This window comes from Peptoniphilus grossensis ph5, from assembly GCF_000311825.1.
GTDB lineage: Bacteria > Bacillota > Clostridia > Tissierellales > Peptoniphilaceae > Peptoniphilus_A > Peptoniphilus_A hominis.
This window is the reverse complement of the sequence record NZ_HE978566.1, coordinates 590,344-705,686: the sequence shown is the minus strand read 5'-3', so window position 1 is coordinate 705,686 and position 115,343 is coordinate 590,344. Positions and strand designations below refer to the sequence as shown.

109 protein-coding genes, 3 tRNA genes, 1 pseudogene and 1 other annotated feature (1 of these 114 running past the window's edge) are annotated in these 115,343 nt (G+C 33.1%); of the genes and pseudogenes, 96 read left to right on the top strand and 17 right to left on the bottom strand.

Annotation, left to right across the window (positions count from 1 at the left end; all coding sequences use genetic code 11):
• The 12 genes from HGPG_RS03265 to HGPG_RS03210 all read left to right on the top strand — a co-directional run.
• Window positions 1-15: the end of a DUF2313 domain-containing protein gene (locus HGPG_RS03265; RefSeq protein WP_019124627.1), read on the top strand. Its footprint begins 759 nt before the window's first position; the window shows 15 of its 774 coding nt (coding positions 760-774); its start codon lies off the left edge, out of view; its stop codon occupies window positions 13-15.
• On the top strand, window positions 8-1,786 hold the full coding sequence (locus HGPG_RS03260) for a pyocin knob domain-containing protein (RefSeq protein ID WP_019124626.1): 1,779 nt from the start codon (window positions 8-10) through the stop codon (window positions 1,784-1,786). The genes HGPG_RS03265 and HGPG_RS03260 overlap by 8 nt, the downstream gene beginning before the upstream one ends.
• A gap of 9 nt (window positions 1,787-1,795) precedes the next feature.
• On the top strand, window positions 1,796-1,978 hold the full coding sequence (locus HGPG_RS03255) for a hypothetical protein (protein WP_019124625.1): 183 nt from the start codon (window positions 1,796-1,798) through the stop codon (window positions 1,976-1,978).
• Between the two features lie 12 nt (window positions 1,979-1,990).
• Window positions 1,991-2,665 (top strand): phage tail-collar fiber domain-containing protein, encoded by a 675-nt coding sequence (locus tag HGPG_RS03250; RefSeq protein WP_019124624.1) that lies wholly within the window; start codon window positions 1,991-1,993, stop codon window positions 2,663-2,665.
• 17 nt (window positions 2,666-2,682) lie between these two features.
• Entirely contained in the window at window positions 2,683-3,948 is a 1,266-nt protein-coding gene (locus HGPG_RS03245; protein WP_019124623.1) for a hypothetical protein, read from the top strand.
• Between the two features lie 10 nt (window positions 3,949-3,958).
• On the top strand, window positions 3,959-4,174 hold the full coding sequence (locus HGPG_RS03240; protein ID WP_019124622.1) for a hypothetical protein: 216 nt from the start codon (window positions 3,959-3,961) through the stop codon (window positions 4,172-4,174).
• Window positions 4,171-4,326, top strand: coding sequence for a CD1375 family protein (locus HGPG_RS10330; protein ID WP_019124621.1), 156 nt, complete (start codon window positions 4,171-4,173; stop codon window positions 4,324-4,326). The genes HGPG_RS03240 and HGPG_RS10330 overlap by 4 nt, the downstream gene beginning before the upstream one ends.
• A gap of 70 nt (window positions 4,327-4,396) precedes the next feature.
• On the top strand, window positions 4,397-4,561 hold the full coding sequence (locus HGPG_RS10460) for a CD1375 family protein (RefSeq protein ID WP_245543879.1): 165 nt from the start codon (window positions 4,397-4,399) through the stop codon (window positions 4,559-4,561).
• A 51-nt stretch (window positions 4,562-4,612) separates the two neighbouring features.
• The gene (locus HGPG_RS03230; protein ID WP_019124619.1) at window positions 4,613-4,963 is read left to right on the top strand and encodes a hypothetical protein; all 351 of its coding nucleotides are present in this window, start codon (window positions 4,613-4,615) and stop codon (window positions 4,961-4,963) included.
• A 9-nt stretch (window positions 4,964-4,972) separates the two neighbouring features.
• A complete protein-coding gene (locus tag HGPG_RS09935) occupies window positions 4,973-6,223 on the top strand; it encodes a glucosaminidase domain-containing protein (protein ID WP_019124618.1) in 1,251 nt (416 codons plus the stop codon).
• On the top strand, window positions 6,207-6,479 hold the full coding sequence (locus HGPG_RS03215; RefSeq protein ID WP_019124617.1) for a hypothetical protein: 273 nt from the start codon (window positions 6,207-6,209) through the stop codon (window positions 6,477-6,479). The genes HGPG_RS09935 and HGPG_RS03215 overlap by 17 nt, the downstream gene beginning before the upstream one ends.
• 93 nt (window positions 6,480-6,572) lie before the next feature.
• Window positions 6,573-6,821: a hypothetical protein gene (locus HGPG_RS03210; RefSeq protein ID WP_019124616.1), complete on the top strand. Its 249-nt coding sequence runs from the start codon at window positions 6,573-6,575 to the stop codon at window positions 6,819-6,821.
• Between the two features lie 35 nt (window positions 6,822-6,856).
• Here the strand turns inward: HGPG_RS03210 and HGPG_RS03205 are convergent, their stop codons facing one another.
• Window positions 6,857-7,201: a DUF7698 family protein gene (locus HGPG_RS03205; protein WP_019124615.1), complete on the bottom strand. Its 345-nt coding sequence runs from the start codon at window positions 7,199-7,201 to the stop codon at window positions 6,857-6,859.
• Window positions 7,202-7,410: 209 nt separating this feature from the next.
• Here HGPG_RS03205 and HGPG_RS03200 point away from each other — a divergent pair, with 209 nt between their 5' ends.
• On the top strand, window positions 7,411-7,626 hold the full coding sequence (locus HGPG_RS03200; RefSeq protein ID WP_019124614.1) for a defense against restriction DarA-related protein: 216 nt from the start codon (window positions 7,411-7,413) through the stop codon (window positions 7,624-7,626).
• Between the two features lie 11 nt (window positions 7,627-7,637).
• On the top strand, window positions 7,638-7,847 hold the full coding sequence (locus HGPG_RS03195) for a hypothetical protein (RefSeq protein ID WP_019124613.1): 210 nt from the start codon (window positions 7,638-7,640) through the stop codon (window positions 7,845-7,847).
• Window positions 7,848-8,087: 240 nt separating this feature from the next.
• Here HGPG_RS03195 and HGPG_RS03190 read toward each other — a convergent pair.
• The 3 genes from HGPG_RS03190 to HGPG_RS03180 form a co-directional block, all read right to left on the bottom strand.
• Window positions 8,088-8,163 (bottom strand) — tRNA-Phe (locus HGPG_RS03190).
• A 7-nt stretch (window positions 8,164-8,170) separates the two neighbouring features.
• Window positions 8,171-8,247: transfer RNA gene (locus HGPG_RS03185), tRNA-Ile, on the bottom strand.
• Between the two features lie 7 nt (window positions 8,248-8,254).
• Window positions 8,255-8,346 (bottom strand) — tRNA-Ser (locus HGPG_RS03180).
• Window positions 8,347-8,604: 258 nt separating this feature from the next.
• On the opposite strand from HGPG_RS03180, the gene HGPG_RS03170 reads away from it, so the two are divergent.
• From HGPG_RS03170 to HGPG_RS03160, 3 genes are all read left to right on the top strand, one after another.
• Window positions 8,605-10,665, top strand: coding sequence for a heavy metal translocating P-type ATPase (locus HGPG_RS03170; protein ID WP_019124612.1), 2,061 nt, complete (start codon window positions 8,605-8,607; stop codon window positions 10,663-10,665).
• Between the two features lie 267 nt (window positions 10,666-10,932).
• Window positions 10,933-11,103, top strand: a complete 171-nt coding sequence (locus HGPG_RS03165; protein WP_019124611.1) for a 4Fe-4S ferredoxin — start codon at window positions 10,933-10,935, stop codon at window positions 11,101-11,103.
• A gap of 367 nt (window positions 11,104-11,470) precedes the next feature.
• Window positions 11,471-15,748 carry a 2-hydroxyacyl-CoA dehydratase gene (locus HGPG_RS03160; protein WP_019124610.1) on the top strand — a complete coding sequence of 1,426 codons (4,278 nt, stop codon included), beginning with the start codon at window positions 11,471-11,473 and terminating at the stop codon, window positions 15,746-15,748.
• 121 nt (window positions 15,749-15,869) lie between these two features.
• Here the strand turns inward: HGPG_RS03160 and HGPG_RS03155 are convergent, their stop codons facing one another.
• Both HGPG_RS03155 and HGPG_RS03150 read right to left on the bottom strand, forming a co-directional pair.
• The gene (locus HGPG_RS03155; RefSeq protein ID WP_019124609.1) at window positions 15,870-16,814 is read right to left on the bottom strand and encodes a copper amine oxidase N-terminal domain-containing protein; all 945 of its coding nucleotides are present in this window, start codon (window positions 16,812-16,814) and stop codon (window positions 15,870-15,872) included.
• Between the two features lie 24 nt (window positions 16,815-16,838).
• Window positions 16,839-17,318, bottom strand: a complete 480-nt coding sequence (locus tag HGPG_RS03150; RefSeq protein ID WP_019124608.1) for a hypothetical protein — start codon at window positions 17,316-17,318, stop codon at window positions 16,839-16,841.
• A 99-nt stretch (window positions 17,319-17,417) separates the two neighbouring features.
• On the opposite strand from HGPG_RS03150, the gene HGPG_RS03145 reads away from it, so the two are divergent.
• The 5 genes from HGPG_RS03145 to HGPG_RS03125 are packed head-to-tail and all read left to right on the top strand — an operon-like array spanning window position 17,418 to window position 23,190.
• Window positions 17,418-18,740, top strand: a complete 1,323-nt coding sequence (locus HGPG_RS03145; protein WP_019124607.1) for a CCA tRNA nucleotidyltransferase — start codon at window positions 17,418-17,420, stop codon at window positions 18,738-18,740.
• Between the two features lie 4 nt (window positions 18,741-18,744).
• Window positions 18,745-20,088, top strand: a complete 1,344-nt coding sequence (glmM, locus tag HGPG_RS03140; protein ID WP_019124606.1) for a phosphoglucosamine mutase — start codon at window positions 18,745-18,747, stop codon at window positions 20,086-20,088.
• A 9-nt stretch (window positions 20,089-20,097) separates the two neighbouring features.
• Window positions 20,098-20,931, top strand: a complete 834-nt coding sequence (locus HGPG_RS03135; RefSeq protein WP_019124605.1) for a DegV family protein — start codon at window positions 20,098-20,100, stop codon at window positions 20,929-20,931.
• Between the two features lie 8 nt (window positions 20,932-20,939).
• Window positions 20,940-22,064 (top strand): 5-bromo-4-chloroindolyl phosphate hydrolysis family protein, encoded by a 1,125-nt coding sequence (locus tag HGPG_RS03130; protein ID WP_019124604.1) that lies wholly within the window; start codon window positions 20,940-20,942, stop codon window positions 22,062-22,064.
• 1 nt (window position 22,065) lies between these two features.
• Window positions 22,066-23,190, top strand: a complete 1,125-nt coding sequence (locus HGPG_RS03125; RefSeq protein WP_019124603.1) for a toxic anion resistance protein — start codon at window positions 22,066-22,068, stop codon at window positions 23,188-23,190.
• An 88-nt stretch (window positions 23,191-23,278) separates the two neighbouring features.
• On the opposite strand, the gene HGPG_RS03120 is transcribed toward HGPG_RS03125, so the two are convergent.
• A complete protein-coding gene (locus tag HGPG_RS03120) occupies window positions 23,279-23,851 on the bottom strand; it encodes a xanthine phosphoribosyltransferase (protein ID WP_019124602.1) in 573 nt (190 codons plus the stop codon).
• A 110-nt stretch (window positions 23,852-23,961) separates the two neighbouring features.
• Between HGPG_RS03120 and HGPG_RS03115 the strand changes: the two genes are divergently transcribed.
• The 7 genes from HGPG_RS03115 (at window position 23,962) to tsaD (ending at window position 29,903) form a co-directional block, all read left to right on the top strand.
• The gene (locus HGPG_RS03115) at window positions 23,962-24,546 is read left to right on the top strand and encodes a hypothetical protein (RefSeq protein ID WP_019124601.1); all 585 of its coding nucleotides are present in this window, start codon (window positions 23,962-23,964) and stop codon (window positions 24,544-24,546) included.
• The gene (locus HGPG_RS03110) at window positions 24,537-26,780 is read left to right on the top strand and encodes a DUF3160 domain-containing protein (protein WP_019124600.1); all 2,244 of its coding nucleotides are present in this window, start codon (window positions 24,537-24,539) and stop codon (window positions 26,778-26,780) included. The genes HGPG_RS03115 and HGPG_RS03110 overlap by 10 nt, the downstream gene beginning before the upstream one ends.
• 83 nt (window positions 26,781-26,863) lie before the next feature.
• Window positions 26,864-27,397 (top strand): nitroreductase family protein, encoded by a 534-nt coding sequence (locus HGPG_RS03105; RefSeq protein WP_019124599.1) that lies wholly within the window; start codon window positions 26,864-26,866, stop codon window positions 27,395-27,397.
• Window positions 27,381-27,839, top strand: a complete 459-nt coding sequence (gene tsaE / locus HGPG_RS03100; RefSeq protein WP_019124598.1) for a tRNA (adenosine(37)-N6)-threonylcarbamoyltransferase complex ATPase subunit type 1 TsaE — start codon at window positions 27,381-27,383, stop codon at window positions 27,837-27,839. The genes HGPG_RS03105 and tsaE overlap by 17 nt, the downstream gene beginning before the upstream one ends.
• Window positions 27,820-28,494 carry a tRNA (adenosine(37)-N6)-threonylcarbamoyltransferase complex dimerization subunit type 1 TsaB gene (gene tsaB, locus HGPG_RS03095; protein ID WP_019124597.1) on the top strand — a complete coding sequence of 225 codons (675 nt, stop codon included), beginning with the start codon at window positions 27,820-27,822 and terminating at the stop codon, window positions 28,492-28,494. The genes tsaE and tsaB overlap by 20 nt, the downstream gene beginning before the upstream one ends.
• Window positions 28,466-28,900, top strand: a complete 435-nt coding sequence (rimI, locus tag HGPG_RS03090; RefSeq protein WP_019124596.1) for a ribosomal protein S18-alanine N-acetyltransferase — start codon at window positions 28,466-28,468, stop codon at window positions 28,898-28,900. Before tsaB ends, rimI begins: the two co-directional genes overlap by 29 nt.
• A 4-nt stretch (window positions 28,901-28,904) precedes the next feature.
• A complete protein-coding gene (gene tsaD / locus HGPG_RS03085) occupies window positions 28,905-29,903 on the top strand; it encodes a tRNA (adenosine(37)-N6)-threonylcarbamoyltransferase complex transferase subunit TsaD (protein ID WP_019124595.1) in 999 nt (332 codons plus the stop codon).
• Between the two features lie 36 nt (window positions 29,904-29,939).
• Here the strand turns inward: tsaD and HGPG_RS03080 are convergent, their stop codons facing one another.
• Window positions 29,940-31,457 carry an oleate hydratase gene (locus HGPG_RS03080; protein ID WP_019124594.1) on the bottom strand — a complete coding sequence of 506 codons (1,518 nt, stop codon included), beginning with the start codon at window positions 31,455-31,457 and terminating at the stop codon, window positions 29,940-29,942.
• Between the two features lie 98 nt (window positions 31,458-31,555).
• On the opposite strand from HGPG_RS03080, the gene HGPG_RS03075 reads away from it, so the two are divergent.
• The 21 genes from HGPG_RS03075 to HGPG_RS02975 all read left to right on the top strand — a co-directional run bounded on the left by HGPG_RS03075 (window position 31,556) and on the right by HGPG_RS02975 (window position 56,506).
• Window positions 31,556-34,447 carry an insulinase family protein gene (locus tag HGPG_RS03075; protein ID WP_019124593.1) on the top strand — a complete coding sequence of 964 codons (2,892 nt, stop codon included), beginning with the start codon at window positions 31,556-31,558 and terminating at the stop codon, window positions 34,445-34,447.
• 11 nt (window positions 34,448-34,458) lie between these two features.
• Complete coding sequence (locus HGPG_RS03070; RefSeq protein ID WP_019124592.1) at window positions 34,459-35,238, top strand: inositol monophosphatase family protein; 780 nt, start codon at window positions 34,459-34,461, stop codon at window positions 35,236-35,238.
• A 139-nt stretch (window positions 35,239-35,377) separates the two neighbouring features.
• Window positions 35,378-36,295, top strand: coding sequence for a Ppx/GppA phosphatase family protein (locus tag HGPG_RS03065; protein ID WP_019124591.1), 918 nt, complete (start codon window positions 35,378-35,380; stop codon window positions 36,293-36,295).
• The gene (gene ppk1 / locus HGPG_RS03060; protein ID WP_019124590.1) at window positions 36,273-38,417 is read left to right on the top strand and encodes a polyphosphate kinase 1; all 2,145 of its coding nucleotides are present in this window, start codon (window positions 36,273-36,275) and stop codon (window positions 38,415-38,417) included. Before HGPG_RS03065 ends, ppk1 begins: the two co-directional genes overlap by 23 nt.
• 399 nt (window positions 38,418-38,816) lie before the next feature.
• Window positions 38,817-39,497 carry a phosphoribosylaminoimidazolesuccinocarboxamide synthase gene (locus tag HGPG_RS03055; protein ID WP_019124589.1) on the top strand — a complete coding sequence of 227 codons (681 nt, stop codon included), beginning with the start codon at window positions 38,817-38,819 and terminating at the stop codon, window positions 39,495-39,497.
• A 9-nt stretch (window positions 39,498-39,506) separates the two neighbouring features.
• Window positions 39,507-39,983 (top strand): 5-(carboxyamino)imidazole ribonucleotide mutase, encoded by a 477-nt coding sequence (purE, locus tag HGPG_RS03050; RefSeq protein ID WP_019124588.1) that lies wholly within the window; start codon window positions 39,507-39,509, stop codon window positions 39,981-39,983.
• Between the two features lie 11 nt (window positions 39,984-39,994).
• Entirely contained in the window at window positions 39,995-41,026 is a 1,032-nt protein-coding gene (gene purM / locus HGPG_RS03045) for a phosphoribosylformylglycinamidine cyclo-ligase (RefSeq protein ID WP_019124587.1), read from the top strand.
• Entirely contained in the window at window positions 41,010-41,612 is a 603-nt protein-coding gene (gene purN, locus HGPG_RS03040; RefSeq protein ID WP_019124586.1) for a phosphoribosylglycinamide formyltransferase, read from the top strand. Before purM ends, purN begins: the two co-directional genes overlap by 17 nt.
• A gap of 1 nt (window position 41,613) precedes the next feature.
• The gene (gene purH, locus HGPG_RS03035; protein WP_019124585.1) at window positions 41,614-43,125 is read left to right on the top strand and encodes a bifunctional phosphoribosylaminoimidazolecarboxamide formyltransferase/IMP cyclohydrolase; all 1,512 of its coding nucleotides are present in this window, start codon (window positions 41,614-41,616) and stop codon (window positions 43,123-43,125) included.
• Between the two features lie 8 nt (window positions 43,126-43,133).
• The gene (gene purD / locus HGPG_RS03030) at window positions 43,134-44,378 is read left to right on the top strand and encodes a phosphoribosylamine--glycine ligase (RefSeq protein WP_019124584.1); all 1,245 of its coding nucleotides are present in this window, start codon (window positions 43,134-43,136) and stop codon (window positions 44,376-44,378) included.
• Between the two features lie 84 nt (window positions 44,379-44,462).
• On the top strand, window positions 44,463-45,140 hold the full coding sequence (locus tag HGPG_RS03025; RefSeq protein ID WP_390621702.1) for a YoaK family protein: 678 nt from the start codon (window positions 44,463-44,465) through the stop codon (window positions 45,138-45,140).
• Between the two features lie 340 nt (window positions 45,141-45,480).
• Window positions 45,481-46,134 carry a GntR family transcriptional regulator gene (locus tag HGPG_RS03020; protein WP_019124582.1) on the top strand — a complete coding sequence of 218 codons (654 nt, stop codon included), beginning with the start codon at window positions 45,481-45,483 and terminating at the stop codon, window positions 46,132-46,134.
• Between the two features lie 152 nt (window positions 46,135-46,286).
• Window positions 46,287-47,048 carry a carbon-nitrogen family hydrolase gene (locus HGPG_RS03015; RefSeq protein ID WP_019124581.1) on the top strand — a complete coding sequence of 254 codons (762 nt, stop codon included), beginning with the start codon at window positions 46,287-46,289 and terminating at the stop codon, window positions 47,046-47,048.
• A 15-nt stretch (window positions 47,049-47,063) separates the two neighbouring features.
• Complete coding sequence (locus HGPG_RS03010; protein WP_019124580.1) at window positions 47,064-47,744, top strand: DUF2848 family protein; 681 nt, start codon at window positions 47,064-47,066, stop codon at window positions 47,742-47,744.
• A 31-nt stretch (window positions 47,745-47,775) separates the two neighbouring features.
• Window positions 47,776-48,804 carry a TRAP transporter substrate-binding protein gene (locus tag HGPG_RS03005; protein ID WP_019124579.1) on the top strand — a complete coding sequence of 343 codons (1,029 nt, stop codon included), beginning with the start codon at window positions 47,776-47,778 and terminating at the stop codon, window positions 48,802-48,804.
• Window positions 48,805-48,817: 13 nt separating this feature from the next.
• Window positions 48,818-49,288 carry a TRAP transporter small permease gene (locus HGPG_RS03000; RefSeq protein ID WP_019124578.1) on the top strand — a complete coding sequence of 157 codons (471 nt, stop codon included), beginning with the start codon at window positions 48,818-48,820 and terminating at the stop codon, window positions 49,286-49,288.
• Window positions 49,285-50,553, top strand: a complete 1,269-nt coding sequence (locus tag HGPG_RS02995) for a TRAP transporter large permease (RefSeq protein ID WP_019124577.1) — start codon at window positions 49,285-49,287, stop codon at window positions 50,551-50,553. The genes HGPG_RS03000 and HGPG_RS02995 overlap by 4 nt, the downstream gene beginning before the upstream one ends.
• Window positions 50,554-51,271: 718 nt before the next feature.
• The gene (locus HGPG_RS02990) at window positions 51,272-52,621 is read left to right on the top strand and encodes a DUF3798 domain-containing protein (protein ID WP_019124576.1); all 1,350 of its coding nucleotides are present in this window, start codon (window positions 51,272-51,274) and stop codon (window positions 52,619-52,621) included.
• Window positions 52,622-52,697: 76 nt separating this feature from the next.
• On the top strand, window positions 52,698-54,293 hold the full coding sequence (locus HGPG_RS02985; protein WP_019124575.1) for a sugar ABC transporter ATP-binding protein: 1,596 nt from the start codon (window positions 52,698-52,700) through the stop codon (window positions 54,291-54,293).
• A complete protein-coding gene (locus tag HGPG_RS02980) occupies window positions 54,286-55,362 on the top strand; it encodes an ABC transporter permease subunit (protein ID WP_019124574.1) in 1,077 nt (358 codons plus the stop codon). Before HGPG_RS02985 ends, HGPG_RS02980 begins: the two co-directional genes overlap by 8 nt.
• Complete coding sequence (locus tag HGPG_RS02975; protein WP_019124573.1) at window positions 55,355-56,506, top strand: ABC transporter permease subunit; 1,152 nt, start codon at window positions 55,355-55,357, stop codon at window positions 56,504-56,506. The genes HGPG_RS02980 and HGPG_RS02975 overlap by 8 nt, the downstream gene beginning before the upstream one ends.
• A gap of 140 nt (window positions 56,507-56,646) precedes the next feature.
• Here the strand turns inward: HGPG_RS02975 and HGPG_RS02970 are convergent, their stop codons facing one another.
• Window positions 56,647-57,510, bottom strand: a complete 864-nt coding sequence (locus HGPG_RS02970) for a DUF4300 family protein (protein ID WP_019124572.1) — start codon at window positions 57,508-57,510, stop codon at window positions 56,647-56,649.
• 162 nt (window positions 57,511-57,672) lie between these two features.
• Between HGPG_RS02970 and dpaL the strand changes: the two genes are divergently transcribed.
• The 6 genes from dpaL to trhA all read left to right on the top strand — a co-directional run bounded on the left by dpaL (window position 57,673) and on the right by trhA (window position 65,304).
• Complete coding sequence (gene dpaL, locus HGPG_RS02965; RefSeq protein ID WP_019124571.1) at window positions 57,673-58,872, top strand: diaminopropionate ammonia-lyase; 1,200 nt, start codon at window positions 57,673-57,675, stop codon at window positions 58,870-58,872.
• Window positions 58,873-59,096: 224 nt separating this feature from the next.
• A complete protein-coding gene (locus HGPG_RS02960; RefSeq protein ID WP_019124570.1) occupies window positions 59,097-59,684 on the top strand; it encodes a TetR/AcrR family transcriptional regulator in 588 nt (195 codons plus the stop codon).
• A 7-nt stretch (window positions 59,685-59,691) separates the two neighbouring features.
• On the top strand, window positions 59,692-61,746 hold the full coding sequence (locus HGPG_RS02955) for an efflux RND transporter permease subunit (RefSeq protein ID WP_019124569.1): 2,055 nt from the start codon (window positions 59,692-59,694) through the stop codon (window positions 61,744-61,746).
• A 23-nt stretch (window positions 61,747-61,769) separates the two neighbouring features.
• Window positions 61,770-64,229 (top strand): methyl-accepting chemotaxis protein, encoded by a 2,460-nt coding sequence (locus HGPG_RS02950; protein ID WP_019124568.1) that lies wholly within the window; start codon window positions 61,770-61,772, stop codon window positions 64,227-64,229.
• Window positions 64,230-64,288: 59 nt separating this feature from the next.
• Complete coding sequence (locus HGPG_RS02945; protein WP_019124567.1) at window positions 64,289-64,555, top strand: GNAT family N-acetyltransferase; 267 nt, start codon at window positions 64,289-64,291, stop codon at window positions 64,553-64,555.
• 92 nt (window positions 64,556-64,647) lie between these two features.
• Window positions 64,648-65,304 carry a PAQR family membrane homeostasis protein TrhA gene (trhA, locus tag HGPG_RS02940; RefSeq protein WP_019124566.1) on the top strand — a complete coding sequence of 219 codons (657 nt, stop codon included), beginning with the start codon at window positions 64,648-64,650 and terminating at the stop codon, window positions 65,302-65,304.
• A 71-nt stretch (window positions 65,305-65,375) separates the two neighbouring features.
• Here the strand turns inward: trhA and HGPG_RS02935 are convergent, their stop codons facing one another.
• Window positions 65,376-66,395 carry a PTS sugar transporter subunit IIC gene (locus tag HGPG_RS02935; protein WP_019124565.1) on the bottom strand — a complete coding sequence of 340 codons (1,020 nt, stop codon included), beginning with the start codon at window positions 66,393-66,395 and terminating at the stop codon, window positions 65,376-65,378.
• A complete protein-coding gene (locus HGPG_RS02930) occupies window positions 66,395-66,976 on the bottom strand; it encodes a nitroreductase family protein (protein ID WP_019124564.1) in 582 nt (193 codons plus the stop codon). The genes HGPG_RS02935 and HGPG_RS02930 overlap by 1 nt, the downstream gene beginning before the upstream one ends.
• A 319-nt stretch (window positions 66,977-67,295) precedes the next feature.
• On the opposite strand from HGPG_RS02930, the gene HGPG_RS10070 reads away from it, so the two are divergent.
• The gene (locus HGPG_RS10070; RefSeq protein ID WP_019124563.1) at window positions 67,296-69,233 is read left to right on the top strand and encodes an acyl-CoA dehydrogenase family protein; all 1,938 of its coding nucleotides are present in this window, start codon (window positions 67,296-67,298) and stop codon (window positions 69,231-69,233) included.
• Between the two features lie 11 nt (window positions 69,234-69,244).
• Window positions 69,245-70,486, top strand: a complete 1,242-nt coding sequence (locus HGPG_RS02920; RefSeq protein ID WP_019124562.1) for an FprA family A-type flavoprotein — start codon at window positions 69,245-69,247, stop codon at window positions 70,484-70,486.
• Between the two features lie 293 nt (window positions 70,487-70,779).
• Here the strand turns inward: HGPG_RS02920 and HGPG_RS02915 are convergent, their stop codons facing one another.
• Genes HGPG_RS02915 through HGPG_RS10675 form a run of 3 tightly spaced genes read right to left on the bottom strand, consistent with a single transcriptional unit; the run spans window position 70,780 to window position 72,861 of the window.
• Window positions 70,780-71,091, bottom strand: coding sequence for a DUF5960 family protein (locus HGPG_RS02915; RefSeq protein WP_019124561.1), 312 nt, complete (start codon window positions 71,089-71,091; stop codon window positions 70,780-70,782).
• Window positions 71,088-71,432 (bottom strand): hypothetical protein, encoded by a 345-nt coding sequence (locus HGPG_RS02910; protein ID WP_019124560.1) that lies wholly within the window; start codon window positions 71,430-71,432, stop codon window positions 71,088-71,090. Before HGPG_RS02910 ends, HGPG_RS02915 begins: the two co-directional genes overlap by 4 nt.
• 16 nt (window positions 71,433-71,448) lie before the next feature.
• Entirely contained in the window at window positions 71,449-72,861 is a 1,413-nt protein-coding gene (locus HGPG_RS10675; protein WP_019124559.1) for a Y-family DNA polymerase, read from the bottom strand.
• 186 nt (window positions 72,862-73,047) lie between these two features.
• On the opposite strand from HGPG_RS10675, the gene HGPG_RS02900 reads away from it, so the two are divergent.
• From HGPG_RS02900 to HGPG_RS02885, 5 genes and pseudogenes are all read left to right on the top strand, one after another.
• A complete protein-coding gene (locus HGPG_RS02900) occupies window positions 73,048-73,314 on the top strand; it encodes a phospholipase D-like domain-containing protein (RefSeq protein ID WP_019124558.1) in 267 nt (88 codons plus the stop codon).
• A gap of 179 nt (window positions 73,315-73,493) precedes the next feature.
• Window positions 73,494-74,408, top strand: coding sequence for a HEPN family nuclease (locus tag HGPG_RS02895; protein WP_019124557.1), 915 nt, complete (start codon window positions 73,494-73,496; stop codon window positions 74,406-74,408).
• A gap of 80 nt (window positions 74,409-74,488) precedes the next feature.
• Window positions 74,489-75,084 (top strand): annotated as a pseudogene (locus HGPG_RS10670) (DUF262 domain-containing protein); the annotation flags it as partial.
• A gap of 63 nt (window positions 75,085-75,147) precedes the next feature.
• A complete protein-coding gene (locus HGPG_RS10210) occupies window positions 75,148-77,031 on the top strand; it encodes a DUF4268 domain-containing protein (protein WP_390621704.1) in 1,884 nt (627 codons plus the stop codon).
• An 86-nt stretch (window positions 77,032-77,117) separates the two neighbouring features.
• The gene (locus HGPG_RS02885; protein ID WP_019124556.1) at window positions 77,118-77,867 is read left to right on the top strand and encodes a YfjL-like protein; all 750 of its coding nucleotides are present in this window, start codon (window positions 77,118-77,120) and stop codon (window positions 77,865-77,867) included.
• 229 nt (window positions 77,868-78,096) lie between these two features.
• Here HGPG_RS02885 and HGPG_RS02880 read toward each other — a convergent pair whose 3' ends face one another.
• Together HGPG_RS02880 and HGPG_RS02875 are read right to left on the bottom strand one after the other, a co-directional pair.
• Window positions 78,097-78,753 carry a hypothetical protein gene (locus HGPG_RS02880; RefSeq protein WP_019124554.1) on the bottom strand — a complete coding sequence of 219 codons (657 nt, stop codon included), beginning with the start codon at window positions 78,751-78,753 and terminating at the stop codon, window positions 78,097-78,099.
• A gap of 57 nt (window positions 78,754-78,810) precedes the next feature.
• Window positions 78,811-79,953, bottom strand: coding sequence for a tRNA(Met) cytidine acetate ligase (locus tag HGPG_RS02875; RefSeq protein ID WP_019124553.1), 1,143 nt, complete (start codon window positions 79,951-79,953; stop codon window positions 78,811-78,813).
• A 101-nt stretch (window positions 79,954-80,054) separates the two neighbouring features.
• Between HGPG_RS02875 and HGPG_RS02870 the strand changes: the two genes are divergently transcribed.
• From HGPG_RS02870 to HGPG_RS02785, 18 genes are all read left to right on the top strand, one after another.
• Complete coding sequence (locus tag HGPG_RS02870; protein ID WP_019124552.1) at window positions 80,055-81,251, top strand: acetate kinase; 1,197 nt, start codon at window positions 80,055-80,057, stop codon at window positions 81,249-81,251.
• Window positions 81,252-81,323: 72 nt separating this feature from the next.
• Window positions 81,324-81,857: a YceD family protein gene (locus HGPG_RS02865; protein WP_019124551.1), complete on the top strand. Its 534-nt coding sequence runs from the start codon at window positions 81,324-81,326 to the stop codon at window positions 81,855-81,857.
• Window positions 81,858-81,859: 2 nt separating this feature from the next.
• Window positions 81,860-82,042, top strand: coding sequence for a 50S ribosomal protein L32 (gene rpmF / locus HGPG_RS02860; RefSeq protein WP_019124550.1), 183 nt, complete (start codon window positions 81,860-81,862; stop codon window positions 82,040-82,042).
• Between the two features lie 166 nt (window positions 82,043-82,208).
• Window positions 82,209-82,604: a NusG domain II-containing protein gene (locus tag HGPG_RS02855; protein ID WP_019124549.1), complete on the top strand. Its 396-nt coding sequence runs from the start codon at window positions 82,209-82,211 to the stop codon at window positions 82,602-82,604.
• Window positions 82,601-83,110, top strand: coding sequence for a Gx transporter family protein (locus tag HGPG_RS02850; protein WP_019124548.1), 510 nt, complete (start codon window positions 82,601-82,603; stop codon window positions 83,108-83,110). The genes HGPG_RS02855 and HGPG_RS02850 overlap by 4 nt, the downstream gene beginning before the upstream one ends.
• 1 nt (window position 83,111) lies before the next feature.
• Window positions 83,112-83,687 carry a Maf family protein gene (locus HGPG_RS02845; protein WP_019124547.1) on the top strand — a complete coding sequence of 192 codons (576 nt, stop codon included), beginning with the start codon at window positions 83,112-83,114 and terminating at the stop codon, window positions 83,685-83,687.
• Window positions 83,688-83,691: 4 nt separating this feature from the next.
• Window positions 83,692-84,411: a RadC family protein gene (radC, locus tag HGPG_RS02840; RefSeq protein ID WP_019124546.1), complete on the top strand. Its 720-nt coding sequence runs from the start codon at window positions 83,692-83,694 to the stop codon at window positions 84,409-84,411.
• An 8-nt stretch (window positions 84,412-84,419) separates the two neighbouring features.
• On the top strand, window positions 84,420-84,968 hold the full coding sequence (locus HGPG_RS02835) for an SGNH/GDSL hydrolase family protein (protein WP_019124545.1): 549 nt from the start codon (window positions 84,420-84,422) through the stop codon (window positions 84,966-84,968).
• A complete protein-coding gene (locus HGPG_RS02830; protein WP_019124544.1) occupies window positions 84,955-86,136 on the top strand; it encodes a hypothetical protein in 1,182 nt (393 codons plus the stop codon). Before HGPG_RS02835 ends, HGPG_RS02830 begins: the two co-directional genes overlap by 14 nt.
• Window positions 86,123-86,566, top strand: a complete 444-nt coding sequence (locus HGPG_RS02825; protein WP_019124543.1) for a prepilin-type N-terminal cleavage/methylation domain-containing protein — start codon at window positions 86,123-86,125, stop codon at window positions 86,564-86,566. Before HGPG_RS02830 ends, HGPG_RS02825 begins: the two co-directional genes overlap by 14 nt.
• Window positions 86,550-86,930: a type II secretion system protein gene (locus HGPG_RS02820; protein WP_019124542.1), complete on the top strand. Its 381-nt coding sequence runs from the start codon at window positions 86,550-86,552 to the stop codon at window positions 86,928-86,930. Before HGPG_RS02825 ends, HGPG_RS02820 begins: the two co-directional genes overlap by 17 nt.
• Window positions 86,875-87,381: a PilW family protein gene (locus HGPG_RS02815; RefSeq protein ID WP_019124541.1), complete on the top strand. Its 507-nt coding sequence runs from the start codon at window positions 86,875-86,877 to the stop codon at window positions 87,379-87,381. Before HGPG_RS02820 ends, HGPG_RS02815 begins: the two co-directional genes overlap by 56 nt.
• The gene (locus HGPG_RS02810; RefSeq protein WP_019124540.1) at window positions 87,374-88,342 is read left to right on the top strand and encodes a hypothetical protein; all 969 of its coding nucleotides are present in this window, start codon (window positions 87,374-87,376) and stop codon (window positions 88,340-88,342) included. The genes HGPG_RS02815 and HGPG_RS02810 overlap by 8 nt, the downstream gene beginning before the upstream one ends.
• 13 nt (window positions 88,343-88,355) lie before the next feature.
• A complete protein-coding gene (gene efp / locus HGPG_RS02805; RefSeq protein WP_019124539.1) occupies window positions 88,356-88,913 on the top strand; it encodes an elongation factor P in 558 nt (185 codons plus the stop codon).
• Between the two features lie 12 nt (window positions 88,914-88,925).
• Window positions 88,926-89,234 (top strand): CD1247 N-terminal domain-containing protein, encoded by a 309-nt coding sequence (locus HGPG_RS02800; RefSeq protein ID WP_019124538.1) that lies wholly within the window; start codon window positions 88,926-88,928, stop codon window positions 89,232-89,234.
• A gap of 68 nt (window positions 89,235-89,302) precedes the next feature.
• Window positions 89,303-90,571 (top strand): dihydroorotase, encoded by a 1,269-nt coding sequence (locus HGPG_RS02795; protein ID WP_019124537.1) that lies wholly within the window; start codon window positions 89,303-89,305, stop codon window positions 90,569-90,571.
• A 90-nt stretch (window positions 90,572-90,661) separates the two neighbouring features.
• On the top strand, window positions 90,662-92,419 hold the full coding sequence (locus HGPG_RS02790) for a DUF4153 domain-containing protein (RefSeq protein WP_019124536.1): 1,758 nt from the start codon (window positions 90,662-90,664) through the stop codon (window positions 92,417-92,419).
• Window positions 92,420-92,429: 10 nt separating this feature from the next.
• On the top strand, window positions 92,430-92,987 hold the full coding sequence (locus HGPG_RS02785; protein ID WP_019124535.1) for a hypothetical protein: 558 nt from the start codon (window positions 92,430-92,432) through the stop codon (window positions 92,985-92,987).
• Between the two features lie 65 nt (window positions 92,988-93,052).
• Here HGPG_RS02785 and HGPG_RS02780 read toward each other — a convergent pair whose 3' ends face one another.
• Window positions 93,053-94,687, bottom strand: a complete 1,635-nt coding sequence (locus HGPG_RS02780; RefSeq protein ID WP_019124534.1) for a putative manganese-dependent inorganic diphosphatase — start codon at window positions 94,685-94,687, stop codon at window positions 93,053-93,055.
• 91 nt (window positions 94,688-94,778) lie between these two features.
• Here HGPG_RS02780 and HGPG_RS02775 point away from each other — a divergent pair, with 91 nt between their 5' ends.
• The 15 genes from HGPG_RS02775 to HGPG_RS02705 form a co-directional block, all read left to right on the top strand.
• Entirely contained in the window at window positions 94,779-95,972 is a 1,194-nt protein-coding gene (locus HGPG_RS02775) for a BaiN/RdsA family NAD(P)/FAD-dependent oxidoreductase (RefSeq protein ID WP_019124533.1), read from the top strand.
• An 86-nt stretch (window positions 95,973-96,058) separates the two neighbouring features.
• Window positions 96,059-97,336 carry an NAD(P)H-dependent oxidoreductase gene (locus tag HGPG_RS02770; RefSeq protein WP_019124532.1) on the top strand — a complete coding sequence of 426 codons (1,278 nt, stop codon included), beginning with the start codon at window positions 96,059-96,061 and terminating at the stop codon, window positions 97,334-97,336.
• 35 nt (window positions 97,337-97,371) lie between these two features.
• Entirely contained in the window at window positions 97,372-97,779 is a 408-nt protein-coding gene (locus HGPG_RS02765; RefSeq protein ID WP_019124531.1) for an RrF2 family transcriptional regulator, read from the top strand.
• Window positions 97,774-97,962: a binding site (T-box leader), on the top strand. It overlaps the preceding gene by 6 nt.
• Window positions 97,963-98,015: 53 nt before the next feature.
• Entirely contained in the window at window positions 98,016-101,117 is a 3,102-nt protein-coding gene (gene ileS, locus HGPG_RS02760; RefSeq protein ID WP_019124530.1) for an isoleucine--tRNA ligase, read from the top strand.
• 238 nt (window positions 101,118-101,355) lie between these two features.
• On the top strand, window positions 101,356-101,718 hold the full coding sequence (locus HGPG_RS02755; protein ID WP_019124529.1) for a YbaN family protein: 363 nt from the start codon (window positions 101,356-101,358) through the stop codon (window positions 101,716-101,718).
• A gap of 2 nt (window positions 101,719-101,720) precedes the next feature.
• The gene (locus HGPG_RS02750) at window positions 101,721-103,439 is read left to right on the top strand and encodes an ABC transporter ATP-binding protein/permease (RefSeq protein ID WP_019124528.1); all 1,719 of its coding nucleotides are present in this window, start codon (window positions 101,721-101,723) and stop codon (window positions 103,437-103,439) included.
• Window positions 103,423-105,081 (top strand): ABC transporter ATP-binding protein, encoded by a 1,659-nt coding sequence (locus tag HGPG_RS02745; protein ID WP_019124527.1) that lies wholly within the window; start codon window positions 103,423-103,425, stop codon window positions 105,079-105,081. The genes HGPG_RS02750 and HGPG_RS02745 overlap by 17 nt, the downstream gene beginning before the upstream one ends.
• 4 nt (window positions 105,082-105,085) lie before the next feature.
• Window positions 105,086-105,919: a hypothetical protein gene (locus HGPG_RS02740; protein WP_019124526.1), complete on the top strand. Its 834-nt coding sequence runs from the start codon at window positions 105,086-105,088 to the stop codon at window positions 105,917-105,919.
• 221 nt (window positions 105,920-106,140) lie between these two features.
• Complete coding sequence (locus HGPG_RS02735) at window positions 106,141-107,622, top strand: NEAT domain-containing protein (protein WP_019124525.1); 1,482 nt, start codon at window positions 106,141-106,143, stop codon at window positions 107,620-107,622.
• Window positions 107,603-108,565, top strand: coding sequence for a heme-binding Shp domain-containing protein (locus tag HGPG_RS02730; protein ID WP_019124524.1), 963 nt, complete (start codon window positions 107,603-107,605; stop codon window positions 108,563-108,565). The genes HGPG_RS02735 and HGPG_RS02730 overlap by 20 nt, the downstream gene beginning before the upstream one ends.
• The gene (isdE, locus tag HGPG_RS02725; protein WP_019124523.1) at window positions 108,558-109,478 is read left to right on the top strand and encodes a heme ABC transporter substrate-binding protein IsdE; all 921 of its coding nucleotides are present in this window, start codon (window positions 108,558-108,560) and stop codon (window positions 109,476-109,478) included. The genes HGPG_RS02730 and isdE overlap by 8 nt, the downstream gene beginning before the upstream one ends.
• The gene (locus HGPG_RS02720; protein ID WP_019124522.1) at window positions 109,465-110,454 is read left to right on the top strand and encodes a FecCD family ABC transporter permease; all 990 of its coding nucleotides are present in this window, start codon (window positions 109,465-109,467) and stop codon (window positions 110,452-110,454) included. Before isdE ends, HGPG_RS02720 begins: the two co-directional genes overlap by 14 nt.
• Complete coding sequence (locus tag HGPG_RS02715) at window positions 110,444-111,205, top strand: ABC transporter ATP-binding protein (protein ID WP_019124521.1); 762 nt, start codon at window positions 110,444-110,446, stop codon at window positions 111,203-111,205. The genes HGPG_RS02720 and HGPG_RS02715 overlap by 11 nt, the downstream gene beginning before the upstream one ends.
• A gap of 9 nt (window positions 111,206-111,214) precedes the next feature.
• Window positions 111,215-111,730 (top strand): flavodoxin family protein, encoded by a 516-nt coding sequence (locus HGPG_RS02710; RefSeq protein WP_019124520.1) that lies wholly within the window; start codon window positions 111,215-111,217, stop codon window positions 111,728-111,730.
• A gap of 39 nt (window positions 111,731-111,769) precedes the next feature.
• On the top strand, window positions 111,770-115,343 hold a 3,574-nt coding region (locus HGPG_RS02705), incomplete at its 3' end, for an NEAT domain-containing protein (protein WP_019124519.1).

Here is a 115,343-nt window from a genome sequence, read left to right as displayed (position 1 = left end):
ATGAAGTATGACTAATAAAATCAACGATATCAACAAAGTTTTTAAGGGAAAGAAACTCCTTGCTTATGATGAGACCACAGGGGAATTTGCAATAGTATCTCCACACATTTTTACAAGCACAGTTTACACCGAAGAGGGAGTACCACTTGATGAGTATTTAACTTTTAAGCCACAGGAACTTATAGACAAGTTAGACAATATCTTAAAAGACGCTCCAAAAGAGTATGACACTTTTAGGGAAATTGCTGCAGAACTTAATACCAATAAAGACTCAATAGTTGAGATTTTAAGGGCAATTTCACAAAGGGTTAAAATGCCTGAGGGTGGAAAAGCAGGGCAAGTTTTAAAACTCAATGCTGACGGACAAGTTGTTTTTGATGACGACAGGGACACAGTCTATACCCACCCAGAAACCCACAAGGCAGGGATAATTGTAACTGACCCAAGCCATAGGTTTGTAAGCGACAAAGAAAAAGAAACTTGGGATAAAAAACTTGATAAGGATAGCGACTTAAAGGCTAGCTCCATAACCCTTAATAATCAAAAGAAATTATTAAAGGATATCCTAAATCAGCTTATAAAAGATACTGATGACCTTGAAAGTCTTATAGGGGTTGCCAACGGACTTGCAAGTCTTGATGGCAACAAAAAAGTGCCAGTAAGTCAACTTCCAGATGAGGCTTTAAAGGACACCACTTATGACCTATCAAGTTTTTTAACTGCCAAAGATTTAGAAGGATATAAGAAAGCCGATGGGACAACAGTTGCTGTACTTAAAGCAAGGGGTACTGTAGATGCAAATGCCATAAAAGAAGAATGGGTTCATGTATATTGTGGTTCATCTAATACACCAGATAGGCAAAAAGGTTGGTATATCAACACAATGAACTTTGGAGGTCTTATTCTCCAAGTTGCTTATGACGGAAGAGATAAAAACTCATTCTACTTTAGGTCAGGCTTGGGTAGTAATTGGTCATCTTGGCAGCCTATCCTTACAGGGTTAGATTTAGCAATTTTAGCAAGTAAAAAAGACCTTGAAGCAAAAGAAAGCATTATCCACAAGGGCGAGGTCAATGGATACGCTGCACTTGATGATAAAGGCAAAGTACCAGAAGACCAACTCCCAGAAAAAGCTATAAGAGAATATGACCTTACACCTTATGCAAAGAGTGAGGACATCAAAAAGACCTATGCAACTAAGCAAGAAGTAAGTGCAGGTAAGCTTGACTACACACCAGAAAATATTGCAAACAAGGGCAAGGCTAATGGCTATGCCTCACTTGGTGGAGACGGAAAAGTACCTGCCGACCAATTGCCATCTTATGTAGATGATGTTTTAGAATTTGCAAGTAAATCTAATTTCCCAAGCACGGGAGAAAAGGGAAAAATCTATGTAGACCTATCATCAGAAAATATTTATAGATGGTCCGGAAGTGCTTATGTTGAAATATCTCCAAGTCTAATAACCCAAGCTGATATTAAAAAGTTACAAGGGATTGAGGACGGGGCACAGAAAAATAATGTAACCCAAACCATGATTAATGTTTGGAATAAGAAAATAAGTGAAAGCGATGTTGCGTATACAGAAATCACACCAGGAACAGGGGGAACAAAGTGGTCTACAAGCTCAACAAGAAAGCTAATATTCTGGATATCTGATTTAATCCAAAGGACGGAAGAACTCAAAGAAAAGCTTGATAAAAAGCCTGATGTAGTTGAGATGAGCCTTGCAGACTACAACAATTTGACGACCAAAAAACCCAATACGATTTATGCGACTTACTAGGTGGTGGGTATGGATTTTTCAAGAACTAAAAATATATTTTTTAATGGCAAGGAAATTCAAAAACTTTTTTATGGGGAAGATCTTATTTGGTCTAAGATGAGAACCGATTTTTCTAAGGATTTTAAAAATCTTAAAGAAGATGAAAATTTTGAGGGTTTGTACGAACAAAGCAAAAATGCTTTTAAGATTTAGAAAGGAGAAGAAATGCAAAGAGGAAGATTTTATCTAACCGAAAAAGGGCGAGACCTCTTGGCGTACTGCCAAACTGGAGAGCCTTTAAACTTTACAAGGGCAGCAATTGGTACTGGCAAAATAGAAAGTACTGCTGCTCTTTTTAAGATGGATAAGCTAGTGGAAGAAGTCCAAGAAGTTGACATTAGAGGGATAAAGGCTAATGGAGATGGCACAAGTACAATATCACTTGCAATAACTAATCACGATACAAAGACAGGATTTTTGATGTCTGAGGTTGGTCTTTTTGCCCAAGACCCAAGAAAGGGAGAAATCCTTTATGGGGTAGCATATTATGACGACCATGCTGACTATATACCAGTCCACGACCAAGAAATGGTAGAAATCTCTATGGATATAATCGTTGTAGTTGCCAACGTGGACACGATAAATATTAAGATTGATAGGTCAATGATTTGTGCAAGTCAACTTGACCTCATGGATTTAGCAGGCAAGGGCAGGACAAACCAAACCGTGAAAGGCAACTGGGATTTAATCCAAGACTTAGCTTTAAGAATTGCAGCAATGGGAACATCAATTCAAACAGATGCAAGATATAACAACTTTAAGGTCGACTTTAAACGCTTGGACGGGGCTGAACAGTTTGAAGGTATCTACGACCCTAAGATGGCAAGATTTGTGATTTAAGAAAGGAGTGATAGAAGATGACAACTTATAAGTGGGGGAAATTTGAGAGGAACACTAGAACATACACCACGCAGGAAAAAGAGAAAGTTTGGGTAAGAAATGAAATGCTATACTTTCCGCATGAAAGAGATGTTCAAAATTATTACGACGATTATGTAAGGTGGAACAATTATACTGACGGAGTAGATATAAAATTTGGTGGATCTTTTGAAACTGATTCCGGTCAATATAGCGGATACTTTTATGTACTAGAAACTAAGACAGTACCAAAAAGTCACACCTACTATGCTAAGGGTTCAAAACTTGGCGAAGTAACATCAGAAAATAGGAACGCTTATCCAGATAATAATTATTCTGGCTCATACTGGTATGTTTATGAGGGTATTTCAAACCAAACTCCAACAATATCTGGTAAAGATGAGGACTTAGGTGGATTTAAAGCACCTTTTAAAAAGGTCTTTAGCGTAGACGACCCAGACAATAACGAGACTTTAAATGTTACTGTAAAATTAAACTCAGCGACAATTAGGACAATAAACAATGCAACTAAGGGCGAGTCTTACGAGATTGATATCGACAAGACAAAATTTGATGAGTTAGAACTCAACAAAACCAATACAATCGAGATTACAGTTAGTGACTCCAACGGGGCAAGTGCAATAAGACGATATACCTTTAAAAAGGTCAACACCAATCCGATAGTCACAGTCACAAACTCCAACTTAGGGGAGCAAAATAAACCTTTTAATTTTAGCTTTAAGGCAGCAGACCCAGACGGAGACGACATCACAGTTAAGGTCTATGTGGATGATGTGCAGTTGCAAGACTTGGGAAAAGTTACGCCAAACCAATCCAAGACAGTAAGTATCGGAAAATTAGACTATGCAAAACTTTTAAATGGCGAACACAGAATAAAAATCGAAGCCACAGATAGCTTTGGAGCAAAGGGAACAGGCTATATAACTTTTTCTAAAAAAATAACTCACTGTTGGTACAATCTAAAAAAAGAAGTCGACGCTCAGCCATCTGCAATAGTGGTAAACCCTCTAACAGAGTTAGCAAAAGGGGCAAAAATGACTGTCAAGGTGTCACTCAATGCCAAGGACACAAACCCAACTTGGGAAGTAGTGCCAGAAGAATTGATAGGTCAAAAATACAATTTTAAGACCAAGACAAAAACTGCTGATAAGTGGTGCATAGGAGTAGACATAAGGATTGACAGAGCCGATACACCAGAGGGCATGGAATCTTACTTCTATGGCTTTGTTGGAGCGTACATGTAGGAGGTAAAAAATGGCAATAGAATTTATAAACGAAAGGTCTTTAAAAGAATTACAAGCAGGTGGAGACTCTGGGGCAATCTTGGAGGAACTTAAAAAGCTTAATGATGGAAATTTAGCACTTGCTGAGGCAGTTGCAACAAACTATGAAACAAATCTTGATAGGGCAGAAAAGACAGATGAAGTCTTAGCAACAATTTATGAAACTATTTTAGGAGGTCAAGCATGATTGATTTATACGTTGGATTAGTTAAAAATGGCAAAAGAACTTGTGATGTAAATAACAAAAAGGTTCGACAAGTACCAAAACATTTAAGGGAAGCAGTTATCGCAGAACTTAAAGCACAAGGATACGACGAAAATGGCAAGGAAATTAAATAAGGTATTGATTGGATTTGCTTTAGCAAGTCCTTTTTTATACAAAATTTTAAAAAGTAGAGGAGGTGTAAGTATGCTAGATTTATACGTTGGATTAGTATCAAGGCAAAGAAGAACTTGCAATCCAGAAAATAAAAAGGTTAGACAAGTGCCTGCAATCTGGAGGGAGGCAGTCCTTGAAGATTTAAAGGCTCTTGGTCTTGACGCTGATGGTATGCCAATTGACATCGAAGGTTAGAACATGGGGAGGCTTAGTCCTCCCTTAAATTTTTATAAAAGAGGGTGACATATGGAAGATGAAAAAATTCTAGACCACGAAATACGAATCTCGAAACTAGAAGAAAATGACAAGGCACAGGATAAAAGGATAGAGGTCCACGGGAAGCAAATAGACGAGCAAAAAGAGTTAAGTAGGGAACAAGGCTTTAACATCGAGATTATAAAAAAAGACGTGTCAAACATCGACAGGACAACTAAGAAAACTGACGACAAGATAGACAAGCTTTATAGCGATAGAATATCCGACCACTATATAAAACCAAACGAAAGGGTCAGAAAATATATAGATGCAGCATTAAAAATTGTTTTAGGAATTCTTATCGCAGCCTTTGTTTATTATTTATTCCCAGCACTAAGGTAGGAGGAAAACATGATAAAAATCATGCTTGACCCTGGACACGGAGCAGGCAAAGCACATAATCGAGGATTTAAACAAATAGACAATCTCCCTTACTGCAACGAGGGGGATTGTAATTTTTTATACGCAAAAAATTATTTGAAGCCGGAGCTAGAAAGATACGGATTTCAAGTAGGACTCACAAAAAATAGCATAGCAGAAAACCCAAGTTTAAAAGCAAGAGGAAATGCTGCTAGAGGATATGACTTATTTTTATCTTGTCACTCCAACGCAGCAGATGGAAGAGCTCGAGGGGTTGAGGTTTGGGATAGCACAAACCCGAGAGAGTCCTGCAAGCAACTAGGAGATTTAATCTGCAGAAAGGTATCTGAAGCACTTGGCATACCCAACAGGGGCACGAAATACAGAAGAGCTAATAGCGGAGCAAACTACTACGGAGTTTTAAGAAACGGTTTGGCAAAAAGAAATATGATTATTGAACATTGCTTTCACGACAATCTGGAAGATGCGAGAGCCTATAGGACCAACCTGGATAAGTGTGCAAAAGCAGTTGCAAAAGCCGTGGCTGAATTTTATGGTTTGGAAGTTAAAACTAAAGTGGAACCACCAGCAGCAGCTCCAGAAGATACCTTCATAAAAAATATTTTAAAAGCCATAGAAGGACAAAAGCTAAATATACTTCCAAGCGTAACCATCGCCCAGGCCATACTGGAATCGAACTGGGGCAGGTCTGAGCTTGCAAAAGGTGCTAATAATTTATTTGGCATAAAAGCTTCAAAAGAGTGGAAGGGAGAAATATACTCCAAGCTAACTAAGGAACAAAAACCAAGTGGAGAAGTATATTCTATAAAAGCAGATTTCAGAAAATACCCAAATTTTATAGAATCCATAAAGGACCACGACGTATTTTTTATAAGCACACCCTGGAGGGAAAAGAACTACGCAGCAGTTCTAGCAGCCAAAGAATATAAAACCCAGGCTCTAGCTTTACAAAAATGCGGGTACGCAACTGACCAAAGATACGGAACGAAACTAATCAGCCTAATAGAAAGATTAGGTTTGCAGCAATACGACAAAGGACAAGGTGAGTATGTAGTGAGAGATATAAACGAGCCTTCTGAATGGGCCAAAGAAGATTGGAAATGGGCAAAGGAAAATAAAATAACCGACGGAAATGACCCGAAGGGAAACTGCACTAGAGAACAAGTAGCAGCAATGATAAAAAGATACCACGACAGCCAATCCAATGAAGCTAGACATTAAGTACAAGCCAACATGCAAAGAAAGGCCTTGGCTAATCGTAAGAGTGGGCGGAGAATACGAGCAGCATGCCCACATGCACACCAGGAAGGAAGCAATGCTGGTAAGAAATATTATTGATAGGTGGGTGTACCCTTGCAATAAAAATTTAAAAATAGCAGTAAGAAGACTTCTAACGGAAGAGGAATTCAAATCACTAGATAAAAAACAAAGATATTTCAACTCAAACAAGGGATTTAGGGGAAAAACAGTAAGGTAAATGTACCTTATAATAATAAAAACGCAAATTTGGGGCATTGTCGCAAACAATCGCTCTAAACAAGTGATTTCAACAGATTGAGAGGTTCATAAAATGAAAAAAGAAGATTTAATGAGAAAACTTGGCAGTAGAAAATTTTGGGCCTGCGTTTCTTCAGTTTTGATAGCTTTGATAGCTTTTTTAAATGCAAGTCCGGAAACAACTGAAAGGATAGTCGCTCTGGTTTCAGCAATAGGTGGACTTTGCATCTACATGCTGGCAGAAGGAATAGCAGATAGCAAACCAACAGATATCACAAACATTATAGACACAAAAGAAATAACTGAAGAAGCCAATAAATAAAAAAGAGCCTGGGGAAGAACCCAGGCATTATTTTTTTATTTTTGAAGGATTAGGCCATTTTTATAAATTGCTTCCTTGGCCCATTTGTTATAGTCGACTTTTTGTTCTTTCATTCCAAGGATTTGGAAACCAGCATCTGTGAAAACTTTTAAAGCATTCATAAGACCAGTAGAGTTATCAGTAACAACAATTTTATTAATGTTAAATCTTTCAAGGTTTTCAACTATTTCTTTTACGTCGTAGTCAAAACCACAGTCATCAAAGACAAGGCATTCAAGGTCAAATCTTTTGGCAGTTAAATAGGATACTAAAAAATAGTGGTTTAAGTTTTCTTCTTTTTGTTCTTCTAAGATTTTTTCAAGTTCGATAAATTTTTTCATTTCTTTTGTTCCTTTCTTTTATACCCTATAAGGTATATTGTTTTAGATTCCTTTTTTCTTCCCTTTTGTTATGCTTATTATACCTTATAAGGTATAATAAAACAAGTCTTTTTTTAAAATAATTTAAAATATTTTTTAAATAAAAAGCTTGATAACACTAAACCTTATAAGGTATAATACAGGTAACAAAAGAAAAAGGAGTTGGAGCAATGAAACAATTTATATACGGTATGAGGCTTAGACCTTTCAGCGTTGGAACTTTTCCAAAGAAAGGGTTCATAGAGCTGGTAGAAAAGATTGAAGACTACATCGATAAGGACAAACTAGAAAGAGATTACTGGGATTTCCTAATTTATGGAGAAGAACTAACAGAAGAAGCGAAGAGCGACTACGACCTAGACCTGGTAGGAATCAAAGAAGGATAAGGGGCAGGAGAATGCAAAGAGATAATATAGAAAAGAAACAAAGCGATGCTCAAGCGAGAGCAAAGTATAACTGGAATAAAAAGAACCGAGAGAAGAATGTGATGTACTCAGCAAAAAGCATGTGCAAAAAATACATTAGAGACTACGCTGAGCACAGCGAGCTGCAGGAAGTCGAAGAATGGATAGCTAAGAAAAGGGAAGTTTTAAAAAAGGAAAAATAAAATGAAAGGAATTAAAGTAGCAGTAAAGATAGAAGAAAAGTAAATAATTTAGACAAAGGGAAGGATTGACATCCTTCCCTTTGTCTAAATTTAAAAGCTAATACAACTGAAACCAGGGGTTTTTGGCAGAAGAAATTGAATGTAAACAGTACTAGAAAAGCAATAGGGTAGCCAACAGGTAGCCAACTTTTAAAATAATAAACCGTTGAAACCTAGCGATTTCAACGGTTTAAATAATTATGGTGCCCAGAGCCGGAATCGAACCAGCGACACGAGGATTTTCAGTCCTCTGCTCTACCGACTGAGCTATCTGGGCAAGTTAATGGTGGGCCTTCAGGGACTTGAACCCGGGACCTACCGGTTATGAGCCGGGCGCTCTAACCAACTGAGCTAAAGGCCCTCACCATTGGCGGAGAAAGAGGGATTTGAACCCTCGCGACCCTAATCGGGACCTACTCCCTTAGCAGGGGAGCCTCTTCAGCCACTTGAGTATTTCTCCAAATCGAAGGTCACTCTTTAGCAACTTACTTTATCTATTCTAACGGACCAGAAGTTTTTTGTCAACTATTTTTTACAAAAAATTTAAAATCTTTTTATAGTTTCAACCTATTTAAGGGACCCTGCTCAAGCATTATCTCATACTTCTTAAAAAAAATAAAGTTAAAAAATGATATTGACATAAAATTAAATTAACCCTATAATGAACGTATGAACAAATATAGAATCTTAATTTGCGTTATTTTAGCGGGAGGTAATTATGAATAAATATATTTTTCACTTAAAGGGACTTACTTGTGCAAACTGCGCAGGAAAAATAGAAGAAAAACTTAAAGAGACGCCTGGCATGATAAATCTCAACTACGATTTTTTAAATGATGAGCTTACTTTTGAATCTGAAAAAGAATCTAAGGATTTAAAAAGTGAGATTCAAGAGATAGTTGACTCCATAGAAGATGGCGTAACAGTTACAGAAGATTTAAATGAAGAGATTGAGGAAGAAGAGGAGGAAGAAAACTTTTCTATTTACAAGTGTATCTTTGTCTTTCTTGGAATAATAATTCTACATTTTTTAAATCTTCCTGAAAAAATTAGATTTGTTTCTTACATAGTTTTATATGTAATTATTGGATACGATATAGTTAAAGCTTCCATTTCAAAAATTGCCACGGGAAATTTTATGGATGAAAAATTTCTAATGACAGTGGCATCTATTGCAGCTATTATTTCTGGAGAATACGCCGAAGCTGTTGCTGTAATGCTATTTTATACTGTTGGCGAAATAATTCAAGACAGGGCTGTAGATAGTTCAAAGAAATCAATTAGAGAAGCCTTAAAATTAAAACCTGAATTTGCAAATTTAAAGAAGGGTCAGGAGATAAGTAAAGTTGATCCAACGGAAGTTTCTGTTGGTGAAGTAATTGTAATTATGCCTGGAGAAAAAGTGCCTCTAGATGGAAAAATAATTAAGGGTGCATCAAACCTTGACACTTCAAATATTTCTGGCGAGTTTGCACCAATTTCTCTTGAAGTTGGGGACGAAATCACTTCAGGTTTTGTCAACTTAGATTCATCTCTTGAAGTTGAAGTTACAAAGGAATATAAAGAGGGGACAATTGCAAAAATTATTGACATGGTAAAAAATGCCAGTACAAACAAGGCAAAAGTTGAGAAATTCATCACAAGATTTGCAAAAATTTACACACCAATTGTCATAGGACTTGCAATCTTACTTTTCCTAGTTTTAAATTTTGCAAGTTCACTAACTTTTAAAGAATCAATTTATAGGGCTGCCATATTTTTGGTAATATCCTGTCCTTGTGCTTTAGCAATTTCTGTTCCTCTTACAATTTTTGCAGGAATTGGCTCTCTTTCAAGAAGATCAATTTTTGTCAAGGGAGGAAATTCTATTGAAGCTTTGACAGACATAGATGGAGTTGCCTTTGATAAGACAGGAACAGTTACTAAGGGCGAATTTACTCTTGCAGATGTTGAAGAAATAAAGGCTACAAGAGATGAAATTTTGGAAATTGCAGCAGTGGGAGAGATGTACTCAACTCATCCAATTGCAAAGGCAATTGTAAAAAGTTTTAAAACTGCAAAGATGCCTGAACACTTAAATAATATTGGTGGTAAGGGAATTGAATTTGAATTAGATGGCAAATCTTATCTAGTTGGCAATAAAAAATTAATGGACGACTTTTCTTTAAAACTTGAAAATGAATCAAGTTCAAATTATGTAGATGTCTTTGTTGCAGATAAAAATGAAATTTTGGGAATTATAAAACTAAAAGATGAGATAAAAGAAGGAGTAAAGGAAAGTGTTGATAATCTTCACAAGAGGGGCGTAAAAACTTATATGTTCTCTGGCGACAAGGAAAATGTAGTTAAGGAAATAGCCACTGAGGTTGGAATAGATTATTACAAGGGCTCACTTCTTCCTGATGACAAGGTTAGGGAAATAAGGGAAATCGAAAAAAATAAAAAGATTGCCTTTGTTGGAGACGGAACTAATGACGCGCCTTCACTAGCAAGCGCCTACCTAGGCATAAGTATGGGCAGCGGATCTGACATCGCCATTGAAACTTCAGATATAGTTTTATTAAAAAATGATATTTCTTCTGTAGTAAGAGCAATTGATATTGCAAAAAAAGTAAAAAAGATTGCCTATCAAAATATTTTTATAGCCCTAATTTTAAAGGTAGTAGTCCTAGTTCTTGGCGCAATAGGATATGTTTCCATGCCACTTGCTGTTTTTGCCGATGTGGGAGTTGCCCTTATTTGTATTTTAAATTCTCTTAGAGTTTTTAAGGAGAAATAAAACATAGTAAAATGCTATGAATTATTAGTGTTAATAAATAGTTGGATAATTTTAAAAATAAATTTTTAAGGTTTTGGAATTAAAAAAATGTCACAAAAGCTTATAAAATAGAGAAATTTTATTATTTTTAATAAAATTAATAAAATTTCATCATAAAAAAATAACAATAATTATTGAAAAATTAAAATTATTATGTTACTATTATGTCAGAACATTATGAATATAAAAATTCATAAATTTTGGTATAATTTTATGGAGGTAAATTAAATGGCATATGTAATTAACGATTCTTGCATCGCTTGTGGTGCATGTCAACCAGAATGTCCAGTAGGATGTATTTCTGAAGGAGATATCTATACAATTGACGAAGCTCAATGTATCGATTGCGGTAGCTGTGCAGCTGTTTGCCCAGTTGGCGCTCCAAATCCTGAAGACTAATTACTTAAAAGAAAGATAGGTTTCCTGCCTATCTTTTTTTATTTTTAAACTATATTTGTTTTTAAAGAGAGAACTGTGTTTTCTCTTTTTTTATTGTAAAATTTTTGAAATTAAGTAAATATTTCACTATAAGTTCACAATTTCGGTTATAATAGATATAAACGAAAAGTTAAGAAATGTTTAATATTTTTATAATAAATATCAAACTTTATTTAAAAAAATATTGAATTAAGGCACTGAAAGTGCAATAATTATTTTTCATTAAATTTTAGTTAATAAAAGATTAATAAAATTAAAATAAATTATTTTAAATGAAGTATTAGAAATTATACTCAATTTGCTTTTAATTTGAAAGGAGAAGTAGAGTATGCTAATTCATATGGGATTAGATGTTGGTTCCACTACTGTAAAACTTGTAATATTAGATGAAAAATTAAATATCTTGTATAAGACTTATAGAAGACATTATTCTGATGTTAGAAAAACTGTAAAGGATGTCATCAATGAAGTTTATAAGGACTTTAAATATGAGACAGTTACTGTAAATGTAACTGGAAGTGGTGGTCTTTCTGTCCACAAATTTTTAGATATAGACTTTATCCAAGAAGTTGTGGCAGGAAGGGAGGCAATATCTTGTTTCATTCCAAAAACTGATGTTGCCATTGAACTTGGTGGCGAAGACTCTAAAATTACTTACTTAAGAGGGTCTGTTGAACAGAGAATGAACAGTATTTGTGCTGGAGGTACTGGTGCCTTTATAGATCAAATGGCTTCTCTTCTTCAAACTGATGCTTCTGGCTTAAATGAAATGGCAAAGGATTATGAAAAAATATATCCTATAGCATCTCGCTGTGGTGTTTTTGCCAAGACTGATGTGCAAGCACTTATTAATCAAGGTGCCAGCAAGTCTGACATAGCAATTTCTGTCTTCCAATCAGTTGTCAACCAAACTATTTCAAACCTTGCTTGTGGCAGACCAATTAGGGGAAATGTAGCCTTTTTAGGTGGGCCCCTTCACTTTTTGCCAATGCTAAAAGAAAGATTTGTTGAAACTTTAAATTTAAGTGAAGACGAAATAATTTCACCAGAAAATTCACAAATATTTGTGGCTCTGGGAGCGGCTCTTTCTAGTTTTGATTCAAAGCCAATTTCCTTTGTGGAACTATTTAATCGCGTAAATAAAAGTGCCGACATAAACATCAAGGAAAGTGATGTAATGCCGCCACTTTTCACAAGTGATGAAGAAGTCATAGACTTTCGTGAAAGACATAAGACTAAGTCACTTAAAAAAGTGGATTTAAAAACTTATGAGGGACCAATTTATTTGGGCATAGACTCAGGCTCAACGACATCAAAACTTGTTGCAATCTCTGATAAAAATGAACTCCTTTACAGTTTTTATGGATCAAACAAGGGCAATCCCCTTGACATTGCCATTGAAAACTTAAAAGAAATTTATAAAGAAAAAAATGACAAGGCATATTTTGCTGGCTGTGGCACAACTGGTTATGGGGAAGAGTTTTTAAAGGCTGCACTTAACTTAGACTTTGGAGAAGTTGAAACCATAGCTCACTTTACTGCTGCCAAATATTTTGACCCAGAAGTTGACTTTATTTTAGACATTGGCGGACAAGACATGAAGTCCATGAAAATTAGAAATGGCGTAATAGAATCAATACTTCTAAATGAAGCTTGCTCTGCCGGCTGTGGATCCTTCCTTGAAACTTTTGCTCATTCAGTAAATATGACGGCAGAAGAATTTGCCAAAGAGGCAACACTATCAAGAGAACCAGTAGATTTAGGTTCACGCTGCACAGTCTTTATGAATTCCAATGTAAAGCAAGCCCAAAAGGAAGGGGCATCAGTGCCAGATATTTCTGCAGGACTTGCCTACTCTGTAATTAGAAATGCCATTCAAAAGGTAATAAAAATTAGAGATCCTAAGGACTTGGGCGAACACATAGTAGTTCAAGGCGGAACTTTTTTGTCTGATGCAGTTTTAAGAGCTTTTGAAAATTTAACTGGCGTCAATGTAACAAGACCTGACATTGCAGGGCTAATGGGTGCACTTGGAATGGCACTTATTTCTAAAGAAAAATCCACAGGTAAATCTAATTTAATATCTGAGGAAGAATTAGAAAAATTTGAATATAAATCTATTTCAACAAATTGTAGACAATGCACAAATAATTGTGCCCTTTCTGTAAATGTATTTCCCAATGGAAAGAGATACATTACAGGGAACAGGTGCGAAAAGGGAGCAGGTCGCTTAAGAAATAAAGAAGATGAGCTGCCAAATATGTTCCGCTACAAATATGAAAGAGTCTTTGACTATAAGTCACTCTCAGAAAGGGAAGCTAAGCGTGGTCTAGTGGGCATACCTAGAGTTCTAAATATTTATGAAAACTATCCCTTCTGGCATACATTTTTCACAGAGCTTGGATATTCAGTAGTCCTTTCAAGTAAATCATCGAGAGAAATTTACGAAAAGGGAATAGAGACAATTACCAGTGAAACTGCTTGCTATCCTGCAAAAATTTCTCACGGTCACATAGAAGACCTAATAGAAAAGGGAATTGACTTTATATTTTACCCAGCAGTATTTTATGAAGAAAAGCAATTTGAAAAGGCAGACAACACATTAAACTGTCCTGTAGTTGCAGGTTATTCTGAAGTTATAAAAAATAATGTGGATGCAATAATTGATGGAAAAGTAAAGTTTATGAATCCCTTTATTTCCTTTGACGACAGAAAAAAACTTGAGAAGAGACTTTCTGATGTCTTCGACTTCATCCCTAAGGACGAAGTGAAAAAAGCTGTCCGTGCAGCCTATGAAGAGCAAGATAGGTATAGACTTGATGTCTTAAATGAAGGCAACAGAATCTTAGAAGAAGTGACTAAAAAAAATCAAAGGGCAATAGTTTTATCAGGTAGGCCTTATCACATTGACCCCGAAATAAATCACGGCATACCAGAACTTATTACAAGCCTAGGTCTTGCTGTAATTTCTGAAGATGGAATTGCAAGAAATGTTGAAATCGACTCAAGACTTAGAGTCCTAGACCAATGGAATTATCACTCAAGACTTTACAGGGCGGCAAAATTTGTGGGAGAACATGAAAACTTAGAGCTTGTTCAACTTAACTCCTTTGGTTGCGGAATTGATGCAGTTACAACTGACCAAGTTCAACATATTTTAGAGTCCTACAACAAGATTTATACTGCCCTAAAAATTGATGAAGTTTCAAATTTAGGTGCCGTAAAAATTAGAATTAGGTCCTTAATTGAAGCAGCAGAAAAGAGAGAATTTGAAAAAATAGACGCTGAACTTGAAGGACTATTAGATGATGATCCAGTAATGTTTACAAAGGAAATGAAGGAAGACTATACAATTTTAATGCCGCAAATGTCTCCGCTTCACTTTAGCATTTTTGAACCAATCCTAAGACATGAGGGAATAAATATTGAACTCCTAGAAGATTCTGGTCACAAGGTTGTCAACGAAGGCTTAAAATATGTAAATAACGATGCTTGTTATCCATCAATTTTTGTAGTTGGACAATTTATGGATGCAGTAAAGTCTGGCAAGTATGACACAAACCGCTTGGCTCTACTTATGAGTCAAACGGGTGGCGCTTGTAGGGCATCAAACTATGTTGGCTTTATTAGAAAGGCATTAAAGGATGCAGGTTACGGTCATGTGCCAGTAATTGGACTTTCCTTCCAAGGAATTGAAAAGCACACAGGTCTTGAATTTGACAAAAAACAATTAGTTAGAATTGGCAGAAAATTAATTCAAGGAATGCTTTACGCAGATCTCATAATGCGACTTACTCAAGCAACAAGACCTTATGAGGTTATAAAGGGTTCAGCAAATATTTTGTGCGACAGATGGATTGACATTACCACATCAGAAGACTTAAATTACAGCAAGAAAACTTTTATATCCAACATTAACAAGATGATTGGAGAATTTAATAGACTTGAAATAACAAATGAAAAGAAACCAAAGGTTGGAATAGTTGGAGAAATCTTAGTAAAATATGACCCAGCCGCCAACAATCATGTGGCAGAACTTCTTGAAAAGGAAGGAGCAGAAGTTGTTATTCCTGATTTGACAGATTTTATGATGTATTCCTTTAAGAACGCAAGGGCAAAGGCTGATAAACTTTCAAAGTCAAGACTTACTGCCTTTGTATGTGAAATGGGAATTTCCTACATTGAATCCTACAGAAAGCATATTAGATTGGCACTTGAACCTACAAGGTTTATAGTTCCTGAAAAAATTGAAGAGATAATTGACTATGCAGAAAAGTATGTTGACCTTGGAAACCAATATGGTGAAGGATGGCTTTTGACTGGCGAAATGGTGGAACTAATTGAGTCTGGCGTGGAAAATATTGTCTGCGTCCAACCCTTTGGCTGTCTTCCAAATCACATCACAGGCAAGGGCGTCATAAAGGCAATAAGAAATTCCTACGAAAGGGCAAATATTATTCCAATTGACTATGACGCTTCAGCATCAGAAGTAAATCAATTTAACAGAATTAAACTAATGCTTTCACAAGCCAAGAGAAACATGGAACAAGGCGAAGATAAATACAACAGAGGCTATTTAAAGAAAGCTGCCAGCTTAAAAAATTAAAATTTATTAAAGTTAAAAAATAAAAAGGACAAAAAATTTCCCCTCAGGCTTGAGGGGATTTTTCTTGTCCTAATTTATTAATCTTATTTAAATATAAATTTTCTAAATAAACTCAAAATAATTAGATTTTCTTAAAAATATTTTTCAAAGTTTCATCTTGTAATAAATTACTTGTGCTATCTTGTTTTTTCTTTTCGTCGTTGTAAACTTGGATGTCCTTTTGAGGGTTGTAAGTTTGACCCTTAAGAGCAGCCTCAAAGGCATCCTTAGCCTCTTGCATCTTAACTTGGAAATCATTTAGTTCAATAATAAATTTTTTGGCAGAATCTTCATTTTTAGTCATAATAGATTCCTTAAGGCCAGGCAAAATTTCTAGTGCCTTTTCGCTTGCCCTTACAGTGTAATCGTGAGAATTTTTAAATTTATCTGGCACGCTCATATTCTTAATCTTATCAACAGTATTTCTAATTTCAGAATCTGCTCTGTCGTAGGCAGCATTTAAATCTGCATCAGAAAGTTTTGCTGCATTTTCAAAGAAACTTGATTTTAAATTGACAATAGATTTAGTCAAATCATTTTGCAAATTTTTAATTTCCTTTACATATATTTCTTCATCAGTTGACAAATCTAGTATTGAAGAATTTGCTGAGTCCTTAATAATTACCTTAAAGTTGTCATTGTCCCACTTAACTTCAGCCTTCAAATTTTCAGCAACAAATCTTAGGGGAACAAAAGTGCGTTCGCTTTTTATAATAGCTGGTGCATCAAGTTCAAGATCTTTTCCATTAACCGTTGCCTTTTTTGAATCAATTTTTAATTCAATGGAAGTGTCCTTGCCCTTAACAGTAACAAGTCTTGCATCATTATTCCAGCCTACCTCATAACCTAGTGTTTCAGAAATAAACCTAATGGGAACCATGGTTCTGTCATTTTGAATAAAGGGTGCAACATCTGATTTAATAATTTTTCCATTATATTCAATTGATGGTGTCCTTGCTGCAAAGACACTTGAGCTAATAAATATCAATAAAACTAATGAAAATATAATCGATTTAAATTTTTTCATTTAATTTTTCCTCCTTGTTTACCCTTATATTGAAGATGTGTAAGAGTTTGGATCAAATTGCTTCTCAATATAAATTAAATTAGAGTCCTTGTCACCTTGAAGCTCAATGAAAGCTCCATCTCTTTCTGTAGGTGAAACTTCACCCTTGTCATCGTCCTTAAAGAAGACAATATATTCTTTGTTTGGTGTGAGAGTCTTAGGAAGGCTTACTTCAATTTGTGATAAGTCGCCCTTATAGTCCTTTAAGAAAGAAGTGTTCATGCCTTCTGCTGTTGATGTTGAAATTCTAACCCTTGATATGTAATCAGAGTTTTTAATCAGTTCATTAACAGCTTCCTTGTCAAAGTTTGATGTAGTAATTTCTTCTTCGCTAGCTTCTTTTTCTACAGCAACAGAAGATATTTTTGCGTCATTAGTTTTTTCTGCCTTAGCACTTTTTTTGCCACAGCCTGCTAGACTAAGTGCCAAAGTTAAAGATACTAAAACAATTAATAATTTTTTCATAGCTACCTCCAATTTAGTTAATTATACCATAAATAAGCTGAAGAAGAATTATATAATTTTAAATTAAGGACAATATGATATAATAAAAAGGGTGATAGAATGCCAATAGAAGTGCTATTTATTTTAAATAAACTAAATGAGGAAGGCTTTGACGCCTACATTGTAGGAGGTTGCGTCAGGGACAAACTTTTGGGTCTTCATCCTCACGATTATGACATAACAACTTCTGCAAAGCCTCAGGAAATAAAAAGAGTTTTTAAAGATTTTAAAACTATATTAATAGGCGAAGAGTTTGGCACAGTTGGTGTTTTAATAAATGGAACTCTTTACGAGGTCACGACTTTTAGGATTGATGGCAAGTATTTAAATTTTAGAAAGCCAGAAAATGTAACTTTTTCAAAAAGTTTAAGAGAAGATTTGAAAAGGCGAGACTTCACAATAAATGCCATGGCTATGGATTCAAGTGGAGAGCTTTACGATCCCTTTGGCGGAAAAAAGGACTTAGATGATAAAATTTTAAGGGCTGTTGGAAGGCCCAATGAAAGAATAAAAGAAGATGCCATTAGAATTTTAAGGGCAATTAGGTTTGCAGGTAGGTTTGATTTTTATATTGAAGATGAACTTTTCGATGCAATTTCCTTTGAAAGAAAACTCCTTAAAAGAATTTCCCCAGAAAGAATTTTTGATGAATTTTCAAAGATGATAACATCAGAAAGACCTTCTTACTATCTACTTTTAATGGACGAGACGGGAGTTCTCGATGTAATTTTTCCAGAGCTAAAGAGGACAGTTGGCTTCTCACAATTTTCTCCCTACCACGACAAAACTCTCTTTGACCACTTAGTTTGTGTAATGGACGAAGTAAAACCGGACTTAGCTCTTAGACTTGCGGGGCTTTTTCACGACATATCAAAGGTTGACACACTTTCCATTGGCGAAGATGGCAGGGGACACTTTTACGGTCACGAAGTTTTGGGAGCAGATTTAGTTTCTGAAATTTTAAAGAGATACAGAGTCTCCAACAAAATTATTGATAAGGTAAAAATTTTAATTCTAGACCACATGAAGGTTCACAGCGAAATGACAGATAAGGCACTGAGAAGGCAGATAAAAAGAGTGGGAAGAGATAATGTATTGGACCTCTACGACCTTTTAATTGCCGATTGCAAGTGCACTAGAATTGATAGAGATGCAAGCTTTATTATAAAGAGAAAAAATAGGGTAAAAGAACTATTAGACGAAAAAGAAATGAAAACTGAAAAGTTTTTAGAGATAAATGGAAATGACATTAAGGCTTTGGGTTTTAAAGAAGGCAAGATCATTGGGAAAATCTTAAAAGATCTTGAAAACTTAGTTTTAGATGACCCAGAGAAAAACAAGAGAGATTACTTAATAGATTATATAGATAAAAATTACAGGTGATAAAATGACAAGATTATTTGGAACAGATGGAGTTCGTGGCATTGCCAATCAAAAACTAACTCCAAAACTATGCTACGATATTGGAAGGGCAGCTGCCTTTGTACTTACAAAAAATAAAAAGGGAAAAGTTTTAGTTGGAAGAGATACAAGACTTTCAGGCGACTTAGTAGAATCTGCTCTTATTGTAGGATTTATGAGCCTTGGACTTGATGTAGATGTGGCTGGAGTGATTCCTACACCAGGAGTTGCATATTTAACAAGAACTGGGGACTACCTTTGCGGAGTTTCTATATCTGCATCACACAATCCCTTTGAATACAATGGCATAAAGTTTTTCTCTAGCGATGGACTTAAGCTTGACGACAGTCTCGAAGATGACATTGAAGAAAAAGTTCTTTCCACTACAAAAATTTACAAAGATGTAACGGGAGACCAAGTGGGAAGAGTAAATAGGTCTCATGAATTTACAGAAAAATACATTTCTTACTTAAAGGAACTTACTGATGAGAGATTTGATGGATTTGAAGTTGCAGTAGATGCGGGAAATGGCGCTCAATCCTTTATAGCAGAAGAAGTTTTAAAATCCTATGGAGCAAGGGTAAAAATTATAAATAATGAGCCCAATGGCAAAAATATCAACGATAAGTGCGGCTCAACAAACCCAAAATTAATTGAAGAACTTGTAAAAAAAGAGAACTCTCATATTGGCATGAGTTTTGACGGAGATGCCGACAGGATTATTGCTGTTGACGAAGAGGGAAAGGTTGTAGATGGCGACCACATCTTGGCAATTGCTGCAACTTACTTAAAGGAAAATAATAAACTTAATAATAATGCAGCTGTTGGGACTATAATGTCAAATATGGGCTTAAAAAAATACCTTGAATCCATAGACGTTGATTTTATAGAAACAAAAGTTGGGGACAGATACATTTTGGAAAGGATGTTAAAGGATGATTATATAATTGGGGCAGAACAATCTGGCCATGTCATCTTCCTTGACTACAATACAACTGGTGACGGACTTGCAACGGGAATACACCTTTTAGAAATTATGAAAAAAACTGGCAAAAAATTGTCAGAATTAAATGGACTTATGAAGGACTATCCACAAGTTTTAAAAAATGCAAGGGTTAGAGACGAATTAAAAAATAGATACGAAGAATTTCCTGATATAATTAAGGCAATAAGAGAAGTGGAAGAAGCTTATCACGGAAGTGGTAGAGTTGTAATTAGACCATCTGGTACAGAAGCTCTTGTTCGCGTTATGATTGAAGGCGAAGACACTTATAAACTTTCACAAGATGCTGATAAACTAGTAAAAATTATTGAAGAGAAATTGAATTAGGAGCATATAATGTACAAAATAATATCAGATACAAGTTGTGATTTATCAAAAGAAGAAGTAAAAGAATTGGGAATTGAATATGTACCCTTTAAAATTTCTATTGACGGCGTTGAGTATGAAGATGATGACAATTTAAACATGGAAGAATACTTGGATAAAATGGAAAAGACAGAAAATGCAATAAAGACAGCTTGTCCATCACCCTATGATTATTTAAAAATTATTGAAGAAAATTCTGACAAGGACCTTTATATTCTTACAATTTCCTCAAAATTATCCGGCTCTTACAATTCTGCCAAAATTGCAGAACAGGAAGCAAGGGAAAAGTTTAAGGACATAAAAATTCATGTAATTGACACAAAGGCTGCCTCAGCAGGGCACACAAGAGTGGTTTTAAAACTTTTAGATTTAGTTAAGGATAAAAGCTTTGAAGAAGTTGTGCCTGCCATTGAAAGTGAAGTCAACAATTCTACAACTATGTTTGTCCTTGAAAGCATGAAAAATTTAATAAAAAACGGAAGAATAAAAAAGTCTGCTGGTCTCATTGCCAATGTCTTAAATATTAGACCTATTATGATTTCAAAGGATGGAGATATTGAGCTATTTGAGATCAATCGCGGAATAAAAAAATCTCTTGATAAGATGATTAAGGCAATTGGAAGTGAATGCAAAGCAGGCGCCCCAAATCTTATTACAATTTCCTATGTCAAGAACAAAGAGCGTGCAGAGCAAATTAAAGATAAAATTGAAGAACTATACCAAGGTGCAATAGTTCACGTGAGACACACTAATGGTCTTTCCTCTGGATACGCAGACATTGGAGGTATTGTCATAGGTTTTTGAGGTGAATTATGAGAAAAAGTGAAAATGAAAAAAATTTTGAAGAAAAAATTAATACTGCTTTTAGAGAAGAAAATTTTAAAGAGATTGGCGATTTAATTGGCGAGGGGATTGACACTGCCATTGATGTAACTAGGTCATCTCTCAACAAATTTATAAATAAAAACAAGGTGGATTTGCCCTACAGCGTGCAAAATGACGACAGAATTATAAATCAAAACCCAAAAACTATTAAAAGAGTGAAGACTTGGGGCTTTGTCGCAAAAGCCTCAATAGTGGTACATCTTTTTGCTTTATTTGGTTTTCTTATGGATATGTTTGATACTTACGGGTCTGTAAGAGAAGATCTCCCAGCTTTAATTTTCTGGGTACTACCTGCCCTTGTAATTTCTTTTTATCTAAATTACAGAGTAAAAAAAGATAAGGATCAAATAATTAGATTTAGAAAGTACAATCGTGAAATTGGAAATAACACTGTTATACCAACAGCTGACCTTGCTGCTATAACTGCAAAGCCAATTGATTTTACAATAAATGATCTCTTAAATATGATTGAAAAGGACTATTACAGACAAGCTCGAATTGTAGAAAATGGCGAACTTTTTATTTTAGATTCCAATACCTATAAGCTCTACAAGGAAGAAATGCTTCGCGACCCCAAGGAAAGGTATGAGGAGCTAGAGGAAAAGGAAAGTAATGCTCTTGTAGAAGAATATTTATCTAGGGCAAAAAGAGATGTCACAGCTTTAACAGAAATGACTCCAAAACTTAGAGAGCCAATGAAAGCTAAGATAAGTGAATTTTTACAAATAGTTGGGAAAATTTTTGAACTTTTAAAGGAAAATCCAAATACAGCAAAGGATTTAGACAAGGTCATAAATTTTTACTTGCCAACTACAGTAAAACTCATGGATAATTACATCGACCTAAGTGAAAAACCAACAGATTCAGTAAAATCATCCTTAAAATCAATGGAGCAAACTATGGATTTAGTAAATGATGGATTTATGAAAATGTTAGATAATATTTACCAAGAAAAAATCATGGACCTTTCAAGTGACATGAGTGTTTTAAAATCAATGCTTAGACAAGAAGGACTTTTAGACCAAGATAACTTTAATTTAGGAGGAAAATAAAATGGATAAAGAAATAAAATTATCCTTAACAGATGATTTCGAAGATCTAAATAAAGATAATGAAGTGCATGAAATAAAATTAGTTGACGAAAAAAATGAAGTGAGATTAAGTCCTGAAGAAGAAAAACAAGTTGAGGAATTTGCCAAGACAATTGACATAACAAATTCAAATATAGTTTTGCAATACGGAATTGGGGCACAGAGAAAAATTTCTAACTTTTCAGAAAAAACTCTTGAAAGTGTCAAGACTAAAGACCTTGGCGAAGTTGGCGATTTGCTCTCTGGCGTAGTAAATGAACTAAAGAGCTTTGATGTCGATGAAGATGACAACAAAATAGTTGGATTTTTCAAAAAACAACTTAATAATGTCACTTCTTTAAAGACAAAATACGATTCTGCAGAAAAAAATGTAAACAACATTATAAAGGCACTTGAAGACCATCAAGTCACTCTCATGAAAGACATCGCTATGCTGGACCAGATGTATGAACTAAATGAAAATTATTACAAGGAACTTAGCATGTACATACTTGCTGGCAGAAAAAAATTGGAAGAAGCAGCAAATGTTGAACTTCCAAAACTTCAAGCAAGGGCACAGGAGACAAACCTACCTGTAGATGCACAAGTGGCAAATGATTATGTAAATATGATTAGCAGGTTTGAGAAAAAACTTCACGATTTGGACTTAACTAGAATGGTTTCAATTCAAATGGCGCCACAAATTAGAATGGTGCAATCATCAAATACAGTTATGGTTGAAAAAATTCAATCAACGATTGTAAATACAATTCCACTTTGGAAGTCTCAAATGGTAATTGCTCTAGGTGCAAATCACTCAAAGGAAGCTGCCAAGAGCACCAAGGAAGTAACTGATTTAACTAATAAACTTTTGAAGAAAAATGCAGAGACACTAAAGCAAACTACAGTTGATACTGCAAGACTTTCTGAAAGAGGTATAGTCGACATTGACACAATTAAGCACACCAATGATCAACTTATATCTGCCCTAAATGAAGTTCGTCAAATTCAAATTGAAGGACACAAGAAGCGTGAAGAAGCATCACTTGAGCTAAGAAAGATTGAAGAAAACTTAAAGTCTTCACTAATAGAAATTGCAAATAAATAATTTTAAAGAACTTAATAAAATGATAAAAGCCGAGAAGATTTCTTCTCGGCAATTTTTTTTCATAAAATATTTTTTAAAATTTAAAAATTTATCTAAAGCTTATTTTTCCCTCTTCAATTGAATCAATAATAGCAAGGGAAAGTAAATCGTAGCCCATATCCCTTATAATTTTGCCGCCTTCTTGGAAGCCCTTTTCTATGGCAACTGATACTCCAGATATAGTTGCACCTGATTGATTTGCAACATCAATTAGTCCCTTTAGGGCATTTCCTTCAGCCAAAAAGTCATCGATTATAAGTAAATTGTCTTCAGGAGACAAAAATCTTTTAGAAATTGTAATTGTATAATTTTTCTTTGTAGTAAAGGATTCAACCTTTGATTCATAGACATCGTCGCCAATGTTTAAAGTTTTTTGTTTTTTACAAAAGACTACCATGGCATCGTCAAAATGTTTTGATGCAACAGTGGCAAGGGCAATGCCGCTTGCCTCAATTGTAAGGATTTTATTTATTTTTTTATCTTTAAAATAGGATGCCATTTCTGCAGCAAGCTCATCTAAAAATTTTATGTCAAGTTGGTGATTTAAAAATGAATCTACCTTTACAATATTTCCATCTAAAATTCTTCCGTCTTTAATAATTCTTTCTTCTAATAATTTCATTTTACACCTCTCGATTTATTTTAAGGCATTAGGATAAACTAATCAAGACCAGTAATTATTTATTAAAAAAATATCTACTGTGGTATAATAAAGATATGAAGTACATATTTTTGTTATTAATTTTTTTGACTGCCTGCTCTAAGGACATAGTTCTAGATAGGATAGAGATTAATGATGTAAGTGCAGAAATTATTTCTCAGGACCATAAATTTGGCAGGGATTTAAAAATAAAGGCTAAGGGCAATGAATTTGTTATTGATGTAGAGGAATTAAAACCTTGGAAAGTTGATTTTTGTAATGTTGATGGAGGTGAGATGGAGCTTGCACTTGGCGTTTACAAAAAGACACCCTTTGATCCAAAATTTGATAGGAGATGTTTCTTATACAATATTGACTTTAAAAATAGAAAGTTAAAGCCAAAACTTAGAATTTCGAGACTCTATAATCCTATTGTGGATTTTAATTTGTGCGATATTGATGGAGACTCTTACGACGAAATTATTTCAATCGAGAAAAATATTGATGGAAATTTTTTATTTGGCGTCTATGACTGGACTAACTTTGCCTTTCAAAGAAACCATGGCAGCATGATTTTAAAGGAAGAGCCAAAGTTTTTAGATAAGGAGAAAAAAGTTGAAATAGCTGGCAGGGAGAGAGAATTATATTTAGAGGGAGATGAAATTAAATGGAAGTAAGAAAAAAAATACTTATTGCTTCACTTATAGGACTTTCACTTTTAACAGGATGTAAAAATAATAAAGTGAACTTACCAGAAAAGGAAGCGGCAAAAATCGAATTGCAGGACACAAAATTTTTAGATGAAATGGAAAATAAAACTACTTACATTGACTACAAGCTTTCTGACTTTACGCCAAGCATTGAAGATTATAAGATTGCTGAAGATTTTTCCAATGTAGTTAATTTTTCTAAATTTGGAAATTTTACAGATAAGCAAAAAGAAATGCTTCTAAAAAATGGCTTTGTAATTACTAAGCCAAAAAACTTAGAAGACAATGAGTACATGGAAGAACCTTGGAACTATGAATTTGACCAAATTCACCAAATTTATGAAGACAACGAGTATCAATACATAGCAAGTTTCGTGACTACTGATTCAGTAACTCACATCTTCCACATTTTTTACGATGGATTTTTGAGAAATCTTGAAAAGGATGAACTTTATCCAAAATCTATTGACCTAAATAAAAAATTACTTGCAGAAAATATTAGTCTTTATGATGAGTTGCAAAATGAAAGATTAAAAGACCTACAAATTAAAAATATTGCCTTTATTGCTACTGGACTAAAACTTTTGGGAGAAGAGCCAGAAAATTTGCCAGAAGAAGCAAAGAAAATTTATGAAGAAGAGATAAAAAAGGCAAGCTCAGAAGGAATTGTTTCTTCAGCTATAAGTGGAAGAGATGTAGATTTTTCACAACTTAAACCAAGAGGACACTACACTCGCAGCGAAGAATTAAAAAAATATTTTTCAGGAACAATGTACTTTGGTCAAGTTGGACTATTTATTGAAAATGATGGGAAGCCTGATGAAGACAGTATATTGCAGGGCCTACTTTTAACTCACTCAATTTATAAAAATCCTGAAATTTTAAAAACTTGGGAAGATTTAGTTGAGCCTATTGACTTCTTAGTTGAATCTGCTGATGACCTCTCTATAAGAGAGTACGCAAGGACGCTTTATGGAGTCTACGGAAAAGATTTTGACATAAATAAGTTAGATGATGAGAAAAATTTAAGTAGTGCCTATAAAGTTTTAAGTGACTATCCAGACCCACAAGTTGCTGGATTTATGGGCAAATCCTTTAGATTTATGCCACAAAGAGCTGTTATGGATAGCGTATTAATGCAAAATGTCGTTGACATTGCAAGGGATGACAAGCCATCTGATAGACCAATTTATTCTGGGCTTGACCTTATGACTGCCTTTGGAAATGAAAAGGCAAGGGAAATTCAAAAAGAAGATCCTTATAATTCTCACTGGGATAAATACCAAGAGAAGACTGACGAAAATATTTCTACTGTTAAAAAAATGAAAGATCTTGACTGGCAAAAAAATATGTATCGTGGCTGGCTATGGATGTTAAAGTCCTATGACCAAAAATTTGGCGAAGGCTACCCAATGTTTATGAGAAATGATGCTTGGGAAAGGAAGGACCTAGTATCTGCCCTTGGATCTTTTGCAGAGTTAAAACACGACACAGTTTTATATGGCAAGGCTGTCATGGCAGAAATGGGTGGCGGAGGAGATTTTGAAATTCCAAAATCCTACGTTGAACCAAATGTAGAGCTTTACGAAAAATTAAATTGGCTACTTGAATTTACAAAGATCAATTTAAAAAATCGCGATATGTTAAGTGAAAAGTATGAAGAAAAAATAAATAACTTCCAAGCCATGGTAGTGAAGTTTAGAGACCTTTCTATTAAAGAACTTCAAAATGAGCCACTAACAGAAGAAGAGATTGAATACCTATTGTACATTGGTGGAGAAATGGAAAGTCTAATGGTTGACTTCGTAGAATCTACAGACGAAAATCAAATCTCTTATTGGTATGAAATCCAAAATGCAACAGACAGGAGGATGCCAGTTGTAGTTGACTTAATGAGAGTTGTAGAAAATAGCGTAGGTCTTCCTAAGGATGAAATATTTAGCATAGGAACTGGTAAGCCAATGGAAATTTTTGTAATCTATCCTCACCAAGGAAAACTTTACATGGGTAGGGGCGCAACCTTCTCTTACTACGAATTTTTAAATAAGGAAAGACTTACTGATGAAGATTGGCAAAAGATGGTTTACGACGAAGCCACTGATTTTCCAACTTGGTATAAGGACCTTGTAACAGAAGAAAAGGAAGCTATAGAATTTGATAGCTATGGACCAGATTATGAAGAAAGCATGTATAAAGAATAGTTAAAGAGGGCGAGTCCCTCTTTTTTTCTTGCAAAATTTTAAATTTGAAATTAACATGTGTTATAATGTTTTGAGGTGATAATATGCTTTTAGAATTAGTTGAAAAGAGAAGAAGTATAAGAAAATTTACTGACGAAAAAGTTTCTGAGGAAGACTTAAAGGAAATTTTAACTATTGCACTTCATGCCCCAACGGCAAAAAATAGAAATCCAGTGAGGTATATTGTAATTCGAGATAAAAAAAGGCTAGGAGAACTTTCTAACTTTAAGAAAAATTCGGCTAAGTTTCTTGCAAATGCAAATCTTGCCATTGCTGTCGTTACAGACACTGAAATTGCACCAAATACCAACCATCAAGATGCATCTATAGCTGCAACTTTTATTTTACTTGCCGCAGCTGACTTAGATCTTGGTGCAACTTGGGCAAATGTAGTTGATGCAAGACATGAATCTGGAATTTCTGCCCAAGAGTTCTTGCACAAATTTTTTGACTTAGAGGACAAGTTTGATGTGGAATGTATAATTGGCATAGGTCATCCCGCAGAAGAAAAGTCAGAAAAAGTTCCCTTTGAATATTCTGAAAATGTATTTGAGGATCTCAATGATAAAGTTAAATAATTTAGAAGAAACGGAAAAATTTGGAAGGCTTTTAGGAGAAAAACTAAGACCAGGAGATGTACTTTGCCTCAACGGTGACTTGGGAGCAGGAAAGACTACTCTAACGAAGAGCATTGCCCTTGGACTTGGCATTGATGACTATGTAACTAGTCCAACTTTTACCATAGTTAATGAATATTATGGCAAGACTAACCTCTATCACATTGACACCTATCGCCTTGACGACAAGGTTGATGTGGCTTATCTTGGTTTTGATGAATACTTTTATTCTGATGGAGTGACAATAGTGGAATGGGCAGAAAAAATTAAGGAGGCTCTTCCAGAGGAATATATTGAGATAAATATTTCATCAAGTGGAGACACTAGAGAGCTTGAAATTAATTTTATTGGCAATAGATTTGAAAGGCTGAAGGAGAAATTAAATGAAAGTTTTGGGAATTGACACTTCTACAAAGACAACGGCAATAGGACTTATTGAAGACGAGGAAGTCCTTTGCGATTACAATTTAACAGGTCGCGTGGCCCACTCTGAATCTGTAACAGATATGATTCATGAAATTTTTAAAAAATTTGAATTTAACCTAGAAGACATAGATTTAATTGCAGTGGGTCTAGGTCCAGGCTCTTTTACAGGTCTAAGAATTGGCATTACTATAGCCAAGGTCATGGCTTTTGCCCTTGATGTAGATGTAATTGGAGTTTCATCTCTTGTTGCAAATTCCATATCAGATTATGGCATTGTGTCAACAATAGTTGATGCAAGGCGTGGCAATGTCTATGCTTCAATAATAAAAAATGAGGACGAGCCAGAAGTTTTATTTGAAGATGAAATTTTATCCTTTGAAAAATTCAAAGATGAACTCAAAAAATACCAAGAAATAACTATTGCAGGGCTTGATGGAGATAAATTTATAGGAGAAATTAGTAATGGCAAATTGTCAAAAAATAAGGCAATGAGGGGCTCAAACATAGCAAGGCTTGGTCTGATAGATTACAAAAAGAATGGTCCCATGGACGCCTTTAATTTAGTTCCTAATTATTTGAAAATTTCTCAGGCAGAAGCACAATATGAAAAGAATAACGAGACTGGCAAATAAAAATGATGTAGATGGAATCTATGAAATCGAAGCAGCAAACTTCGACTTTCCTTGGTCAAAAAATGCCATAGAAAATTCCATTATCAATGATGACTTGCAGGACATAGTAATAACTGAAGTTGATGGGATCTTAGTAGGCTACATCAGCTACATGATAGTCTTCGATGAGATTCACATAGCAAATGTTGCTGTGAGAAGTGAATACAGGGGACAAAAAATTTCTCTTGACCTCTTTGATTTTTTGACAAAAAAAGCAGATGAGGAGAAATTAAAAATAACTTTAGAAGTTGCAGAGAAAAATAAAATTGCAATTAATTTATACAGAAAATATAATTTTAAAATATCAGGAATGAGAAAAAATTATTACGGCATTGACAGAGATGCCTATATAATGTGGAGGGAGTGATAAGATGAAAGTTTTGGCAGTGGAATCATCATGCGATGAAACTTCAGTTGCCGTAGTAGAAAATGGTCGCGAAGTTTATTCAAATGTAATTGCATCCCAAATTGACACTCACAAAAAATTTGGCGGAGTTGTGCCTGAAATTGCATCAAGACAACATGTTGAGGCTATAAATACAGTCTTAAAGGAAGGACTTGACCAGGCGGGCCTAAAGCTAGAAGATATAGATATTATTGCAGCTACAAAGGGACCAGGGCTTATTGGTGCACTTTTAGTTGGACTTAGTGCAGGGAAGGCTCTTGCACTTGCTACAGGCAAGCCCTTTGTTGGAGTTAACCACATAGTTGGTCATGTGTGTGCAAATTATATTTCCTTTAAGGATTTAGAGCCTCCTTTTATTGGCCTAATTATTTCTGGTGGTCACACTTATTTAATTGAAGTTAAGGACTATGTTGACTTTACTCTTCATGGAAGGACTGTCGACGATGCAGTGGGAGAAGCCTTTGACAAGGTTGCAAGGTCCCTCGGTCTTGCCTATCCAGGTGGACCACTAATTGATGCTCTTGCAAAAAAGGGAAAAGAGACAATTGAATTTCCAAGAGTAATGATTAAAGAGGACAATTACAATTTTTCCTTTAGTGGACTTAAGACAGCCGTTCTAAATTATTTAAACAGCACAAGGCTTCGTGGCGAAGAAATTGTAACAGAAGATGTGTGCAAGTCCTTCCAAGAGGCAGTAGTAGATGTCCTTCTTGAAAAATCCTTTAGACTTGCAAGGGAAAAGAATATGGATAAAATTGTTCTATGCGGCGGAGTTTCTGCCAATTCAAGAATTAGAGAAGCCTTTGAAGAAAGGGGAAGAGAAGAAAATATAAAAATTTTCTATCCTGAACTTAAACTTTGCACGGACAATGCAGCCATGATTGCATCAGCTGCCTATTACGAATACATGGCAGGAAAAGTTGATGAAGAAAATTTTGCAAATCCAAACTTAGGCTTAAAGTAAATTTGCTAAAAAATAAAAAGTGCATTTCTGCACTCTTTATAAATTATTTATAAATTTTAAAATTTCCATCTTAGAAAGATTATTTTCAATAACTTCTAAGTGGTCAATGCCCATGATGTCATGGGCATTTTTTATGCCCTCTTGCACTAGTTTTTCTACAGAATAAAGTTCTCCAAAGTCAGAATTTTTTGAAGAGATGAAAAATAAATTGCAAATTTTATTTACATTTCTCTTATAACTTTCTCCAGGGATTTTTTTGTAGTTTTCAAAAACTGAAATGCCTACATTTTTTAAATTAAATCTTAAATCTGCGTAATTTTCTTCCAAGTTAAAAAGCTTAATTAGTGCGAAGAAGAAGTCTTCACCATTTAATGCCTTAAAAGCATCACCTACGAAAATGGAATTTTTATTTGGATTTAAAATTTTTAAAATTACCTCATTGCCAACAATTTTTGCAGAGATGCCAGACTTTACTTTAAAGATGAAAAAATCATTATCTTGCAAATTTTTCTTTAACTTCTTTATAAAGGAGTCGTCAGAAAATTCTAAACTGACAAATAAAATTGATGAGTCTCTAGTCTTTCCCTCGATTTCCTTGTAAATATTTTGCGCAGAAAAATTATTTTTTGAAATATAGCTAGATAAAATTTTTTCAGGAATGTTAGTTGTGTTTCCCAGTGCCAAATTTGACAGATAAGTTGGAGATTCAATGGAAATAATGTCCTTTAAATCAGTTAAAACTTCTTCAATTTGCTCATTTTTTTCAAAAGTTAGTTTATCTACATAATTATCTTTAGCATTGAAGTCGATAAATTTATACTCATCATAAAAGTTTACGCCAAGCTCAATTAAATAGTCCCTTAAAAATTTATAGATTCTATCTGTATCCAGATCAAAATAAGATTCTGAGCCTATAAAATCTAATAAAGCTTCCTTTAATTCAAGGACAGGAGAAGTTGACTTCAAGTTGTAGATGCTAGCCAAGTAATAAAATAAATTTGAACTTAAAAAGTCAGTGAATAAAAAATATTGCTCAAGGGAAGTTTTATCATCTAAGTCCATGGGATAAAGCATTAGCTTGTATAATTTCTTTTTGCTTGCCTCGTCAACTTCTAAAACTTTAGAAAATTTATTTAAGGATAAGTCCAAAAGCATGGGCTTTTCTTTTTTTGCAATTTTTTCAGAGATTTTATTTAATTCTTCTTCATCTAAAATATTTTTCAACACTTCATAGGTGTTTTTAAAATTAAATTCTGAAAATCTATTGTCAAAGCTTGGGTAATTATTTTCGCCTTCCTTTATTTTTACAAATTCGTTAAAGTTCTTAGTGTAAATATTTATATTAAGTGGCGATAAATTTGCGTGATTTATAAGGGCGTAGGCAAGGGCTAAATTTCCAAAGCCGTCGCCAAGTAAGTAAGCTTTTGAGTTTTCGTCGCGATTAGGCATTAAGATTTTTACATCATCATCGGAGACTTTTTTTGCAGCAAAAATGGCAGCAGAAATTGTTGCAGCTGCAATAGCTAATTTTTTGATGTCATCTTTTCTTGACATAATCTCACCTCGATTTAATTTTACCCAATTTTTACAAGGCTTAATTCAATTTGTTAAATTGTTTTTTTACAAGTATAATAAGAACTGGAGGGATTAACTTGAAAAATTATAAATTAATCGAAGAAAAATATATAGACGAAGTTGCATCAAATTGCAAGGTCTATTCTCATATAAAAACTGGCGCAAAAGTGTTGACACTGGAAAATAATGACGACAACAAGGCCTTTGGCATAGGCTTTAGAACTCCACCTGAAAGGGGAAACGGAGTTTGCCATATTGTTGAGCACTGTGTACTTTCTGGCTCAAGAAAATTTAAAACCAAGGAGCCCTTTATGGATTTGATAAAGTCATCACTGCAAACTTTTTTAAATGCCATGACTTTTCCAGACAAGACAATTTATCCTGTGTCAAGTAGAAATGAAAAGGACTTTTATAACTTAATGGATGTCTATTTAGATGCAGTTTTTTATCCAAGCATCTATGAAGAAGAAAAAATATTTCTACAAGAAGGTTGGCATTACGATTTAAAAAGTGAAGATGACGAATTAAAATATAATGGCGTTGTCTACAACGAAATGAAGGGAGTTTATTCTTCATCAGAAAATATTGTATCTGATGCCATGATATTTAATCTTCACGAAAATTCATCCTATGGAGTGGACTCTGGTGGCGACCCAAAATTAATACCAAGCCTTTCCTACGAGGAATTTAAAAATTATCACAAAAAATATTATCATCCATCAAATTCTTACATCTACCTTTATGGAAATCAAAATATGGAAGAGGCACTTGATTTCATAGACAAAAATTATTTAGCTGACTTTGATAGACAAGAAATAAATTCAGAAATTATTTTAAATGATGAATTAAAGGTTACTAAGGATGTTGAAATTACTTTTTCTGCATCAAAGGAAGAGATGAAGGAAAAAATCGACTATCTTTCCAAGGGCTGGACTATTGGTTATGCTGATTCAAAGATGGATGTTTTCATGCGTGACCTTTTGGCTGAACTTTTAATTGATGCCCAAGCCGGACCACTTAAAAAGGCAATCCTTGAGGCAGGCCTTGCTGAAGATGTTTATTCAGAAACTTCATCTTCACTTCCGCTGGACCTTTCCCTTGTCCTAAAAAATACTGACGCAGATAAAAAAGATGAGTTTTTAAAAATTTTAGATGAAACCTTAAGAGACTTAGTGGAAAATAGTATTGACAGAGATCTTCTTGAAGCAACTTTAAATAAATTTGAATTTATCTTCAGAGAAGGCGGCGGCACACAAAAGGCAATAATTTACTATATAAGGGCCCTAAACTCATGGCTTTACGATCAGTCACCACTGGATGCCCTATATTACAACGATGTCCTATCTGAAGTTAAGGAAAAACTTGATGACAATTTCGTTGAAAATTACATCAAGGAAAAATTAATTGACAACAATTATTCTGTAAACTTATCTGCAAGACCTGAACTTGATAAAAATGAAAGAGAAGAAAAAGAATTAAGGGAAGAACTAAAGTCTTTAAAGGAAAAAATGACTAAGGAAGAAAGGGAAGAAGTCATTAAAAAAAGCCTTGAACTAGAAAAATATCAAAGCCAGGAAGACTCTCTTGAAGCAAAAGAAACTATTCCATCTCTTGAACTTTCTGACATTGACGAAAAAGTCACAGACTATGAATTGGAAGAAGATAAAATTGGAGATGTGCTTTACCTAAAGTCTAATCAAGAGACAAATGGCATTGTCTACACAACAATTTCTCACGATATTTCCTTTATTGAAAAAGATGAAATTGAAACAATGTCTCTTCTTCTATCCTTAATCGGACTAATTGACACGAAAAATTATTCTTACGAAAAATTAAATAACGAAATTTATAAGTCAACAGGTGGCATTAGCTTTAATCCAACTGTCTATGTTGACTCCAAGGACAAGGAAAAGTATTCTCTTAGAATGAACATCAAGATGAAATCTACTGCAGACAATGTAAAGAGGGGCCTTGAAATAGTTGAAGAAATTATGAATAATTCACTTCTCGATTCAAAAAAGAGAATTAAGGAACTTTTAAACATTTTGAAGTCAAGAGTTGAGTCCACTATGCTACAAAATGGACATCAATTTATAATTTCAATTTTAAAATCTTACTACTCAAGGGTGGCTGACCTCCAATCTCACCTAGGGGGACTTGATTATTATGACTTCATGAGAGATTTAGTGGAAAACTTTGAAGAAAGATGGGAAGAATTTGAAAGTGAATCAGAAAAAATTTATGAGAAATTATTTGTAAGAGATAATCTAATAATTTCAACAACGGGAAATATTTCTGACTTAAATAAAATTAAGGATGACTTAAAAAATTATATAGAAAAATTAGAAGTTAAGAATGTAAAGCCTTGCCCATATGAATTCTTAAGTGACAATAAAAATGAAGGGCTCTATACAACTTCCAATGTAGTCTATGTGTCAAAGGGCTACGACCTTGAAGAACTGGGCATAAAATACACAGGCGACCTTACAGTTCTTGCCAACATATTAAATTCATCCTACCTTCACAACGAAATAAGGGCAAAGGGTGGAGCCTACGGTGCAGGTATTACCATTGGAAGAAATGGCGACATGGCAACTTACTCCTACAGAGATCCAAATTTGAAAAATACTGTAGAAGTTTATGATAGCATTGGAAAATTTGTTGAGAATTTAAAAATGTCAGAGGTCGACTTAAAGGACTTTATAATCGGCTCAATGAATGCCTTTGACCCACTTCTATCACCAGAACAAATTGGAGATATAAATTTATCAAGATTTATAACTGGTCTCACAGCAGAAGATATAGAAAAATCTAAAAAAGAAGCCTTGGAAACTAAGGTAGAAAAATTAAATTCCTATGGAAAAATATTTAATGAAGCCATGAAGAAAAATTATCTAGCAGCCTTTGGCAGTGAAAGTATAATAAGAGTTGACGGAGACCTATTTAAGGAAATTAAATCTATTAAATAGTTGGAGGATTTATGCTAAATTATCCAAAAATATTAGAAAAAATTGAAAAATTAATGAAAGAGGCGGGAGAAATTTTCTTTGATCTTGATCCAAAAAATAATTTTGAAATGAAGGGTAGAAATGATTTCGTCACAGAAGTTGATTTTGAAGTGCAAGAATTTTTAGAAAAAAATCTTTTAAATTTAATTGAGGGCTCCAACCTCTTGGCAGAAGAAAAGGGCAAGCCCAGTGAAGACTTAAGGGACTACACTTGGGTCTTGGACCCCGTAGACGGCACGACAAATTTAGTTCACGGCTTTAACCACTCTGTCATAAGCCTTGCACTTTTAGTAAAATCAGAAATTGTTCTTGGAGCAATTTATGATCCCTTTAGAGATGAATTTTTCTCTGCAATTAAGGGTCAAGGTGCAAAACTAAATGGTGGTGAGATAAAAGTTTCTCCTGACAAAAATTTTTCAGACACCCTAATTGGAGCTGGCACTGGTGGAGGACGAGCTGGTCGTTCTGATGAGACCTTTGAAATGCTGACGTTTATCTTTGATAGGACCAATGGCATAAGAAGGCTTGGAACTGCTGCACTAGAGATGTGTTATGCAGCTTGTGGCAGGTACGATGCCTTTATAGATGATGCTCTTAATCTTTGGGACTATGCTGCTGGTAGCCTAATAGTTAGAGAGGCAGGGGGCATTGTCATAAATATGCATGGCGAAGAAGTCCACTGTGAAAGGCATGGCGGCATAATTTGTGGCAACAGACTGGCAGTTGAAGAATTGAAAAGATTTATATATTGAAGCACGGCTTATGCCGTGTTTTTTTACTTTTTAAAAGGCAATAAAGGGGATATAATTAAAATAAGAAAATTTACATATAATAAAGAATAATTTTACAAAAAATTTACAATTTTAGACTAAGATATTTGAGAGGGGATTTATGAGACACGCAATAGTAGATATAGGTTCAAATACAATAAGGCTTATTGTCTTTGATATTGAAGAAAATAGCAAAAATTTTAAAAAAGTTTTAAACAAGAAGTACACTGCAGGACTTATTACTTATGTGCATGATGGCGAGCTTTCAGGCAAGGGAATAAAAAAACTTATAAAGACTCTTGCCAGCATAAAAAATATTGTCCTTGAACTTAATGTGGACACTTTTTCGCCCTTTGCAACGGCTTCACTTAGAAATCTGGAAAACACTGAAGAAGTCCTAGAAGAAGTAAAAAGGGAACTTGACATTGACGTTGATGTCTTGGAGCAAGTTGACGAAGCCTTCCTAGGCAATGTGGGCATAAGAAGTGAAATAAGAGTAGATAGGGGAGTTACTATTGATATTGGTGGTGCCAGTACAGAAATAGTTTATTTCGAAGTAGATGGACCTCAAGAGTTTATCAACTTAAAGACAGGTTCACTTCTTCTTTTTGGAGAAAATGTATCAAGAATTTTACCAAAGAAAAGTGAAATTCGTTCAATTGAAAAGGCTGTAATTCGAGAAATTAATTCCTCACATTTTTCTGCTAAATCAAACAAATTAATAGGAATTGGTGGAACTATAAGGACAACTGGTAAGGTAATTGCAGATTTGTGGTCTTCAGATGAAGAACATTTTACTCTAAAGGATATCTACAAGCTCCTTGATCTAATTAATGATAGGAACACTGAGACTATTAGGTCCATTATTAGGATTAATCCTGCCAGAATTCACACCTTAGTACCTGGCATCATTATTTTAAAAACTGTAATGGAAAAACTTGGAATTAATGAAATCCAAGTTTCTGACAATGGTCTTAGAGAAGGTTATTTAATTTATAAAGTATTGGAAGGTAATAATGAAATCTTATTTTCAAAATAGAGAGCTGTCCTGGCTCAGATTTAACGAGAGAGTTTTATTAGAAGCAACTGAAGAAAGGGTACCAGACCTTGAAAAATTAAAATTCGTCAGCATTTTTGTTTCAAATTTAGATGAATTTTTCATGGTGAGGGTGGGCTCTCTTCACGATCTCTCTTCTCTAAAAAAAGAAGTTAAAGACAACAAAACTGGCATGAGTGCGGAAGAACAAATCAATGCAATTTTAAATGCCTTGCCAGAAATGTACAGAGAAAAAGATGAAATTTTTAAAAATGTAAGCGAAAGTTTAGAAAAGTCCAACATCAAAAAGTTAAAATACAGTGATTTAAATATAGAGCAAAAAAAGTTTGTGGAAGATTTTTACATGAAGAGAATTGACCAATTGGTCTCTCCTCAAATTGTTGACTTGAATCATCCCTTTCCTTTTTTAGAAAACACTAAGTTATATGCCTTTGCCCATCTTGAAAAGAACAAAGAAAAGGTCTTTGGAATAGTTCCTGTAAGGAATACTTATCCAAAATACTTACTTCTTCCAGGTGAAAATGTAGAATATATTTTGATGGAAGAAATTATTTTAAATCAAATTGATCAAATTTTTAAAGAATATAAAATTTTATCAAAGAACATTATTAAGGTGACTAGAAATACTGACTTTGTCGATGACAGAGACACTTGGGAAGAGTTTGACGACTACACTGAATACATGAAGAGCATATTGAAAAAGAGAAAGAGGCTTAATGTAGTAAGACTTGAATCAGAAGGCAAGCTTTCCAAGCAGGCTCTCAGCTTTTTGTTAGAAAAAATTGAACTGACTGAAGATGCTTATTTCCCTCTTGAGTCACCTCTCAATATGAAATATGTTTTTAGCTTAATTGATGAAATCCCACAGGCAATAAAGAGCAAGCTCTTGTATAAAGATCTGATTCAATATAATCCTGCTGACTTTACAAGAAGTGTAATTGAAGATGTAAGAAACAAGGACAGGATTTTGTCCTATCCTTATGAAAGTATGGATACCTTTTTAAGTCTGTTAAAGGAAGCAGCCAATGATCCAGACTGTAAATCCATAAAAATTACAATTTATAGGCTTGCGAAAAATTCCAAAGTTGTTAGATATTTGACAGAAGCGGCACAAAATGGAAAGGAAGTAACAGTTTTTGTAGAATTAAAGGCAAGGTTTGATGAAGAATCAAATATAAATTATGCCAATATCCTTTATGAAGAAGGCTGCAACATTATTTATGGCTTTAACAAGTATAAGATGCACTCAAAAATTTGCCTAATCACCTTTAGAAATCCTAAGACAGAAAATTTGAATTACATCACTCAAATTGGCACAGGAAATTATAACGAGTCAACTGCAAAACAATACACAGACTTTTCACTAATGACTGCAAGCCCAGAAATTGGTCTTGATGCCACAGACTTTTTCAAAAACATGTCCATAGGAAACCTAGACGGCAAGTATATGCACCTCTTGCAGTCCCCAACTACATTAAAAACTGGCTTAATGCATCATGTGGAAAGCGAAATTGCAAAAGGGGAAGATGGATACATCCTTTGCAAATTTAATTCCCTAACTGACAAGGACTTCATCGAAAAATTTATCGAAGCTTCACAAAAAGGAGTAAAGGTGGATTTAATAATCAGGGGAATTTCTTGTCTACTTCCTGACATAAAAGGTCAAAGCGAAAACATAAGGATAAGATCAATCGTTGGAAGGTTCTTGGAACATCCTAGGGTATATGTCTTTGGAAAAGAAAATCCAGTGATGTATATATCTTCTGCAGACTTGATGACTAGAAATACAGAGAACAGAGTAGAAATAGCTACGCCAATTCTAGATTCAGAAATAAAAGAAAGAATTTTAAAATATTTGCAAGTCCAAATGGAGGACAATGTTGGAGCAAGAATGATGAACAGCAGCGGCGAATATGAAAAAATAAAAGATGATGGCGAAAAAATTTCTTCTCAAAGATACTTTGTAGAGGAAGCAGAAGAAAAGAACTTTGCTTCTAAGTCCAAAGTAGAAAAAATAATTGTAGAGAGTGGAAAAGTAGAAGATAAGGAAAGTGAAAAGAGGGAATCTTTCTTCGGAAAACTATTAAAAATCTTTAAAAAATAATATTATTTTACTCTCGGTGATTCTGGGAGTATTTTTAATTCCAAAAGCTGTTAAAAATTTTAGGAAAATCTAAAAGAAAAATTTTTACTGAGTCTTTACTCAAAATTTTTATCAAATATACACTTTTTCATTAAAATTAAGGCAATCCTATTTGTTACATCCACAGGTGTGACCAGCTTAACAAGTTTTGAAAAACTATTGACAATTAAAAATTAAATTGTTAATATCTAAGTGGCTCATATTTTGAGTGAAAGTGTGCCTAGGGATCCGGGCTTTGCCAAGGACCGAGCGGTACGGATACTTTTTTTAAGTATCACACCTTAGGGAAAAAAGCCCAGAGGGGTAGGTTTTACAAAAATCTGCCTCTTTGGGCTTTATTTTATTTTACTGGAGGAAATTATGAAGACTATTTACCAAGGAAAAACTAAGAATGTTTTAGAAGAAGATGGAAGATGTTATCTACAATTTAAGGATGATATGACAGGAACTGACGGAGTTTTTGATACTGGTGGAAACCAAGTAGCTGGTAGTATTGAAGGTGCAGGAAAAGAGTGTTTAAAAGTTACTAAATACTTCTTCGAAAAAATTAACGAAGCTGGAATTAATACTCACTACATTTCTGCAGATGTTGATAATAATTTAATGGAAGTAAAAAGAGCAAAGGTTTTTGGTAAAGGTCTTGAAGTTATTACAAGATTCAAAGCTGTAGGTTCTTTCTACAGAAGATATGGTCTTTATGTTGAAGAAGGTCAAGAACTTCCTGAATATACTGAAATAACTTTAAAGGACGATGGAAGAGACGATCCTCTAATTACAAAGGAAGGTCTTGTTGTTCTAGGCATTCTAAAGGCTGAAGAATATGACAAGATTGTTGAAATGAATAAAAAAATCGCTAATGTTGTTAAAGATATTTTAGCTGAAAGTGGACTTGATCTTTACGATATCAAATTTGAATATGGTAGACTTGAGGGTTCTGACGAAATCGTACTAATTGACGAAGTAAGTGGTGGAAACATGAGAGCATATAAAGATGGCAAATATGTAGAACCACTTGAAGTTTCAAAATATTTAAACATTTAAGGAGTAAAAATGAGAGTATCAATTATAATGGGTTCAATTTCTGACAGAGAAATTGCAGATAAGATTGTTGCAAAATTAATGGAATTTGGAATTGAGTATGACGCCAAAGTAATTTCTGCTCACAGAGCCTTAAATCAGTTGCAAGATTATGTTAAAAATGCTGAAGATGAAAGCCAAGTTTTCATCTCAATTGCAGGCAAGGCTGCTCACCTTGGTGGTGTAATCGCAGCTCTTACTACTAGACCAGTTATCGGAGTTCCTGTTAAGAGTTCTACTCTTGACGGACTTGATGCACTTCTTTCCACTGTTCAAATGCCAAGCGGCGTACCAGTTGCCACAGTTGCAATAAATGGTGGAGAAAATGCTGCAATTTTAGCAGCAGAAATTTTAGCTATTTCCGATGATAATTTAAAGGAAAAGTTAAAGAAATTTAGATCTGATATGTCAGAAAAAATTGCAAACACCGATTATGTTTACGAAGGATAAAAGGAGCGGAGATGGCAATTAATTATAAAGATGCTGGCGTAGATGTTGATGCCGGTCAAAGAGAAGTTGAATTAATTAAAAGTATTGTTGCAAAAACTCAGTCAAAGGATGTTTTATCATCCCTTGGCGGTTTTTCAGGTCTTTTCAATTTAGATTTAAGTGAAATTAAAAATCCAGTTCTTGTTAGTGGAACTGATGGAGTTGGTACAAAAGTTATTTTGGCTCACAAGCTTAATAAGCACGACACAATTGGTATAGACTGTGTGGCTATGTGTGTAAATGATATTTTATGTCAAGGGGCAAGGCCACTTTTCTTCTTGGACTACATTGCTACAGGCAAATTAGTTCCTGAAAAAATGGAAGAAATTGTAAAGGGTGTTGCTGAAGGTTGTATTCAGTCTTCTGCTTCTCTTATTGGTGGAGAAACTGCAGAAATGCCAGGAGTTTATCAAGAAGACCAATATGACCTTGCAGGTTTTGCAGTTGGAGTAGTTGATAGAGATAAAATTATTGATGGCTCAGGCATTAAAGAAGGAGACCTTATTTTTGGACTTTCTTCTAATGGAATTCACTCCAATGGTTATTCCCTAGTGAGAAAAATTGTATTTGACCACTGCAAATTTGATTTAAACGAAAAGTTTGATGAACTTGACTCAACACTTGGTGAAGAACTATTAAAACCAACTAGAATTTATGTAAAGGAAATTCTTGGACTACTAAAAGTTGTTGATATCAAGGGCATGAGCCATATAACTGGCGGCGGTTTTTACGAAAACATTCCAAGAATGATACCAGATGGACTTTGTGCAAAAGTGGACGCATCTGTTGTAGAAACTCCAGAAATTTTTAAACTTCTAAAGAAGTGGGCAGATCTTAAAGATAAAGATATGTATTCTACTTTTAACATGGGAGTTGGACTTACTTTTGTTGTAAAAGAAGATGATAGAGATAAGGTCCTTGATTTCTTTAAAGATAGCGACTTAAAGCTTTATGAACTTGGAAAAGTTGTAGCTGGAGAAGATAAAATTGAACTTAGCTTCTAAAAATATTGCAGTTTTAATTTCAGGTGGTGGCACAAATCTTCAAGCCATCATTGACAATACAAAAAATAATTATATCAATGGAAATATAAAAATTGTCATTTCTAATAGAGAAGATGCTTATGGACTTACTCGTGCAAAGAATGCAGGCATAAAGGCTGTAGTAATAAAGGACGACGAAAAACTTATAAGCACTTTATCTGAAAATAAAATTGACTTAATTGTTCTGGCAGGATATTTAAAAATCTTGCCAGAAAAAATTACTAAAATTTATGAAAATAAAATAATAAATATTCACCCATCACTAATCCCTGCCTTTTGTGGTAGGGGTTATTATGGATTAAAAGTCCATGAGGCCGTCATCAAAAAAGGTGTAAAATACACTGGTGCCACTACTCATTTTGTAAATGAAGGCGCAGATGAAGGTCCTATTATCATGCAAAGAATTACTGAAGTGGGAGAGGAAACTCCTGAAGAACTTCAAGCAAAGGTCTTAAAGATTGAGCATGAAATTTTGCCCCTTTCTGTAAAATATTTTTGCGAAGATAAGTTAAAAGTTGTTAATGGAAAAGTTGTGATCGGAGGTTAGTATGAGAGCACTTATTTCAGTTTTTGACAAAGAAGGAATTGTTGAATTTGCAAAGGAACTTGCAAATAGAAATTGGGAAATCATTTCTACTGGCGGAACTTTCAAAAAGTTAAAAGATGCAGGAATTGATGTTATATCTGTGGATTCTGTCACGGGTTTTCCAGAAATTTTAGATGGAAGAGTTAAAACACTTAATCCAAAAATTCACGGCGGAATCTTAGCTAGACGCGACATAAAAGAACACATGGAAACTTTAAAAGATGAAGAAATTATGCCAATTGATATGGTTGTGAATAATCTCTATCCTTTTGAAGAAAAGCTACTTGAAAAGGCTGACCACGAAACTATGATTGAAAACATAGATATTGGTGGTCCATCTATGATTAGGGCTGCTGCCAAAAATTATAGAGATGTCTTTATTGTAACTGATCCAAGTGATTATGAAGGTGTACTTAATAATTTAGAGGGAGATAATTTAGAGTTTAAAGAACATCTTGCAAAGAAAGCCTTTAACTACACTGCTCACTATGATGCTGTAATTTCAAATTATTTCTTAAAGAGACTTCCTGAAGAATTTCCTAAATATATTAACAAGAGCTACAAACTTTCTGAAGAATTGAGATATGGCGAAAACCCACATCAAAAGGCAGCTTTTTATGAAGATTCTTACACACCAGATAAGGTTGAATATAAGGTTCTTCACGGCAAACAAATTTCCTACAACAACTTAAACGATATGTATTCTGCCCTCAATGCAGTCATTAATTTTGAAAAGCCAGCTGCAGTTGCAGTTAAGCACACTGACCCATGTGGAATTGGTACAGGGGAAAGTCTTGAAGAAGCCTTCCTTAAGGCTTATGAATGTGACGACGAATCAATATTTGGTGGCATCATTGCCCTTAATAGGGAAGTTGATGGAAAAACTGCAGAACACCTTTCAAAGATTTTCCTTGAAATTGTTGTTGGACCAAGTTTTTCTAAGGAAGCCTTTGAAATTTTGACTCAAAAGAAAAATATAAGGATTGTAGAAATTCCTGAATTCCAAAGACTTTATGAAGGTGGAAAGAGATTTAAACAAGTTTTAAACGGAATTATAATCCAAGATTCAGACGATATAGTTTGGGAAGAGGAAAAACTTTCCTTTGTATCAAATAGAAAGCCAAGTGAAAATGAACTTGAGGAATTAAAATTTGCCTTTACTTGTTGCAAGACAACCTTCTCAAATTCAGTTGTCATTGCAAAAAATGGCGGAACTCTTGCCCTTGGTCAAGGTGAAACAAAGAGAGCTTGGGCTGTAGAAGAGGCAATTGATAGGGCTGGAGAAAAGGCAAGTGGAGCAGTTCTTGCATCTGATGGATTTTTCTTTAGAGATACAATTGAACTTCTTTATAAGGCAGGCATTGATGTAATAGTTCAGCCGGGCGGCTCTGTAAAGGATCAAGAAGTTATTGATTATGCAAATGAGCATGATATTTGTCTTGTCTTTACTAATATAAGACATTTTAGACACTAGGAGGACAAATGAAGGTACTTGTAATTGGAAATGGCGGAAGAGAACACGCACTTGCATGGAAACTTAGTGAAAGTAAAAGCGTTGATAAAATATTCATGGCGAGGGGAAATGGCGGCACAGAAGATTTTTGCGAAAATCTCGACCTTGACCCCAAGGACATTGATGGACTATTAAAGTTTGCTGATGAAGAAAAAATTGATTTAACAGTAGTTGGTCCAGAAGATCCACTTTGTATGGGAATAGTAGATGCCTTTAAGGAAAAGGGATTAAAAGTTTTTGGACCAAACAAAGCCTGTGCAAGATTTGAAAAGTCAAAGGAATTTACAAAGAAATTTTTGGAAAAATATTCTATTCCAACTGCAAAATACAAAAGTTTTGAAAATTATGATGAGGCTCTGGAAGGCTTAAGTGAATTTTCTTATCCACTTGTTGTAAAAGCTGACGGACTTTGCCTAGGTAAGGGCGTAATAATTTGTCAAAACTTAGAGGAAGCAAGGGATGCTCTTCATAAAATATTTAAAGATAGAATTTTTGGCGACGAAGGAAGTACTGTTGTCATTGAAGAATTTTTGACAGGGGAAGAAGCTTCTGTACTTTGCCTTGTATCAGATAACAAATTATTTCCACTAGAAAGAGCCAAGGACCACAAGCAAATTTTTGATGGCGACAAGGGTCCAAACACTGGCGGAGTAGGAACTTATTCACCAGTATCTGCAAGTCCTGAACTAGAAAAAAACCTTCAAGTAATTTATAGGCAAATAGAAGATGGACTAGATGAAGAAAAATTAACTTACTCAGGAATTTTATTTATAGGCTTTATGATTGAAGAAGACAAGCCAAAAGTTTTGGAATTTAATGTGCGCTTTGGCGATCCAGAGACAGAAGTCCTAATGCCAAGACTTGACTGTGACTTATTTGAACTTTTAAATAAGACAATTGATGGAAAATTAAAAAAAGAAGACATCAAGTGGAAGGACGAAACTTGCCTAACAGTTATAATGTGTTCAGGGGGCTATCCAGGTTCCTATGAAAAGGGCAAAGAAATTTCTGGACTTGATGATGTAGACGAAGACATAATAGTTTTCCACAATGGAACAAAAAAATCTGATGCCCTCTACACTAATGGCGGCAGAGTCTTATCAGTGACAGCTTTAGGCAAAAACTTAGAGGAAGCTCGCAAGAAGGCTTACGCAAATGTAGCAAAAATAAATTTTGATGGAGCCTACTTTAGAAGAGACATTGGCACGAAATAAAATAAAAATATTTAAGATGCTGTGATAGAAATTCATAGCATCTTTTATATTGCAGAAAAAAATTTTTGTATTAAACTATAAGAGGTGATTAATTTGAAAATAAAAACCTATGAAAATTTGCACGAAACCTTTTTAGTTTTATTTTTTATAACAATTGCAGGTGGCTTTCAAGATGCTTACTCCTACTTAATGAGGGGGAAGGTCTTCGCCAATGCACAGACGGGAAACATTGTACTTCTCTTCAAGAATATTGTTGACTTAAATTTTAAGGCATCAATTTCATATTTAATACCTGTCATAGCTTTTGCCTTTGGCGTATATGTTGCAGTTCGTTTTGAATATGCTATCGAAAAGAAAATTCTTCATTGGCGCCAATACATAGTTGCCTTTGAAATAATTATTATGGTTATTGTTGCGCTTATTCCAGAAAATTTAAACAATCTTGCCAATGCTCTGCTCTCTTTTTCCTGTGCCATGCAAGTTTATTCCTTTAAGAAAATTTATGGACTTAACTTTGCAACTACTATGTGTATTGGAAATCTTAGAAGCGCCACAGAAAATCTTTCCAAGTACCATATAACAAGAGAAAGAGAATACCTTGAAAAATCAAAAAAATATTATACAGTAATTTTAATTTTTGGCATGGGAGCAGCTCTTGGCTACATTACATCAGATTTATTTGGAATAAAATCAATACTAATTGCAGCAGCCTTCCTTACAATTTCTTTTATAATTTTATTTTTTGAAGAGAGAGGCAAATAAGTCTATAATAAATTATAAGATTATTAAGTTTTTTAATATAATAATATGTTGTATAATAATACGTGATTTCATAGAACAAAATGCCCTAAGTTTATAAGTAATTAATATGAAATATTTGTAATTAAAAATACATTTTTTTAATATTTTTGAGATCTGATTTTTTAATTTAAAAATCCTGAAAAAATTTTACCGATATCAAAAATAGAATTATAATTAATTTTTATATTTACGAAGCATAATTTAAAAAACATACAAGATATCTTCAAGGCTTTAGTTTGAAGTCTTTTGTTTGAAGTCTTTTGTTATTCGGTTAAATTAAATGAAATAGGAGTTGATAAGATTGCTTAAAGTAAAAAGCTATAAAATTGCTGCTTACGAAGAAATAAAAGAAAAAATAATAAGTGGGGAATTCGAACCTGGAAAATCTTTAAATGAGAGGACATTATCCGAAGAGTTTGGAATTAGTAGAACGCCAATAAGAGAAGCTTTGATGAAACTATCTTATGAGGGTTGGATTATTAATGAGCCTTATAAGCCGAATGTTGTTAGAAATTTTGATTTAAAAACTATTCTTGAAGCACAGAAAGTTAGGGCATCTTTAGAATTATTGGCTATTGAGGAATCATTTAATAAAATAAACATTGATGATATAAGAGAAATAGAATTAATAACTATAGATACTGAATCTGCAAAAACACAAAATGAATTTATTTATGCTGATAGGAGATTCCATGAATATATTTATAATAAAAGTGGGAATGAAATATTGAAAGCTACGATGAGAAATTTAAATGATATTATTAGATATTTTGGATTAGTATCCATAGATAACCCCGGACGAACTAAGGAAACTGTTGATGAGCATACTAAAATAATTGATGCTTTAAAAATGAATAATAAAGAAGAAGCAATTAGATCAATGAAAAACCATATGATTCAAACAGAAAAATCGATAGTTAGAAGATTTGAAAGAAAAAATAAAAAAAATCAATAAAGAACTTGTATTAAAAGCTCAGTATTAAAGATTATACTGAGCTTTTAAATTATATAAAAAATTTAAAATTCTGATTAGATACTATTGACAAATGTTTTCTTTATTGATAATCTTAGTATATGGTATACCAAATACATAATAAGGAGGCATTTATGAAAATTAGTTTAGTTCAATGTGAACTTATAATGGGTGATGTTGATACAAACTTCAAAAACATTGAAGACAAAATAAGGGAATCCATGGTTGATAACCCAGATGTCATAGTTTTGCCAGAGATGTGGAATACTTCATTTATACCAACAAATGTGAATGAGATAAGTGATAGTGAAGGAAAAAGGTCAAGAGAACTATTATCTAAGTTATCAAAAGACTTAAGCGTAAATATTGTAGGTGGTTCTGTATCTAATACCTTAAATGGGGAGCTATATAATACATCTTATATTTTTGATCGTAATGGAAATGAAATAGCCAAGTATAATAAAGTACATTTATTTTCTCCTTCAGGAGAAGACCAGTTGTTTGAAAAAGGTAATCAACTTGTAACTTTTGAATTAGATGGCATAAAGTGTGGAATGGTAATTTGTTATGATATTAGATTTTTAGAATGGATAAGAAAATATGCACTAGAAGATATTCAAGTATTATTTAATTCAGCAGCTTGGCCAGCAAAAAGATCAATGCATTGGGATGTCTTAAACAGAGCAAGAGCTATTGAAAACCAAATGTTTGTCGTATGTGTTAACAGCGTAGGTGATTTTGGCGGTCATAGTGCAATAATTGATCCATGGGGAGAATATATTATTGAACCATTTGAATCAGATGAAATTAAAACTGGAGAATTAGACTTTTCTGTAATTAAAGAAATAAGAGAGAGCATAAATGTCTTTAGAGATAGACGTCCAGAATTATATTAACGAGGTGATCTATATATGAAAACGTTAAGTTTTATTTTAAACAATAAACAAATAGATTTTGATTTTGATAAAGTTTATGTTATTGGATACGCAGGAAGAGATATGGAAAAAACACAAGAACATATTGATGAGTTAGAGAGAGAACTGGGTGTAGCACCCCCAAAAAGAATCCCAACAATTTTTGAAGTATCTAAAGAAATTGTAACTCAGGATTCTGACCTAAAATTTGTTGGTGAACAAACTTCTGGAGAAGCAGAATATGTTATTTTATTAAAAAATGGAAAAACCTATATAACAATCGGGTCAGACCATACAGATAGAGGGTTAGAGAGTGTTAGCATTTTTAAATCAAAACAGGTGTGTTTAAAACCAATAGCAAATACTATATGGGATTATGATGAAATAAAAGATCATTGGGATTCTATCAAGCTAATGTCAAATCAAATTGTTAATGGAAAAGAAATAAATTATCAAAATGATACATTGGCATCAATTTTACCTGTTGAAAAAATATTAGAAGAATTAAAAGATAGGGTTGGGGATATTAATAACTCAATTATTTATTCTGGTACTGTTCCATTATTAGGTGGATTTGAATATGGAAATAAATTTATTTCTAAAATGGTAGATGAAAAACTAGGTAGAACAATAAATTTAAATTATGAAGTAAATGTAATACTAGAAGAAGAGAGATAATCGAAATTAAATCTAAATTAAGGAGAATATCATGAAAAAATTTAAAAAAATATTTACAAGTATTTTAGTCGTTTTATTAATATCTATAACATTAACAGCTTGTAGTTCAAAAAAAGAAACCAACACGGCTAATAGTTCAACATCTGGAAAAATACAAATTAAACTAGGATGTGTGGGAAATGAACAACACCAATCTACTATTGCAGCAGATTTATTTAAAAAATATTTAGAAGAATCATCTGATGATTTTGAAGTTAGTGTATATCCTAATGCTCAATTGGGCGGAGAAAGGGAAATGGCAGAAGGTACTAAATTAGGAACTATTCAAATGACAATAGTTACTTCTGATGGAACGTTACCAGCATGGGTTCCTGAAATCCAAGTACTGTCAATACCTTACCTATTTGAAAATCAAGAAAAAGCGTATAAAGCATTAGACGGAATTATTTCTGAAAAATTAAACCCTAAATTTGAAGAAGCTGGATTTAAACATTTAGCTTTTGGAGAATTAGGTTTTAGACATTTTACTAATTCAAAAAAAGAAATAAAGACTGTAGAAGACATGAAAGGTTTATCTTTCAGAGTACAAGAAGCACCAGTTTGGTTTGCTTTACTAGATAGTTTAAATGCTTCAGCTGTTCCAGTTTCATTCAATGAGCTCTATACAGCTCTACAACAAGGAATGGTTGATGGACAAGAAAATCCAATAGCTACAGTAGCAACACAAAAATTTTATGAAGTGCAAAAATATTTATCTTTAGATGGACACACTTATGCTGCAGTAAGTATGGTTATGAATAAAGACTTTTTTGACAAACTATCACCTGAACAACAAGAAGCAGTACAAAATGCAGCAAATAAAGCTGCTGAAGAACAAAGAAAAGTAGTCTCTGAACATGAAGAAGAATATTTAGAAGAATTGAAGAATAATGGAATGGTAATAACTGAAGTTGATAAAAATTCATTTGTTGAAGCAACTAAAGATATATACACTAAACCAGATGTAGCACAATTAGTAAGTCCTGAATTTGTTGATGAAGTTAGGGATTACATTAAATAACATTGGAGGTTTTATGAAGTATCTTGAAAAATTTTTAAAATTCGTTATGGTTGTAAGTTCAGCGGTGCTCGCAATTGTCACTTTTTTACAAGTTATAATGAGATTTTTATTTAAAATGCCTGTTGCTTGGGGACAAGATATTATAAGATTAAGCTTTGTTTATTTAGTATTTCTTGGTGCAGCTTATTGCTTAAAAACCAATGATCATCTAAATATTGATATCATATTTTCATTGATTCCTAACAAAGCTGGTAAAATTCTACAAATTTTAATAAATATAATATTATTAGGGTTTTTTGTATTTTTACTAATTTATGGTGTTGAGTTTTCAAAAACTGGTATAACACAAAAAGCACCATACACTGCTATTCCAATGATTTACTATTATGCTTCAATTCCAATAAGTGCAGCTTTCTTAATACTATATGATATTGAAATAATAATAAATCAAATCAAAAATATTAAGGATGGTGACAATAAATGATAATTATAATATTATTTGCAGCATTCCTTTTAGGAGTACCTATAGCATTTGCTTTGGGATTAGTATCATTAGGACAAATAGTAGCTGATGGTTATCCTTTACTTGTAGTAGCACAAAGACTCTTCACAGGAGTTGATAGTATTGCTTTAACTGCGATTCCTTTGTTTATTTTATCTGGTGGTTTAATGCTCAAAGGTGGAATGAGTGATAGACTTGTAAACTTTGCAGATTTACTAATTGGACATCACCCAAGCGGTTTAGCAATGGTAAGTATTTTAGCTTGTATGTTTTTTGCAGCAATCACTGGTTCAGCTATAGCAGCAACAGCTGCTATAGGTGGTATTATGGCGCCTATAATGATAGAGAAGGGTTATGACAAAGAATTTTGTGCTCCATTACTAGCAACCGGTGGATCAATAGGTCCTATAATTCCACCATCAATACCTTTGCTCATTTATGGTGTTATGGCAAATGTAAGTGTAGCAAAACTATTTATTGGTGGCTTTATTCCTGGAATATTAATGGGTGTAGCCTTGATGATTTACTCATATTTTGTAGGTAAAAAGAGAAACTATATTGGTAGAGATGAAAAAGCATCATTTAAAGAGGTACTAGTTGCGGGAAAAGATGCGATATTAGCCTTGATAATGCCTATAATTATAATAGGAGGAATAATGAGTGGATTTTTCTCTCCAACAGAGTCTGCTACAGTAGCTACTTTTTATGCATTAATAATAGGTTTATTTGTATATAAAGAGCTTAAAATCAGTGATTTGCCAGGAATATTATTAGATGCCGCCAAATCAACAGGACAAGTTTTGCTAGTAGTAGGAGCAGCTTCATTATTCACATGGGTAATAACAGTTAACAATATTCCTCAAACAGTTGGAGCATTCTTGGCTGATAATATAGGATCTAAATTTATGTTACTATTAATAATAAATATAATATTGTTGATAGCTGGAACATTTATTGATACTACAAGTGCGGTAGTTATTTTTACTCCTTTATTTTTACCAATAGTCCAAACATTTGGAATAGACGTAATCCATTTTGGATTAGTAATGGCTGTCAATTTAACTATAGGTATGTGTACACCTCCATTGGGAGTGTGCTTATTTGTTGCAGGATCAATTACAAAAGTTTCATTGAAAGAACAAATGAAAGATTTAGTTCCTATGCTAGTAGTTTTATTAGTAGTATTATTGATAATAACATATATACCTTCTACGGTAACAATACTACCTAATCTCTTTGTTAAATGATATTTTAAACTTCTAACTATATGTAAATTAGACGTTGGTCGTGATTATACAAATATAAATAGTTAGAAGTTTTTTAATTATTATAAACATTTTTATTTTTGATTTTATCTTAAATTTTTACATAAGAAAAAATTTTTACTTTTTTAATTTTTATTCTTTAAATAAGAAAAAGTGAAAACATTTTAAATTTGAATTTAAATTGATTTCTTAAAATAAAGGTAAAATTTTTCCATAATAGTAAGTATAGTATAATAGCCTTAATTTTATAAAAAAATCATTTTGATTTATTTGGCTGAAATCAAATATAATTTTTTCGAAATTTAAAAAAAAGCAAAAATTTTGCCTTATATCAAGGTCTGAGCACAGTTTGCCCAGACTTTTTTATTACAGGCTTATTTATTGGTGTAAAGGAGAAAAAGGAAAAAGTATTATTTTTTTAGATGGACTATTTATATTATTAATAATTTGTATTTTAAAAATTCTCTATTTAAATTGTTGAAAAATATTATCAAAAACTTGCATTTTTTCAGAAGATTATTTGTAAGAAATATATCAAAATTAAATTTTACTTTGTGTAAATATTAGGTAAAATTTTTGTATTTAAAAAATTTCTTTGTATGTTCATATATTGAGAATAATATTGACCTTTGCTATTTAATGTGATAAAATCTCTTTAATTTATAAACCAATATTAAATAAATTAGAAGAGGTGTAAAAAATGAATGTAAAATTTAAAAGGTTTATGGGTATTATAATGCTATTATTAGCAGTTATCGCCTTTAGCGGTTGTCAAAAAGTTGACAATGGAGCTAAAGAGGAAGGCAAAGATGCTAATGTTGCTGCCGATGTCAAAGAAGATGGCGTTAAAGCTCAATTTGAAACTCTTAAAGATGGCGAAGAATTCCACATTGGAATTATAACTGGTACAGTATCACAAGGTGAAGATGAGTTCCGTGCTGCTCAAAAAGCTATTGAACTTTATGGTTCTGCTGATGAAGGCGGAGTTATTAAACACGACACTTATCCAGACAGATTTGAAGCTGAACAAGAAACTACAATTTCAAAGATTGTAGCTATGGCAGATGACCCTCTAATGAAAGCTGTAATTGTAAATCAATCAGTTCCAGGAACTGTAGCAGCCTTTAATCAAATTAGAGAAAAAAGACCTGATATCATTCTTGTTAACTTAGTTGCACAAGAAGATACAGTAATGGTAGAAAAAGCAGCTGACCTAGTAATGGATGCCGATAATGTTTCCAGAGGTTACAGAATTATTGCTGCAGCAAAGGAAATGGGAGCTACTAAATTTGCTCATATCACTTTCCCTAGACACATGTCTATTGAACTTTTAGCTCTTAGAAGAGCTATTATGGAAGAAGCTTGTAAAGACCTAGGACTTGAATTTATTTCACTTAACGCACCTGATCCAACAACTGATATTGGTATCCCAGGAGCACAACAATATGTAGCTGAAAATATTCAACCTTGGATTGACAAGTATGGTAAAGATACTGCTTTCTTCTGTACAAATGATGCACATACTGAACCACTTCTTAGAGGTGTTGCAGCTGGTGGAGCTATCTTTGTAGAACAAGATTTACCATCTCCAATCATGGGTTATCCAAAGGCATTCTCTGTTGATATTAAAGATATGGCAGGAGATTGGCAAGCAATCAACGCTGCTGTTGAAAAAGCTGTTATTGAAAAAGGCGGCGACAAGAGAATGGGTACTTGGGCTTATTCATTAGGTTATTCACTAACTCTTGGTGCACTTGACCATGTAATGGATGTTCTTAAGGGACAAGGAGAACTTCTTAACCAAGAACAAATCGTAAGTGCTATTGAAAAATATACTGAAGGCGCAAACTGGATGGTTGAAAACTATATAGATAGAGCTTCTGGAGAAAAGAAAGAAAATCACTTCTTACTATCTCAAGACACTTATGTATATGGTAGAGGTTACCTAGGTATGGATAAAGTTGAAGTTCCTGAAAAGTATTTGAATCTTAATGTTGATTTAGATGCTATTGAAGCTGCTCAAGAACAAGCTGAAGGACAAGCTAAATAATTATTTTATAAGAAAAATTAAAGTCAACGGGCTACCGTTGATTTTAATTTTATTTTAAGAAGATGGAGGGATTTTGTTGACAAATAGTTTACTTGAAGTCAAGAATGTCAGCAAGAGTTTTGGCGAAAACGCCGTCTTAAAAGATGTTAATTTTAACCTTCAAAAGGGAGAAATTTTGGGACTTGTTGGTGAAAATGGTGCCGGTAAGTCCACTCTTATGAATATAATTTTCGGAATGGAAGTTATTAAAGACACAGGCGGTTATAACGGTGAAATTTATTTTGACGGAAAATTAATTGACTTCAAAAACCCAATTGACGCTTTAAATGCAGGCATAGGCATGGTACATCAAGAATTTAGTTTAATCCCTGGATTTACAGTTGCAGAAAATATTACTCTCGATATGGAGAAGACAAATTCCTCTGTAATTTCTAAAATTTTTGGTAAAAAACTAGAGAGTATAGATGCTAAAGAAAATATTAGAATAGCAGGTAAGTCTCTCGACACTTTGGAAGTTAGCATTGATACTAGTGCTTTAGTTTCCGAAATGCCTGTTGGTCACAAGCAATTTATTGAAATTGCTAGGGAAATGACAAGAAAAGATGTTAAGTTAATAATTATGGATGAGCCAACTGCTGTACTTACAGAAACTGAAGCTAATAACCTTATTGCTTCACTGAGGACTTTAGCAGATCTTGGCATTTCTATAATTTTCATCACTCACAGACTTCGTGAAATCATAAATGTATGTGATCAAGTTGTTGTACTTAGAGATGGTGAAATAATTGAAGACAGAAAGAATGAAAATCTATCTATTGAACAAATTGCTAAATGGATGGTTGGTAGAGATGATGAATCAAAGAAGTTAGCTGTAGAGAAAGTGGATAAGAATTTAGATGAAAATGACCACATTCTTGAAATTGAAAACCTCTGGGTTGATATGCCAGGTGAAGCTGTCTACGATGTAAGTCTTTCTGTTATTAGAGGAGAAATTCTAGGCATTGCTGGCCTTGCTGGTCAAGGTAAACTTGGTATTCCAAATGGAATTTTGGGCACTTATCCAGTAGGTGGCAAGCTAATTTATAATGGCAAAGAATTAAAACTTGGCGATACTTTAGATATTTTGAGAAATAAAATTGCCTTTGTTTCTGAAGATAGAAGAGGTGTAGGTCTTTTATTGGAAGAGCCAATTTTTTGGAATATAGCTTTTAATGCTATGCAAGTTCAAGAAAAGTTTATTAAAAGAGTTCTTGGATTTAAGTTTAGAGATGAAGCTAAGATGAAAGAGCTATCCAATGAATACATTGAATCTCTTCACATAAAGACAACTGGACCAGAACAAAAGGCAGGAAACTTATCTGGTGGGAACCAACAAAAGATTTGTCTTGCTAAAGCTTTTGCCATGGAACCAGACCTTTTATTTGTATCTGAACCTACTAGAGGTATAGACATTGGTGCAAAGGAACTTGTATTAGATGCCTTAAAAGAAAGTAATGAAAAGGACAATACAACTATTGTCATGGTTTCATCAGAACTTGAAGAACTTAGAAGTATATGTAATAGAATTGCTGTTATTTGTGAAGGAAAAATCGCAGGTATTTTACCAGCAAATGCTGATGCAACAGAATTTGGACTTCTAATGAGTGGAGAAGTGGAGGCAGTAAATGACTAAAAAGAAAAGTTTAATTAACAAAATTGGAATTCCACGACTTATTATTGGAGTCTTCTTACTAATTCTTTTTATTGCAGCTCCAATGGCTGGCGTTTCATTAGTCGATTCTATTGACAATGTTCTTTCAAGATTTGGTATGTTTTCAGTTTTAGTTTTATCCCTTGTGCCAATGGTACAATCTGGTTGTGGACTTAACTTTGGTATCCCAATCGGTGTTGTAGCAGGAATTCTTGGTGGTGTAACTTCAATTGAATTTGGTTTTACAGGTTTTAAAGGGATTTTCATAGCAATGCTATTTGCATCTCTTATAGCAGTTGTATTTGGATTTTTCTACGGACTACTTTTAAATAGAATTAAGGGCGATGAAATGCTTATTGCAACTTATGTTGGTTATTCATTCACAGCTTTTATGTGTATTGCCTATTTAATTCTTCCTTACAAGAATCCAGTTTCTGTTTTAAGTTATGGAGGAAAGGGACTATCCCAACAAATTCCAGTTGCAGATTATTGGATGAAGTCAAAAATTTTGGAAGATGGCACTAAGGTAACTGTTGGTGTATTAAATAACTTTTTAAGTATTAATATACTTGGTGTAAAAATTCCTGTGGGTATGTTTTTATTATTTGCACTTATGGCATTTATTGTATGGGCATTTTTCAAGACAAAAACTGGTACTGCAATGACAGCTGTAGGATCTAACTCAGAATATGCAAAAGCTGCTGGCATTCACATTAACAAGGTAAGACTTGTTTCTGTAATTCTTTCAACAGTTATTGCTGCCATTGGTATTGTTATTTACCAACAATCCTATGGTTTTATACAACTTTACCAAGCACCGCTTTCCTTTACATTCCAAACAGTAGCTGCACTATTAATTGGTGGTGCAAGTATTAACAAGGCATCAATTCCAAATGTTATAATTGGTACATTTTTATTCCAAGGTGTAATTACACTTACTCCTACTGTAATAAATGGTGCATTAAATATTGATATTTCAGAAATATTAAGAATGATAATCACAAATGGAATGATAATTTACGCACTAACAAGGAGGAGTAAAGATGAATAAGAAATTTAATTTTAAAGAATTTTTATACAGATTTATGGTTCCTATTTTGTTTATAATCATAGTTGTGGCAGGACTTATAATTGCTAAACCACCACTATCTTATATAACAAATGAACTTTCCAAGAGAATGGTAAGAAATACATTCCTTGTACTTTCTCTTATCATACCGATTATTGCTGGTATGGGTATCAACTTTGGTATTCCACTAGGAGCAATGGCTGGACAAATTGGAATAATTTTTGCACAAGACTGGGGCTTTACTGGAGCAACTGGACTTTTAATAGCTGCTCTTATTGGTACTCCAATTGCAGTTTTACTTGGTCAATTCTCAGGAAGAGTTTTAAATAGAGCAAGAGGAAGAGAAATGATAACATCAATGATGCTTGCCTTCTTTATTCTAGGCTGGTACATGCTTTTCCTATTGTACTTCTGCGGAACTTTAATTCCAATGAGAACAAGAGCCATGGTATTATCATCTGGTTATGGTATTAAAAACTCCATTACCCTTGCATCTGCCCAAGGCTTTGACAATATTTTAAAATTCAGAGTTAACATTCCTATTACTGCAAAGCATCAAATTTTATTTGATGTGCCAGTAGTTACAATTTTAATTATTGCTTTACTTTGCGCATTTATCGTATGGTTTAGAAACACTAAACTTGGTCACGACATGAAGGCAGTTGGACAAGATCAATTTGTATCTTCCAACGCAGGTATGAACTCTGATAAAATCAGAATTGCATCTATAGTAATGTCAACTGTACTTGCTTGCTATGGTCAAATTATTTATCTTCAAAACATTGGTACACTTGCAACTTATGCAGGTCAAGACCAAGCAGCACTTTACGCTGCAGCATCAATCCTTGTTGGTGGTGCATCTGTATCCAAGGCATCAATTCCAAATGTAATCTTAGGTACTGCACTATTCCACTTGATGTTTATCGTTCTTCCACAAGCAGGAAGAGTTTTAACAGGCGATGCCATGATGGGTGAATATTTCAGAACATTTATCTCCTACGGCGTTGTAACTCTTGCACTTATTCTTCACGCTTTTGAAAGAAAGAGAGAACTTGAAGCAAATAGGTTGAAGATGCGAGAAGATAGATTAAATGAAAATAAAAAAGAAGAAGTTGCTGATAATTAATATTAATGTAATTTCAAAATTTATAATAAAAAATTGCTCAAGAATACTTGGGCAATTTTTTGCGTTTTATAGACTTATAATTAATGTTTTCTAAAATATTTTTTGCTTAAAAGCACAAAGAATTTTAAGTAAAGATAAAATTAAAGGTCTACATACTCATTATTTTCCATGATAAAGGGTGGAGCTACATTGGGGTCCTTGTAGTCCTCAAACTTTTCCTTTAAATACTTGTAGCAGGACTCCTTGTCAGGAAATTTTATTGCCTGATAGGGCTCTTCAAAGGAAATTTTTTCTATAAACAAATATCCTTTTTCAAGGGGAAGCAGAACTCCAACATGACCAATAAAAAGATAGTCGCCATCTAAATTGTCATGAAGAACAACAGAAAGCATCTTAATTTTTTCAGGGAAGCTGAAATTTGATAAAAATTCTGACATAATATCTCCCTGAAGCTTTGGATCCTTGCTACTTTTTGTTGCTACTCTTGAAAACAAGCCTTTAAAATTTTTAAATTCCTCATCAGTAAATAAAATTGAATTTTTAATTGCTTCTTCGTCCATAAAAAGTAGGTCGTCATCAATTTTTGCACCTGTTTTAAATTTCATCTCATCCTTTAAAAGTAAAAAGGAATTAATTCTACAATTTGTGTCGGGAAAATCGTGCTTGAGCTTACTTCTCTCATCAATAATTTTGCCAGTATCAATATTTATACTAGATAAACTTTTAAAATCGCCAATGAGAAGATCTTGAGATATGCCTTTGTTATAATCTCTTACAAGAGCAGCAAACTTTTCCAGGCTTTGGCTATTCACACTTCCATCAAGGGAATTTTTAACAAAATCTAAAGTCTTTTCATCATTTAAATTAGAAATTTCTGGCTCTCCTATTTTTTCTTCAACCATTTCTCCATTATCAATATTATTTTTATTTTCTAAATTATTTTTTGCACAGGCTGCTGTAAGAAATGCAAGGCAGGCAAATAAAATTAAAATTTTTCTCTTCATCTTTCCTCCAAGAATTAAATTATCAAAGTAGATTATACAATAAAAAATATTTTTTCTAAATGATATCTTGCATAAATAAGTCCCTAACAAATAAAAATATAAACATATCTTTTACATAATTAAAATGATAAACTAATAACATAAGATGAAAGCAGGTGGGACATGGATAAATTTAACTTAACTTATATTGAAAATAAAAATATTTATGCAGATATTTCTGACTTTGATTATGATTCTGCAAATATTGTAAATAATTTTCACAAGTCCTTTGACATCTATGAAAAGACTCCTCTAGTGGACTTAAAAAATTTGGCAGAGGAAATTGGACTAAGGAAATTTTTTGTAAAGGATGAATCCTATAGATTCGGATTAAATGCCTTTAAGGTCCTTGGCGCAAGTTATGCTATTGCCAATTATATAGGAGAAAAAATTGGATTAGGTGAAAATAATTTAACTTTTGATGAAATAACTTCAGTTGAGACAAAGAAAAAACTGGGGGAAATTATTTTTACCACTGCAACTGATGGCAATCATGGTCGCGCTGTAGCTTGGACTGCAAATAAACTTGGTCAAAGGTCAAAAGTCTTTATGCCAAAGGGGACTACTCTTGAGAGATTAGAAAACATTAGGAGAGAAAATTCGGACGCCGATATTATGGAGGAAAATTATGACGACTGCGTGAGGCTTGCTGCAAAATTTGCAATAGAAAATAAGGGCGTCTTAATTCAAGATACTTCCTGGCAAGGGTACACTGAAGTCCCAAAAAACATTATGAAGGGCTATATGACTATGGCTTATGAAGCCTTTATGGACTTAAAGGAAAAAGAAATGCTGCCAACTCATATTTTCTTGCAGGCAGGTGTTGGCTCTATGGCAGCATCAATGACTGCATTTTTTAGAAATGTAATGAAGGAAAACCCTCCAAAAATTATTATTGTGGAGCCTAATAAGGCAAATTGCCTTTATAGAACTGCCGAGGCCAATGATGGCAGGCTTCATTTTGTAAAGGGTCATCTCAATTCAATAATGGCGGGACTAAACTGTGGTGAGCCAGTTACTATTGGTTGGCCTATTTTAGAGTCCTATGCTGATTATTTTTTGTCAGTAGATGATTATTACACTGCCCTTGGCATGAGAATTTTAGGAAATAGTATTGGAGATGATAGAAAAATTATTTCTGGTGAATCAGGTGCTGTGACTACGGGCATTGTTTATGAACTCATGAAAGACGAAGATCTAAGGGAATATAGAGATAAGATTGGCTTAGACAAAGATTCACTTGTCCTATGTTTTTCAACAGAAGGGGACACAGACAAGAAAACTTACAGAGAAATAGTTTGGCGTGGAAGGTATAATAGTTAAAATTTTTTAATTTTTTTAAAATTTACTAACATAAATTTTTGAAAAGATTAAAGTTTTTTAAAATTTAATATATGAAGTTTTTAGACTTTGCATAAGGCAGAGTCTTTTTTACTTATTTTAAAAAATTTTTAAAATAAAAATAAAAAAAGTGTTGAACTTTATTTACAAAAGGGGTATTATATTTTTGAAAAGATGAACAATGTTCAGTTTTTAAGGGAGGATATATGTTAAAGTCTGAAGAAAGAAAAAAAGAAAAAGAAAATAAAATTACAACAGCTGCTCTTTCTTCTTTTAGAGATAAGGGGATAGAGTCAACTTCAATTAGAGACATAATGAATAGAACAGACTTAGGGCTAGGTACATTTTATCTCTACTTCAGAGACAAAAGAGATCTTGAAGAAAAAATAGTTTTAGATATTATGACGGAATTATTTTACAGTGCAGAAGCAATGTGCAAGGGCAAGGATTCTAAGGAGAGATTGATTTACTTTTTTGATTTTATAATCGACTACTTAATAAATGACCCCTTGGAGTTAAAACTTATTTCCAAAAATTTAAATTGGGCTCTTTATGCAAAAGTTGAAAATGATGATAGGTTTAAGGAAACAGAAACAACTCTTGATTTTATTTTAAATAAATTTTCAAATTTATTTCCTGTCATTTTGTCAGAGGAAGAGAAAATATTTATTTTGTCTATTACAATAAATATTGTGCTTTCAAATTGTGAGTCCGCTTTAATGGATGATTCAATTCTTGGAATAGAAGAAATGAAACCTGTACTATATAAAATTGTGGACAGGATATTTAGGTAGTGTTTAGATGAAAAAATTTACAAAATTCATTTCACATAGACCTAAGTTTGTGCTTTTGGTTATGACCCTACTTCTCATTCCAGCCTTTTTAGGTTATAAGCTAACGGGAGTCAACTATGATATTTTATCTTACTTGCCAAAGGACTTAAAATCTACTCAAGGTCAGGAGATTTTGGATAAGGATTTTAAAAATGCTGCCACAGGCATGTTAATCTTAGAGGGGACCGACCATGAAGCAGAAGTTTTGAGAGAAAAAATACTAAAAATTGATGGCGTAGAAGATGTAATTTCTAAAACATCAACTGTTGGCAATATGATTCCCAGTGAATTTTTGCCAGATGATATAAAAGATATTTTTTATGCTGAAGATTCTACCCTAATGATCGTAAAATTTAGCGAGTCGTCTTCTTCATTAAAGACCATGTCTGCTATTGATCAAATTAGAAGTATTGAATCAAATCAAAAATATTTAAGTGGGATTTCCTCTCTAGTAAAAGATACCAAGGACTTAATTGACAAGGAAACGCCAATATATGTTGCCCTTGCCGTTACTCTTGGTCTTATTATTTTATCTTTTACTAATGAATCCACAATCATACCCTTTGTTTTTATTCTAACTATAGGTTATGCAGTTTTATATAACTTTGGGACTAATATATTTTTGGGAGAGATATCCTATATCACCAAGGCCATAGCGGCGGTTTTGCAGCTGGCAGTTACCATGGACTATTCTATATTCCTCTACCACAGATATGTAGAAGAGAAAAAGAATTTTGACAATAAAAATGATGCCATGGACGTGGCAATTCAAGAAACTATTTCTTCACTCTTTGCCTCATCTCTAACAACTTTTGCAGGCTTTATTGTTTTAATAGCCATGAGATTAGGACTTGGAAAAGACATTGGTCTTGTAATGAGTAAGGGTGTCTTAATAGGACTCATAGCAACAGTTACAGTTCTTCCTGCCATGCTACTTGTAGTTGAAAAATTCATCAACAAGTATAATCACAGAGTAATGCTTCCTGAATTTAATAAGTTGGCAGATTTTACAATAAAACATAAAAAAACTCTTTTTACGATTTTTCTCTTGCTTTTTATACCTGCAATTTATGGTTCAGTTAACACAAAACTTTACTACAACTTGGACAGATCACTTCCACAGGACTTAGATTCAATAGTTTCCTTAAATAAAATGAAAAAAGATTATGATATGGCAAGTACCCACTTCATTGTTGTAAAAGATGACCTTTCAAAGTCAGACTTAGAAAGCCTTATAAGCGATATAAAGGGCGTTGAGGGAATAAACTCTGTTTTAAGTGCAAGTTCTGTCACAGGATACACTATCCCAAGTGAATTTTTGCCTGAGAAGCTTCAGGATAATTTTTCAAAAAATGGCTATCAGATGATTATGGCAAACTCCAAGTTTCAAACAGCATCGCCAGAAGTGAAAAAGCAAGTTGGAGAAATGAAAAGTATCATTAATAAATATGACAAGGAAGGTTATTTGACTGGAGAAGCAGTTTTAACTGATGACTTAACAGTTATTTCAGATAGAGACTTTCAAATTGTAAATTTAATTTCAATTGCTGTTGTATTTTTAATTATTGCTCTTGTGTTTAAGTCAATTGGAATACCAATAGTTTTAATTGGGGCAATTGAACTTGCAATCCAAATAAATATGGGAATTCCATTTTATTTAAATCACACTATACCTTTTATAACTTCAATAATAATTGGAGTAATACAGCTTGGATCTACTATTGACTACTCAATTTTAATGACTGACAGATTTTTGGCTGAATATAATAAAACCAAGGATGTAGATGAGTCTATCAAAATTTCAGTTAAGGAAACTTCAAAATCCATTGCTACATCTGCTTTATCCTTTATGGCAGCGACAATTGGTGTAGGTATTTACTCAAAAATGGAAATTGTATCGACGATTTGTACATTTTTAGCTAGAGGAGCAATTATTAGTATGTGCGTAATAATACTATTATTGCCTGCTATTATTTCCGTAAGTTTTCCTCTAATAAGGAAAACTACTAAGGGTTTAGATTAAAAATTATTTTAAGGAGAAGAAAAATGAATAAAAAAGTTCAAAAAGGTGTAATTACAGTTGTTATGTCTTCCATGCTTTTGACAAACACAGCTTTTGCTGCATCAAATGTCATAAATAAAAGTGAAACTGTTTATGTCTTAAAAGAAAATGACAATATTAAAGATAAAACTGTTTCAGTTTGGTTAAATTCAGAAGAAAACATCAAGGGCAAGGACAAGTCCAATTTAAAAAATGTTAAAAACTTGAAGACTGATGAAAAAGTTGAAAATAAAAATGGCTACCTTTTCTGGGATGAAAATGTAAAGGACATTTACTACCAAGGCAAGAGCGAAGAAAATATTCCAATTGATGTAAAAATTGACTATTATCTTGACGGCGAAAAAATGGAAAATAGCGAATTAAAGGGCAAGTCAGGTCACCTTAAATTAGTTATTTCAACTGAAAACAATAAGTATGTTATAAAGAATATTGCTGGCAAAAAAACTAAGGTCTATGCACCTTATACAGTTATAGCAGCCCTATCCTTCCCACAAGAAGTTGCATCAAACATTGAATCTGATGATGCAAAAATTGCAAAGGATGGCAAAAATGAAGTTGTAACTTCAGTATTAACTCCAGGTCTTAGAGAAAACTTTGAAAGTATTTTAGAAGATAGACAAATGGAAGAATTTAGAAGTGAAGCAGTAGTTGAAATGGATGTAAAAGATTACGATCCAGTGGAAGCTTATGTAGTAATTTCCAATGAGTTATTCCAAAATGAAGCAGACCTAGAGACAATTGACAAGCTTCGTGACGGAGTTAGAGAACTTGAAGACAATTCACAAAAATTAGTTGACGCATCTACAAAATTATCTGATGCGCAAGGCGAATTAAATGACGGTCTAACTGAACTGGACGATGGAACTGTTAAACTTAAGGATGGATCTAAGGAACTTTATGATAAATCTGGAGAGTTTGAAGATAAAATTGACGAAGTTATTGAAAAAGTTGAGCCAATTCCAGGTGCAGCACAAGAAATGTATGAAGGCGGAAGCAAATTAACTTCAGGAATTAGCGACTACACTTCTGCAGTGGGCAAGATGAATGAAAAAACTGGTGAAATGAAAGATGGAGCCAAAAAACTTCACGATGGCTCAGTAGAACTTGACGATGGTCTTGGAAAGTTAAAGGATGCAACTTCACAACTTAGGGAAGGTTCAAGCAAATTAAGCAAGGTGGACCAACTAAAGGAAGAAGCCTTAAAGAAGTTGGCTGAATTAAAGTCTGGAATAGGACAGCTTTCTGCTGGCGCCCAAAAACTTGAGGCAGGAGCCGCTCAGACTTATGAAGGTGCAAATAAACTTGCAGCTGGTGAAAGTGAATTTAATACTAATTTCCAAGCCTTAAATGGAAAAGTTCAAGCTATGAATGTGCCAGACCTATCTGGTCTAGGAGATATTAATGTTGAAGGAGATCTTCAAAATATTGGAGCAAAGGCAAGAGAAATTGGTGGAAATGCACAGTCAATTGGAGCATCAGCTGGAGATATTCAAAGAGCTATAGCAGTTTTAAGTCCAAGCCAAGACCCTGCAGCTCAAGAAGCTATAGAAATATTACAAGGAGCAGCAGCAAACTTGGGTCAAACTGCAGGTAAAATTGGAGATAATGCAAACAGTATTGGAGTATCAACAAAAAATGTTGGTAATAAACTTAAAGCACTAAGTGGCTTAAGTGGAATGGCAGGACAATTACAAGGTCTAGACCAATTAAAGGGCGGAATGAATCAACTTGCCGCAGCATCAGAACAAATAAATGCAGGAGCAAGTCAACTTCCTGCAGGTCTTGAACAATTAAAATCAGGAACAACGGAGCTTTCTAATGGAGCAAATCAAATTAATTCTGCCCTTGAAAAGGCTATGTCAGAAGCAGCATCAAAACTTGACACTTCACAACTTATGAAGCTTTCAGATTCTCTTGTCAAACTTGACGATGCAGCAGGAAAATTAAAAGACGGCTCATCAAAATTAAGAGAAGGTACAGAAAAGAGTGAAGATGCAGTAAATAAATTTACAGATGCAATTACTGAGCTTGACTCAAATTCACCTAAACTAAATTCAGGAGCAAATGAACTTACTGAGGGACTATTAGAATTCCGCGACAAGTCTGTAGTATTTAAAGATTTTCCAAGACTTAAGACTGAAGGTGTAGTTCCATTAAGAGATGGAATTAAGAAATTAGATGACGGAATCATCGACTTAAACTCTGGAGCTATTGATTTAAAAGATGGCGGAATCCTAATCAATGACAACATGAAAATTTTTGCAGAAAAATTAGAAGAATTTAAACAAAAGGGAATTGATGAACTAGACAAGAAGACACAAGAACTTCCTGAGTTTAAAGAAATTGTTGACACTATGTCTGAACTCTCTGAAGAAGATTCATCCTTTACAGGCACTACAGCAGACTTTGACACTAAGTATAGAATAATCGAAAAAATAAAATAATGTGACAAATCCGAAAATTTGGGTATTACATGATTAATATCAATTTTTAGGAGGTCATTATGGAAATTAAAAAAGGAAACAATTGTTACTATATAGGAGAAGACGAAAATAATTACAAGGGAATTTTGACTTACGAAGAAAAGGGCGATGTAATAGATGCTACACACACTATTGTAAAACCTGAGTACGGCGGACAAGGTCTTGCAGGTGAGCTTGTAAAAAAACTTGTAGAAGATGCAAGAAACGAGAATAAAAAAATAAAGGGAACTTGCTCCTATGTTGAGAAAAAACTTGAATCAAGTGACTTTGACGATGTAAGAGCTTAAAAATGAGATGGGTGAGACATTGCCCATCTTTTTTAATTAAATATTTACGCTCACGCTTTAAAGTAGTATAATTAGCAAAAGGAAGTGAGAATATGGCAGAAAAGTCTAAAGCAAAAAAAGAACATATCTTGATTGAAATAGCAAATTCTATTAGCCACGGCATTGGTGTTATCCTTGGAATTATTTTCTTGTTGATGTTAATTATTCCAAGTGCAAAAAATGGCGAGGTCTTAAAGACAGTTGCCTTTTCTATATATGGTGGATGCTTTATATTTATGTATTTAATGAGCACAATTTACCATGCAATTCAGCACAAGGGAGCAAAAAAAATTCTTAGAATTTTCGACCACGTGTCCATATATTATTTTATAGCAGGAAGTTTTACTCCAATAATACTTTTACTTACAAAGGGAAAGTTTAGATTATTTTTTATAATTTTAATCTGGGCAATAGCAATTTTTGGAACAGTTTTTAAGATTGCTACATATAAAGATTATGACAAGTTAAAAACTATTTCTGTTATTATTTATATTGCCATGGGTTGGCTTTCTGTATTTTTAATTAAGCCAATTGTAGCAAATACAACTTGGAAGTTTATGCTTCTCTTAGTTTTAGGTGGCGTTGTTTATACTGCAGGAACTTATTTTTACAAATCAAAGAAGTTCAAAGGCAATCACATAATTTGGCACTTCTTTGTCCTAGCAGCATCAATAATTCACTTTATTGCCTTTTATCTTTATATTTCATAAAAAATTTTGGTTCATCAAATTGATGGACCAATTTTTTTGCAAAAAAATAACGAGCCTTGAGCTCGTCAATTTTATTTAAAATATAATTTCATGTCACCATCTTGAATTAGGCCCTTGCGATAAAATATTTCATAAATTGCAAAAGTCACAAGAGCTGGCAAAATTATGTGCATAAGTAAAACTATGCCAAAAAGCTTAGTAAAGGGAACATCAGGCATTGCTGTGAAAGTAGAAATTTGTCCCACAAGTCCACTTGTGCCCATGCCAGATCCCAGAGGTGTGTTTTCAAGTTTAAAGACCATAGTAGAAACTGGTCCTAAGATTGCCGATGAAATAATTGGCGGAATAATAATTATTGGCTTTCTCACAATATTTGGCATTTGTAGCATTGATGTTCCAAGACCTTGTGCCACAAGTCCTTCCATTTTGTTGTCGCGATAAGAGATAACTGCAAAGCCAACCATTTGACAACAGCAGCCAATAGTTGCAGCTCCACCAGCAAGAGATGAAAGGGAAAGCATCATGCAAAGTGCCGCTGATGAAATTGGAAGAGTGAGGACAATCCCAACTATAACAGATACGATGATTCCCATAAAGAAGGGAGCCTTTTCTGTAGCATTAATAATAATTGCACCGAGAAGGTTCATAAAGGCACCTATGTATGGTCCAACGAAGTTTGCTATGAAGACGCCCACTAAAACTGTGACAGCAGGAGTGATTATAATGTCGATTTTTGTTTTTCTGCTGACAAGTTTTCCAAACTCAACAGCAAAAATTGTGGCTATATAAACTCCCATAGGTCCGCCAAGTTCGTTGCCTGCAATGCCCACAACTGTTGCGGCATAGACTACAAGACTTGGGGCAGACATTGCCGTTGCAATAGCTACTGCTATGGCAGGTCCCGTTGCCTTTTGTGCCAAGGGCCAAAGGACTTCTGTCAAAAATTCAATGTTAAAACTTTTGCCAATTGTATTTAAAATTGTGCCCACAAGCAGGGTGGCAAAAAGCCCAAAAGCCATGGCACCTAATGCATCAATAAAATATAACTTTGCCTTCTTCTTCAATTTTTCGTTAAAACTTTCTTTTGTCATCATATTCTCCTAACAAGGTCCTTTATTTTATATTTTGGAACTATATAGTTGCCATCTTTGTCTAAGTAATAAGACTGGTCTTCACCTGCGTCTATTTCCTTTATACTTGACTTAACTTTTGGATAGCCAAAGGCAATTACTACTTCGCAGGAATAGTTATCTTCATAATTTAAAATCTCACGCATTTTTTTGTCGCTTACACTTCCAATGATGCAAGAGCCAATGCCTTTTTCTGCAGCAGCAAGAGTTAAGTTAGAAATAACTAAGCCCTCATCAATGCCATTAAATCTTAACTTCTTTTCATCGTCACTTAAAATTGCAATGAAATAAACAGGCCTTTCGCCTTCCTTTGGTCTTCCCGTATTGTCAGGTAGGGAAGCAGCCCACTTTGTGTTTTCAAAAATTTCCAAAACCACATCTCTACTTTCAGCAGAAATAAATCTAAGGTACTGTCTGTTGTTGGCGCAAGATGCAAATTTAATAGAAGATAAAATTTCATCAATGTCCTCTTTTGAAAGGGGCTTACTTTCGTCAAACTTTCTATAAGACCTTCTCCACTCCAATAAATTTTCTAAACTCATTTTTCCTCCTTTAAAATAAATTTTTATCCTCGTTAACTTTATATTTTATAACAAAATATTTATTTTACAATAAATTATTAAAATTAACTAAATTCATGTTTTATTTAATAAAAAGGGGTATATATACTTTAATCAAAGAATATAATAATGCGAGAAAAATTTTTAAAAATTTTAACTCAAATTTGATGAAAATGTTTTGACACTTTAGGTAAGTTGATGTATACTTTAATTATTGTATACCGCTTTGGTGTATCTTTTGTTTTTCACAATTAAAGTGAAAAATATTTCAAGTATTCTTTAATTTAAAAAGGAGGAAAATATGTCAAATATGTATAAGACTACTGCTGAACATGAAGCTCTTCGTAAAGCTATAAGAGAGTTTGCAGAAGCAGAAATTAAGCCATTGTCTTTTGGACTTGATCAAAACAATGAATTTCCAGAAGAAATCATTAAGAAAATTGGCGAAAACGGTTGGATGGGTCTACCTTATCCTGAAGAAGAAGGTGGAGCAGGTAAGGATGTTATCTCTTATGCCATCGCCGTAGAAGAATTATCAAGAGTAGATGCTGGTGTTGGCGTTGTTTTATCAGCTCATACATCACTAGGTTCTTATCCAATCCAAGCTTTTGGTACTAAAGAACAAAAGGAAAAATATTTAAAACCACTTGCTCAAGGTAAAAAACTTGGAGCTTTCGGTTTAACTGAACCTAATGCAGGATCTGATGCAGGTGGCACAGAAACTACTGCTGTACTTGATGGCGATTATTATATTTTGAATGGTAATAAAATCTTTATTACTAACGCTCCTGCTGCTGACACTTATGTTGTATATGCAGTTACTACACCAGGTATTGGAACTCACGGAATTTCTGCTTTCATAGTAGAAAAAGGTTGGGAAGGATTTACTTTCGGAGATCACTATGACAAATTAGGTATTAGATCTTCAACTACTGCTGAACTTCAATTTAACAATGTTAAGGTTCCAAAGGAAAACTTACTTGGTAAAGAAGGTCAAGGATTTAGAATTGCAATGCAAACTCTTGACGGTGGTAGAATTGGTATTGCATCACAAGCTCTTGGTATTGCACAAGGTGCTTTCGAAGCTGCTCTTTCTTATGCAAAAGAAAGAATCCAATTTGGTAGACCAATTGCTCAACAACAAGCTGTTGCATTCAAACTTGCAGATATGGCTACTAAGATTAGAGCTGCAAGACTTATGATTTATTCAGCTGCTGAAATGAAACAAAATCACGAAAATTATTCAATGGAAGCTGCAATGGCAAAAACTGTTGCATCTGAAGTTGCTATGTGGGTTGTAAATGAAGCTCTTCAAATCCACGGCGGTAATGGATATCTAAAGGGAATGGATGTAGAAAGATTCTTCAGAGATGCTAAGATCACTACTATCTACGAAGGTACTTCTGAAATCCAAAGAGTTGTAGTTGCAAGTCACCTTGTTGGTAAGGCTCCTAAAAAGAAAGGTAGAGCTGCTGCAATAGATAAGAAGGCTGGTCCTATCACTGGAGAAAGAAAGAGAGAAATAATTAAAGCTGACACAGCAGAAGAAGCTGTTGAAATTTTAGTTAAGAACTTAAAGAAAGATGGATATGATTTCTCAGTAGGAATTGATATCGACACTCCTGTTTACGATGCTGAAAGAGTTGTTTCAGTTGGTAAGGGAATTGGCGGAGAAGAAAACATGGATATGGCTAGAGAACTTGCACACGCTGCAGGTGCTGCACTAGGTTCTTCAAGACCAGTTGCTGAAACATTAAAACTTGTACCACTTGAAAGATATGTTGGTATGTCTGGACAAAAATTCAACGGAAACCTATACATTGCATGTGGTATTTCTGGAGCAAGCCAACACTTAAAGGGTATTAAAAACGCATCAACTATTGTTGCAATCAACAAAAATGCAGGTGCTCCAATCTTCAAGAACTGTGACTATGGTATAGTTGGAGATATGTTCGAAATTATGCCACTACTTGCAGAAGCTCTTGGAACTGGTGAAAAAGAACCAGCACCTCCAATGAAGAAAGTTAGAAGATCTAAACCTAGAAAATTAGCTCCAAACTATAAAGTAATGGTATGTCCAGGATGCGGATATGAATACGATCCAAACTATGGAGATCCAGAAGGTGAAATTGATCCTGGTACAGATTTCGATAAATTACCAGATGACTGGACTTGTCCAGAATGTCAAGAAGAAAAACAAAACTTTATTGAAGCTGATTTCCCTGCTGATAGAAAATAAAGGAGGATATAATGTATACTGTTAGAAAAGTTACAGATGATCTTTACTATGTTGGTGGCAATGATCATAGATTAGAATTATTTGAAAATATATTTCCTATTCCTGAAGGAGTAACTTATAATTCATATTTACTAAAAGACGAAAAGAATGTATTATTCGATACAGTTGACTGGTCAATCGTAAAAGATTATTTAGAAAATGTTTCTGAAGTTCTTGATGGAGAAGATCTTGATTATCTAGTAATCCATCACTTAGAACCAGACCACGCAGCTGCTATTGATGAAATAACTTTAAGATACCCAGATGTTAAGGTAATCGCAAGTGAACAAGGTTTTGAATTCATGCGTCAATATGGATTCCATGTAAACGAAGAACAAGCAATGATAGTTGCTGAAGGAGACACTATTTCCTTTGGTAAACACGAATTTGTATTCTTAGAAGCACCAATGGTTCACTGGCCAGAAGTTCTTGTATCTTTTGATACAACTGACGGAGTACTATTTGCAGCTGATGCCTTTGGTACTTTCGGAACACTTGATGGAAAATTATTTGCTGATGAAGTTAATTTCGAAAGAGATTACCTTGACAGTGCAAGAAGATATTTAACTAATATCGTAGGAAAATATGGACCATTTGTACAAGATGTTCTTAAAAAAGCATCAACTGTTGACATTAAAATGATTTGTCCACTTCACGGACCAGTTTGGAGAGATAATCTTGGTTGGTTCATTGGAAAATATGACAAATGGTCAAGATACGAACCAGAAGAAGAAGGCGTAATGATTGTTTACGCATCAATGTATGGAAATACTGAAAGAGCTGCACAAGCCCTTGCATCAAGACTTTGTGACAAGGGAATGACTAATGTAGTAGTTCATGATGTAAGTAACACTCACATGTCTTACCTAATTGCAGACACATTTAAATACTCTCACATTGTAATTGCATCAGTAACTTACAACTTAGGTATTTATCCTGTAATGAAGAACTTCTTAATGGACCTTGAAGCTCTTAATGTTCAAAATAGAACAGTTGGTATCATCGAAAATGGTACTTGGGCTTGTACAGTTGGCGATAAGATTGAAGAATATATCGACGAAAATCTTAAGATGTTCGACGTTCTTCCAGAAAGAGTTACACTTAACTCTGCTCTTAACAAGGCTAACGAAAACGACATGGAAGCTCTTGCAGATTCTATTATTGAATCTATGGCAAAAATTAGAGAAGTTAAAGAAAAATCCGCTAACCAATAATACCAAAGCGGTGTGGATATTAAATTCGGTTATATCATTTGATATAGCCGAATTTTTTTGGCTCTATAATATCTGTTGGGGGAGTAAATCTCTAACAGATATTTTTAGCTCTATGTCAAATATTGGGGAGACTCTTTAATTTGGGGTCTTTCTCTTTTTATGTAGACCTATAAAGTTTATTGGTGAGAAAATGATAGTCCTAATTATAAAAATTTATTGAAGTTAAAATTTATTGAATCTAAAGATAAAATAAGAATTAAAAATTACAAAAAAAATCAGCCAAGGGCTGAAAACTATTTGCTGAAATAAAATTTAAAAAATTCGGCAGTAGATAAATTTCCAAGATACTCAAATTGGCTGATATACTTATTATCCTTGTTATTAAATTTTTTGAAAACAAAATAATGGTCCCTCTCGTCCACAGAATTCTTTGCATTGAGTCTAAAATAATTGTGCCCAGTAGAAACCATGTGCAGCAAGAGATCATCAGTTAAAAAAGTTAGGGGAATATTAATAGTGGCGAACTTATAAAAATCTTCCTCAAAACGCTTATAATTGTTAGAGAAATAATCAAACTGAATACAACTTTTTTCTAAATCATTCATACTTCCTCCAAAAGAACAATCTTAATAATATCTCCAAAAGAAATAATAAGACCTTCATCTCCACATAAATAAATACTTCCCTGAAAAATTTCATTGACCTTACCTACAAAGGGCTCTAGCCTAAGCCTTGTGTAGACCAGAACAGAAAGCTCATTTACATAAACTTGACTAAGGGCGAGAACAAGATCATCGCGGCTCATCTCGTCAGAAAGATCAATGACATCGCCCATATGGGAAAGGGCAGAAGTGTGTTCAGAAATAAAAAATCCCATCCACTTTGCCATGCCCCTGTCCACATAAGCCCTTGCAGACTTATAGGGCAAATAAGACCTATCAACCATAAAATCACCTCACAAATCAAATAGCGCCGTCCATGCCGCCACAGTGACCGCCAATTAAATTACTTCTTTCAATAACGCGAGAGCCTTCCAAAAGGCAAGTCGCCCTTTGAACAGAAGTAAAACCAAACCTGTCGCGAATAGAATCAATAGCCTTGTCGAGATTTTCCTCACGCTCAATTTTCCTATAATCATCAAAAAAATTAAAAATCGTAGAAGACTCATCAACTAAATTATCATAAGTAACGCCAAGATTTCTCACAGCGCCACCCTTATACCTTTCACGGAAGAGCTTCAAAACCTCGCCACACAAAACTCGAGTGGACTGACTTGGAGAAATAGTCCTCCTAGCGTTGATGGATTTTTTATTCTCACTGTAAGAAAAACCAACATGAATAGAAATAACAGAAGCCTTCTTCTTGATTCTTCTGATTCTAATGGCCACCTGCTCAGCAATTTCACATAAAACAATTTCAATTTCATATTGACTAGTATAATCGCGAGGAAGAACTTGAGAATTGCCAAGACCCTTGGACTTAGGCTTGTAGGGCAGAGTGACCTTAGACTCATCAACACCATTGGCGTGAAACCAAAGCTGAAGACCAATGACGCCAAGCTCCTTCTTTAAAATATCAGGATTGTAATTGGCAAGGTCCTTTACAGAAAAAATATAAAGATCATTTAACCTCTTTTTCATCCTAGACCCAATGCCCCAAAAATCTGTGAGCTCATCAATCTCCCAAAGCTTAGTCTCCACATCTTCATAGGACCAATTAGCACGCATGGTTCTAGTCTTTTTAGCTTCATTGTCAAGGGCAAGCTTGGCGAGAAGAGGATTGGCATTGCTCATGCCAACAGTAGAATAAAGACCTATGGACTCCCAAATTTCCCTTTGAATCATGGAAGACACAAGGTCCAACTTGTCGCGTCGAGAAATACATTTGTTGGGGACAAAATAAGAAAGGCTCTTAGTGAGGTCTATAAAACCCTCATCAATAGAGTAGGGGAGAATTTCTTCCTTGGCAGCATAATTTTGAAAAACCCTTTGAATTTTTAAATTTTCTTCGATATAAAGAGCCATCCTCGGCGGCACGATGAGAGTGTTCTTCGCCCACTTCTCAATATAATCAACATAAGACTTGGTGATCTCAACATTTTGATGTCTAGCCTTATCAAAACTAAACTTCCGAGTCTCAATATCAAAGGGAAGGTCCCTGGCTCTACCAACATTATTCTTGCCAAAAACCCTTTTAAAGAGGGGAGAGCTGGCGAGGATGAGTCCACTAGAATTTTCAGACCTACTCATGACACAAAGAGAAGTAGTTAGAGGGTCAAGCTTTCTCTTGACGCACTCAACGCTGGCGTAGAATGACTTAATATCCACAAAAGCAATATCAGACCTTGGCTCCAAAGAATAATCAATAAAACCCATAAGCCACCTCCTAAAAAGAAATAAAAATATATTTAAACACAAGTTTATTTAACTATATTGTAGAACATTTGAGCGAGAAACACAAGTTCAAAAAATAAAATTTCTTTATAAGCACAATGAAAGCAAAAGTTCTTTATCACTATGTTATAATTAAGTTATTAGATAAATTTTTTCGAGGTGAAAAAATTGGAAGAACAAGTTAAATTAATAGACAATGTCAATCAGACTTTAAAAGAAGATTTAAAGAATCAAATAAAAAAATCAAGTAAAATTTCAATAGCCGCAGCGAGTTTTTCTATCTATGCCTTTGATCAGCTTAAAAAAGAACTAAAGAATATAGAGGAACTAAGATTCATATTTACATCACCAATTTTTATAAAGGAAAAATCAAAGAAAGAAAAAGTAGTAAAAAACAACACCAAACTTACCAGAGAATTGATGGAAAATATATAGATTCAGTATTCTGTGAAGGAAACAAAGTGTTGAACATAATATAGAAATAGCATAAATAGTGAGAAATCTCACATTGAGATTTCATTATGTCTAACTTTTTTTTATTAGAAGTTAATGAAACGGTTGAAATAATATGAAAGCACAATAGGGTATAAATATATAAAAAGGAGATATGAAAAATGGGTTTCGATAAGTGCTGTCAATGTCGAAATGTGAAATTATATGATACTCAACATAATCCTAAGCCTATGGATTGGCCGGAGGAAGTTAATGAGTCTATTAGCTCTTTATTATGGTATATTCCAAATATTGATTCTGTGCAATCATATAAAGATGAACTTATAGAAAATAAGGTTTATGATAATTTAACTTTTGATTATATTTGCCGTTATCTTGGAATGAGTGAAGAAAAAGATTTTTTATTTTTAGAAAGCAAAGCAGTAATTCCAGAAGATTTATGGAATTTTTATCGAGGAGAGATCTGTACTCATTGTCAGAAAGCAATTTTAACTCAATATTCCAATCACACAAAAACAAAAACATTATTACGATGCATAAGAAATGCTGTAGCACATGGTGATTTTACTATTGTAGATGATATGCTAATTGGTTTTAATGTTAATAATCATGGTGAAAAGAAAGCAATAATTAAGATTAAGTATAAAAGATTAAGAGATAGCTTAAAAACTATTAGAAAAGCTTATTCAAAGGAGATAATTATCGCAAATGCTTTAAATAAAATTGGTTACAATACAATAATAAACGGCTCACATATAAGAATAGGCAACAAAATTATTATGCCTGATATAATTGCGAAAAAAGATAATATAACTTATGTTTTTGAAATTAAAGTTATCAAAAACTCTAGATATCTTAATAAGAAAATATTAGATAGATACATAAGCCAAGTCATGTCGTATAAAACATATTTTCACGATGAAAAAATAAAGTTTGTATTTGTTTTTGATACTTCACGATTAACAAAAACCTTGAAAGAATACTTAGAAGATTTTAATGAAATCATTGTTATGGATATTAATGAAATAATAAAATTATCATACGGAGAGGACATATTGATTGACGAATTATATTAATCACTCTAAAGGAGCAACAGAAAGTTGCTTCTTTTTATCATATGGTAAAATGTAAATAATTATAAAAACTGGAGGTAGTGATGAAGGGCGACGGTATATTTTTGTTTTCTTACTTGGAAGGACCTAACAACAGGTATGTTATTCCTGTTTATCAAAGAAGATATGATTGGAAAATTGAAAACTGCAAACAACTTTATGATGATTTAATAAGACTTACTAAAAGTAAAGGCACTCACTTTTTGGCAGCATTGTTTCTGATGTAAAAGGTGGCGGAGCAATTACTGAATTCCACATTATTGATGGTCAACAGAGACTTACAACTGTAACCTTACTTCTTCTTGCAATTGCAAAGTTAGTAGAAGAGGGAAAGGCTAAGTCTAATGAAATTGATTTAAGGGATCAAATTATGGAAAGATTTGTTATCTCCAAGTGGGCTAATAAGGACAATAGAATAAAATTAATTCCTGTTAAAAGGGATAGACAAGCTTTATATAATTTGATTTTTGAAGATAAAGAAGATTACATAGAAAATTCCAACTTAACTATTAATTTTAAATACTTCTACGATAGGTTAAAAAAAGATTCTGATATAATAGATGAAATTTATTTTGCTATTCAAAGGCTTCAAGTTATTTCTATAACTTTAGATAAAGATGATGATGCTCAGCTAATTTTCGAGAGCTTAAATTCAACGGGACTTGCCTTAAGTGAAGGAGACAAGATAAGAAATTTTATACTCATGAATTTGCCTCTAGATATACAAAATGATTATTTTGAAAAGTATTGGATAAAGATTGAAGATTTAACAAATAAAAAAATTGATAATTTTGTTAGAAATTATTTGAGCATAAAAACTTCTTCAACACCAACTATGGCGAAGGTTTATTTTGAATTTAAAGACTATGTAAATAGACATAATGATACATTAGAAAAATTATTGGAAGACATGCTAAGGTATTCTAAGTTTTATAAGAAACTACTTGATGGAAAAAGTGACTTCAATAATAAAGATTTAGATGCTTCTATGTTTAATTTTATGAAGATGGAAATAACTGTAACGGAGCCATTCTTCATGGAAGTCTTAAGCTTAAATGATGAAGGAAAGTTAAGCCTTGATGATCTTATTGGAGTTTATGAAACCATTGAAACTTATTTATTTAGGAGAAATATTTGTGGAGTTGCAACGAATGCTTTAAATAAAATTTTCTTAAATTTAAACAAGGACATTATAAGATATGATGGGTCTACAGATAATTATGTAGATAAATTAAAATATAATCTAATTAATAAGAAAGATTCTGCAAGATTCCCTAAGGACGAAGAATTTTATGAGAACTTCTACAATAAAGAAGTCTACTTAATGCGTGGTAGGTTTAAAAACTATTTATTTAACAAGATTGAAAACTTCAAGACAGTTGAGACTAAGGACATTTATAATCACCTAGATGATGGTACTTATAGTATTGAACATATTATGCCCCAAAAATTAAATGACGATTGGTTCGAAGACTTGGGAGATAATGCTGAAGAAATTCATGAAAAATGGCTCCACAAGTTGGGCAACTTAACTATTACAGGTTATAACTCTGATATGGGAAATTCTTCTTTTGAGAAAAAGAGAGATGGGAGACATGGATTTAAGAAAAGTGGCATAAGAATGAATCAAGACTTGGCTTTATTGGATTCTTGGGGAGAAGATGAAATTGAAAAAAGGCACAGGGACCTATTAGACTTAGCGGTATATGAGATTTGGGAGTATCCTACTACAAATTTTGAATTAAAAAGAGAAGATGTGGAGTATATTTCCTTAGCTGATGATGATTATGATTTAAAGGGAAAGAAAATTCTAAAAATTAACTTTAGAGGAGAAGAGTTATCTTTTAAAAATTGGGCTGAGGCCTTTACTTTTATAATAAAAAAATTGCATGAGGAAGATAAATCTAAGTTAATAAATTTAGTGATTGAAAAACCAAATAATATTTTAGGCTATAGTTTTTCTACTGACTCTAATGATTTTATCAATTTTGAAAAAATAGATGATAATATTTTTGTTTCAACAAATAATAATACAAATACAAAAATAAAAATACTTAGAAATTTATTTGAATTATTTGAAGAAAATTTAGAGAATTTAGTTTTTTATTTTGAAGAATCCGATAACTATGATAAAGTTCCTGAAAATATAAAAGAAGAATATTGGGATTATGCTATTCCTATAATTAGGGAGGCAAATGTAGATAATGAAACTTTTAGAAAAGTTACCAGATCTAGCAGTTCATGGATAAATGGAGCTATAGGTATAAATAGATTTTATATTTCCTGCTATTTTTATATGAAATCCGCCAAAGTTTCTATGACATTAAATAAGTCAAGTAAGGAAGAAAATGAAGCTGCCTTTGATTATTTGTATAAGAATAAGGAAAGTATTGAAAATAATTTGGGCTATAAACTATCTTGGAATAGGTTGAATGAAAAAAAAGTTTCCACTATTGACGCCTCAATAGAAAATATAAACTCAAGGGATAAGTCTAATTGGGAAAAAATTGCAAAATTCCATGCTGATATGAGCGATGCCTTTTATAAGGAATTTGTTCCTAGACTTAGAGAATTCCAAGATAAATAATATATTAAGGATTTAAACTCGGGGCTAGGCTTCGAGTTTTTTTCTGTGTTATAATATAACAAATTCTAATAAAGGAGGGTTTTGTTATGAGTAAGGTTAAGGCAAGTAAGGTTTTTATTGGCTTATTTATTTTCTTAGCTATTATTTTTGCCTTCATTTGTTTAGCCTTTTTTGGCAATCCTATTTCTAGGCTCATGGCGAAAAAGTCTGCTACTAAATATATTGAAGCCCACTACAAGGACTTAGACTTAATTCGTGACAGGGCCTATTATAATTTTAAGGACGGCTACTATATTGTTAGGCTCCGCGACAAAAACAGCGAAGACACTAAGTTTTATTTGGGCTTTGATTCTTTTGGCAGGCTAAAGGCAAATACTTACGACTCTATTTTATTCAACACATGGATAAGACTTTCTGATGAATTAAATGATTATGGTAAAGACCTTGAGAAAAAATATAATTTTCCTTATGAAATTTCTTTGACTACAGTTAATGATGATCTTGAAGAGAAACTTGTTCTAGACCAAAAATTTGATTTTAATAATTTTAAGGAAGATTTAAATGCTCAGGCTTTTGGCTATGTTGAAAAGCCAAGCCTTGAAGAGTGCTTAGATATCCTTTGCGACTTGCAAGAAATTATGGATAAGACTTCTTTGAAGGTGACTAAATATTCTATTATTTTAATTCCAGAGGAAAATAAAAAGCCTGATGGGGAAGCGGAGTCATGGGTAGGTGCCCTTAGCGTTCATGATGTGCCAGAAGAAGTGGTGAGAAATAAGGATATTAAAGAATTTACAAATATTTATGAAAAGTCAATAAGTGAGACTAAAGAATAATAAAAAACTCTCATTCTAAGATTTCCATTTTAGGATTTCTTACGATGAGAGTTTCTTTTTGCCTTTAATTAAAAAATTTGATTTTTATAAGTTTATAATATTTTATAAACTTTTTTGTTAAGTCTTTTTTCGCTTTTTATGTCATAAAGATTATTTATATTAATTTCTAATGGAAGTTCAAACACATACCTCTTGTTTATTGATTCATAGGTGGAATTTATTAAGTTACTTAAGAGAGGTACCATTTTCCATTAGGGTACTGAGATAAACTTCCTTTTCTTTCAGAGATTAGATTTCCATCTAAATCTAGGATAAGTAATTTTTCATAGTATTTATAGTCATTGGTTATTTTATCTCCTTCTATGCCTTCTTCAATCCATTGGTTTATATAAAGTCTATCTTTGTCGACATATAAAACTGATTGGTCTGGCTTCATGTCTATGCTAAATTTACGCGGGTAGTAGGAAATAAATCTATCAGAGGAGCTACATATATGAAATTCATAACCATCTTCTAAAGATAAATTATATAATTCCACTTCCTTTATTGGTATTTTGTGTATACTTTCTAAGCTTTGTTCTGGATAATATTTTATTAATTCTACAATATTTTTGTTGAAATCTACTTTTAAAAAATAGAAAAAATTATTTTTAAATTTTGCATAGGAATAGCTTACATTTTTTTCTTTTTCAAAAGGGGTATAGACTTCCTTGCTTAATAAATCATAAAAGTTAATGACTGCTCCTTGGTAGTAGCCTGTGCCATTAATCCAGTCAGGTATTTCATAAAAACATTCTGAATCTGAAAGGGAATTATAATATCTGTCTTGTCCTAAGATAGGTTCAAGTCCTTCTCCAAGAACTTCATTAAAAACTTCTATTTCCATTTTAATTGTCTCCATTATTAATTTATTTAGTGTATTCTCATTAAGAATTAATTAAAATTATAATTTTTTATAGACTTCTCTTGTGAAGTCTGTCTTTATTTTTCCAGATTTTATGTTGTAGAGGTCATTTGCCAAGATTTCTTTATCAAGCATCTCTTTTGTAATGCCAGTAGACTTGTCGTAAAAGCTTTTAAAGGAATAAATTTTATTTTTATTTTTTGATTTTTTTAAGATCTCTATGCCTCTTTCGTCGCAGGCAAGGACTCTTGTGTAGGGAGTTTCAAGGGATTTTTTTATGGAATCTTTTTTTATGTCTAAGAGAATTTCTAGGACCAGTCTTTTTATTCTTGACTTGCTGTGCCTTTTTGAGTGGACTTTTTCTATTAGTTCTTCAAAGTTTTTGGCGTCTAAATTTTCTATAATCCTATTTTCTAGTCCCACTTCATAGTCAAAGTAGTCGGTGAAATTTATTTTCCCTGCAAGCATTTTGTATTTAAAGATTTCAAAATAATTTTCTAATTTATTTTCCACCACTAAGTCATAGCCTGGCAAAAAGCTTGATACATTTTCGCCCCTATAGGCAAGGCTTCTTATGTGTGAAGCTGATGCAAAGCCTTCAAGGACAAAATCGTCCTTGTGATTTACATTTTTTCTTGGCATAGAGTGGGCTTCTATTTTTGAATTTAACTTTTCTAAATTTTTTATGTACTCCAAGCCTAATATATTATTTGGTTTTTTTAAAATTTCCTTTTCTTTTTGACTTAAAAAATCCATGGCAAGTTCGCGAGATTTTATATAAGAATTGCCCTCAGCTAAAAATTTTTTTATTTTCCCATCATCTAAATTTTTATAAATTTTTTCTGACAAATTTTTTAAAGTAGATGCGTCATCTTCACTTCCAAAGTAAAGCCTGTCAATGATTTCCATAGAATTTAAAATAGTAATGCCGCCGCGAGCAAATATTTCTGCGTTTGATGTTGCATAGTAGAGGGGAAGCTCTAGGACGAGACTTGCGCCCTTATCCACTGCTATCTTTGCCCTTTCAAATTTATTTATTATGGCAGGCTCGCCCCTTTGGACAAAATTTCCCGACATAATAACGACAATAAAATCTGAGTATTCACTTTTTATTTTTTGAATTTGGTAGGCGTGACCCCTGTGGAAGGGATTGTACTCTGCAATTATAGAAGCAATTTTCATATTTTAAATCTCCAATTATTGACTAATGTTTACATCTGTTATAAACTTATTATTAGTTATTATACTATATTTAAGAAATTTAAAAAACATGAGGAGGAAACATGAAGATATTAGTAATTAATTGCGGATCTTCTTCTCTAAAATATCAACTCATTGATATGGAAACTGAAGAATTGATGGCAAAGGGTTTAGTTGAAAGAATTGGAATTGAAGGTTCAAGAATTAAACACGAAACAATAGGAAAGGAAAAGAAAACTATTGAAACTCCAATGCAAGATCACAAGAGAGCTCTTGAACTTGTAATGGAATCCCTAACAAATGAAGAATACGGTGCAATTAAGTCACTTGATGAAATTGATGCAGTAGGTCACAGAGTTGTACACGGCGGCGAAGACTTCGCTCAATCTGTTATTATTGACGAAAAAGTTTTAAAGGGAATTGAAGATAATGTTGAAATAGCTCCTCTTCACAATCCACCAAACATTATGGGAATCAAGGCTTGCCAAAGACTTCTTCCTAATGTTAAGCAAGTTGCAGTATTTGATACAGCTTTCCACCAAACTATGCCAGCTGAAAGCTACATCTATGCACTTCCATACGAATATTATGAAAAATATAAGATTAGAAGATTTGGTTTCCACGGAACTTCTCACAAATACATCACTAACAGAGCAGCAGAAATGCTAGGAAAAGATGTTAATGAAGTTAACTTAATCACTTGTCACCTTGGCAATGGTTCAAGTATTTGTGCAGTTAAAAATGGTAAATCCATTGACACTTCTATGGGCTTTACACCACTTGAAGGACTTGCAATGGGAACTAGATGTGGTGATTTAGACCCAGCTATTCTTCCATTCTTAATGGAAAAAGAAAATCTTTCTACTGATGAAATTAACACATTAATCAATAAAAAATCTGGTGTACTTGGAATTTCTGGAGTATCAAGTGACTTTAGAGATATTGAAGCAGCTAGAGATGGAGGAAACAAGAGAGCAAAACTTGCCCTTGATATCTTTGAAAAAAGAGTTCGTGGCTACATTGGTTCTTACATGACTGAACTTGACCATGTTGATGCTATTGTATTTACAGCAGGCGTTGGCGAAAACTCAATTGAAATGAGAGAATCAATAGTTAATGGATTAAAGTCTCTTGGAATTAAAATCGACACTGAAAGAAATAATGTAAGAGGAGAAGACAAGCTTATTTCTGCTGACGATTCTTCTATTAAGATTTTTGTAATCCCAACTAATGAAGAGCTTATGATTGCGAGAGATACAAAGGCACTTGTTGAGGCATAATTTTCAAGATTTTTATTGACATTTGAAAAATAAAAAGTTATAATGATTTGTATGTATTTTTGAGGTGAGTATATGAAATTAGATCTTAGTACTTTTTTGTCATCTGATGATGTTAGGCTAGATTTCCAGGGTAGCTTAAAGGAAAATGACACGGATTTGAGTTTAGAAGATCTAAATCTCATCTATCCAATAGAGTACAAGGGATATATTCATGATTTGACAGGGGAATTAGAACTTTGTCTTGATATTTCCTACAAATTCAAAGCAGTCTGTGACAGATGCCTCAAAGACTTTATAAATGAAAAAGAGACATCTTACATTGCTTACAATTTTAAAGACCCAAGTCTATATGATGAGGATTCTGTAGACGAGTATTTTAAAATTATTGATGATTCAGTAGATCTTTCAGAGATTATCTTCTCACAAATTATTACATCAATTTCTGGTAAAAATTTGTGCAGTGAAGATTGCAAGGGACTTTGCCCTCATTGTGGCAAGAACTTAAATGAAGGTCCTTGTGATTGTCATGAAGAAGAATCTGTTGAAGAGACAGTGGATCCAAGATTTGGAAAGTTATTAGATTTATTTAAAGATGAGGAGGTGTAGAAATGGCCGTACCTAAGAGAAAAACTTCAAAACAAAGAAAGAATAAGAGAAGAGCATCTTCTTACAGATTAAATAAAGCAACAGTAGTTGAATGTCCTAACTGCCATGAAATGAAATTACCTCATAGAGTTTGTCCTTCTTGTGGACACTATGCAGGCAAAGAAATTATTGCAGAAGCTGAATAATAAAGTGAGACTTAGGTCTCGCTTTTTTTATGCAAAATTTTACTCTATAACATTTTAGATATATGTCTAGAATATTATAGAGTTTTTTATTTTTTAAGCAAATTAAGCTAAACCATAATAAAATTTAATTGAAAAAATCCTCTTAAACTTGTGCTATAATAAAATTATGGAAAAGTTAAAAAAAGCTGATATTTTAGTTATTATTTTAATAGTTATTGCTTCTTTTATAATTTATTTTTTTACTAACAAATTGCCTGAGGAAGATGCAAACATTTCAAAAAAAGTTGTAATAACTGTTGATGGGAAAATTTTTAAAGAAGTGCCTTTAACTAAAAATACAGATGAAAAAATTGATATAAATACTGTTTACGGTAAGAATGAAGTAATAATTGAAAAGGGTGAGGTGCACATGCATGAATCTAATTGCAAGGATAAAATTTGCATGAAGATGGGAAAAATTTCTATTCCTGGAGATTCAATCATCTGCCTACCTAATAGAGTCATGGTAAAAATTGTATCTGACAAAAAGAACCATGATAGTTTGGATTTGATAATAAAATGATAAAGAATAGAAAATTAATTTATTTATCTCTACTAAGTGCCCTTGGAATTGTCCTTGGTCTCTTTGAAAGTGTGATTCCACTTCCTGTAGCCATTCCAGGTGCTAGGCTAGGCCTATCAAATATTGTGGTTCTTGTAACTATAGTTGCCATTGGATATAAGGAGGGCTTTTTTGTCTCAATTTTTAAGACTATAATCTTGGCACTGGTTACTGGTGCTGTGTCTAGCTTCTTTTTTTCCTTGGGCGGCGCTCTTTTAAGTTCACTTGCCATGATTATTGCTCATAAATTTTTGAGAAAATATTTATCTTTAATTGGAATAAGTGAAATTGGCTCATTTTTTCACAATTTAGGTCAAGTTTTAGTTGCATCCTACATCATGAAGACTACAGCAATTCTTGCTTATCTGCCACTGCTGGTTATTTTAGGGATTTTCACAGGATTTTTTGTTGGACTTGCTTCAATTTATATAGTTGACAACACAAATATATCAAAGGAGAGAGCTTGAAATGGAAAGTATTATTTTGGCATCAAATTCTCCAAGAAGGAGAGAAATTTTATCACATTTTATAGATTTTAAGGTAGTTTCGAAAGATATTAATGAGATAAAGGACGATTCCTATGCGCCCTGGACTACTGTCATGGCACTTGCCTTTGAGAAGGGAATAGCAGTAGCAAGGGATAATGAAGATGCCATAGTTTTAGCTGCAGACACCTTGGTTGAACTTGAGGGAAGGCTTCTTGGCAAGCCAAAGGATCGCGATGATGCAAGGGAGATGATTAAGAGCCTAAGTGGAAAAAGTCACAGAGTATTTACAGGCTACGCAATTTTTAAATTGTCTCAAAAAATTAAGTACCTAAACTACGAAGAATCTTCTGTAAAGTTTTATGATTTAAGTGATGATGAAATAGAAAAATATTTGGACACTCTTGAATACAAGGACAAGGCTGGTGCCTATGGAATCCAGGGCAAGGGGTCTCTCTTAGTTGAAAAAATAGAGGGAGACTATTTTAATATCGTTGGTCTTCCAATAGGAAAGATAAATAGAGATTTGATGAGATTATTTAATTTAAGCTTGTGGTGATTTTATGAAAGAAAGAGAAATCGAAAGATACACTATTAAGGAGATGCCAGAGGAGGAAAGACCTCAGGAAAAACTTATAAAGTTTGGACCAAATTATCTCTCGAATGCCGAACTTTTAGCTCTTATCATAAGGACTGGGTCCAAGAGTGGCGATTCAGCCATTGACACAGCCAATAAAGTTCTTAGAAGCTTAAAATCAGAAAATGATAGGAACGGCTTAAATAGTCTTAAAAACGCAAATTTTGCCAACTTAATGAAAGTTGAAGGCATTGGAGAAGCCAAGGCAGCCATGATAATTGCAGCTGTGCAACTGGGCATGCGACTTTCTGTAAGCTCTTACGATTCGAAAATTAGGGTTACATCACCATCAGTTGCTGCAAACTATGTTTTAAGCGACATGAGCGTCTTAGAAGAAGAACACTTTAGGATTATGACTCTAAACACGAAAAAAGAAATTAATTATGTGAGAGAAATTTCTAAGGGTACTATAAACATGACTCTCGTTCATGCAAGAGAGGTTTTTAGGGCTGCCATTTCTGACAATGCCCACACAATTATTTTGTTACATAATCACCCAACAGGGGATCCAAAGCCATCAAAGGAGGATATTGACCTTACTAACACCTTAGTTGAGGCATCAAAGATAATTGGAATTGATATTTTAGACCACATAATCATTGGAGATAATAAGTATTTTAGTTTCTTGGAAGAAGGACTTATGTAGGAGGTTGTATGAGAATTTGTGCCCTTGGAGACTCCATATTTGAAGGATATTTAGTTGGAGGAAAATCCTTAATTTATTATTTGCAGGGAAAAGGTTACGATATTGACAACTACGGGGTTAATGGTTTAACCACTGATGAAGTTCTATATGCAATAAATAATTTGATGACTTATGATTTATATTTTCTTCTCATTGGTTTAAATGATTTTTATAATGGAAGATCTCTTGACTATGTCACAAAAAATATAAATAAAATCATAGAAAAATTAAAGAGCTTAGGCGGCAAAATTATTGTCATCACGCCTTATCCCACATCTTTTAAAAATCTAGATGAGGCCTATGAAAGCTTTATTAATTTTAATTCAGTGAACAAAAATATAGAAAATCTTGACAAAGTTTTAAAGGAAAATGCCAAGGATTATAAAGTCATTTCATTTTATGACTATGCTAAAGAAAATTACATTGAAGATGATTTAATAGATGGAATACATCCAAATGAAAGGCTTCATGAGAAGTTGGCAGAATTTGTAGAGGAAAAATTAAATGGATATATTTGATATTTTGAGCAAAAAAATCGGTTATAGGCGATTTTCAAATCGAGAAAAGATTTTATTTGTAATTTTGATTTTGTTATTTATAGAATTTTTATTTTACAATTTTCTCATAAGGGCTGAGGCACAAAAGGTCTCAGAAGTTGACTTTAACGAGAGCCTTAAAAGTGAAGAAGGAGGCTACAAGTACAGTGGCCTTAAGGATTTTTCAAAGGAAAATATTGATAAAATTTCTGCTGAAAATAATTTAAACAGAGATAATTTTACCAAGGAAGGGCAGACTGATATAGAAACTCTTGCAATTTCTGGAAAAATTGAAAATAGCGAAATAAGTAAAATTTCGTCTTTTACAAATTATTATGGATATTCAAACATTGAGTTAAATAGAAGGGACGAAAACACTTTTACATACAGATTTAAGGCAGAAAAACCATCTAAGGCAATTTATTATTCAGATTTAAAGGAAGCTTACTTTAGCGAAAATAAAGAAGAGAAGACAAATAATGAAGATCCTAGTGGAGAGACTTTAAATTCTAAGGAAGATAATAATACTAAGGCTGAAGAAATAAAAAACACTAAGGCTGAGGAAGTAAAAAATAGTAAGGTTCAAAAAATTACAAATACAAAAGCCATAAATCATAGTAAAGCCTCAGCACCAGAAAAAGTTTCTGCAAAAGCAAGTCAAAATAAGGACAATAAAATAAAGGGTCAGGAAGTATCCTTATCAATTTTTGATGATTTAAATGACAATTCAAATAATAAGTCTAAAGATAAGGTTGAAAGTATTTTTGATGACTTGGATTTTGAAAACAAAAAGTCCAAGGAAAATAAATTTCTAGTTGATGACAGCATTAGGACAAATTATTACAGTGAATCTGGAGTTACATCCTTTTATGCAAAGGCAGAAAATATTTACGACGACATAAAACTTGGTGTGGAAAAAAATTGTCAGGAAATTTCTATTTCAATTTTATTTCCCTATGATTCTTGTAAAGAAATTGGGCTTGTAAATCTTAAGGGAGAAAAAATTCCTTACACAGCAAGCATATATCAGGGTGAGTGGTTTAGGATAAATTTATTTGCAGAAAACATCAGCCATCTTTATTTAGTGCCAAAAAATAATAAAGATCTATTCTTTTTTGTAAAAGAAGTTGACTATAATGAAGACATTTAAAGGCTTTACCTTAATCGAACTAGTTATAACTCTTGCAATTACAATGATACTTTTGTCTATAGGCATGATTAATTTTAATGTTCGCGACAAAATTGAAGCCAGGGAACAAATAAAAAGTCTGGCTCTTGATATAAAGTTTTTAAAAAATTACGCTCAAGTGAATAATTGTAAAACTAGTATAAAAATAGAAGATGACGGCTACAAAATGGTTTTTGGCGGCAAGACCAAGGCTGTAAAGTTTAATAAATTAGTTAAACTTAAGTCAACTAATGTTAGAAATATTAATTTTACAAGTGGTGGCAAGCCTTCCTATGTGGCTAGCAATAATTCTGCGGGCACAATTATTTACTCCATAGGGGATAAAAAATCAATTAAAATCACAGTGGAGCCTGTCACTGGCAAGGTGAATTATTATGAACTTAAAAACTAAAAATAGAGGACATTTGATGATTGAAGTCCTATTTTCCATAGCATTAATTGGACTAATAGCCTCTGTAATTATGCCCAATATTATAACCCTTTTGGAAAATCAAAATCATTTAAAGGAAAGAGAACTTTTAATTTATGCTGTAAATTCTAAAATGGAAGAAATAATTGGTGAGTCTTATAACAACAAGGATTTAAAAATAAACTTTGACAGTGGAGAAGGGGAGAATCAAGATTTTATTATTGATGTGACGAAAAATAGCGAGGGAAATTTAAATCATGTTATTGTCAAGGGAAAGAGGCGAGATAGTGATGAAGAAATTAAAATGGAGGTTTACCTGCCGAAGGAAGGGCTATTCACTAATTGAGCTTGTCCTTTCTATTGCCATGCTTCTAATTATAGGCATGGTCTTAACTTCTATTTTGGGAATTTCACAAAAGGCTCTCAACAAAACTTATATAAATCAAAATGTAAATTCAGACTTGTCCTATGCCCTTGAGTACATAAAGGACGAAATCGAAAGTTCTGATTATTACACAAATATTGGCGGCAAAATTTATTTTATTAAAGAATTTCAAGGGAAATATATTTATATAAATTACGGCAAAATGAATGGCAAATTATATAGATTTGCCTCAACAGAAAATAATCTCACAAGATTTGATCTACTTGAAGCTAAAGGAAAGAACGCTTTGACGGAAAATATAAAGGATTTTAGAATTAGCGATAAGGGAAATTATTTTTCTGTCTATTTAAATTACAATGATCTTGATAAAATAAATTTTAAAATTGCAAAGAGGATACAGTTCTATGAATGAGAGAAAAGAAGGCTTTATTTATATTTTTACAATAATTTTAATTTCGCTGCTTGCTCTCTTCTTTTATTTTATTTATTCCTACACTTCAAATACATCTTATATAAATTTGCATAGAGTTGAGAGAGTTCAATCAAAATATGCAGCGGAATCTGTTTTAAATATGAAGATTTCCGAAGAAAATTTTAATAAAGAACTAAAAGAATTTATTTTATCAAGAAAACATTCAAAAAATTTGAGTGTAAAAACTTTGCCCAGCGACACAAAGCTAGAAAAGCTTGTAATATCAAATGAAGATTTTGTGGACAAAAATAATAATTATTTGGATTTAGTAGAATTGAGGACGGAAGTAAAATATAAAAATTCACTTGTTGGGGCTAGGATTAGGGCGAACTTTGTAAATAAAATTTATAAAGAGGAGGATGGAGTTTTAAATTCTGGAAAAATAAATAAAGATGAAATAGAAAAAATAAAAAATTCTTTTGACAATAATAATTGGTCTATTCCTGGTATAAAAGTAATAGACTTAGATGGCGATTTTATTTACGGAGAAGAGAAGGGCAAAAAATTTATTTTTGAAGAAGTTGAAGAATTTGATGAAAAAGCCGAAGAAAAAATTATAAAGAGAAATCCACTTTATTCTTTAGAAGACGATATGGTAATTAATCAAAAAAGTGGTAGCTTAAAGATTGAGTCAAAGGTAAGTAATCAAATTTTAATATTAAATGATAAAGTTTTGTTTAATGATAATGCAATATCTGGTATAATTATTGTAAATAATAATGCGCAAATTTCTAATAATTGCAAATTAGAGGGATATTTAATTGATTTATACGACAAAAATCCTAGTATAAGCCTTAAATATCATCCACTAGTCTTAAGAGATTTTAGTTCAGTGCTACCTGATTATATAAAATTTCAGCCAAGATCACTTAACTATTATGATTTAGAAGACAATACTTAATATGGAGGAAAATATGATAACAGCAGGAGATTTAAGAAAAGGACTTACATTTGAATGGGACGGAGATGTTTGGGTTGTAATTGACTTTCAACACGTTAAACCAGGTAAGGGTGCAGCTTTTGTAAGAAGTAAAATTAAATCAGTACTTACTGGTGGCATTAAAGACACAACTTTTAACCCATCAGAAAAATTTGAAAAAGTTGTAATTGAAAATAAAGAAATGCAATACTTATATTCTGATGGAGCACTTTATTACTTCATGGATCAAGAAACTTACGAACAAATTCCACTAGAAAAGGACATGGTTGAAGATGCTCTTAACTTCATGAAGGAAAATGATATGGCGACTATTAACTTCTACAAGGGCAAACCATTTAGAGTTACACCTCAAAACTTTGTAGAACTAGAAGTTACAGAAACTGAACCAGGTGTCAAAGGAGATACATCAAGTGGTGGCTCTAAACCTGCAACTGTAGAAACAGGTTACACTCTTAATGTACCACTTTTCATTAATACAGGCGACGTTATAAGAATTGACACAAGAGATGGCGAATATATGTCTAGAGTTTAATTTGGAGGTACTATGGAATATTTATTAAAGAGAATATCATATTTACAAGGACTTTGTGACGGATATGATTTGGACACAACTACTAACGAAGGCAAAATTATATCTGAACTTGTAGATATCTTAAGCGATGTTATTGATGAAATGAGAGAATCTCGTGAAGAAATCGAAGACTATGTTGACATCATTGAAGAAGACCTTTCAGATCTAGAAGATTATGTTTATGAAAATGAAGATATGGATTTTGATCTATACGATGATGATTTCGACTTTGATGATTTAGAAATCTATGACGAAGACCAAGAAGATAGTGAGGAAGAATAATTAAATTTTTTAGAAGGCGAGGGTTTCCTCGTCTTTTTTAGGATAAAAACTTTTTAATAGGAGAAAATATGATTATAAAAGGCGGAAGAGTGATAGATCCTCTTTCAAAAACAGATGAAATTTTAGATATAAGAATTGAAAAGGGAACAATAATTGAAATAGAAAAAGATATTGATGAGAGAAATTTTCCAGAGGAAGAAATAATTGACGCTAGGGGAAAAGTCCTTGTCCCTGGACTTGTTGATGTCCATGTTCACTTTAGAGACCCAGGTCAAACCTATAAGGAAGATTTAGAAAGTGGAAGTCAGGCTGCCATAGCTGGTGGTTTTACAAGTGTTGTGCAAATGGCAAACACTAGCCCAAAAATTGACGACAAGGAAAAAATTATTGACCACTACAAAAAGGCACGCGATCTTCCTTTAAAAGTATATACAGTTTCTGCTCTAACGAGAAATTTTTCTGATTTAGAGCTTGTGGACATGGAAGAAAATTTTAAGGCAGGAGCCCTAGCCTTTACTGACGATGGAATCCCCAATAGAAATTCTAAACTAATAGTAGATGCCATGAATCGTGCAAAAGAATTAGGGGCAATAATTTCTTTTCACGAAGAAGATCCAAGTTTAATTGAACAAAATGGAATAAACCATTCAGAAGTTTCCGAAAAATTAAATATTTATGGCTCGCCAACTATTGCTGAGACATCCTTTATTGCAAGAGATATAGCCATGGCAATTTACACTGGAGCCAAGATTTCCATTCAGCATATTTCTACAGGGCTAGGAGTTGATCTTGTTAAATTTGGAAAATCCATGGGAGCAAATATTTATGCAGAAGTTACGCCACACCACCTTGCCTTAAATGACAGGGCAGTATTAAAATACGGCACTCTTGCAAAGATGAATCCACCACTAAGAAGTGAAGAAGATAGGCTCAGGATTATTGAGGGCATAAAGGAAGGCACAATAGAAATTATTGCAACAGATCACGCTCCTCACAGCCCTGAAGAAAAGGCAAAGGAAATAACAAAGGCCCCATCAGGAATTATTGGACTAGAGACATCTTTTTCAATTTGCTATGAAAATTTAATCTTAAGTGGAGAAATTTCTCTCATGAAATTAATTGAGCTCATGAGCACAAACCCAGCAAAAATTTATGGACTTGAAGGTGGAGAAATTTCAGTAGGTAAGCTTGCAGATTTGGCTATAATTGACCTTGAAAGTGAATATAAAATTGAAAAATTTAAATCAAAGTCCTCTAACAGTCCTTTCGCAGGTAAAAATTTAAGGGGAGAGGTTCTTTATACTATCTCTGAGGGCAAGCTTGTCTATAAAAAATAAATATGTCAAAGTGGATACAATGACAAAGATTTAATCCAAAAGCTTTAAAAATCAAGGTCCTTGATATATTATTAAAATTAGGAGGATATTATGAAAATTTTTAATTTTACATTACTTAATTTTAATAGTATTAAAAACACCTTTAAAAGGTTTCCATTTACAATAATTTCAGCAATACTTGCCACAATATTTTTAATCTTGTCAACTTTCGATGAATACGCAGAAGCATATAATAACAAGATGTTGAGCTTTGGACTTGTTTTTGTTTTTGGAATTTTTCTTTATGCTTTTATTAAATTATTCAATGAGGGTCTCAGAAATTATTACGACCTAAAAAATTTAAAAAATAATAATTTATTTAAAATTTTATCCTATGTAATAACTCTTCCAATTCTATATGGGGTTTATGAGCTTGTATATCACGAAAACAAAGTTTTGGAATTTTATGACAATAATTTTATATACTTTACCCTAATTGCAGCCTTAGTAGTTGGCACTTCCTTTGTGGGGAAATTTAATTATCACAAGGATTTTGTTGTCTATGTTGCAAAGATATTGAGGTCCTTTATAATTTCAAATATTTACAGCTTTATTGTCTTTGTTGGTATAAGTGGAATTATTTTTGCACTTAACAGCCTATTTAAATTTAATTTTGGGTCTTCAGTATATTTGAGAGTTGCAATTTTTTCCTTTATTTTATTTAATGTGGTGACATTTTTCTCTGATTTTCCAAAGGTGAGAGATTCCTTCACAGATTACAAATATCCAAAGGCTTTTAGAATTCTCTTAGTCTATATAATTACGCCAATTGTTATTATTTATACGGCAATTTTACTAGCCTACTTTGTAAAGATATTAGTCCTTTGGCAAATTCCAAATAATTTAATTGTAAATTTAGTTATTTGGTTTGCAAGTTTTTCAATTGTATATTTATTTTTCCTTTCCAGAGTGGAGACTATTACTTTTATAAATAAATTTAAAATAGTTTTTCCATTTACACTTTTTCCACTACTGGGAATGATGTTCTTTGCAATTTATTTGAGAATCAAAGAATATGGAATGACTGAAAATAGATATATTGTAATTGCAGTGGGACTTTGGATCTTCCTATCTCTAATCTATTATATTTTTTACAGAGAAAATTCAAATATAAGTATTCCAATATTTTTGTCAGTAATAATTTTAATAACTGGTATTGGTCCTGCATCAGCCACAAGTCTCAGCATAAGGTCACAAAATGCTAGATTCGAAAAACTTTTAAGGGACAATAAGATGATTGCAGGAGAGGAAATTAAGCCCAACATAAATATTGAATCCGATGCAAAAAGTCAAATTGTGGACATAGTAAGCTACATGGTAAGGACAGATAGGGTGGACAAACTATCCTATATGCCAAAGGATTTTAAGTTAAGTGAAGACAGCTTTACAAAACTTTTTGGCTTCTCCAATATTATTGAAAGTAAAAATTATCTTGGCTATTCTTACACAGATAATTTGCCTACAGATAGCGAGCTTGGATTTGACATTGACATTGAGGGCTACAAACATTTAATTTATGTTTATTCCCTTGACGATGTTGTAACTTCAGGAAATTATAAATTTGAAAAAGATAAAAAAGAAATAAAAATTTATAAAAAATCAAAAAGTGATTATAAAACAATTATGACTATCGACCTGGCTAAACTTCGAGATAATTTAAAACTTTTGTACAAGACTAAGGACCGCATTGAGCTTGAAGATTTGGCAATAGAAAAAGATGGCTATAAAGTTTTATTTACAAATATTTATTTCGGAAAAGAAAACAATCTTGACGATGCCTATATCGAATTTTATCTTTTGACTAAGTAGGAGTGATTTTTTGTATTATATAAATTTTGAAAATGATGTCTTTATCGATGATGAAATTGACCTTAGACCAATTTCTGATATTCTTAAAATATATTTAAATAAATGCGATTCCTATCAAATAAAAATTTTAAAAGATGATAAAAAGTCAAAAAAATTAGTTGAAGAATTTGCAGTTTATTCAGATGAAGATGGCTACGAATATATTTTTCAGGGAATAATCGACGAAGACTTCAAAAAAATGATTTTAGAAAATTTAATTGGTGAGACAGCCCTAAACTTTATGGGCATAAGCCTCTATGACGATGGCATTTTGAAACTAGAAATTTTAAATTATGGCAGTGAAGTTTACATCTATGGTTTTGACGAAAAATCAGTAGTTGCCTTTTCAGAAGATCTAGAAAAAGTCTATGGCATAAAAGACTTAAATGTCTATATAGAGAATGGGGAAGATGATGAGGAAGAAGCCCATCAACATGACCACCACCATGAGCATAATCATGATTGTAGTTGCCAACCTGATAAGGACGATGAAAATTCTTGCGGCTGCCAAGGAACTTGCAATAAATAAAAATAATAGCTACAAAAAAAGAAAGAGTCTATCAGAATTGATAGGCTCTTATTTTTGCTTTAAAATTATGAAAGTTCTTCTGAAATTGCGGCGCTTACTTTTGGAAGAAGTTGTTTTTTTCTTGACAGAAGTCCCTCTGATAAAAATTTGTCATCAACAAGTTCTTTATCAAACTTTCTGGCTATAGCCTCTTTAAAACTTCCTGCCAAAATTATTTCTGAAACTTCTTTAAAGATATCTGTTATCATGAGGACAAAAGTTTCGGCATCAGAAGTTTCTATGAAGTGTTCCATGGCTTCCTTTAAATCTTTTTCCACAGAGGCTGTGCTTTCTAAGTCCATTGTAAAAATTTGGCATACTCTTACATTTACGCCTTCAATGGAAAAGTTTTTGACATCAGATTTTAATAGTTCATCAGGTTTTCTACCTTCAAGACTTGTGCCTGCCTTAAACATTTCCATGGCAAATTCATCTACATCAATGGCTGCAATTTTTTTCATTTTGTTAAGGACATACTTATCTGTCTCTGTTGATGTTGGTGACCTAAATAATAGTGTGTCAGAAATTATTGCCGCACAGAGAAGACCTGCAACTTCGCGAGATGGCTTTATGCCATTTTCAAAAAACATTTTTGAGACTATAGTAGCTGTTGAGCCTACAGGTTCGTTTCTAAAGTATATTGGAGAAGAGGTAGAAATATTTGCAACTCTGTGATGATCTACAATTTGCACAATTTCTGCAGAATCAATGTCGTCGATGGATTGGTTTCTTTCGTTGTGGTCCACTAAAATTATTTTCTTTCTCAAATTTGAAATTAAGTGGTAACGGGAAATATTTCCAATTACTTTGTTTTTGTTGTCAAGAACTGGATAGGACCTAAATCTTGACTGTGCCATTTTTTCTCTGACATCGTCGATTAAGTCGTCCTTGTGAAAGACAACTAAGTCATCTCTTGTCATTACATATTCAACGGGAACTGCTTGCGGCAAAATTCTTGCAACCATAAAAGTTGAAAGACCAGTTGAGATTACGGCAACATTATTTTCCTTGGCAAGCTCTAAAAGTTTGTCGTCAAGCTTACTTGAAATCGTCAAAATCAAAAGGGAGATGCCCTTTTTTATTACTGATTCTTGATCTTTTACATCGTCTCCAACTATTACAATGTCGCCTTCATTAATTAAATCTTGATTTTTTATAGCTTTGACTGCCATTTTGCCAGATAATTTTCTTGGATTTTCTGGAAGATAGAGGACCTTTCCTCTAAGCACATCTAAAATATTTTCAAAGCTTGTATTACTTCTTCCAATGATTGAGTCGTCCCAAATTTCCATATAAGTTGAAGCAATGTTAGATAAGCTAACAATACCAATTAAGTTGTCATCGTCGTCTACAACGGGCAAGGAGTTGATATTATTTTTTTGAATCAAATCCATTGCCGATGCCATAGAAAGGCTTGGATTGACGCAATAGGCAGCGTCTATTTCTATATCTCTTACTTGAGGCTTTATAGAAGTCTTTAGTCTTGGTTTTTGCACGCCAAAATGTTTAAGTACAAATTCAGTTTCTTTATTTAAGTTGCCAAGTCTAATTGCCTCAGCATCTTCGCCCATTTTTGTTTTTAATTCTGCAAGGGCGATGGCGGAACATATACTATCAGTGTCAGGATTTTTGTGTCCTGTTATATAAATTTTATTTTTCATAATTCCTCCAAAATTCTAAGTCATTATAGCACAAATTTCCTTATTTATTGTAAATTTTTATAATTTTAGGATATAATTTATCTGTGATACTATGAATATAATAATTATTGGTGCAGGACCAGCAGGAATGGTTGCTGCCATAAATGCAAAAAATGAAAATAATAAGGTAATATTAATAGAAAAAAACGAAAGAATTGGAAAAAAACTCTTGGCTACAGGAAATGGCAGATGCAATTATACAAATTTAATTTTGTCAGAAGAAAATTATTCTTCAAAAGATTTTGTAAGAGAGACATTAAAGGATTTTTCCAATGAAGACCTGATAAACTATTTTAAGGTCTTGGGGCTTGAGTCCACCACAGATGGCAATAGGGTCTATCCTCTTACCTTAAAGGCAAATTCTGTCCTAAATATTTTAATTTATTGGCTTGAGAAAAAGGACATCGACATTAGGACAAATACTGAAGTAAGAGAAATCAAAAAAAATAAAAGTGGATTTGATGTAATTACTGATGGTGAAACAATTAAGGCTGATGTGGTCATTGCGGCCTTTGGTGGAAAGTCAATGCCAGCAAGTGGCTCTGATGGCAGAAGTTTTGAAATTCTAAAAAAACTTGGCTTGAAGATAACAGACCTTAAGCCAGCCCTCACTCAAGTAAAGTTGGAGTCTAAATACTTAAAACACCTTAGTGGGACAAAAGTTCTTGGGGATGCAAAATTATTTAAGGGAAATAAAGAAATCGACAGGAGAAGGGGAGAAATTTTATTTACCAACTATGGAATAAGTGGACCACCAATTTTAGACTTATCAGTAAATATTTCTGAAGATAATTTTATTGAAGTGCCTCTTATAAATAATGTAGATGAAAAGACGGTGGACATGCTTTACAGCAGGTACTATATGTTCCCAGATTTTTCTCTGGAAGAATATTTAATGGGAATTGTAGATAAAAAGTTTATTCACTACATCGTCGATTATTTAAATTTAGACAAAAAAATTGCCATGAATATGATTTCTATGGCTGATTTTCAAAAAATTATAGAAGTTTTATTGAAGTCAAGCTTTAAGGTAATTGGCACAACAGGATTTAAAAATTCTCAAGTGACGAGGGGTGGCGTGGATTTAAGCCAAATAAATTGCCATGACTACTCAGCTAAAAAATTTGAGAACCTATATATTATTGGCGAAGCACTTAATATTGATGGAGACTGTGGCGGCTACAATTTGCACTTTGCCTTTGCCTCTGGATACAGACTTGGCAAAATCCTAAGTGCAAAAAACTAACAAAATATTTGCAATAGAAGTTAATTCAGATTAAAATAATTTTGGCGTAAAAAAATTTTAATCACTCATATAAATTTGGAGGAAGAATGTTTTACTTACAGAAAAAATTAAAGGAATATGGGAATATTTCTGTTGGAATAGTGGGCTCAGGTATTATGGGCACATCCCTATTTACTTTGTTAAGTCAAAATGAAAATTTTTATCCCATAGTTTTTTCATCAAGAAATAAAGTTACACTTAAAAATGCAATAGATTCAGCAAATATAGATAAAAAAGATTATGCCTTTACAGATGATTTGGAAGAGGCAAAAAATCTTTTAAAAGAAAAAAAATATATAGCAACTACTAATAATTTGCTTGCAGCGACTCTTGTCGATTGCCTAGTAGACTGCACTGGCGATACAGAAACGGGAACAAAATTATCTCTTGCTGCCATAGAAAATGGTGTTGACATAGTCAGTCTAAATGTTGAAATGGATGCTACAGTTGGTCCAATTCTTAAGGTTATGGCTGATGAAAAGGGTCTAGTCTATTCTGGCACTAAGGGTGATGAACCTGGCGCAATTGTAGAAATTTATGAGTTTGCTAAGAACTGTGGCTTTGATGTTTTAGTCCTTGGAAAGGGAAAAAACAATGAATTAAATAATTATGCAAGTCCAGAAAGTTTAAAGGAAGCTGCAGATAAAAAGGGAATCAATCCAAGAATGCTCACTTCTTTTGTCGATGGAACAAACACAATGATAGAGTTAAACGCAGTTTGCAATGCCCTTGGTTTTGTACCAGACATAAGAGGTTGTCACTTTGTTGAAACTAGTCCAAAGAAAATTGCAGATGACTATAAATTAAAAGAAGATGGTGGAATTTTAAATTCCTATGGCGTAGTTGATTTTGCTACGGGAATTGCTCCAGGAGTATTTGCTGTAGTAAAAGCAAAATCTAATATTATAGATGAAGAAATGAAGTACCTATCTATGGGTCAAGGTCCAAATTATACCATATATAGACCTTATCACTTGACTAGCATTGAGACTATAGTTTCTATAATAAAGGCAGTTGTCCTAAGAGATGCATCTATTGCACCAATGGGAGAGCCCTATGCAGAAACTGTAGCAGTTGCAAAAAGAGATATAAAAAAGGGTGAGAAGCTTGATTCTATTGGCGGAGGAATGATTTTTGGAACCCTGGAAAGAAAAGAAGATCAAGTATATGGAAATCATGTGCCAATAGGAATTGTAACTGAAGGTGCCTATGCAAATAAAGACATTAAAAAGGGAAGCCTTCTCACTTATGAAGATTTGTCCTTAAATGAGGCTGCAGAAATAGTGAAATTGAGAAAAAAACAAGATAAGTATTTCAAAAAGTAAACAAATCTGATATAATATTCGCAATAGGTGATGATATGAGAATAACACAAGAAACAGATTATGCCTTTAGAATTGTAAGTTATCTTGCTAGGAACGAGGGTAAAGTCATTGGAGCGCCACAAATTGCTGAAAGTGAAGGTGTTACAAAGAGATTTACTCTTAGAATACTTAGAAAACTAAACTTGGCTGGAATAACTGATGCAAAAAGAGGTTCTAAGGGTGGTTATTATCTGAAAAAGCCAAAGGAAGACATAACACTCTACGACATAATTGTAGCGGTTGATGGACCAATTGTAATTAATAGGTGCTTGCAAGAAGATAAATATTGCAACAAAAATAGGGCAAATGAAGTTGGAAACTGTAAATTCCACACTACACTTGCCATGATGCAATCAAACATTATTAAAATGTTTAAAAATCAAACAATTGACAATTTTATATAAGCTTTGATGAGGACGGTAAATTTTAAGAAACTAAGAGAGCAGTTGTTTGGTGCGAAACTGTGTTTTATAAATTTATAGATCACCTCGGAGCTCAAAGGTCAAAAGCCTTTGCGCATTTGCGTTAAAAAATTAAGTGATAGTTACCTATAATTAGGGTGGTACCGCGGCTAGTTCGTCCCTTCTCATTTGAGAGGGGACTTTTTTTATAAAAATTTTGGAAGAATAAGGAGTTTAAGATGAAAAATTTTAAAGAATTGTCTAAGGACAAGGTAAGTGTGAGGGAAGAAGAAATCTCAAAATTTTGGGATGAAATTGATCTTTTGCACAGATCTGTAGAATCAAGAGAAGATGGTGAAAGTTATATCTTTTATGAAGGACCTCCAACTGCAAATGGTAAACCAGGCATACACCATGTCTTGGCTAGAACCTTAAAGGACTTAACTTGCAGATATCATACAATGCTTGGATATAAGGTTAAAAGAAAAGCAGGCTGGGATACTCATGGTCTACCAGTAGAAATTGAAGTAGAAAAGAAACTTGGGCTTCACAACAAGCAAGACATTGAGTCCTATGGAGTTGAGGATTTTAACAAAAAATGTAAGGAATCTGTTTTTGAATACGAAAAAGAATGGAGAACACTTACTAGGAGAATGGGCTATCTTATAGACTTAGATCACCCATACATCACTCTTGAAAATACTTATATAGAATCAGTTTGGCATATACTAGACAAGATGTTTAAGGATGGACTAATTTATGAAGGTCATAAAATAGTGCCATACTGCCCAAGATGTGGAACTGGTCTTGCATCTCATGAAGTTGCACAAGGTTATGAAGAAATAAAAACAACTACTGCAACTTGTAAATTTAAATTAAAAGATAAGGAAAATGAATATTTCTTGGCATGGACAACTACACCATGGACTTTACCATCAAATGTTGCCCTTGCTGTAAATCCAAAGGTTGAATATATAAAAGCAAGACACGCTGATGGCAATATTTATTATCTTGCAAAACCACTTGCTAAGGCTGTATTTAAAGATGATGAATTTGAAGTTATAGAAGAATTCCTTGGAAAAGATTTAGAGTACATGGAATATGAACAACTTCTTAAATTCTTAGAACCAGACAAGAAAGCCTTTTATGTAATCTGTGCTGACTATGTAACTACTGAAGATGGTACTGGTATTGTTCACATTGCACCAGCCTTTGGTGAAGATGACTATCAAACTGCAAGGGGATACGACCTTCCAATGCTAAAACCAGTTGATGAAGAAGGCAAATTTACAGATACACCTTGGAAGGGTCAATTTGTAATTGATGCAGACCACGATGTACTTCACTATTTAATGGACAATGACTTGATGTTCTCAAAACAAAAAGTGGTTCACAACTATCCACACTGCTGGAGATGTCACACTCCATTAATTTATTACGCACATCCATCTTGGTACATTGAAGTAACTAAGTTTAAGGATAAATTAATTGAAAACAACAATGGAGTAAATTGGTTCCCAGACTTTGTCGGTGAAAAGAGATTTGGCAATTGGCTTGAAAATTTAAATGACTGGGCAATTTCAAGATCAAGATATTGGGGAACACCACTTCCAATTTGGAGATGTGAATGTGGTCACACTGAATCTGTTGGCTCAATTGAAGATCTTAGAAATAAGGCTGTTGAAGATGTGCCAGCTGATGTAGAACTTCACAGACCTTATGTCGATGACATCCACCTAAAATGTCCTAAGTGTGGTAAAGAAATGACAAGGGAAGCTGACGTAATTGATGTTTGGTTTGATTCAGGTGCTATGCCTTTTGCTCAATGGCACTATCCATTTGAAAACAAGGACAACTTTGATGAACTTTTCCCAGCAGACTTTATATCAGAAGGTATTGACCAAACAAGAGGTTGGTTCTACTCACTAATTGCAATATCAACTTATATGACAGGCAAGAGTCCTTACAAAAATGTTCTTGTAAATGACCTTATCCTAGATAAAGAAGGAAAGAAGATGTCAAAGTCAAGAGGAAACACAGTTGCACCTTTTGAACTCTTTGACAAGTATGGTGCTGATGTTGTTAGATGGTATCTACTTTATGTATCACCACCATGGACTCCAACAAAATTTGACGAAGATGGACTTCGTGAAATTGAATCAAAATTCTTTAGATCACTAAGAAACACTTACAACTTCTTTAGTCTATATGCCAATACAGATAACATTGACCCTAGAGAACACAAGGTAAGCTATGAAGATTTAGAAGAAATCGATAAATGGCTACTTTCAAAATACAATAGACTTGTAAGGACTGTAAGAGAAGACATGGAAGTATTTGAACTTACAAAGGTTGTAAGGGAAATCCAAGAATTTGTAATAGAAGATGTTTCCAACTGGTACATCAGAAGAAATAGAAGAAGATTCTGGAAGACTGACAAGGACAACACTAAGCTTGCAGTTTATAAGACAACTTACGAAGTTTTACTTGGCGTTACAAAATTAATTGCACCAATAGTTCCATTTATATCAGAAGAATTATTTAAGTCACTTACTGATGAAGAATCTGTTCACTTGACAGACTATCCAACTTATGACGAAAATATGATTAACGACAAGGTTGAAGAAAAAATGGACTTAGTTAGAGATCTTGTAACACTAGGAAGAGCATCAAGAGAAGAAGCTAAGATTAAAGTTAGACAACCACTTTCAGAAGTTATAATTGATGGAAAGTATAAGGAAATTATTGGTGACTTAACTGACTTAATTAAAGAAGAACTTAATGTTAAGGATGTTAGATTTGAAGATAATCTTTCTGAATATATGGAATTTGAACTTAAACCAAACTTTAGAGTTTGCGGAAGTATCTTAGGTTCAAAGGTTAAGGACTTTGGCAAATATTTAAGAGAAACTGATGCAAAAGAACTTCTTGCTAAATTAAATGAAGGCGATGTAAAGCTTGAAATCGCTGGAGAAGAAACTGAAATCAAAAAAGATTATGTTGAAGTAAAAATTAGTGCAAAAGAAGGCTTTGACGTCGTAATGGAAAATAATCTTTTCGTTATCCTAGACACTGAGCTTAACGATGAACTTCTTAATGAAGGTTATGTAAGAGAATTTGTATCAAAAATTCAACAACTTAGAAAGAAAAAAGATTTAGATATCTTAGACAACATTAAGATAACTTATAAGTCTGACGAAGAAGTAGAAAAAGCTCTTGCTTCTGAAGAAGAATTTATTAAAACAGAAACCTTGGCAAAAGAATTAGTAAAGGCTGATGTTGATGCAGAAGTAGAAAATCTAAACGGTCACGACATAAAAATTGAAATAGAAAAAATGTAATCTAATTAAAGTAAGACTCTGGGAATTCAGGGTCTTATTTTTGTGAAAAATATTTTAAACAAAAATTTACCAAGGTTAACAGTGTGCTAGTCCCTTTAAATCAATATAATAGAACAAAGAAAAGAAATATATTTAAAAAATCGAAATGATATCTAGTATCAATAATGTTTACTTATAAAAATTTATTTGTTAGTATTTATCCTGACAGGTATAGAACTTAAAAATAAGGAGGATAAAATTGAAGATTTTATTTTTAATACTTGGATTTATATTTTTAGGGATTGGAGCAGTGGGGATATATTTGCCTTTATTACCTGCAACTCCCTTTTTGTTACTCGCAACATATTGCTTTTCCAAAAGTTCAAAAAAATTTAATGAGTATTTTACTTCTACTAAATTATACAAGGATAATATTGAGCCAATAAAAAATAAGAGTGGAATGACAAAAGAGAGAAAGATAAAGATTCTTATGACTATCACTATTTTTCTTGGCATATCATTTTGTTTAGTAAACAACTCACATGCTAGAATTACACTTTTGTTAGTGCTAATTTTTCACTACATATATTTTATTTTTAAGATTAAGACAATCAAGGAGTAAAAATGTTTAATAAAAAATTATTTAATGAGTTAAGAAGTGAAAAAATACAAATTTTAAAGCTTTTGCTTATAAAAATTATACAAATGGCGACTAATGTTGCCATGATTTTTTTAATAGGTAAGTCTATAGAAAGTGTAATTAATGCAAATTTTAGTGGGCTCAAGTATATTATATTAATGTTATTAATAATTGGACTAAATATTTTCTTAATAAAAATAGAAAGTAGTATATCCTACAATGCCTCATATAGGATAAAAAACACATTGAGAGAAAGACTAATTAATAAAGTCTTTTCTTTTAAAATGGAGTACGGAAGCAAAATTTCTATTTCAGAAGTTATAAATTTAGGTGTAGAAGGGATAGAACAATTAAACTTATTTTATTCTGCCCTCTTGCCACAACTTCTATTCTCTTTAATAGGACCTGTAATTTTATTTATTATACTTTCATTTTTAAATCTTAAAATAGCAATAACAATGTTCTTATTAGTACCGCTAATACCAATTGCCATAATAATGGTGCAAAAAATTGCAAAGAAAGTTGTGAAGAATTATTGGAAATCATATACAAACTTATCAGAAGTATTTATAGATTTCTTATATGGGCTAACAAATCTAGAAGTTTTCAATGCAGATGAAGCGTACAACAATTTATTAAATGAGAAGGCCGAAGATTTTAGAATCAAAACAATGAAAGTTCTCATGATGCAACTAAACAACATTACGGTTCTAGACTTAATCTCTTATGCAGGATCAGCTTTGGGAATTATCTTATCAATTTACTATTATTCAAAAGGTCAGCTTTCTGTCTTTGTAGCATTTTCTTTTATACTTTTAAGTCAAGAATTTTTCTTGCCCTTAAGAAGGCTAGGTGCACTTTTTCATGTTGCAATGAATGGAATTACAGCAGCTAATTCCCTCTTTGAAATTTTAGAAATAGAAAGTATTGAAGATTTTAAAGATGTGATAAAGGATAAAGAAGTAGATGTAGAAGTAAAAAATTTAAATTTTTCTTACGGAGAAAAGGAAATTTTAAAAGATTTGAATATGAAGATTAAATCAAACAAAATCACAGCCATAGTAGGAGAAAGTGGTTGCGGAAAGTCCACCCTTGCAAAATTAGTTGGAGGGCTTGAAAGAAATTATGATGGAGAAATACTTTACAATGGCTTAAGTGAAATTTCAAATGATTCTTTAAATGAAAATATAATGTTAGTAGACAATAACCCTTACTTCTTTAAGGAAAGCCTTAGATATAATCTTAAAATTGCAAATAAAAATGCAGATGATGATAAGTTAATAGAAGTGTTAGAAGAAGTTGGTCTGTATTCCTACTTTAAAAATATAGGCGGCTTAGATAGCATCCTAGAAAGTGCTGGTAACAACTTATCTGGTGGACAAAAACAAAGGCTTGCAATAGGAAGGGTACTTTTGAAAGAACCAAAGATTTTAATTTTAGATGAGTCCATTTCAAATATAGATAAGGAATCAGAAGATTTGATTTTAAATCTTATACAAAAATTAAAAGAAAAAATGACCATAATTCTTATTACTCATAGACTCAATACAGTCCTTCAGGCAGATTATATTTACTATCTTGACAATAAGAAAGTTGCTGAAGAAGGAAGTTTTGAAGAAATAAGTAAGGGAGAATTATTTTCTGGTATTTATAGATACCAAAGGGAACTAGAAATGTGGGGTTTAAATGAAGAAATTAATTGAATATAAAAAATTAATAGGGAAACTCCTATCCCTTGTGGATGATCTGAAGTTACAAATGTTTTTTGCCATATTTTTTGGTGCAAGTGGACACATATTTGCGACTTTATTGCCATCATTAGGCTTGTTCTACCTAAGTAAACTAATTTTAAATCAAACTGTAAATTTAAAATTAATAATTGGAATCTTATTTACATTAGCTATACTGAGAGCAATATTTAAGTACCTAGAGCAGCTTTTAAATCACTATATAGCCTTCAAAATTTTAGCAATATTAAGAGACAAAATTTTCAAAAAACTAAGATCCTTGGGACCAGCCAAGATGAATGGGAAAAATAAGGGAGAATTAATTTCTATTATTACATCAGATATAGAACTACTAGAGGTCTTTTATGCACACACAATTTCACCTGTCTGTATAGCCCTAGTTCACACTTTATTTTTATTTATACTTTTATGGAGATTTAATCCAATTTATTCTGGGATACTTCTAACTTTTCACTTGATATTAGCTATAATTATCCCAATTATCACAGAGAAATCTGCTGGAGAAATTGGACGAAAGCAGAGGAAGAATATATCAAGTTTAAATTCTCTAATCCTGGAAAGCTTTAAGGGAATAAAAGAAATCATTAATTTTTCTTATTTTGAAGATAGGTATAAGGAGATTGAATTTGAAGCAAATAAGTTAAATAGGTCTACAAAGACTCTTACAGAAAAATCATCTAATAATTTTGCCCTCACATCTTTTACGATAATACTTGCAGATTTAATTTTTACTCTGGCAGCCATTAAGCTTTACAAAAATTCTGTCTTAGACCTTAGTGGTTTATTATTCCCCTTGGGAGTTTTCATTTCCTCTTTTGGACCAACAAGCGCCCTTTCATCTCTTGCAAATAACTTAGTTTTGACCTTTGCTTGTGGCAAGAGAGTCATGGAACTTTTAGAAGAAGATCCCCTTACACCGATAAATTACGAGGGAGAAGAAATTGATTATGAAAATATATGTCTTGAGAAAGTGAATTTTTCTTATGATGAAACAAAACTCATTAATGATTTTAATTTTAAAGCTTCATTAAATGAGATAATAGGGCTAAAAGGCAAAAGCGGTTGTGGCAAGTCGACACTAATAAAATTAATGATGAGATTTTACGATACAAAGAGTGGTAAGATTTGCCTAAATGATAAAAACATAAAAGACTTGAATACATTAAATTTAAGAGAGAACATTTCTTACTTAAGTCAAGAAACCCACCTATTTAGAGGAAGCATTAGAGATAACCTAAAAATTGCAAAAAAAGATGCAAGTGAAGAGGAATTAATAGAAGCTTGCAAGAAGGCAAATATTTATGATTTCATAATGACACTTGACAAGGGTTTGGATACAGAGATAGTAAAAGAAAATAATGAAATCTCCACTGGACAAGCTCAAAGGTTGGCTCTAGCAAGAATCTTTTTAAGAAAATCAAAGCTATACCTACTTGATGAACCAACGGCTAACATTGATGCATTAAACGAAGGGATAATTTTAAAGTCCCTATATAATGAGAGAAAAAATAAAAATATTATAATTTCATCTCACAGGGATAGTTCTCTTAGGATTTGTGACAGAATAGTAGAAGTTAAAAGAGGAATGGAGTCATAATTTTATGATAAATTTGAATATAACTAAAGTACAAATTGAATATTTATTATTTATAAAAAATTATGAAGGCAAGAAGACTATTACAGAAGCAAGCTTATTTTTTAACTGCTCTCGTGCTAACTCAAAAAAGATTCTAGACAAGATGATTGTCACGGGAATCTTGTACAAGGAAGATAATGAGTATAAGTTAACTAAAATTGGGTGTGACCTTTCTAAATTTTATAATGAAAATCTTGAAAAGAATTTATTTGTATTACAAAAATTTTTGGATGTTGACGATAATCTCGCTAGAAGCATCAGCCTTGAAATGTTGTCAAAGAGGCTTATTCCTTATCAAGAGGCACTGGAAAAAAGATACAAGAGTATGATTTTAGCTAAAGATATTCAGGGTAGAGAGAGGGTCCAAGATATTTCTAAATATTTAGAAAAAGGAAGGCATGCAATTAATTTTTCAATTAAGAAGATTGATGAAGAAAGAAAAAGATCCTTTGTTGATAATTCCATGGCACTTATGGGTTTTGATGATCAGGCATATTTGATAATTGGGGAAGAATCCTATATAGAACTTTCAACTAAGACAATAAAGAAAGCTCATCACGGTTACTTAAAAAAAGCAATTGCTACAAAGTTATTTTATTTTGATGATGGAGAAGAAATAGAAATAAATTCCAAGGATAGGATTTTTAAGATTCCCCTCAATTTAATTGATTATTGGTCAACATCAGATGGGATAATTTTAGAGGCATCCTTGATTTTAAAAATTAAATCTCAAATGGGAATAACAATACATGAAAAAAAAGCAAATTTTTTATTTATAGTTAACCTTTGTTTAACTTAAAAACTTAAACTTATACACCATAAAATATGTAAAAACATTCTAAACTCTAGTCAGTGACTAGAGTTTATTTTTATTATAAAAATTAAAATAATATATTTATAAAAATTTTTCTGCGAGTAAACCGGAGTTAACAAAATTTTCATAATTCTTTTATAGCTTATTTAATTGATAAGTAATATCATTACCTAAGTAATATAAATTGATAACAAGGGGTCTTTATAATGAAAAATAAAAAAATTTACATATCTCTAGTATTTTTATTATCTTTATTATTCTTAACGAATTTTGTATTTGCGGATAATGAAAGCACACCAGAGAAAAAAGAAATAAAATTAGAAGATGGCTACTATGAAATTCCAATTAAGTTATGGCATTCCATCGAAGAAAAACCTAGTATGGGCAACAAAGCGCTTGTACAAAAAGCCGAGATTGAAGTGAAGGATGGAGAAGCAAACCTCTACATAGGATCTGACAAGATGGAATACTTATCAATAACAGCTTCTCTAATTAATATTTACTTCCAAAAGGAAGATGGAATTTATCACAGGGCAGAGGCAGCTTGCTATGACTTAGAAGTACCCAAGGAAAAAGATAAAAGACCAAGAGTCTTTAAGACATCCCTAGTTAATATGGATGAAATGACAAGGGTTTATGTAGATCCAAAAGTAGAACCTATGGGGGATGAACCAATAAGGGCAAGAATAAAACTTGACTATGGCGAGATTAAAAAAATAAATGAAAGCGATTCAATATTAATAAACAATTTTAAAGAAGGAGCAAATAAACCAGAATTTAATTCAAAGGAAGCTGGAGAAGTTCAAAATAAAAACATAATAGTAAACTATGATCCTGATACCTTTAATGAAGAATTTTCTTTTTATGGAAATAGATTATCAGGAAAGCAGGCAGAAGAATTCACAAAGTCCTTTGACAAATTAGATCAAGTAAATGTTTTTAAGATAGAGTTTTTAGGACCCCTAGATGAAATACAAGGCAATGAAGAAAGTATTCAAGCAAAAAGAAAAAAGATTTATGCAAACAAAGGATTTGATTTAAAATTACCTCTTTTAAAATTTAAAGGACAAGACAAGCTAAGTCTTTATGAAGTAAATAATGGAGAAAAAAAGAAGATAGATTTCAAAGTCAATGGAGATCACATTGAATTTAAAACAAAAGATTCAGCAATTTTTATAGTGGTGAAAGCTGCTGGATCAGGTATGCAAGTAAATGAAAGCATAGATAATAATAAATCACCGACATTAAGCAATATAAGTACAAGCAATAGTAGTTCAAAGGAAGAAAGAGCAAAGGCCTTTATGACGACAGTTAAAAAGCCACAGGCACAAAAAATATCAAGCTCTTCAGATTCCTCATCCCCTATGCCAGTAGAAGGACCACAAGTTAGTTCAACAACACTAAACACAAGTCCACCTTCTATAGGCTCACAACAAAGTAAAATTTCAAGTCAAGAAAACAAGGGACCATCCTTCAATCAAAATAAAGATGCAGAGATTGGAGCAGAAGGACAAGAAATTGAAGAAAAAGAATCAAAGGGCATTATTATTTTAATACTCCTAATATTTATAGGATTAAATTCAATGGCCTTTGTTGTAATTAGAAAAAATTTTCAAGAAGTAAAAGAAATGAAGGATGAAATAATATTTTTAGGAGGGCTTAAAGATAATGAAAAAAATAATAAATAACTTATGTATCTTGGCTCTCATTTTTACAAGTCTAATAAATGTTACCTATGCCTATTCACAAGAAATAGCAAAGGCGACGCCCTACTATATCCATCCGGTTACAGGAGTCATAGAAGACCCTGGTAACAATCCAGGAATAGGACAGGGTATGACAGAAAATGTACTATGTCCACAAGCCTTAGTAGAAACAACAGATGACGGAAGAATATTTTTGTCAGTTCGCTATAACTTAGCCAACTACATAAAAAATGAAAGTTTCGCAGTCCAAAATTATGGCGACAATAGTTTCTATTCTGTAACAGCAGAAGTTACAGGAAAGACTGAAGAAACACGAGATTACAGATTTGAGATACCAAGCAAAAATGTAATAGTAAGGGCAACTTTTTTTGTTGGACCTATGGGAAGAGATGTAATTTTTTACTACACAATATCAGATTTAGTTAAAGGTAACACAGATTTTGCAAGCCTTCAAAAAAGCTCATCAAACCCTTCTAGCAATCAAGCGCCAACAGAGGAAGCTCCACAGGTAGATGCAAACATTCCTAAATCTAGCACAAACTTAAACATGCCTAACCTAAGCAACTTAAAACCACTAGACAATGATGAACAAGTTGGAGAAGTTTTACAAGCTCCTAACCAGGGAGAAATAATTGAACAAAAACCAGTTAACTCAAAATTTTCTGCTGGAGACTTAGGTTATGACCATGGACTTTTAACAAAGGATTCTCCAATAATTAAAAAATTATATTATTCAGATGACCAAGATGAAAAAGAAACAACTAAGACAAAATTAGGCAAAATAACTTTGGCTTTTATTTATGGCTTAATAGGACTTCTCGTAATATTGACAGGAGGATTTATCATACTAGCTCTCCTATCATATAACTACAAGAAAAAAATAGAAGATGAATTAGAAGAAAAAAGGAGAAACATCTATGAATAGAATAAAAAAGATTCTAGCCATACTTCTAGCAAGTTTATTATTAACGTCTTGCGTGAGTCAAAAATCTGGTAAGAAAGCAAACAATGGCGAACTGAGAATAGCAGCAACATCAATGGCAACTGTTTATATAATGGAAAAATTAAATGTTGACTTAGTAGCGGTACCTAACTCAGAAATTGATCCAATGCCAGAAAGATATAAGGATGTTCCTAAGGTAGGCATGGCAATGACACCAGACATTGAAAAATTAAAACAAATAAATCCAGACTATGTATTTTCGCCAGTGTCTTTAATTTCAGACCTACTTCCCAAGTACAAGGCAGCAGACCTTGACTATGGATTTTTGAACCTAAATAACACAGATGGAATGTATAAGTCAATAGAGGATCTTGGAAAATTACTTAATAGAAAAAAAGAAGCCAAAGAATTAATTGATGATTACAAAAAATTCATAGACGACTATAAAGAAAAACACAAGGACAAAAAAGCACCTAGAGTATTAATCTTAATGGGTTTGCCAGGGTCCTATGTAGTAGCGACAGAAAACTCCTATGCAGGAAGTCTTGTAAAACTTGCTGGGGCAGAAAATGTATATGAAGGAACAAATCAACAATTTATAACAATAAATACAGAAGATATGTTGAAAAAGGATCCTGATATTATTCTTAGAACGGCCCATGCCTTACCTGATGATGTAATGGAAATGTTTAAAAAAGACTTTGCAGAAAATGACATTTGGAAGCACTTCAGGGCAGTTAAGGAAGGCAAGGTTTACGACCTTGACTACAAAAAATTTGGCATGAGCGCGAAATTTAACTACAAGGAAGCCTTAAACGACTTAGACAAACTCTTCTATGGAAAAGACTCAAATGAAATAGGAAATACAGGTGATAAGACAAATGAAGAAAAATAAAATCATCCTAGTTTACACCATATCAATCCTAGTCCTAATAGGACTCATCCTCTATTCAGCAAAAACAGGATCCATAGAAATGACCTTTGGAAAATTGTTAAGAGGCTTGTTCATAGAATATGATCCCGACGTAGCGACAATATATGACCTTAGGTTTCCAAGAATAATAATATCAATACTAGCTGGAGCAGCCCTAGCAACATCAGGAGTTCTCCTTCAAGCAGTAATGCAAAACCCCCTAACAGATCCAGGCATAATAGGTATATCATCAGCAGCTAGTCTATCAGCAAGCCTTGTAATGATATTATTCCCTGGCCTATATGCTTTAAGCCCACTTTTTTCAGTAGTGGGAGGGCTCCTCGCCTACCTCTTAATATATTCACTAGCCTGGAATGGAGGATCCAACCCAATAAAATTAATCTTAGTAGGTGTAGCACTTAACATGACCCTAATGGGGGTAAACGAAGGAATAAAATCCATGATGGGGGGCAACCTCACAAACGTTCAATCAATAATAGAAGGTAATGTAGCACAAAAAACTTGGGCAGATGTAAAAATTATGGCAATTTACGGAATCCCATTTCTAATAATAGCACTCTTCACAATAAGGACAGCGAACCTACTTCAACTTGAAGACCAAACAGCACAATCCTTGGGAGTTAATGTAAATAGAGATAGGTTTATCCTAGCCTTAATAGGAATAATGCTAGCATCAGTATCCACAGCCATAGTTGGTGTAATAGGATTCTTAGGCCTAGTAGTGCCACACATAGCAAGAATAATTCTTGGTTCAAACCACAAGAACCTAATTCCCTATTCCATGATACTGGGAGCAATAACCCTCCTCCTATCAGACACCTTGGGAAGAGTGATAGCCTACCCTTACGAAATAAAACCATCAGTAGTAATGACAGTAGTTGGCGGAATATTTTTTATAGGCCTATTAAAAGTAGGAGGGAAAAATTATGGAAATTAATCACTTATTTTTCGCCTATGACAAGAACATGGTCATAAAAGACTTAAATCTAAAAATAGAAAAAAATAAAATCACAACACTCTTAGGGGCCAATGGCTGTGGCAAGTCAACTCTTTTGAAGCTAATAACAAGAGTAGAAAAACCAAAAATGGGTTTTATAAGTCTTGATGGCAAAAACATAAAAAATATAGAGAGAAAAGAATTTGCAAAAAAAGTTGCCATAGTTAGACAAAAAAATCAAATAGCAGGGGACATTAATGTTGAAGAACTTGTTGCCTATGGAAGAAATCCCTACCTTGGCTTCATGGAAAAACCAAGTCAAGAGGACAAAAATAAAATAAATGAAGCCATAGAAGTTTGTGGCTTAGAAGAAATAAGAAAAGAAAGAGTCAACTCCCTATCAGGTGGACAAGTCCAGAGGGCATGGATAGCCATGGCAATAGCACAAGATAGTGATGTACTTCTCCTGGACGAACCCACAACCTACTTAGACATAAAATACCAGATAGAAATTTTGAAACTAATAAGAAATTTAAATAAAAATCTTGGAAAAACAATAATCATGGTCCTTCATGACATCAACCAATCTTTAGAATATTCGGACACCATAGTAGGAATGATGAAGGGGAAAATCGAATTTCAAGGAAAGGCAAGCCAAGTCTTAACAGAAGAAAACATAAGCAAGATTTACGACACAAGACTAAAAATAATAGATATTGAAAATAAAAAATATGTATTTGCAGAAGATTAAGGAGGAAAAGTGAAGGGACTAATAATATATTCATCAAAAACAGGCAACACTAAGAGAATGGCAGAAAAAATTTATGAAGTCTTAAAGAAAGAATATCAAATGACCATAAAGGACATAAGAGATGCACCTGAAGTAGAAAAATTTGATTTTATACTCTTGGGTGCTTGGATAGATAGAGGGACCTTAGAGACCAAGGCCCTAAAATTCTTAAAGACCATCAAAAATAAAAAAATAGGACTATTTGCAACATTAGGTGCCATGCCAGACTCAGAACATGGAAGAAAGGTAATTGACAATCTAATAGAGTTGTTAAAAGACAGAAAGTCATTAGGACAGTATATATGCCCGGGTCAAGTAGACCCGAAAATGATAGAAAAATTAAGAGGAATTACAGGACTAGTAGTTCCAAAAAAGATAAAAGAAAAAATGATAGAAACAAGCCTTAAATCAAGAGAGGCAACAGAAGAAGAACTAGAAGAAGCTGCAAAATATTTTGCGGAAAATATAAAATATTTAACAAATTAAAAATTTTAAAAACTTTTACAAAAAATTAAAGGAGGACAAATGAATAAAATAAAAAGAATAATATCGGTAACACTTGTTGGAATTATGATAATCCCCTCAATAGTATCGGCATATTCCGTACCACAGATGGAGGCAATAAATCCGATAAATCAAAGCGTTCAGTTAAGAACGCCTGCAAATAATGTAGAAGATGGAATATATACAGCTCCTGTAGAAGTAGTCCATGCATATAATCCAGGGCAAAAATCCATGGCAGATGGTGCAATAGAACACACAGCAAAGGTAGTCTACAAAGGAGACAAAGTTACCATAGAACTTACATTTAAAGGCATGAAGCTAATGGGAATGAATGGCCATTTGACAAACCTTTTCTTCTACAGAGACAACAAAGACCCTTTAAACAATAATGATGTAATAGAAGCGGAAGTAATAAAGTCACATATGGACCTTGGCTTAGACGGTAACGAGCATAATTACCCGCAAATATTTAGATACACAATGGACAAAAGTGTATTTGAAGCATCGGACTTTTTATGGATCAAAGTTTGGGTAGATGCCATGGACGCCATAGGATCAGGACCGGGTAATCCAATAAAACCGGGTGCAGGAGAACAAAACGCCAAGATAGTAATAGACAAAACAAAATTCACAAAAGTTGTTTTAAATACAGAAGCCTTGACAAATGAAATAGCAGCAGCAAAAGGATTAGGACAAGGCAAGAAAACGGAAGAATCATTTAATACACTTAAAGCTGCAATAACATCAGCAGAAGAAGTTTTAAACAGTGCAACTGAACAAACTGCAATAGATGAAGCAGTAACAACATTAAAAGCAGCAGTAAAAGCCTTTAATGAAAGCGCAGATAAAGCAGTACCAACTCCACTAGAAAAAGAAGCCTTAACAAAAGAAATAGCAGCAGCCAAGGCGATAGAACAAGGCAAGAAAACAGAAGAAGCATTTAGCAAACTTAAAGCAGCAATCACATCAGCAGAAGAAGTTTTAAATAGTGCAACAGATCAAGAAGCCTTAAACCAAGGAGTAGTGGCACTAAAGGCAGCGGTAGAAGAATTTAACAACAGCCCGGACAAAGAAGCAAGTTCGGAGCTTGTAAAATATGTGAAATTAAATGTAGAAGACGGTGGACCTACAGATCCTAAAATAAGAAATATACTGGACGACTACGCAGAGATTGTAAAAATAAATGAAAAGACTTACCTACGCTTAACATATTTTTCATTAGAAAAAAGAAGTAACGGACTTGACTATGGAACAAAGCAATTAAAATATTCCTATGATGAATCCGGAGAAAAAATAGAAGCAATAGGCAAAGTAATTGAAAGCGGACAAAATGCCGGCGAATATGAATTATCACAAATAGACATACCTATTGATGGAAAACCAGAAGTATATCTGTTTGGAGAATTTATGGCAAGTACTTATAACAATAACAAAATACCCGGCAAAGCAATTGTAAGATTTTCAGACAGCGACATACAAGGTAAAACACTTGGAAATATAGATAAGTATATAGTAAGTCAAAAAGGCTTCACACAAAAGGAAGGCACAGAAAAACTTGAATTTGATGTAGAAAAAGACGGCAAAATATATACGCCATATACATCATTGGAAAAAGGAAAATTCAAAATAATAAACCATGGCTCCGGCGAAATTGCCATAAAGATAAAGAGAAACTCATTCTTGCTTGGAGACTTAAGACATATTAAATACACACTTGACGGAACAGAACCGACAGCAGATTCAAAAGATGCAGGTTTAAGAAATGAAAATAAACCGGCGATTGGATTTGATAAGTACTTTGCAATTTACCTACCCTATGAAGATGTAGAAAGCTTAAAAGAAACAGGCGGAGATATAAAAGTTAGATTCAAAGGCTTTAATAAAGACTTCACACAATCTACTGAAATAAAAGATGTAACTATATCATTTTCAAAAGAATCCTACGACGAGCTGAAAGTAGTAAAAGACGAATCAAATGATATAAGCTTCAAGGCAGATAGTTCAAGAGAATATTGTTTTAATAGTACAACAGAATTAAAAGTTGAAAATATAAAAGATGATGAACTATTAGTAAAATTAAAAAAACTAGGAGAAGTCCAAGGACTATCAGATGTATTAGCTTATAAGTTATCCTTTGTAGATAATAACGAAACTGCGAAACTTGATATAGATAAATCATGGAATAATGAAAAGTTCCCTCTAATTAAAATCAAAATTGAAAAAGAAGGAGCAGATAAAAACTACTATAAAAATACAGCATTTTACGAAGTTGTAAATGGGAAATTAGTACAATTACCATATAACTATTTGATAAAAAAAGCTTCAATTAAAAATCCAGATTCAACATATATAATTGGTCAAAAAAATTATGATACCCAATTAAAAGAAGCTAAAGAAGCACTACAAAACAAGATGAATCAAATAGAAACAACAATTAACGGCAACTCACTAGCAGAAATAAATTTAAAGAATTTACTAGAAAAGGCAAAAAACCTTGGAAGAAAAACCCTAAACAATATTTTGGAACTTAACTATCAAATAGACAGAAACTTTGAAATCATAAACGAAGGTAAAAATTCTGACAGTGAGATAAACAAAGGGCTGGCAAAAGAATTAGTAAAGTGCATAAATAGTGATATTTATAAAGAGATCTTCACAAAAGATTTCTATAACCAAGTTGTAGAAATTAAAAATGAATTAGAAAACAAATTACAATCAGGAGCAGATTTAAAAGACGACCTATTAAAATTAGATAATCTATTTAAAGATCCAAAATATGCTCTACCATATAAAGTTACCTCAGTCGAAATAAAAAGACAAGACAGAGATGAACCATCAATGGCAGGTGGATGCTTTATGGAAGAGGGCAAGATATTATATGGCAAAGATGAAAACTATTTGCTATTAAATCTAAAAACCATGAGCCCTGGATTCTTAAATGCCCATTTATTAGAATTAAGCGTATTTAAAGACAGGATAGACGAAGATAAACTTGATGTCATGTCAATTTATAAATACAGTGATGTAATGTCAGGAAGTTCTAAATTAGGAATATTTGACAAACAAATACTAGTAAAATTACCAAAGATAGAAAAAGACACTTATTTTATAAGAGTAGCTAATGACGGAATGCAAGGAGCAGCTCCGGGCGCAAGATTAAAATTCACTGCCAAAGGAGAACTAATAGAAGATGAACCACAAGCTCCACTAGAAAAAGAAGCTTTAACAAAAGAAATAGCAGAAGCTAAGAAGATTGAACAAGGCAAGAAGACAGACGAAGCATTTAGCAAACTTAAAGCAGCAATAACAGCAGCAGAAGAAACATTGAAAAATGCAACAGATCAAGGAGCTTTAGACCAAGGAGTAGCGACATTAAAGGCAGCAGTAAAAGTCTTTAATGAAAGTGCAGATAAAGCAGTACCAACTCCACTAGAAAAAGAAGACTTATCAAATGAAATAGCAGCAGCCAAGGCGATAGAACAAGGCAAGAAAACAGATGAAGCATTTAGCAAACTTCAAGCTGCAATAAAAACAGCAGAAGAAATATTAAAAACTGCAACGGATCAAGAAACTTTAAACCAAGGACTAGCGACAC

Coding starts and splice junctions, on each gene's coding strand:
- HGPG_RS02720 (WP_019124522.1), top strand. CDS start 109,465: ATGAAGAAAAATAAAATCATCCTAGTTTACACCATATCAATCCTAGTC.
- HGPG_RS03250 (WP_019124624.1), top strand. CDS start 1,991: ATGCAAAGAGGAAGATTTTATCTAACCGAAAAAGGGCGAGACCTCTTG.
- HGPG_RS02780 (WP_019124534.1), bottom strand. CDS start 94,687: ATGAAAAATAAAATTTATATAACAGGACACAAAAATCCTGACACTGAT.
- HGPG_RS10675 (WP_019124559.1), bottom strand. CDS start 72,861: ATGGGTTTTATTGATTATTCTTTGGAGCCAAGGTCTGATATTGCTTTT.
- HGPG_RS02995 (WP_019124577.1), top strand. CDS start 49,285: ATGATAATTATAATATTATTTGCAGCATTCCTTTTAGGAGTACCTATA.
- HGPG_RS02745 (WP_019124527.1), top strand. CDS start 103,423: ATGAAGAAATTAATTGAATATAAAAAATTAATAGGGAAACTCCTATCC.
- HGPG_RS03130 (WP_019124604.1), top strand. CDS start 20,940: ATGAGAAAAAGTGAAAATGAAAAAAATTTTGAAGAAAAAATTAATACT.
- HGPG_RS03110 (WP_019124600.1), top strand. CDS start 24,537: ATGGAAGTAAGAAAAAAAATACTTATTGCTTCACTTATAGGACTTTCA.
- HGPG_RS03245 (WP_019124623.1), top strand. CDS start 2,683: ATGACAACTTATAAGTGGGGGAAATTTGAGAGGAACACTAGAACATAC.
- HGPG_RS02955 (WP_019124569.1), top strand. CDS start 59,692: ATGAAAAAATTTACAAAATTCATTTCACATAGACCTAAGTTTGTGCTT.
- HGPG_RS03000 (WP_019124578.1), top strand. CDS start 48,818: ATGAAGTATCTTGAAAAATTTTTAAAATTCGTTATGGTTGTAAGTTCA.
- HGPG_RS03135 (WP_019124605.1), top strand. CDS start 20,098: ATGTACAAAATAATATCAGATACAAGTTGTGATTTATCAAAAGAAGAA.
- HGPG_RS10330 (WP_019124621.1), top strand. CDS start 4,171: ATGATTGATTTATACGTTGGATTAGTTAAAAATGGCAAAAGAACTTGT.
- HGPG_RS02855 (WP_019124549.1), top strand. CDS start 82,209: ATGGAAAAGTTAAAAAAAGCTGATATTTTAGTTATTATTTTAATAGTT.
- HGPG_RS02920 (WP_019124562.1), top strand. CDS start 69,245: ATGTATACTGTTAGAAAAGTTACAGATGATCTTTACTATGTTGGTGGC.
- radC (WP_019124546.1), top strand. CDS start 83,692: ATGAAAGAAAGAGAAATCGAAAGATACACTATTAAGGAGATGCCAGAG.
- HGPG_RS02950 (WP_019124568.1), top strand. CDS start 61,770: ATGAATAAAAAAGTTCAAAAAGGTGTAATTACAGTTGTTATGTCTTCC.
- HGPG_RS10460 (WP_245543879.1), top strand. CDS start 4,397: ATGCTAGATTTATACGTTGGATTAGTATCAAGGCAAAGAAGAACTTGC.
- HGPG_RS03010 (WP_019124580.1), top strand. CDS start 47,064: ATGAAAACGTTAAGTTTTATTTTAAACAATAAACAAATAGATTTTGAT.
- HGPG_RS03200 (WP_019124614.1), top strand. CDS start 7,411: ATGAAACAATTTATATACGGTATGAGGCTTAGACCTTTCAGCGTTGGA.
- HGPG_RS02850 (WP_019124548.1), top strand. CDS start 82,601: ATGATAAAGAATAGAAAATTAATTTATTTATCTCTACTAAGTGCCCTT.
- HGPG_RS02845 (WP_019124547.1), top strand. CDS start 83,112: ATGGAAAGTATTATTTTGGCATCAAATTCTCCAAGAAGGAGAGAAATT.
- HGPG_RS02830 (WP_019124544.1), top strand. CDS start 84,955: ATGGATATATTTGATATTTTGAGCAAAAAAATCGGTTATAGGCGATTT.
- HGPG_RS02825 (WP_019124543.1), top strand. CDS start 86,123: ATGAAGACATTTAAAGGCTTTACCTTAATCGAACTAGTTATAACTCTT.
- HGPG_RS03195 (WP_019124613.1), top strand. CDS start 7,638: ATGCAAAGAGATAATATAGAAAAGAAACAAAGCGATGCTCAAGCGAGA.
- HGPG_RS02865 (WP_019124551.1), top strand. CDS start 81,324: ATGAAATTAGATCTTAGTACTTTTTTGTCATCTGATGATGTTAGGCTA.
- HGPG_RS03065 (WP_019124591.1), top strand. CDS start 35,378: ATGAGACACGCAATAGTAGATATAGGTTCAAATACAATAAGGCTTATT.
- purD (WP_019124584.1), top strand. CDS start 43,134: ATGAAGGTACTTGTAATTGGAAATGGCGGAAGAGAACACGCACTTGCA.
- HGPG_RS03230 (WP_019124619.1), top strand. CDS start 4,613: ATGGAAGATGAAAAAATTCTAGACCACGAAATACGAATCTCGAAACTA.
- HGPG_RS02795 (WP_019124537.1), top strand. CDS start 89,303: ATGATTATAAAAGGCGGAAGAGTGATAGATCCTCTTTCAAAAACAGAT.
- HGPG_RS02775 (WP_019124533.1), top strand. CDS start 94,779: ATGAATATAATAATTATTGGTGCAGGACCAGCAGGAATGGTTGCTGCC.
- HGPG_RS03165 (WP_019124611.1), top strand. CDS start 10,933: ATGGCATATGTAATTAACGATTCTTGCATCGCTTGTGGTGCATGTCAA.
- HGPG_RS02750 (WP_019124528.1), top strand. CDS start 101,721: ATGTTTAATAAAAAATTATTTAATGAGTTAAGAAGTGAAAAAATACAA.
- purM (WP_019124587.1), top strand. CDS start 39,995: ATGGCAATTAATTATAAAGATGCTGGCGTAGATGTTGATGCCGGTCAA.
- HGPG_RS02915 (WP_019124561.1), bottom strand. CDS start 71,091: ATGAATGATTTAGAAAAAAGTTGTATTCAGTTTGATTATTTCTCTAAC.
- HGPG_RS03240 (WP_019124622.1), top strand. CDS start 3,959: ATGGCAATAGAATTTATAAACGAAAGGTCTTTAAAAGAATTACAAGCA.
- HGPG_RS03150 (WP_019124608.1), bottom strand. CDS start 17,318: ATGAAAAAATTATTAATTGTTTTAGTATCTTTAACTTTGGCACTTAGT.
- HGPG_RS02740 (WP_019124526.1), top strand. CDS start 105,086: ATGATAAATTTGAATATAACTAAAGTACAAATTGAATATTTATTATTT.
- HGPG_RS03005 (WP_019124579.1), top strand. CDS start 47,776: ATGAAAAAATTTAAAAAAATATTTACAAGTATTTTAGTCGTTTTATTA.
- HGPG_RS02870 (WP_019124552.1), top strand. CDS start 80,055: ATGAAGATATTAGTAATTAATTGCGGATCTTCTTCTCTAAAATATCAA.
- HGPG_RS02730 (WP_019124524.1), top strand. CDS start 107,603: ATGAAAAAAATAATAAATAACTTATGTATCTTGGCTCTCATTTTTACA.
- HGPG_RS09935 (WP_019124618.1), top strand. CDS start 4,973: ATGATAAAAATCATGCTTGACCCTGGACACGGAGCAGGCAAAGCACAT.
- HGPG_RS10070 (WP_019124563.1), top strand. CDS start 67,296: ATGTCAAATATGTATAAGACTACTGCTGAACATGAAGCTCTTCGTAAA.
- HGPG_RS03205 (WP_019124615.1), bottom strand. CDS start 7,201: ATGAAAAAATTTATCGAACTTGAAAAAATCTTAGAAGAACAAAAAGAA.
- HGPG_RS02735 (WP_019124525.1), top strand. CDS start 106,141: ATGAAAAATAAAAAAATTTACATATCTCTAGTATTTTTATTATCTTTA.
- HGPG_RS03155 (WP_019124609.1), bottom strand. CDS start 16,814: ATGAAAAAATTTAAATCGATTATATTTTCATTAGTTTTATTGATATTT.
- HGPG_RS02715 (WP_019124521.1), top strand. CDS start 110,444: ATGGAAATTAATCACTTATTTTTCGCCTATGACAAGAACATGGTCATA.
- HGPG_RS03125 (WP_019124603.1), top strand. CDS start 22,066: ATGGATAAAGAAATAAAATTATCCTTAACAGATGATTTCGAAGATCTA.
- isdE (WP_019124523.1), top strand. CDS start 108,558: ATGAATAGAATAAAAAAGATTCTAGCCATACTTCTAGCAAGTTTATTA.
- dpaL (WP_019124571.1), top strand. CDS start 57,673: ATGGATAAATTTAACTTAACTTATATTGAAAATAAAAATATTTATGCA.
- HGPG_RS02885 (WP_019124556.1), top strand. CDS start 77,118: ATGAGTAAGGTTAAGGCAAGTAAGGTTTTTATTGGCTTATTTATTTTC.
- efp (WP_019124539.1), top strand. CDS start 88,356: ATGATAACAGCAGGAGATTTAAGAAAAGGACTTACATTTGAATGGGAC.
- HGPG_RS02975 (WP_019124573.1), top strand. CDS start 55,355: ATGAATAAGAAATTTAATTTTAAAGAATTTTTATACAGATTTATGGTT.
- HGPG_RS02990 (WP_019124576.1), top strand. CDS start 51,272: ATGAATGTAAAATTTAAAAGGTTTATGGGTATTATAATGCTATTATTA.
- HGPG_RS02895 (WP_019124557.1), top strand. CDS start 73,494: ATGGGTTTCGATAAGTGCTGTCAATGTCGAAATGTGAAATTATATGAT.
- HGPG_RS02835 (WP_019124545.1), top strand. CDS start 84,420: ATGAGAATTTGTGCCCTTGGAGACTCCATATTTGAAGGATATTTAGTT.
- HGPG_RS03070 (WP_019124592.1), top strand. CDS start 34,459: ATGCTAAATTATCCAAAAATATTAGAAAAAATTGAAAAATTAATGAAA.
- HGPG_RS03160 (WP_019124610.1), top strand. CDS start 11,471: ATGCTAATTCATATGGGATTAGATGTTGGTTCCACTACTGTAAAACTT.
- trhA (WP_019124566.1), top strand. CDS start 64,648: ATGGCAGAAAAGTCTAAAGCAAAAAAAGAACATATCTTGATTGAAATA.
- HGPG_RS02930 (WP_019124564.1), bottom strand. CDS start 66,976: ATGAGTTTAGAAAATTTATTGGAGTGGAGAAGGTCTTATAGAAAGTTT.
- HGPG_RS02770 (WP_019124532.1), top strand. CDS start 96,059: ATGTTTTACTTACAGAAAAAATTAAAGGAATATGGGAATATTTCTGTT.
- HGPG_RS02945 (WP_019124567.1), top strand. CDS start 64,289: ATGGAAATTAAAAAAGGAAACAATTGTTACTATATAGGAGAAGACGAA.
- HGPG_RS02820 (WP_019124542.1), top strand. CDS start 86,550: ATGAACTTAAAAACTAAAAATAGAGGACATTTGATGATTGAAGTCCTA.
- tsaB (WP_019124597.1), top strand. CDS start 27,820: ATGAAAGTTTTGGGAATTGACACTTCTACAAAGACAACGGCAATAGGA.
- HGPG_RS02960 (WP_019124570.1), top strand. CDS start 59,097: ATGTTAAAGTCTGAAGAAAGAAAAAAAGAAAAAGAAAATAAAATTACA.
- HGPG_RS02810 (WP_019124540.1), top strand. CDS start 87,374: ATGAATGAGAGAAAAGAAGGCTTTATTTATATTTTTACAATAATTTTA.
- ileS (WP_019124530.1), top strand. CDS start 98,016: ATGAAAAATTTTAAAGAATTGTCTAAGGACAAGGTAAGTGTGAGGGAA.
- HGPG_RS02980 (WP_019124574.1), top strand. CDS start 54,286: ATGACTAAAAAGAAAAGTTTAATTAACAAAATTGGAATTCCACGACTT.
- HGPG_RS02935 (WP_019124565.1), bottom strand. CDS start 66,395: ATGACAAAAGAAAGTTTTAACGAAAAATTGAAGAAGAAGGCAAAGTTA.
- HGPG_RS03255 (WP_019124625.1), top strand. CDS start 1,796: ATGGATTTTTCAAGAACTAAAAATATATTTTTTAATGGCAAGGAAATT.
- tsaD (WP_019124595.1), top strand. CDS start 28,905: ATGAAAGTTTTGGCAGTGGAATCATCATGCGATGAAACTTCAGTTGCC.
- HGPG_RS03105 (WP_019124599.1), top strand. CDS start 26,864: ATGCTTTTAGAATTAGTTGAAAAGAGAAGAAGTATAAGAAAATTTACT.
- HGPG_RS02800 (WP_019124538.1), top strand. CDS start 88,926: ATGGAATATTTATTAAAGAGAATATCATATTTACAAGGACTTTGTGAC.
- HGPG_RS02790 (WP_019124536.1), top strand. CDS start 90,662: ATGAAAATTTTTAATTTTACATTACTTAATTTTAATAGTATTAAAAAC.
- HGPG_RS02875 (WP_019124553.1), bottom strand. CDS start 79,953: ATGAAAATTGCTTCTATAATTGCAGAGTACAATCCCTTCCACAGGGGT.
- HGPG_RS02765 (WP_019124531.1), top strand. CDS start 97,372: ATGAGAATAACACAAGAAACAGATTATGCCTTTAGAATTGTAAGTTAT.
- HGPG_RS02970 (WP_019124572.1), bottom strand. CDS start 57,510: ATGAAGAGAAAAATTTTAATTTTATTTGCCTGCCTTGCATTTCTTACA.
- purH (WP_019124585.1), top strand. CDS start 41,614: ATGAGAGCACTTATTTCAGTTTTTGACAAAGAAGGAATTGTTGAATTT.
- HGPG_RS03015 (WP_019124581.1), top strand. CDS start 46,287: ATGAAAATTAGTTTAGTTCAATGTGAACTTATAATGGGTGATGTTGAT.
- HGPG_RS03120 (WP_019124602.1), bottom strand. CDS start 23,851: ATGAAATTATTAGAAGAAAGAATTATTAAAGACGGAAGAATTTTAGAT.
- HGPG_RS03145 (WP_019124607.1), top strand. CDS start 17,418: ATGCCAATAGAAGTGCTATTTATTTTAAATAAACTAAATGAGGAAGGC.
- HGPG_RS02910 (WP_019124560.1), bottom strand. CDS start 71,432: ATGGTTGATAGGTCTTATTTGCCCTATAAGTCTGCAAGGGCTTATGTG.
- rpmF (WP_019124550.1), top strand. CDS start 81,860: ATGGCCGTACCTAAGAGAAAAACTTCAAAACAAAGAAAGAATAAGAGA.
- HGPG_RS03055 (WP_019124589.1), top strand. CDS start 38,817: ATGAAGACTATTTACCAAGGAAAAACTAAGAATGTTTTAGAAGAAGAT.
- rimI (WP_019124596.1), top strand. CDS start 28,466: ATGAAAAGAATAACGAGACTGGCAAATAAAAATGATGTAGATGGAATC.
- HGPG_RS03260 (WP_019124626.1), top strand. CDS start 8: ATGACTAATAAAATCAACGATATCAACAAAGTTTTTAAGGGAAAGAAA.
- HGPG_RS10210 (WP_390621704.1), top strand. CDS start 75,148: ATGAATTTGCCTCTAGATATACAAAATGATTATTTTGAAAAGTATTGG.
- glmM (WP_019124606.1), top strand. CDS start 18,745: ATGACAAGATTATTTGGAACAGATGGAGTTCGTGGCATTGCCAATCAA.
- HGPG_RS02815 (WP_019124541.1), top strand. CDS start 86,875: ATGAAGAAATTAAAATGGAGGTTTACCTGCCGAAGGAAGGGCTATTCA.
- HGPG_RS03215 (WP_019124617.1), top strand. CDS start 6,207: ATGAAGCTAGACATTAAGTACAAGCCAACATGCAAAGAAAGGCCTTGG.
- ppk1 (WP_019124590.1), top strand. CDS start 36,273: ATGAAATCTTATTTTCAAAATAGAGAGCTGTCCTGGCTCAGATTTAAC.
- tsaE (WP_019124598.1), top strand. CDS start 27,381: ATGATAAAGTTAAATAATTTAGAAGAAACGGAAAAATTTGGAAGGCTT.
- purE (WP_019124588.1), top strand. CDS start 39,507: ATGAGAGTATCAATTATAATGGGTTCAATTTCTGACAGAGAAATTGCA.
- HGPG_RS03080 (WP_019124594.1), bottom strand. CDS start 31,457: ATGTCAAGAAAAGATGACATCAAAAAATTAGCTATTGCAGCTGCAACA.
- HGPG_RS03170 (WP_019124612.1), top strand. CDS start 8,605: ATGAATAAATATATTTTTCACTTAAAGGGACTTACTTGTGCAAACTGC.
- HGPG_RS03210 (WP_019124616.1), top strand. CDS start 6,573: ATGAAAAAAGAAGATTTAATGAGAAAACTTGGCAGTAGAAAATTTTGG.
- HGPG_RS02880 (WP_019124554.1), bottom strand. CDS start 78,753: ATGGAAATAGAAGTTTTTAATGAAGTTCTTGGAGAAGGACTTGAACCT.